The 115,343-nt window shown below is 40.5% G+C and carries 116 protein-coding genes (2 of these 116 running past the window's edge); 64 read left to right on the forward strand and 52 right to left on the reverse strand.

What is annotated here, in order from left to right:
- From RUMAL_RS09020 to RUMAL_RS09040, 5 genes are all read left to right on the forward strand, one after another.
- Positions 1–1,064 carry the 3' portion of a transglycosylase domain-containing protein gene (locus RUMAL_RS09020; RefSeq protein ID WP_013498438.1) on the forward strand. Its footprint begins 1,156 nt before the window's first position, so 1,064 of the gene's 2,220 nt are visible here — the last part of the coding sequence; its start codon lies beyond the left edge, outside the window; its stop codon occupies positions 1,062–1,064.
- 127 nt (positions 1,065–1,191) lie between these two features.
- Positions 1,192–2,307, forward strand: a complete 1,116-nt coding sequence (locus RUMAL_RS09025) for a THUMP domain-containing class I SAM-dependent RNA methyltransferase (RefSeq protein WP_013498439.1) — start codon at positions 1,192–1,194, stop codon at positions 2,305–2,307.
- 31 nt (positions 2,308–2,338) lie between these two features.
- Positions 2,339–2,710, forward strand: a complete 372-nt coding sequence (locus tag RUMAL_RS09030) for an immunity 41 family protein (RefSeq protein WP_013498440.1) — start codon at positions 2,339–2,341, stop codon at positions 2,708–2,710.
- 6 nt (positions 2,711–2,716) lie between these two features.
- Positions 2,717–3,385, forward strand: coding sequence for an HAD family hydrolase (locus RUMAL_RS09035; protein ID WP_013498441.1), 669 nt, complete (start codon positions 2,717–2,719; stop codon positions 3,383–3,385).
- 27 nt (positions 3,386–3,412) lie between these two features.
- Entirely contained in the window at positions 3,413–4,090 is a 678-nt protein-coding gene (locus RUMAL_RS09040; RefSeq protein ID WP_013498442.1) for a TIGR00266 family protein, read from the forward strand.
- Positions 4,091–4,284: 194 nt separating this feature from the next.
- Here the strand turns inward: RUMAL_RS09040 and tnpA are convergent, their stop codons facing one another.
- From tnpA to RUMAL_RS09060, 4 genes are all read right to left on the reverse strand, one after another.
- Positions 4,285–4,761: an IS200/IS605 family transposase gene (tnpA, locus tag RUMAL_RS09045; protein ID WP_013483574.1), complete on the reverse strand. Its 477-nt coding sequence runs from the start codon at positions 4,759–4,761 to the stop codon at positions 4,285–4,287.
- A gap of 179 nt (positions 4,762–4,940) precedes the next feature.
- Entirely contained in the window at positions 4,941–5,642 is a 702-nt protein-coding gene (locus RUMAL_RS09050) for an IspD/TarI family cytidylyltransferase (protein ID WP_013498443.1), read from the reverse strand.
- A 93-nt stretch (positions 5,643–5,735) separates the two neighbouring features.
- Positions 5,736–6,269 carry a GNAT family N-acetyltransferase gene (locus tag RUMAL_RS09055; RefSeq protein ID WP_013498444.1) on the reverse strand — a complete coding sequence of 178 codons (534 nt, stop codon included), beginning with the start codon at positions 6,267–6,269 and terminating at the stop codon, positions 5,736–5,738.
- Between the two features lie 56 nt (positions 6,270–6,325).
- Positions 6,326–7,480, reverse strand: a complete 1,155-nt coding sequence (locus RUMAL_RS09060) for a ribose-phosphate pyrophosphokinase (RefSeq protein WP_013498445.1) — start codon at positions 7,478–7,480, stop codon at positions 6,326–6,328.
- A 333-nt stretch (positions 7,481–7,813) separates the two neighbouring features.
- Between RUMAL_RS09060 and thrH the strand changes: the two genes are divergently transcribed.
- The 3 genes from thrH (at position 7,814) to RUMAL_RS09075 (ending at position 11,469) form a co-directional block, all read left to right on the forward strand.
- A complete protein-coding gene (gene thrH / locus RUMAL_RS09065; protein WP_013498446.1) occupies positions 7,814–8,419 on the forward strand; it encodes a bifunctional phosphoserine phosphatase/homoserine phosphotransferase ThrH in 606 nt (201 codons plus the stop codon).
- 165 nt (positions 8,420–8,584) lie between these two features.
- Positions 8,585–10,612, forward strand: a complete 2,028-nt coding sequence (locus tag RUMAL_RS09070) for a polysaccharide biosynthesis protein (protein WP_013498447.1) — start codon at positions 8,585–8,587, stop codon at positions 10,610–10,612.
- Positions 10,613–10,824: 212 nt separating this feature from the next.
- The gene (locus RUMAL_RS09075; RefSeq protein ID WP_013498448.1) at positions 10,825–11,469 is read left to right on the forward strand and encodes a M15 family metallopeptidase; all 645 of its coding nucleotides are present in this window, start codon (positions 10,825–10,827) and stop codon (positions 11,467–11,469) included.
- A gap of 40 nt (positions 11,470–11,509) precedes the next feature.
- On the opposite strand, the gene RUMAL_RS09080 is transcribed toward RUMAL_RS09075, so the two are convergent.
- The 6 genes from RUMAL_RS09080 to RUMAL_RS09105 form a co-directional block, all read right to left on the reverse strand.
- Positions 11,510–11,857, reverse strand: a complete 348-nt coding sequence (locus tag RUMAL_RS09080; protein WP_013498449.1) for an arsenate reductase family protein — start codon at positions 11,855–11,857, stop codon at positions 11,510–11,512.
- 1 nt (position 11,858) lies between these two features.
- Positions 11,859–12,281 (reverse strand): Imm7 family immunity protein, encoded by a 423-nt coding sequence (locus RUMAL_RS09085; protein ID WP_013498450.1) that lies wholly within the window; start codon positions 12,279–12,281, stop codon positions 11,859–11,861.
- A 74-nt stretch (positions 12,282–12,355) separates the two neighbouring features.
- A complete protein-coding gene (gene pckA / locus RUMAL_RS09090; protein WP_013498451.1) occupies positions 12,356–13,969 on the reverse strand; it encodes a phosphoenolpyruvate carboxykinase (ATP) in 1,614 nt (537 codons plus the stop codon).
- Between the two features lie 369 nt (positions 13,970–14,338).
- Positions 14,339–14,740, reverse strand: a complete 402-nt coding sequence (locus tag RUMAL_RS09095; RefSeq protein ID WP_013498452.1) for an Imm6 family immunity protein — start codon at positions 14,738–14,740, stop codon at positions 14,339–14,341.
- Complete coding sequence (locus RUMAL_RS09100; RefSeq protein ID WP_013498453.1) at positions 14,737–15,651, reverse strand: ribonuclease Z; 915 nt, start codon at positions 15,649–15,651, stop codon at positions 14,737–14,739. Before RUMAL_RS09100 ends, RUMAL_RS09095 begins: the two co-directional genes overlap by 4 nt.
- A gap of 169 nt (positions 15,652–15,820) precedes the next feature.
- Positions 15,821–16,846, reverse strand: a complete 1,026-nt coding sequence (locus tag RUMAL_RS09105; protein ID WP_013498454.1) for a glycoside hydrolase family 5 protein — start codon at positions 16,844–16,846, stop codon at positions 15,821–15,823.
- Positions 16,847–17,135: 289 nt separating this feature from the next.
- Between RUMAL_RS09105 and RUMAL_RS09110 the strand changes: the two genes are divergently transcribed.
- The 5 genes from RUMAL_RS09110 to RUMAL_RS09130 all read left to right on the forward strand — a co-directional run bounded on the left by RUMAL_RS09110 (position 17,136) and on the right by RUMAL_RS09130 (position 23,062).
- The gene (locus RUMAL_RS09110; RefSeq protein ID WP_013498455.1) at positions 17,136–17,693 is read left to right on the forward strand and encodes a flavin reductase family protein; all 558 of its coding nucleotides are present in this window, start codon (positions 17,136–17,138) and stop codon (positions 17,691–17,693) included.
- Positions 17,694–17,996: 303 nt separating this feature from the next.
- Positions 17,997–19,946, forward strand: a complete 1,950-nt coding sequence (locus RUMAL_RS09115; RefSeq protein ID WP_013498456.1) for a fructose-bisphosphatase class III — start codon at positions 17,997–17,999, stop codon at positions 19,944–19,946.
- A 425-nt stretch (positions 19,947–20,371) separates the two neighbouring features.
- Positions 20,372–20,662, forward strand: a complete 291-nt coding sequence (locus tag RUMAL_RS09120; protein WP_013498457.1) for a hypothetical protein — start codon at positions 20,372–20,374, stop codon at positions 20,660–20,662.
- Positions 20,663–20,673: 11 nt separating this feature from the next.
- Complete coding sequence (locus tag RUMAL_RS09125; RefSeq protein WP_013498458.1) at positions 20,674–21,954, forward strand: replication-associated recombination protein A; 1,281 nt, start codon at positions 20,674–20,676, stop codon at positions 21,952–21,954.
- Positions 21,944–23,062 carry a M50 family metallopeptidase gene (locus RUMAL_RS09130; protein ID WP_013498459.1) on the forward strand — a complete coding sequence of 373 codons (1,119 nt, stop codon included), beginning with the start codon at positions 21,944–21,946 and terminating at the stop codon, positions 23,060–23,062. Before RUMAL_RS09125 ends, RUMAL_RS09130 begins: the two co-directional genes overlap by 11 nt.
- A gap of 52 nt (positions 23,063–23,114) precedes the next feature.
- Here RUMAL_RS09130 and RUMAL_RS09135 read toward each other — a convergent pair whose 3' ends face one another.
- Positions 23,115–24,032: a S1 RNA-binding domain-containing protein gene (locus RUMAL_RS09135; protein WP_013498460.1), complete on the reverse strand. Its 918-nt coding sequence runs from the start codon at positions 24,030–24,032 to the stop codon at positions 23,115–23,117.
- Between the two features lie 490 nt (positions 24,033–24,522).
- Between RUMAL_RS09135 and RUMAL_RS09140 the strand changes: the two genes are divergently transcribed.
- On the forward strand, positions 24,523–25,347 hold the full coding sequence (locus tag RUMAL_RS09140; RefSeq protein WP_242837754.1) for a fibronectin type III domain-containing protein: 825 nt from the start codon (positions 24,523–24,525) through the stop codon (positions 25,345–25,347).
- Between the two features lie 85 nt (positions 25,348–25,432).
- Here the strand turns inward: RUMAL_RS09140 and RUMAL_RS09145 are convergent, their stop codons facing one another.
- From RUMAL_RS09145 to RUMAL_RS09165, 5 genes are read right to left on the reverse strand one after another with little or no spacing between them, the layout of a single operon-like run.
- Complete coding sequence (locus tag RUMAL_RS09145; RefSeq protein WP_013498462.1) at positions 25,433–26,311, reverse strand: ComEA family DNA-binding protein; 879 nt, start codon at positions 26,309–26,311, stop codon at positions 25,433–25,435.
- Between the two features lie 3 nt (positions 26,312–26,314).
- Positions 26,315–28,579 carry a glycoside hydrolase family 3 C-terminal domain-containing protein gene (locus RUMAL_RS09150; RefSeq protein WP_013498463.1) on the reverse strand — a complete coding sequence of 755 codons (2,265 nt, stop codon included), beginning with the start codon at positions 28,577–28,579 and terminating at the stop codon, positions 26,315–26,317.
- A 21-nt stretch (positions 28,580–28,600) separates the two neighbouring features.
- Entirely contained in the window at positions 28,601–29,095 is a 495-nt protein-coding gene (locus RUMAL_RS09155; RefSeq protein WP_013498464.1) for an immunity 42 family protein, read from the reverse strand.
- Positions 29,096–29,100: 5 nt separating this feature from the next.
- Complete coding sequence (locus RUMAL_RS09160) at positions 29,101–29,550, reverse strand: YaiI/YqxD family protein (protein WP_013498465.1); 450 nt, start codon at positions 29,548–29,550, stop codon at positions 29,101–29,103.
- Complete coding sequence (locus RUMAL_RS09165) at positions 29,550–30,155, reverse strand: hydrolase (RefSeq protein ID WP_013498466.1); 606 nt, start codon at positions 30,153–30,155, stop codon at positions 29,550–29,552. The genes RUMAL_RS09160 and RUMAL_RS09165 overlap by 1 nt, the downstream gene beginning before the upstream one ends.
- Positions 30,156–30,350: 195 nt before the next feature.
- Here RUMAL_RS09165 and RUMAL_RS09170 point away from each other — a divergent pair, with 195 nt between their 5' ends.
- The 15 genes from RUMAL_RS09170 (at position 30,351) to spoVM (ending at position 44,036) form a co-directional block, all read left to right on the forward strand.
- Complete coding sequence (locus RUMAL_RS09170) at positions 30,351–30,998, forward strand: HAD family hydrolase (protein ID WP_013498467.1); 648 nt, start codon at positions 30,351–30,353, stop codon at positions 30,996–30,998.
- Positions 30,999–31,123: 125 nt separating this feature from the next.
- Positions 31,124–32,011: a YicC/YloC family endoribonuclease gene (locus tag RUMAL_RS09175; protein ID WP_013498468.1), complete on the forward strand. Its 888-nt coding sequence runs from the start codon at positions 31,124–31,126 to the stop codon at positions 32,009–32,011.
- Between the two features lie 12 nt (positions 32,012–32,023).
- Positions 32,024–32,278 carry a DUF370 domain-containing protein gene (locus tag RUMAL_RS09180; RefSeq protein WP_013498469.1) on the forward strand — a complete coding sequence of 85 codons (255 nt, stop codon included), beginning with the start codon at positions 32,024–32,026 and terminating at the stop codon, positions 32,276–32,278.
- Entirely contained in the window at positions 32,271–32,921 is a 651-nt protein-coding gene (gene gmk, locus RUMAL_RS09185) for a guanylate kinase (protein WP_013498470.1), read from the forward strand. The genes RUMAL_RS09180 and gmk overlap by 8 nt, the downstream gene beginning before the upstream one ends.
- The gene (rpoZ, locus tag RUMAL_RS09190; protein ID WP_013498471.1) at positions 32,914–33,120 is read left to right on the forward strand and encodes a DNA-directed RNA polymerase subunit omega; all 207 of its coding nucleotides are present in this window, start codon (positions 32,914–32,916) and stop codon (positions 33,118–33,120) included. The genes gmk and rpoZ overlap by 8 nt, the downstream gene beginning before the upstream one ends.
- A gap of 19 nt (positions 33,121–33,139) precedes the next feature.
- The gene (gene priA / locus RUMAL_RS09195; protein WP_013498472.1) at positions 33,140–35,593 is read left to right on the forward strand and encodes a replication restart helicase PriA; all 2,454 of its coding nucleotides are present in this window, start codon (positions 33,140–33,142) and stop codon (positions 35,591–35,593) included.
- Positions 35,594–35,608: 15 nt separating this feature from the next.
- Positions 35,609–36,076 carry a peptide deformylase gene (def, locus tag RUMAL_RS09200; RefSeq protein ID WP_013498473.1) on the forward strand — a complete coding sequence of 156 codons (468 nt, stop codon included), beginning with the start codon at positions 35,609–35,611 and terminating at the stop codon, positions 36,074–36,076.
- Positions 36,073–37,005, forward strand: coding sequence for a methionyl-tRNA formyltransferase (gene fmt, locus RUMAL_RS09205; RefSeq protein ID WP_013498474.1), 933 nt, complete (start codon positions 36,073–36,075; stop codon positions 37,003–37,005). The genes def and fmt overlap by 4 nt, the downstream gene beginning before the upstream one ends.
- Before the next feature lie 36 nt (positions 37,006–37,041).
- Positions 37,042–38,337 carry a 16S rRNA (cytosine(967)-C(5))-methyltransferase RsmB gene (gene rsmB, locus RUMAL_RS09210; RefSeq protein WP_013498475.1) on the forward strand — a complete coding sequence of 432 codons (1,296 nt, stop codon included), beginning with the start codon at positions 37,042–37,044 and terminating at the stop codon, positions 38,335–38,337.
- 4 nt (positions 38,338–38,341) lie between these two features.
- Complete coding sequence (gene rlmN / locus RUMAL_RS09215) at positions 38,342–39,388, forward strand: dual-specificity RNA methyltransferase RlmN (RefSeq protein ID WP_013498476.1); 1,047 nt, start codon at positions 38,342–38,344, stop codon at positions 39,386–39,388.
- 26 nt (positions 39,389–39,414) lie between these two features.
- Entirely contained in the window at positions 39,415–40,143 is a 729-nt protein-coding gene (locus RUMAL_RS09220; RefSeq protein ID WP_013498477.1) for a Stp1/IreP family PP2C-type Ser/Thr phosphatase, read from the forward strand.
- 35 nt (positions 40,144–40,178) lie between these two features.
- On the forward strand, positions 40,179–42,389 hold the full coding sequence (pknB, locus tag RUMAL_RS09225) for a Stk1 family PASTA domain-containing Ser/Thr kinase (protein WP_013498478.1): 2,211 nt from the start codon (positions 40,179–40,181) through the stop codon (positions 42,387–42,389).
- Positions 42,390–42,395: 6 nt separating this feature from the next.
- Complete coding sequence (rsgA, locus tag RUMAL_RS09230; protein ID WP_013498479.1) at positions 42,396–43,277, forward strand: ribosome small subunit-dependent GTPase A; 882 nt, start codon at positions 42,396–42,398, stop codon at positions 43,275–43,277.
- Positions 43,270–43,896, forward strand: a complete 627-nt coding sequence (locus tag RUMAL_RS09235) for a thiamine diphosphokinase (protein ID WP_013498480.1) — start codon at positions 43,270–43,272, stop codon at positions 43,894–43,896. Before rsgA ends, RUMAL_RS09235 begins: the two co-directional genes overlap by 8 nt.
- A gap of 56 nt (positions 43,897–43,952) precedes the next feature.
- A complete protein-coding gene (gene spoVM / locus RUMAL_RS22930; protein ID WP_419247554.1) occupies positions 43,953–44,036 on the forward strand; it encodes a stage V sporulation protein SpoVM in 84 nt (27 codons plus the stop codon).
- Positions 44,037–44,137: 101 nt separating this feature from the next.
- Here spoVM and RUMAL_RS09240 read toward each other — a convergent pair whose 3' ends face one another.
- The 4 genes from RUMAL_RS09240 to RUMAL_RS09255 form a co-directional block, all read right to left on the reverse strand.
- The gene (locus tag RUMAL_RS09240) at positions 44,138–44,995 is read right to left on the reverse strand and encodes a carbohydrate ABC transporter permease (protein WP_013498481.1); all 858 of its coding nucleotides are present in this window, start codon (positions 44,993–44,995) and stop codon (positions 44,138–44,140) included.
- Positions 44,995–45,960, reverse strand: a complete 966-nt coding sequence (locus RUMAL_RS09245) for a carbohydrate ABC transporter permease (RefSeq protein ID WP_013498482.1) — start codon at positions 45,958–45,960, stop codon at positions 44,995–44,997. The genes RUMAL_RS09240 and RUMAL_RS09245 overlap by 1 nt, the downstream gene beginning before the upstream one ends.
- Positions 45,961–46,107: 147 nt before the next feature.
- Positions 46,108–47,445 (reverse strand): ABC transporter substrate-binding protein, encoded by a 1,338-nt coding sequence (locus RUMAL_RS09250; RefSeq protein ID WP_013498483.1) that lies wholly within the window; start codon positions 47,443–47,445, stop codon positions 46,108–46,110.
- A 292-nt stretch (positions 47,446–47,737) separates the two neighbouring features.
- Complete coding sequence (locus RUMAL_RS09255) at positions 47,738–48,874, reverse strand: cation diffusion facilitator family transporter (protein WP_013498484.1); 1,137 nt, start codon at positions 48,872–48,874, stop codon at positions 47,738–47,740.
- Positions 48,875–49,071: 197 nt separating this feature from the next.
- On the opposite strand from RUMAL_RS09255, the gene RUMAL_RS09260 reads away from it, so the two are divergent.
- The 4 genes from RUMAL_RS09260 to RUMAL_RS09275 are packed head-to-tail and all read left to right on the forward strand — an operon-like array spanning position 49,072 to position 52,672.
- Positions 49,072–50,100, forward strand: coding sequence for a DnaD domain protein (locus RUMAL_RS09260; protein ID WP_013498485.1), 1,029 nt, complete (start codon positions 49,072–49,074; stop codon positions 50,098–50,100).
- Positions 50,097–51,086 carry an ATP-binding protein gene (locus RUMAL_RS09265; protein ID WP_013498486.1) on the forward strand — a complete coding sequence of 330 codons (990 nt, stop codon included), beginning with the start codon at positions 50,097–50,099 and terminating at the stop codon, positions 51,084–51,086. The genes RUMAL_RS09260 and RUMAL_RS09265 overlap by 4 nt, the downstream gene beginning before the upstream one ends.
- Before the next feature lie 10 nt (positions 51,087–51,096).
- Positions 51,097–52,428, forward strand: a complete 1,332-nt coding sequence (locus RUMAL_RS09270; protein WP_013498487.1) for an esterase/lipase family protein — start codon at positions 51,097–51,099, stop codon at positions 52,426–52,428.
- A 1-nt stretch (position 52,429) separates the two neighbouring features.
- A complete protein-coding gene (locus tag RUMAL_RS09275; RefSeq protein WP_013498488.1) occupies positions 52,430–52,672 on the forward strand; it encodes a hypothetical protein in 243 nt (80 codons plus the stop codon).
- A gap of 52 nt (positions 52,673–52,724) precedes the next feature.
- On the opposite strand, the gene RUMAL_RS09280 is transcribed toward RUMAL_RS09275, so the two are convergent.
- From RUMAL_RS09280 to RUMAL_RS09325, 10 genes are all read right to left on the reverse strand, one after another.
- Positions 52,725–55,133 (reverse strand): endonuclease MutS2, encoded by a 2,409-nt coding sequence (locus RUMAL_RS09280; protein ID WP_013498489.1) that lies wholly within the window; start codon positions 55,131–55,133, stop codon positions 52,725–52,727.
- Positions 55,134–55,147: 14 nt separating this feature from the next.
- Positions 55,148–55,903 carry a DNA repair protein RecO gene (recO, locus tag RUMAL_RS09285; protein WP_013498490.1) on the reverse strand — a complete coding sequence of 252 codons (756 nt, stop codon included), beginning with the start codon at positions 55,901–55,903 and terminating at the stop codon, positions 55,148–55,150.
- Positions 55,904–56,054: 151 nt separating this feature from the next.
- A complete protein-coding gene (era, locus tag RUMAL_RS09290) occupies positions 56,055–56,951 on the reverse strand; it encodes a GTPase Era (RefSeq protein ID WP_013498491.1) in 897 nt (298 codons plus the stop codon).
- A gap of 4 nt (positions 56,952–56,955) precedes the next feature.
- Positions 56,956–57,420 carry a GNAT family N-acetyltransferase gene (locus RUMAL_RS09295; RefSeq protein WP_013498492.1) on the reverse strand — a complete coding sequence of 155 codons (465 nt, stop codon included), beginning with the start codon at positions 57,418–57,420 and terminating at the stop codon, positions 56,956–56,958.
- 47 nt (positions 57,421–57,467) lie between these two features.
- Entirely contained in the window at positions 57,468–58,004 is a 537-nt protein-coding gene (locus RUMAL_RS09300) for an NUDIX domain-containing protein (protein ID WP_013498493.1), read from the reverse strand.
- Positions 58,001–58,477, reverse strand: a complete 477-nt coding sequence (locus RUMAL_RS09305; protein WP_037303894.1) for a diacylglycerol kinase family protein — start codon at positions 58,475–58,477, stop codon at positions 58,001–58,003. The genes RUMAL_RS09300 and RUMAL_RS09305 overlap by 4 nt, the downstream gene beginning before the upstream one ends.
- Complete coding sequence (ybeY, locus tag RUMAL_RS09310) at positions 58,461–58,973, reverse strand: rRNA maturation RNase YbeY (protein ID WP_013498495.1); 513 nt, start codon at positions 58,971–58,973, stop codon at positions 58,461–58,463. Before ybeY ends, RUMAL_RS09305 begins: the two co-directional genes overlap by 17 nt.
- On the reverse strand, positions 58,942–59,937 hold the full coding sequence (locus RUMAL_RS09315) for a PhoH family protein (RefSeq protein WP_013498496.1): 996 nt from the start codon (positions 59,935–59,937) through the stop codon (positions 58,942–58,944). The genes ybeY and RUMAL_RS09315 overlap by 32 nt, the downstream gene beginning before the upstream one ends.
- 104 nt (positions 59,938–60,041) lie before the next feature.
- Positions 60,042–61,292 carry a sporulation protein YqfD gene (locus tag RUMAL_RS09320; protein ID WP_013498497.1) on the reverse strand — a complete coding sequence of 417 codons (1,251 nt, stop codon included), beginning with the start codon at positions 61,290–61,292 and terminating at the stop codon, positions 60,042–60,044.
- Positions 61,273–61,572, reverse strand: coding sequence for a YabP/YqfC family sporulation protein (locus RUMAL_RS09325; protein WP_013498498.1), 300 nt, complete (start codon positions 61,570–61,572; stop codon positions 61,273–61,275). The genes RUMAL_RS09320 and RUMAL_RS09325 overlap by 20 nt, the downstream gene beginning before the upstream one ends.
- Positions 61,573–61,647: 75 nt before the next feature.
- Here RUMAL_RS09325 and RUMAL_RS09330 point away from each other — a divergent pair, with 75 nt between their 5' ends.
- The 6 genes from RUMAL_RS09330 to RUMAL_RS09355 all read left to right on the forward strand — a co-directional run bounded on the left by RUMAL_RS09330 (position 61,648) and on the right by RUMAL_RS09355 (position 66,790).
- A complete protein-coding gene (locus RUMAL_RS09330; RefSeq protein WP_013498499.1) occupies positions 61,648–62,721 on the forward strand; it encodes a nucleoside recognition protein in 1,074 nt (357 codons plus the stop codon).
- Positions 62,722–62,788: 67 nt separating this feature from the next.
- Positions 62,789–63,001: a hypothetical protein gene (locus tag RUMAL_RS09335; RefSeq protein ID WP_013498500.1), complete on the forward strand. Its 213-nt coding sequence runs from the start codon at positions 62,789–62,791 to the stop codon at positions 62,999–63,001.
- A 93-nt stretch (positions 63,002–63,094) separates the two neighbouring features.
- Positions 63,095–63,490 carry a putative ABC transporter permease gene (locus RUMAL_RS09340; protein WP_013498501.1) on the forward strand — a complete coding sequence of 132 codons (396 nt, stop codon included), beginning with the start codon at positions 63,095–63,097 and terminating at the stop codon, positions 63,488–63,490.
- A gap of 98 nt (positions 63,491–63,588) precedes the next feature.
- Complete coding sequence (locus tag RUMAL_RS09345; protein WP_013498502.1) at positions 63,589–63,855, forward strand: sporulation transcriptional regulator SpoIIID; 267 nt, start codon at positions 63,589–63,591, stop codon at positions 63,853–63,855.
- 103 nt (positions 63,856–63,958) lie between these two features.
- The gene (locus RUMAL_RS09350) at positions 63,959–64,738 is read left to right on the forward strand and encodes a putative ABC transporter permease (protein WP_013498503.1); all 780 of its coding nucleotides are present in this window, start codon (positions 63,959–63,961) and stop codon (positions 64,736–64,738) included.
- A 150-nt stretch (positions 64,739–64,888) separates the two neighbouring features.
- Positions 64,889–66,790 carry a GGDEF domain-containing protein gene (locus RUMAL_RS09355; RefSeq protein WP_013498504.1) on the forward strand — a complete coding sequence of 634 codons (1,902 nt, stop codon included), beginning with the start codon at positions 64,889–64,891 and terminating at the stop codon, positions 66,788–66,790.
- Between the two features lie 43 nt (positions 66,791–66,833).
- On the opposite strand, the gene RUMAL_RS09360 is transcribed toward RUMAL_RS09355, so the two are convergent.
- The 3 genes from RUMAL_RS09360 to RUMAL_RS09370 are packed head-to-tail and all read right to left on the reverse strand — an operon-like array spanning position 66,834 to position 68,963.
- Positions 66,834–67,229 (reverse strand): PaaI family thioesterase, encoded by a 396-nt coding sequence (locus RUMAL_RS09360; protein WP_013498505.1) that lies wholly within the window; start codon positions 67,227–67,229, stop codon positions 66,834–66,836.
- A gap of 2 nt (positions 67,230–67,231) precedes the next feature.
- Positions 67,232–68,053: a nitroreductase family protein gene (locus RUMAL_RS09365; protein ID WP_013498506.1), complete on the reverse strand. Its 822-nt coding sequence runs from the start codon at positions 68,051–68,053 to the stop codon at positions 67,232–67,234.
- A complete protein-coding gene (locus tag RUMAL_RS09370; RefSeq protein WP_013498507.1) occupies positions 68,025–68,963 on the reverse strand; it encodes a glycoside hydrolase family 5 protein in 939 nt (312 codons plus the stop codon). Before RUMAL_RS09370 ends, RUMAL_RS09365 begins: the two co-directional genes overlap by 29 nt.
- Positions 68,964–69,163: 200 nt before the next feature.
- Between RUMAL_RS09370 and RUMAL_RS09375 the strand changes: the two genes are divergently transcribed.
- Both RUMAL_RS09375 and glgA read left to right on the forward strand, forming a co-directional pair.
- Positions 69,164–69,484 carry a TfoX/Sxy family protein gene (locus RUMAL_RS09375; RefSeq protein WP_013498508.1) on the forward strand — a complete coding sequence of 107 codons (321 nt, stop codon included), beginning with the start codon at positions 69,164–69,166 and terminating at the stop codon, positions 69,482–69,484.
- A gap of 177 nt (positions 69,485–69,661) precedes the next feature.
- Complete coding sequence (gene glgA / locus RUMAL_RS09380) at positions 69,662–71,107, forward strand: glycogen synthase GlgA (protein WP_013498509.1); 1,446 nt, start codon at positions 69,662–69,664, stop codon at positions 71,105–71,107.
- A 141-nt stretch (positions 71,108–71,248) separates the two neighbouring features.
- On the opposite strand, the gene RUMAL_RS09385 is transcribed toward glgA, so the two are convergent.
- The 5 genes from RUMAL_RS09385 to nrdD form a co-directional block, all read right to left on the reverse strand.
- Complete coding sequence (locus RUMAL_RS09385) at positions 71,249–71,737, reverse strand: hypothetical protein (protein WP_013498510.1); 489 nt, start codon at positions 71,735–71,737, stop codon at positions 71,249–71,251.
- Positions 71,738–72,013: 276 nt separating this feature from the next.
- Positions 72,014–72,724, reverse strand: a complete 711-nt coding sequence (locus tag RUMAL_RS09390; RefSeq protein ID WP_013498511.1) for an Imm43 family immunity protein — start codon at positions 72,722–72,724, stop codon at positions 72,014–72,016.
- A 498-nt stretch (positions 72,725–73,222) separates the two neighbouring features.
- The gene (gene nrdG / locus RUMAL_RS09395; protein WP_013498512.1) at positions 73,223–73,747 is read right to left on the reverse strand and encodes an anaerobic ribonucleoside-triphosphate reductase activating protein; all 525 of its coding nucleotides are present in this window, start codon (positions 73,745–73,747) and stop codon (positions 73,223–73,225) included.
- Positions 73,748–73,751: 4 nt separating this feature from the next.
- A complete protein-coding gene (locus RUMAL_RS09400) occupies positions 73,752–74,204 on the reverse strand; it encodes a GNAT family N-acetyltransferase (RefSeq protein WP_013498513.1) in 453 nt (150 codons plus the stop codon).
- A gap of 28 nt (positions 74,205–74,232) precedes the next feature.
- Entirely contained in the window at positions 74,233–76,404 is a 2,172-nt protein-coding gene (nrdD, locus tag RUMAL_RS09405) for an anaerobic ribonucleoside-triphosphate reductase (protein WP_013498514.1), read from the reverse strand.
- A gap of 175 nt (positions 76,405–76,579) precedes the next feature.
- Here nrdD and RUMAL_RS09410 point away from each other — a divergent pair, with 175 nt between their 5' ends.
- From RUMAL_RS09410 to RUMAL_RS09420, 3 genes are all read left to right on the forward strand, one after another.
- Complete coding sequence (locus tag RUMAL_RS09410; protein WP_013498515.1) at positions 76,580–77,224, forward strand: Crp/Fnr family transcriptional regulator; 645 nt, start codon at positions 76,580–76,582, stop codon at positions 77,222–77,224.
- Positions 77,225–77,338: 114 nt separating this feature from the next.
- Positions 77,339–78,427 (forward strand): aspartate carbamoyltransferase, encoded by a 1,089-nt coding sequence (gene pyrB / locus RUMAL_RS09415; RefSeq protein ID WP_013498516.1) that lies wholly within the window; start codon positions 77,339–77,341, stop codon positions 78,425–78,427.
- Positions 78,428–78,461: 34 nt separating this feature from the next.
- Complete coding sequence (locus RUMAL_RS09420) at positions 78,462–79,583, forward strand: N-acetylmuramoyl-L-alanine amidase (protein ID WP_013498517.1); 1,122 nt, start codon at positions 78,462–78,464, stop codon at positions 79,581–79,583.
- Positions 79,584–79,643: 60 nt separating this feature from the next.
- Here the strand turns inward: RUMAL_RS09420 and RUMAL_RS09425 are convergent, their stop codons facing one another.
- Both RUMAL_RS09425 and RUMAL_RS09430 read right to left on the reverse strand, forming a co-directional pair.
- Positions 79,644–80,210, reverse strand: a complete 567-nt coding sequence (locus RUMAL_RS09425; RefSeq protein ID WP_013498518.1) for a chromate transporter — start codon at positions 80,208–80,210, stop codon at positions 79,644–79,646.
- Positions 80,197–80,754 (reverse strand): chromate transporter, encoded by a 558-nt coding sequence (locus tag RUMAL_RS09430; protein WP_013498519.1) that lies wholly within the window; start codon positions 80,752–80,754, stop codon positions 80,197–80,199. Before RUMAL_RS09430 ends, RUMAL_RS09425 begins: the two co-directional genes overlap by 14 nt.
- A 209-nt stretch (positions 80,755–80,963) precedes the next feature.
- Between RUMAL_RS09430 and RUMAL_RS09435 the strand changes: the two genes are divergently transcribed.
- Both RUMAL_RS09435 and RUMAL_RS09440 read left to right on the forward strand, forming a co-directional pair.
- Positions 80,964–82,457 carry a Y-family DNA polymerase gene (locus RUMAL_RS09435; protein WP_013498520.1) on the forward strand — a complete coding sequence of 498 codons (1,494 nt, stop codon included), beginning with the start codon at positions 80,964–80,966 and terminating at the stop codon, positions 82,455–82,457.
- Positions 82,458–82,468: 11 nt separating this feature from the next.
- Positions 82,469–82,876 carry a hypothetical protein gene (locus tag RUMAL_RS09440; protein WP_013498521.1) on the forward strand — a complete coding sequence of 136 codons (408 nt, stop codon included), beginning with the start codon at positions 82,469–82,471 and terminating at the stop codon, positions 82,874–82,876.
- Positions 82,877–82,962: 86 nt separating this feature from the next.
- Here RUMAL_RS09440 and RUMAL_RS09445 read toward each other — a convergent pair whose 3' ends face one another.
- The 3 genes from RUMAL_RS09445 to RUMAL_RS09455 all read right to left on the reverse strand — a co-directional run bounded on the left by RUMAL_RS09445 (position 82,963) and on the right by RUMAL_RS09455 (position 85,892).
- A complete protein-coding gene (locus tag RUMAL_RS09445) occupies positions 82,963–83,667 on the reverse strand; it encodes a ComF family protein (RefSeq protein ID WP_013498522.1) in 705 nt (234 codons plus the stop codon).
- Positions 83,668–83,726: 59 nt separating this feature from the next.
- The gene (locus RUMAL_RS09450; protein WP_242837694.1) at positions 83,727–85,061 is read right to left on the reverse strand and encodes a coiled-coil domain-containing protein; all 1,335 of its coding nucleotides are present in this window, start codon (positions 85,059–85,061) and stop codon (positions 83,727–83,729) included.
- A 219-nt stretch (positions 85,062–85,280) separates the two neighbouring features.
- Positions 85,281–85,892 (reverse strand): phosphoribosylanthranilate isomerase, encoded by a 612-nt coding sequence (locus RUMAL_RS09455; protein ID WP_013498524.1) that lies wholly within the window; start codon positions 85,890–85,892, stop codon positions 85,281–85,283.
- Positions 85,893–86,303: 411 nt separating this feature from the next.
- Here RUMAL_RS09455 and RUMAL_RS09460 point away from each other — a divergent pair, with 411 nt between their 5' ends.
- Positions 86,304–87,959, forward strand: a complete 1,656-nt coding sequence (locus tag RUMAL_RS09460; RefSeq protein WP_154662754.1) for a putative bifunctional diguanylate cyclase/phosphodiesterase — start codon at positions 86,304–86,306, stop codon at positions 87,957–87,959.
- A 91-nt stretch (positions 87,960–88,050) separates the two neighbouring features.
- Here the strand turns inward: RUMAL_RS09460 and RUMAL_RS09465 are convergent, their stop codons facing one another.
- Both RUMAL_RS09465 and RUMAL_RS09470 read right to left on the reverse strand, forming a co-directional pair.
- On the reverse strand, positions 88,051–88,626 hold the full coding sequence (locus RUMAL_RS09465) for a GNAT family N-acetyltransferase (protein WP_013498526.1): 576 nt from the start codon (positions 88,624–88,626) through the stop codon (positions 88,051–88,053).
- Positions 88,616–89,119: a GNAT family N-acetyltransferase gene (locus tag RUMAL_RS09470; protein ID WP_013498527.1), complete on the reverse strand. Its 504-nt coding sequence runs from the start codon at positions 89,117–89,119 to the stop codon at positions 88,616–88,618. Before RUMAL_RS09470 ends, RUMAL_RS09465 begins: the two co-directional genes overlap by 11 nt.
- Before the next feature lie 403 nt (positions 89,120–89,522).
- Here RUMAL_RS09470 and RUMAL_RS09475 point away from each other — a divergent pair, with 403 nt between their 5' ends.
- The 3 genes from RUMAL_RS09475 (at position 89,523) to RUMAL_RS09485 (ending at position 91,955) form a co-directional block, all read left to right on the forward strand.
- Entirely contained in the window at positions 89,523–90,323 is an 801-nt protein-coding gene (locus RUMAL_RS09475) for a methionine ABC transporter ATP-binding protein (protein ID WP_013498528.1), read from the forward strand.
- Positions 90,320–91,030: a methionine ABC transporter permease gene (locus RUMAL_RS09480; protein WP_013498529.1), complete on the forward strand. Its 711-nt coding sequence runs from the start codon at positions 90,320–90,322 to the stop codon at positions 91,028–91,030. Before RUMAL_RS09475 ends, RUMAL_RS09480 begins: the two co-directional genes overlap by 4 nt.
- A gap of 61 nt (positions 91,031–91,091) precedes the next feature.
- Complete coding sequence (locus tag RUMAL_RS09485; RefSeq protein ID WP_013498530.1) at positions 91,092–91,955, forward strand: MetQ/NlpA family ABC transporter substrate-binding protein; 864 nt, start codon at positions 91,092–91,094, stop codon at positions 91,953–91,955.
- 154 nt (positions 91,956–92,109) lie between these two features.
- Here RUMAL_RS09485 and asnB read toward each other — a convergent pair whose 3' ends face one another.
- A complete protein-coding gene (gene asnB / locus RUMAL_RS09490) occupies positions 92,110–93,945 on the reverse strand; it encodes an asparagine synthase (glutamine-hydrolyzing) (RefSeq protein ID WP_013498531.1) in 1,836 nt (611 codons plus the stop codon).
- A 269-nt stretch (positions 93,946–94,214) separates the two neighbouring features.
- Here asnB and RUMAL_RS22150 point away from each other — a divergent pair, with 269 nt between their 5' ends.
- From RUMAL_RS22150 to nrdG (RUMAL_RS09500), 3 genes are all read left to right on the forward strand, one after another.
- Positions 94,215–94,385, forward strand: coding sequence for a hypothetical protein (locus RUMAL_RS22150; RefSeq protein ID WP_013498532.1), 171 nt, complete (start codon positions 94,215–94,217; stop codon positions 94,383–94,385).
- Positions 94,386–94,876: 491 nt separating this feature from the next.
- Complete coding sequence (locus RUMAL_RS09495) at positions 94,877–97,165, forward strand: anaerobic ribonucleoside triphosphate reductase (protein WP_013498533.1); 2,289 nt, start codon at positions 94,877–94,879, stop codon at positions 97,163–97,165.
- Between the two features lie 75 nt (positions 97,166–97,240).
- Complete coding sequence (gene nrdG / locus RUMAL_RS09500) at positions 97,241–97,762, forward strand: anaerobic ribonucleoside-triphosphate reductase activating protein (RefSeq protein ID WP_013498534.1); 522 nt, start codon at positions 97,241–97,243, stop codon at positions 97,760–97,762.
- A gap of 76 nt (positions 97,763–97,838) precedes the next feature.
- On the opposite strand, the gene RUMAL_RS09505 is transcribed toward nrdG (RUMAL_RS09500), so the two are convergent.
- Complete coding sequence (locus tag RUMAL_RS09505) at positions 97,839–98,399, reverse strand: DUF6630 family protein (protein WP_013498535.1); 561 nt, start codon at positions 98,397–98,399, stop codon at positions 97,839–97,841.
- A gap of 299 nt (positions 98,400–98,698) precedes the next feature.
- On the opposite strand from RUMAL_RS09505, the gene RUMAL_RS09510 reads away from it, so the two are divergent.
- Complete coding sequence (locus tag RUMAL_RS09510; protein ID WP_013498536.1) at positions 98,699–99,451, forward strand: exodeoxyribonuclease III; 753 nt, start codon at positions 98,699–98,701, stop codon at positions 99,449–99,451.
- Positions 99,452–99,474: 23 nt separating this feature from the next.
- Positions 99,475–100,176 carry a metallophosphoesterase family protein gene (locus RUMAL_RS09515; protein WP_013498537.1) on the forward strand — a complete coding sequence of 234 codons (702 nt, stop codon included), beginning with the start codon at positions 99,475–99,477 and terminating at the stop codon, positions 100,174–100,176.
- Positions 100,177–100,222: 46 nt separating this feature from the next.
- Here RUMAL_RS09515 and aspS read toward each other — a convergent pair whose 3' ends face one another.
- The 5 genes from aspS to RUMAL_RS09540 all read right to left on the reverse strand — a co-directional run bounded on the left by aspS (position 100,223) and on the right by RUMAL_RS09540 (position 103,721).
- The gene (aspS, locus tag RUMAL_RS09520; RefSeq protein ID WP_013498538.1) at positions 100,223–101,557 is read right to left on the reverse strand and encodes an aspartate--tRNA(Asn) ligase; all 1,335 of its coding nucleotides are present in this window, start codon (positions 101,555–101,557) and stop codon (positions 100,223–100,225) included.
- A 159-nt stretch (positions 101,558–101,716) separates the two neighbouring features.
- On the reverse strand, positions 101,717–102,397 hold the full coding sequence (locus RUMAL_RS09525; protein ID WP_013498539.1) for a CPBP family intramembrane glutamic endopeptidase: 681 nt from the start codon (positions 102,395–102,397) through the stop codon (positions 101,717–101,719).
- A 44-nt stretch (positions 102,398–102,441) separates the two neighbouring features.
- Positions 102,442–102,633, reverse strand: a complete 192-nt coding sequence (locus RUMAL_RS09530; RefSeq protein ID WP_013498540.1) for a helix-turn-helix transcriptional regulator — start codon at positions 102,631–102,633, stop codon at positions 102,442–102,444.
- Between the two features lie 2 nt (positions 102,634–102,635).
- Complete coding sequence (locus RUMAL_RS09535; RefSeq protein ID WP_013498541.1) at positions 102,636–102,947, reverse strand: hypothetical protein; 312 nt, start codon at positions 102,945–102,947, stop codon at positions 102,636–102,638.
- A gap of 93 nt (positions 102,948–103,040) precedes the next feature.
- On the reverse strand, positions 103,041–103,721 hold the full coding sequence (locus RUMAL_RS09540; RefSeq protein WP_013498542.1) for a CPBP family intramembrane glutamic endopeptidase: 681 nt from the start codon (positions 103,719–103,721) through the stop codon (positions 103,041–103,043).
- A gap of 280 nt (positions 103,722–104,001) precedes the next feature.
- Between RUMAL_RS09540 and RUMAL_RS09545 the strand changes: the two genes are divergently transcribed.
- From RUMAL_RS09545 to RUMAL_RS09585, 9 genes are all read left to right on the forward strand, one after another.
- Positions 104,002–104,670 carry a response regulator gene (locus RUMAL_RS09545; RefSeq protein ID WP_013498543.1) on the forward strand — a complete coding sequence of 223 codons (669 nt, stop codon included), beginning with the start codon at positions 104,002–104,004 and terminating at the stop codon, positions 104,668–104,670.
- Between the two features lies 1 nt (position 104,671).
- Positions 104,672–105,976 (forward strand): sensor histidine kinase, encoded by a 1,305-nt coding sequence (locus RUMAL_RS09550; protein WP_013498544.1) that lies wholly within the window; start codon positions 104,672–104,674, stop codon positions 105,974–105,976.
- Between the two features lie 9 nt (positions 105,977–105,985).
- Positions 105,986–107,740 carry a Na/Pi cotransporter family protein gene (locus RUMAL_RS09555; protein WP_013498545.1) on the forward strand — a complete coding sequence of 585 codons (1,755 nt, stop codon included), beginning with the start codon at positions 105,986–105,988 and terminating at the stop codon, positions 107,738–107,740.
- 117 nt (positions 107,741–107,857) lie between these two features.
- Entirely contained in the window at positions 107,858–108,784 is a 927-nt protein-coding gene (gene cysK, locus RUMAL_RS09560; protein ID WP_013498546.1) for a cysteine synthase A, read from the forward strand.
- Between the two features lie 469 nt (positions 108,785–109,253).
- A complete protein-coding gene (locus RUMAL_RS09565) occupies positions 109,254–110,093 on the forward strand; it encodes a VWA domain-containing protein (protein ID WP_013498547.1) in 840 nt (279 codons plus the stop codon).
- Between the two features lie 26 nt (positions 110,094–110,119).
- Positions 110,120–112,777 carry an alanine--tRNA ligase gene (gene alaS, locus RUMAL_RS09570; RefSeq protein WP_013498548.1) on the forward strand — a complete coding sequence of 886 codons (2,658 nt, stop codon included), beginning with the start codon at positions 110,120–110,122 and terminating at the stop codon, positions 112,775–112,777.
- 78 nt (positions 112,778–112,855) lie between these two features.
- Positions 112,856–113,365 carry a GrpB family protein gene (locus tag RUMAL_RS09575; protein ID WP_013498549.1) on the forward strand — a complete coding sequence of 170 codons (510 nt, stop codon included), beginning with the start codon at positions 112,856–112,858 and terminating at the stop codon, positions 113,363–113,365.
- A gap of 26 nt (positions 113,366–113,391) precedes the next feature.
- A complete protein-coding gene (locus RUMAL_RS09580) occupies positions 113,392–113,736 on the forward strand; it encodes a histidine triad nucleotide-binding protein (RefSeq protein ID WP_013498550.1) in 345 nt (114 codons plus the stop codon).
- A 65-nt stretch (positions 113,737–113,801) separates the two neighbouring features.
- A protein-coding gene (locus RUMAL_RS09585) for a ComEC/Rec2 family competence protein (protein WP_013498551.1) crosses the window boundary here: on the forward strand, positions 113,802–115,343 show its 5' portion. 414 nt of this gene lie beyond the right edge of the window; the window shows 1,542 of its 1,956 coding nt (coding positions 1–1,542); the start codon lies at positions 113,802–113,804; its stop codon lies beyond the right edge, outside the window.

Genomic DNA, 115,343 nt, shown 5'->3' on the forward strand with positions numbered 1-115,343 from the left:
AGGATGATACACTTTTATCTGCTTTTGTATGCATGGATTATCAAGGTAACATTAAAGCAATATGCAGTTCCCGTAAAGAGAAAACTGAAATGCTTGGATGGAACCAGGTAATAAATGGTGAACGTTCTCCGGGTTCTTGTATAAAACCCATAGCTTCCTATGCTCCTGCACTGGATCAGGATCTTATCACTATGACATCTGCATATAACGATAAGCCGATCAAAAACGAGGGTAAGGACTGGCCTGTAAACTATTCAGAATTTGATGATACGCAGGGTAACTGGTCATATAAGAACTTTTACACCTATCAGATGCTGCTCAAATCTCTTAATACTATGCCTGCGCAGTTGATAGAACAGCTTACTCCCGCGTACTCATATAATTTCCTTAAAACTAAGCTTGATTTAACAACGCTTCGTGATAGTGATAATAGTCTTGCGCCGGTTACTGTAGGTGCATTCACTACTGGTGTTCATCTCGATGAGCTTGTTGGTTCGTATATGATATTCGGTAATGGCGGCAAAAAGTATGATATCAACTATGTAAAAAGGATAGAGGATGCATCAGGAAAGGTAATATTTGAAAAGAATGATGGATATAAGCAGGCTATCTCAGACAGTACTGCATATATCATGAACCGTATGATGCAGTACGTTATCAATGACAAGGAAGGTACAGGTCGTTACGCTAAGCTTAGCAAGACTGACCTTGTCGGTAAGACTGGTACTTCGGAGAAATGGCGTGACCTTAATTTTGTAGGATGTACACCCGACTATGTTTCAGGTATTTGGGTAGGATATGATGAGAATATTGATGGTGTGCCTCGTTCTGTTTCATCAACTGATTATCAGAACATTGGTGCTATCTGGAAGAACATCTTTGGCGATACAGCTGATTCAGAACCTCATAAGAGCTTTGATGAAGAAGGCTGTTTCCCCATGCCTGATACAGTAGTTAAACTTAATTTCTGTACAAGTACGGGACTTATTGCAACTAACGGATGCGGCAGCCAGCAGGTTGGTTATTTCAAGGCATCGAATGTTCCCGGTTATTGTTACCATTAAATCACAACAGGAGAATGAAGCCTGGATTTTCCAAGGTTTCGTGTACTCTGTAAATTGTTACGGCGGACATTATTAATCCGTGACCTCCGTGCGTTGAGTGCGGAGGTCTTATTTTGAAAGGTCAAATATGAATAATTTAAGACTATGTATCCCTTGTCATTTCGGACTTGAAAAAACACTGAAATTTGAAGTCGAAAGGATAGGGGGAACTGATATTACCGTCACAGACGGCAAAGTTACATTCAGCGGCGGTTACGATACTGTTGCTAGAGCTAATCTGTGGGTATCTACAGGCGAACGTGTGCTTATTGAACTGACATCTTTTACAGCACGCACTTTTGAAGAGCTTTTTCAGGGAGTTACAAAGCTTCCTCTGGAAGAATTCATCGGTAAATATGATGCTTTTCCTGTAAAGGGTCATTCCTTGGATTCTCAGCTGCATTCAGTTCCGGATTGTCAGAAGATCATTAAAAAGGCTTGTGTCAAGCGGCTTGAAAAGGTTTATGGTATTTCCTATTTTGAAGAAACAGGCGCCAGGCATCAGCTTCAGTTTTCACTTATGAAGGATGTATTTACACTTTACCTTGACACGACGGGTGAAGGTCTTCACAAACGCGGTTACCGTAGAAATTCCAATGCTGCACCTATCAAGGAAACTCTTGCTGCAGGTATTATAGATTTGGGAAGAGTTCGAGCTGATTCTATCGTATGTGATCCCATGTGCGGCTCAGGCACATTTCTTATAGAGTCTGCTTATAAGGCCCTTAAAGTTGCCCCGGGTATTCGTAGAAATTTTGCCGCCCAGAAATGGGAACAGATCCCCGATAAGGTATGGCAGAATGCACGTTCGGAAGCTATGGATATGATAGACAAGCAGGGAAGTTTCAAGGCTTTTGGTTTTGATATCGATGATATCGCAGTCGAGCTTACAAGAGATAACGCCAAAAAGGCTGGTGTGGGTTCAAAGCTTACCGTCAGGCAGCAGGATATCAGAAAATTTGTACAGCCTGAGCAGTGTATAACTTTCTGTAATCCTCCCTATGGTGAAAGATTGCTGGAGATACGTGATGCAGAAGAACTTTACAAGCGTCTCGGTGAGAGATTACAACCTTCAAGGGAAAGACCTTGCTACATAATCTCGCCCCATGAGGAGTTTGAGAAATTCTTCGGTAAGAAGGCAGATAAGAAGCGTAAGCTTTACAATGGCATGATAAAATGCGACCTGTATATGTATTTTAAATAGAATAAATTTTTTTATAAAGGAATATCATATCATGGATATTGAAGAAGCTAAACTGATACTCAGCGATAATTTCAATGTCAAGGGTAATACCCTAATAGGTATCATGCATGAGTATTCGCGTTTTCCTAAAGTGGAATTCTGGCAGGCCTATGAGAGTATAGAATGTCTTGCGAAGAATAAGATCTTCAGCCGTGAACTTGCTGAACAGGTAAGCTATTGCTACCACAACTTTCTGAAGGGATGTTTATATCATTTTGCCGGCGGCGATGAATACAGTCTTGATGATATGCCCGATAACTTTGATGCTTATATAGAGCGTCTGGAGTATATCCAACTTTATTTTTTTCGTGGTTTTGATAAAGAATTGGATGATGATATGTTTGAATTGGAAAGATATGGGTAAGAAAAAATGTATACATTAAATAATATTGACGGTATAGTTTTTGATATGGACGGTGTCATATTCGATACAGAATCCGTTTGTATGAAGTGCTGGCTCACTGTAGGTGAAAGGTACGGTCTTGAAAATGTTGAATACTATGTCAGGCTTTGTACCGGCCGAAATGAAATAGAGACCGAGCGAATTGTCACTGAAGCTTATGGTGATAAGCATGATATAAAGCAGCTTCGTGCAGAGGTCAACACTGAAGTCCGTAACACATTGAATAAAGGTGTTCCATTGAAGCCTGGTGCAAGGGAAGTCCTTGAATGGCTTCACGAAAGCGGTGTAAAGGTAGGACTTGCTTCTTCAACACGTTATGATATCATTGTCAGTGAGATGACAGAAGTTGGTCTGTTGCATTGTTTTGATGTTATAATTGGCGGAGATATGATAGTAAAGTCAAAGCCTGAACCTGATATTTATCTTGCTGCCTGTAAAAAACTCGGAATTGACCCTAAGAATACTCTTGCTGTTGAAGATTCACGCAACGGTATATTATCAGCTAGTGCTGCAGGTATGATTCCGATACTTATACCCGATCTTATTGAACCTGATGAGGTCATGCTTAATAAGGCATATGTCAAGTTTGATAACTTGATGCAATTTAAAGACAAAATGTTAAACACAGGCATATAAGCCTGTTAAATAAAGGAGGTAAATAAAATGCGTTACGAAATTCAAGGTGAGCCGCTGCCTGTTGTTATATGTTATCTTAACAACGGCGAAGCGATCAAATGTCAGCAGGGGGCTATGAGCTGGATGAGCCCTAACATTAATATGACCACCAATGCAGGCGGTGGTATCGGAAAGGCTCTTTCGCGTGCTTTCTCAGGCGAATCCATTTTCCAGAATGTTTATACTGCTGTTAACGGTGATGGTATGATCGCTATGGCTTCAAATTTCCCCGGTTCTATCAAACCTATGGATGTTTCACAGATGCCTATAGTTGCTCAGAAGTCCGCTTTTCTCGCTAGTGAGATGGGTGTAAATATGGAGATCTTCTTCCAGAAGAGATTTGGTGCTGGTTTCTTTGGCGGTGAGGGTTTTATCATGCAGAAATTCTCAGGTCAGGGTACTGTTTTTCTTGAGCTCGATGGTTCTATTATTGAGTATCAGCTGGCTCAGGGTCAGTCTATGCTCGTAGATACAGGTTGTCTTGCTGCTATGGAGGCTTCCTGCTCAATAGATATCGAACAGGTTTCCGGTCTGAAAAACAAGCTCTTCGGCGGTGAAGGCTTCTTTAATACAAGAATAACCGGTCCCGGTCATGTATGGCTGCAGACGATGCCTGTCAGCAATCTTGCAGGCGCTATCAGACCATACATACCTACAGGTTCCTGAATTAAAAATTGATTCATCACGGTTTTTTTACCGGTATGATCTTTTGTAAAAATCAAAACCACCCGTTAAACGGGTTGTTTGCACTAGCCCTATAAGGGCATGATACTGACACTACCCCTTAAGGGGTCGGGAAAGGTCTGTCAACCGCATTTCATTCCCGTGCAACCCCTCAAGGGGTATTTTGTGTTCGTTTTCTACTTTTTCTTGTATTTTTCTCCTGTAAATGGGTCTACTGTCTCAAACAGGCTGATCTGGTCGCACACTATATCTTCCTGCAACTGATTCCTGATGTACTCTGCTATCTTTTTCTTGTTCTTTCCTACTGTATCAACATAGTATCCTCTGCACCAGAAGTGCCTGTTGCCATACTTATATTTCAGATTTGCGTGTCTGTCAAATATCATCAAACTACTCTTGCCTTTCAAATATCCCATTATCTCTGCTACACTGTATTTGGGTGGAATAGACAACAGCATATGTATATGATCAGGACACGCCTCTGCTTCGATTATTTTAACTCCTTTTTGATCACACAACTTTCTTAGTATCTTTCCGATATCCACTTTGATTTTATTATAAATCACCATTCTTCGATATTTCGGGGCAAATACTACATGGTACTTGCAATTCCACTTGGAATGTGCTAAACTATTTATATCGTCTCTTGTCATTGACGATACCTCCTTGTTATTCTAAGTTTCGGTTGCCAGACCTATTCTTAGTTTATCACAGGAGGTTTTATTTTTCTACTCATAGCTAAAGCTTTTTAGAACCCCCGGCATAGCCGGGGGTTTTCGGTTACAATAACAAGGCGGAAAGCTTATGCTTTCCGCCTTGTTTTGTAGTATACTTAATCCATAGCCATTAATCCGGCGATCATCAGATCGTGATCAGTCGTAATTTTAAAATTCATTGGTTCGCCTTTGACAATATTTATCTGATATCCGCATTCCGTAAGTATGCCGCAGGTATCAGTCAGAAGATCAAGCTTGTCATTTCCAAGTTTATCGATACAATCACAAAGAGTTGATATCTCAAATGTCTGAGGAGTCTGTGCACGCATAAGTTCCCGTCTGGGGAGATTCTCTGTTACTGATAGACCATCCTTAGTCCGGATTATAGTGTCGTCTGAGGGTATGTATGTTCCGCAGGCTGCTGTATTAAGGGCACATGTAATATTATCTCGTATTATCCTTTCACTGACAAAAGGTCTTACAGCATCGTGAGTTATAAGAACATCTCCCTTATTTACACCGAATATAGCGGTGATCTCACGAAGTATATTCAATACAGTTCCGTTCCTGTTTTTTCCGCCTGTAACAAGCCTTACTCGTTTTGAGCTGATATTATATTCTTCCAGAAGCTTATCAGCATAGTCATACCAATCAGGCTTGATACCAACATATATACGTTCGATCTCTCCTATATCCTCAAAAGCGCGGATAGTCCGTATAAGAATCGGTATACCACCGATCTCGATAAACTGTTTTGGCTTATCAGCATTAATTATGCGTGAGCCGCTTCCTCCTGCTACGATTCCTGCAAATATCATATAGTTCCCTCCTTTGGAATATTATTGGTTTTGTCACTACAAATCGTAATTCTGTTTGCTGATTAATATTGTATCTGAATGCATAAAGTTCTGTCAGTTTGAAGGTTGATCTCCATATTTAACATATTCTTCTTTAAGCACGGCGTATATATAAAAATCGTTATATCCACCTTCTTTTGCAGGGTAGACTTGCTTGTGTTCAGCTTCGCGTCGCATACCGAGCCTTTCACAAAGTTTATAAGACTTTTCATTACGTGTATCGACTTCGGCTATTATTCTGCGTACACAGAGGGTATTAAAAGCATATCCTATGAAAGCGCTCATACTTTCAGCAGCATATCCTTTTCTTTGATAGTTTATATTGAAAGTATAGCCTATTTCATAAGTTCCGTGATCTCTTTTGGAAAAGTAGATCTTTCCTATTACTTTGCCGTCAAGTACCACTGCAAAGAATTCACTGCTTTCGGAAAATTTAGCAGCTTCTTTTAATGCATCACCAAAGGTGAAAGTTTGATATGGTTCAAAGTAAGTTACTTCCTTATCTGTAAGGATCTCAGCGAGATCATTTCCGTCGCTTTTGAGAAATTTTCTTACCGAAAGCCGCTCGGTAGTGAATATGTAATCCATAGCATTCTCCATGTATACAACAAACGGGCGAAGAACGCCCGTTTAGTAAAACTTAATTAATTGCTTTTTTTGATATCGTACTTGTCAAGCAGAGCAGAAATCTTCTTGTGAGGATCGATCACTTCAGAAATGGATGCATCGTGATTAAGTGCTGCGATATAGTAAGCAATATACTTAGCAACATCAACTTCGTGGAACCATTTTCTCTCAAGAAGCTCAGGAGTCCTGTAAGTCAGGTTTGTACCGAATACTCCATCAATGATACCATTTTCAAAAGCTTTGTCGAAGGAAGCAAGACCGTTAGTGAATATTGCATAGGTAGCATAGCAGTAGATCTTGTTTGCGTTGCGCTTTTTCAGTTCAACAGCAACTTCGAGCATGGATTCACCAGAGGATATGATATCATCAGCGATGAATACATCCTTGCCTGTAACGTCATTTCCCATATATTCGTGTGCTACGATAGGATTTCTGCCGTTTACGACTGTGGAGTAGTCACGTCTTTTGTAGAACATACCCATGTCAACGCCCAGTACAGATGCATAGTACATATTTCTGTTGATAGCTCCTTCATCGGGGGATACTATCATAAAATGTGCCTTATCGGGCTTGAAATCGTCAAGGCTTCTGAACATGGATTTCAGTACCTGATAAGAGGGGATAATATTGTCAAATCCCATCAGTGGAACAGCATTCTGTACTCTGGGGTCATGTGCATCAAAAGTGAGTACATTTGATACACCCATAGCCTGAAGTTCTTGTAAAGCTACTGCACAATCCAGCGATTCACGATAGTTTCTGCGATGCTGTCTGCCGCCGTAGAGTGAAGGCATAATAACGTTTATACGGTGAGCCTTGCCGCTTGCCGCCTGAATTATACGCTTCAGATCCTGATAGTGATCATCGGGAGACATATAGTTCTCGTGACCAAAATAGTTGTATTTTACACTGTAGTTACCCATATCGCACAGAATGAAGAGATCGTTGCCTCTAACTGTCTGCTTGATAAGACCCTTTCCGTCGCCGGAAGAAAATCTGGGACACTCAGCGTCCACCAGGAAAGTCTCCTTGAAGAAATTGTCCTCATTAGCCCATTTTACCAGATATGCATTTACTTTTTCGCCAAGTTCCTTCGCGCCCTCCATAGGGATCAGTACCAGAGGTGCCACTCTCGAATCATTGTCAAATAAGATCTTGTCAGCACTACCCATTATCTTACATACCTCCATATTATATATAGGCGGATCTTCAGGCCGCCATATTCCTATATCATTATAACTTATAATCTGTTCTTTTACAAGAGGTTTTTCAGAAATTTAACAGTTTTTCATCTTTTTTACAAAATTATTCTTTATTGCAAAAATAATTTTTACAGAGGTATCTATTTATGCATCAATAAGGCTGTATATCTATATATCTTTGGAAATGGAATATATAATTTGCAGGATTGGTAATCAAAAAATGCAAAAATCCTCTTTACATTTTCATAAATCTGTTGTATAATAAAATATGGAAATTTAAAGAATGTAATGGAGGAATTTAAAATGATAGTTACTTGTCTTGATCTGGAGGGCGTTCTTGTACCTGAGATTTGGATCGCATTTGCAGAGGCCAGCGGAATCCCCGAGCTGAAAAAAACTACAAGGGATGAACCCGATTACGATAAGCTTATGAAGTATCGTCTTGCAATACTGAAGGAACATGGTCTTGGTCTTAAGGAGATACAGGATACTATTGCAAAGATAGATCCTATGCCCGGCGCTAAGGAGTTCCTTGATGAACTGAGGGATTGCTGCCAGGTCCTTATCCTGAGTGATACATTCACACAGTTTGCAAAGCCCCTTATGAAGAAGCTGGGTATGCCCACGATCTTCTGTAATGAGCTGGTAGTTGCTGATAACGGTGAGATCACAGGTTATAAGATGCGTTGTGAGAAATCCAAGCTGACTACTGTCAAGGCACTTCAGTCCTGTGGTTTTGATACTATAGCAAGCGGTGACAGCTTCAATGATCTTGGTATGATACTTAACAGTCGTGCAGGTTATCTGTTCAGAAGCACTGATAAGATCAAGGCTGATTATCCTGATCTTCCCGCATTTGAAACTTATGATGAGCTGCTTGCAGCTATCAAGGCTGAAATTGCAAAGTAAAATTTACAATATTTGGCACCGACATTAATGTCGGTGCTTTTTTTGTTACATTATTACTAATAAAATAAGTGCTTTTGTGCATAATTCTAATGACTATTACTTGACTAATATATGAGATTTATGTTATAATATAATTAAATTATAAATATTAGGGGGTGGGATTATATGGAAGAAAAGTCTCAGATCACTTCGCGGATCAAATTAAGGGATAAGAAAAAGCTCGAGCATTGGCAGATAATTTCCATTTATCTGGCAGCATATGATATTATCGTTGGTGCAGGAAGTTATTTTTCAGGACTATGGCTAAGATATGACCTTAGTTTTTCAAAAATATCACGTGAATATATCAATGCATATCTTTATTTTATGCCAATATATGCATTATTGATCGTGTTTGTACATGGGTATAACAAGCTTTACAGGAGCATCTGGAGATTTGCAAGCTTTTCTGAATTAAAGCGCGTTACTTTTGCTACTTTTGAACTTGTGTTATTACACTCGCTTCTGATATCCGTGATGTTCGGCCGTATGCCGATCTCTTACTATATCATAGGACCGATCTTACAGTTCTGCTTTGTGATCGGTATTCGTTTCTGTTACCGGTTTGTTCTGCTTGAAAGAGAACGCAGATCTGATAAAGAAACTAAAGTTGACAGAAGATACAAGCGCATAATGCTTGTTGGCGCAGGTAATGCCGGCCAGATGATACTTAGGGATATAGAGCAGTCCAGAAATCTCAAAGAGAAAGTAGTATGTATTATTGATGATAATCCTAACAAGTGGGACAGATATATAGATGGAGTTCCGATAGTTGGAGGAAGAGATGATATACTCCTTTCTGCACAGAAGTATAACGTCAATGCTATATATGTTGCTATACCCAGTGCATCAGCTGAGGACAGGCGAGAACTTCTGAATATATGCAAGGAAACAGGCTGTGAACTTAAAAATCTTCCGGGTTTGTTCCAGTTTGTTACCGGTGATGTTACTGTTGCCAAGATGAAGGAAGTTGCTATTGAGGATCTTCTGGGCAGGGATCCTATTGAGATGGATATGTCAGATGTTTATTCTAACCTGCAGGGAAAAGTAGTTCTTGTTACCGGCGGCGGAGGTTCCATAGGCAGCGAACTTTGCAGACAGGTCGCTAAGCATAATCCAAAACAGCTTATAATTTTTGACGTGTATGAAAACAATGCCTATGAGATCCAGATGGAACTTCGCAGGAATATGCCTGAGCTTGATCTCGAAGTACTTATAGGTTCTGTTCGCGATAACAAGCGCATAAATGAAGTTTTTGAAAAGTATCATGTAGATATTGTTTATCACGCAGCAGCGCATAAGCACGTACCTTTAATGGAAGACAGCCCCTGTGAGGCTATAAAAAACAATGTTATCGGTACATATAAGACCGCTTATGCAGCTTTGAGAAACGGTTGTCAGAGATTCGTACTCATATCTACAGATAAGGCTGTTAATCCCACAAATATAATGGGTGCAAGCAAGCGTTTATGCGAAATGATCATTCAGACTTTTGATTATATGGTGAAAAACGGCAGATGGAATGAACTTCCCAAAATCCATTCACATATGACTGATTCTGACTGGAAGTTTGATGTGTTGCCGCGCGGACTAATTCCTCAAACCCAGTTCTGTGCTGTTCGTTTTGGTAATGTTCTTGGCAGTAACGGATCTGTTATACCACTCTTCAAAAAGCAGATTGCTGAAGGCGGTCCTGTAACTGTTGTTGATAAGAACATCAACCGCTTCTTTATGAGTATTCCTGAAGCTGTATCTCTTGTTTTGCAGGCGAGTGTCCTTGGAAATGGTTCTGAGATATACGTACTTGATATGGGTGAACCGATCAAGATCGATACACTTGCTCGTAATCTTATAAAACTCTCAGGTCATAAACCTGATGTTGATATCAAGATAGTGTATACAGGACTTCGTCCAGGTGAAAAACTCTACGAGGAAAAGCTTATGGCTGAGGAAGGACTGAAGCGCACGAGTAACCAAAAGATCCATATAGGTCAGCCTATTCCTTTTAAATATGACAAGTTCGTCAGAGATATAAAAGAACTTATGGACGTGGCTTATAATGAAGATGATTACGGAGTGTATGAAAAGGTATGTGATATAGTTACAACCTTCCATCCTACATCTGTTCCTGAAAAGCCAATGGTCACTGCTTGATAATACGCTTGTTATATTGCAGTTGTGAAATTAAAATATATTGGCACTTCTGCTTAAAAATAATCGGAAGTGCCATTTTATTTTTGGAAATCAGAAAGTAATAAATATACTTAAAATCACTTGACAAACATGGACTTATCTGCTAAAATATCCTATGCTGACAATTTAGCGTTGTCGGTTTCTGGTCATTTGATTTGGAGGAAGGAAACTATATGAAAAATGAAGTATTCATACTTCGCGAGGGCTTTTCAGCCTGCCCTGTTCCCGATGATGTAAGAGATCGTATATCGGGTATAACTTACAGAGAAAACAGTGAGATACAGCTGGATGATCTTTCGTACCTGAACATCAGGTATCTTGATTTTTCTCATAATATAGCTGATGGCGAGATGATCGTTCATAAGTCGCTGGCAAAAGAAGTTCTTGAGATATTTGAGACGTTGTTTGAAGCTGAGTACGAGATAGAAAAGGTACATCTTTGCGATGAGTATGACGGCGACGATGAGCTTTCAATGGCAGATAACAATTCTTCGGCATTCAACTTCAGAAATGTTGCAGGTACACAAGAACTTTCCATGCACGCCTTGGGAAGGGCTATCGACATTAATCCACTGTATAATCCTTATATCGTTGGTGAGAAGATAAGCCCGTCAAATTCTTTGGAGTATGTCGACAGGGGAGCAGAGTTTCCTCACAAGATAGATCATCACGATCTTGCTTTTAAAGTTTTTACTTGTAAAGGCTGGCTTTGGGGCGGAGACTGGACTAATTCCAAGGACTACCAGCATTTCTATAAACCAAAGGAAAGTATAGTAAAGACTGCAGTCGATAAGATCAAGAAATTAGTTGCAGATTAAACAAAACGTACCGAGAGTGGTTCTCGGTACGTTTTTTGTATTATTTTATCTTATCCCATTCTGTTTCTTTGAAGCCTACCATTACAGTCTCTTCGTTCACGAGTATAGGTCTTTTGACCAGCATACCATCGGTTGCGAGAAGTTTCAGTTGTTCATCTTCGGTCATTGTGGGAAGTTTATCTTTGAGCTCCATTGATTTGTAGAGCAGTCCGCTTGTATTGAAAAACTTTTTCAGCGGCAGACCACTTTTGGCGTGCCAGTTTTTCAGTTCTTCGTAAGTAGGATTGTTCTCCTTGATATCGCGCAGTTCATACTGAAATCCGTTATCATCCAGCCACTTCTGGGCTTTTTTGCAGGTGGTGCATCTGGGGTAGCAAATGAATAACATATTATTCCTCCTTTTGTATGTTTTTATTGTATATATCAGCTTCTATCACAGGTATACATGGTGACAGCATTTTATCCCTGACTTTTGAGCATTCACCGTGCTTGAAAACAAATACCTGAAATTCGCTGAAATATTCTTTGTCCTCATCGTCACGCATATAGATAATACCGTAGCTTCCATTTGCCGCTTTTGCTGCATCACAGAATACGCCTATGATCTCATCGACCTCTTCTGTCCTGTGATTTGAGCAGTGCAGCACGCTAAGGTAAGCGACACCGTTCTTATAAGAAAGTGTTACACCGCAGTTTTGCTTTGAGATGATCTGATTGATATTATTTTGTATACTTTTGTGTTCATCGTCTGTAAGCTCGTCCTCATCGCCGTAACTTTCGCATATTGTCAGCCATCCGTGTAATTCTACCATAGTGTCACCTCACATATTGCTGTATCAAAAAAGCTCCGCAAGGGATGCGGAGCTTTAAATTATTCTCTGATATATTAGAGCTTAGGACCAGCAGCAACCAGTGCCTTACCAGCCTCGTTGCCCTCGTACTTGGAGAAGTTCTTGATGAATCTGTTAGCCAGATCCTTTGCCTTCTCTTCCCACTCAGATGCATTTGCATATGTATCTCTGGGATCGAGGATACCGGAATCAACGCCGGGCAGCTCGGTAGGAACTTCAAAATCAAAGAAGGGGATCTTCTTGGTAGGTGCCTTCAGAACGTCGCCGTTCAGGATAGCATCGATGATACCACGAGTATCCTTGATGGAGATTCTCTTACCGGTGCCGTTCCAGCCTGTGTTAACGAGGTATGCCTTAGCACCGCTCTTTTCCATCTTCTTAACGAGCTCTTCAGCATACTTAGTAGGATGCAGCTCGAGGAATGCCTGACCGAAGCAAGCAGAGAATGTAGGAGTAGGCTCAGTGATGCCACGCTCAGTACCAGCCAACTTTGCAGTAAATCCGGACAGGAAGTAGTACTTGGTCTGCTCAGCAGTCAGGATAGATACAGGAGGCAGTACGCCGAAAGCATCAGCAGAGAGGAAGATTACGTTCTCAGCAGCAGGGCCAGCAGAAACGCCGTTAACCTCGGAAGCGATGTTGTTGATGTGATCGATAGGATAAGAAACACGAGTGTTCTCGGTTACGGATTTATCATCGAAGTCGATCTTGCCGTTTGCATCAACAGTTACGTTCTCAAGCAGAGCGTCTCTCTTGATTGCGTTGTAGATGTCAGGCTCGGATTCCTTATCAAGACCGATTACCTTTGCATAGCAGCCGCCCTCGAAGTTGAATACGCCGTTGTCGTCCCAACCGTGCTCGTCATCACCGATAAGTCTTCTCTTAGGATCGGTAGACAGAGTTGTCTTACCTGTACCGGAAAGACCAAAGAAGATAGCTGTGTGCTTGCCGTCCATATCGCAGTTAGCGGAGCAGTGCATGGAAGCTATGCCCTTGAGAGGGAGGTAGTAGTTCATCATGGAGAACATACCCTTCTTCATCTCGCCGCCGTACCATGTATTGATGATAACCTGCTCACGGCTTGTGATGTTGAATACAACAGCTGTCTCGGAATTCAGACCCAGCTCCTTGTAGTTCTCAACCTTAGCCTTGGAAGCGTTATAAACAACGAAATCAGGCTCAAAGTTCTCAAGCTCCTCAGCTGTGGGCTTGATGAACATATTCTCAATAAAGTGTGCCTGCCATGCCACCTCAACGATGAAACGAACAGCCATTCTTGTATCCTTGTTAGCGCCGCAGAAAGCATCAACTACGAACAGCTTTTTGTTGCAGAGCTCTTCAACAGCGATCTTCTTAACAGCGTCCCAGGTCTCCTTGGAAGCTGCGTGGTTATCGTTCTTGTACTCATCGGTTGTCCACCAAACAGTGTCCTTTGAGTTCTCATCCATAACGATGAACTTATCCTTAGGTGAACGACCGGTGTAGATACCTGTCATAACGTTTACTGCGCCGAGTTCAGTCTCCTGTCCGACCTCGAAACCTTCAAGACCAGCCTTGGTCTCCTCCTTGAAGAGCTCTTCATAGGAAGGGTTGCGGATGATCTCAACTGAACCTGTGATGCCATACTTTGTAAGATCAAGATTTGCCATTTTATTTTCCTCCTTAAAAATAATTGACTTGTAAATTGAGTACGAAAATTGTTGAACAAACAACAATATATAGTGGCACTCATTATTTCTATTATACCATATTTTCAGTCTTTGTCAAGCATTTTGAAAACTAAAGACAAAAATTTAACATTATGACAATTTACCATATAAAAACAATACTATATTATTTGCATTTTGCAAGTATATTCATTCGTATATGCAAGATTCAAGCATAATAAACATATTACTGTTATGCCGACTATAGTCGATAAAAAGCGGATTTCCATGATAAAAAGTTTGTTCTGTGAAACTTTTGAAATGATACATCTTTGAATTTGTGATATATAAATCCTGCAATACTGTTATACTTTATAGGCATACTGTTTTACAGAAGATTTGATAGCAATCTTTGGGCAATGGTCTTTTCTCTTTTAGATAGGTGAAAAATCCGTCAAGCTTATCACCTTGAATGGGCTCGATATCCTCAGGCAGAAACTTCTGTCCCTCGCTATGATATTTCGCACATATCATGCACATCAGAACAGAGATAAAAGCTTGACTGAATGCTTCACATTCTGTTTCAGCCGCATTATCGGTATAATTGTAAAGTAGTTCATCATCTGTGACCAAGCTATAAAGTTCATCAGCAGTATAATTCCTGCTTTTGAGTTTTTCAATGATAGAAAGGCAGTGATCTGCAAATTCAGCTCCTATTATATTTTTGTGACTATTCGTTATCCACAGCAGATAGTCGAGGGCATTATCTGTCATAGTGTTTTCTTCTCTCCGTCTTTGGATATCAAAACAGCAGGGAACAGCTTTTTTAGCTCTTTGTCATAATTCTCGGGATGCTTTTCGGCAGGGCTGTAATGTGTCAACCATAATTCCTTGACATTAGCTTCTTTTGCCAGTCTGCAAGCATCCTGCATAAGCATATGACCCTTTTCGTTCATACTCTGCTTTTTGTCAGTGTCACCGTACATACCTTCGCAGATGAAAAGGTCTGCGTTATTTGCAAACTGAACTATCTCTCTGATAGGCAATGTGTCTGTAATGTAAGTTACCTTGACAGGCGGACGTTTATCTCCCGTGACTTCTTCCGGTTGTATGGTTCTTCCGTCATCAAGTATAACTGCTTCACCTGAATGCAGCATTCTCCACAATTTTACAGGTATTTCCAGTTCCTGAGCTTTTTCAGGCTGAAAAACAGCCTTCTTTTCCAGCAGAAAACTATATCCCAGACATTTTACGCTGTGTTTTAACGGTAGCGTTGATATCGTAAGCATAGGGTCGATCTTTTCGGCTGTGAAGCTGACAGCTGCTGTGTCGGGAAGCTTGTGCAGTCTGTATTCAAATGGAAGATGTCCGCAGACAGATATCAGGTTTCTCACAACACGTTCTGCACTTTCGGGGATATATATATCCAGCGGTTCTTCACGCGAACAGTTTCCCATAGATAGCAGAAGACCCGGAAGACCTGTTACATGGTCTGCGTGATTATGTGTAATAAGTATCATTTCAATGCGGCTTATCTTTATATCTGCTGCCGCAAGTGCGACCTGCATACCTTCACCGCAGTCGATAAGTACAGCTTTGCCGCTGTATTCAATAAAACAGCCTGTCAGGTACCTGTTTTTCAGCGGAAGCATACCGCCTGTTCCTGCAAGACAAATATCCGGCATTTTCAGTCCTCCTTTTTCACTGATAAAGTACATTTAACATTATACCACAGCAGACATTTAAAATCAATAGCGGCAAAGAAAAATTTATGTACAAAAAAATGACCCGCAAAGCATATCCTGCCTTGCGGATCGTGGGAGTATTATATGAAATTTATCATTCAATCGGTTATCAGAGATACTTTATAAGCTCATCTATTACGCCGGACATTCTCTCGTCGATCAGCCCGAAGTCCTTTTCTTTATAATTCCAGGCTGCTCTGCCAATGTTGTATTTTCTGAATGCTGCATTTATGTCCTTATACCATTTGAGTATCTGTTCGGGGTCGGCTCTGTCGATTACACCGTACTCACCGCAGTACATAGGAACATTTCTTTCTTCGCAGACTTTTATTCCGTATGCGAAACGCTTTTCAAAATAGCTTGTATCAAATCCGCTTTCCGGAACATCCATATAATCCTGTATACGTGTGAGGCCTGTTGCCTTGGCGGATTCACGGTAATCCTTGATGTTCCCCGGATAATCCAGGCGGAGGTCGTGAGGCATTTCATCGACCCAGTAAGCGCCCTGATGTGTAAACATAAAAGGATCATAGCAGTGGAAGTTATAAACGATGTTCTCATCATATGGAACTTCGAGGTCTGCAAGAGCATCAACTGAGTTGTTCCAGTAACTGCCCAGCACTATCTTAATATCAGGTGCATACTGTCTTATAACCTCTATTGCTTTGTGAGCTATTGCATTCCACTTCGGACTCAATTCCTTGTCATTTACCTCGTTGAGAAGTTCAAATGCTACTCTGTTTGAAAGTTTTCCGTAACGCTTTGCAAGTCTTTCCCACCATTTGTAGAATCTTTTCTGCAAGTCTTCATTGTCAAAAAAACCTTCCTGTCCGTCGCCTGAATAGAATGAGTAGCCATAGACTTTATGTACGTCGATCAGTACATTCAGTTTATATTCCTTACACCATTCAAGGGCTTTGTCGAGATAATCAAATCCTTCGTTTTTAAGTTCGCCTTCATCAGTTTCAAAGATGTTGTAATCGATCGGAAGTCTAACATGATCGCAGCCCCAACCGGCTATTGTTGCAATATCATCTTTGCCTATAAAGCTGTCAAGATGCTCTTTATCATAGCTGCCCTGAGAAAGCCAGCCGCCGAGGTCAACGCCTTTCTGAAATCCTTCAAATATTCTCATATTTATACCTCCGTTCTTTGTGGTTGTACATACCAATTCAGGTTTCTTATCTTATTGTAAGGATAACATATTTTCATTTTTTATAATACAACAATTTTAACATTAATGTCGAATATATAATCGTATCGTTTATATTTTCTATTTATACCGAGCCCGAAACCTATGCTTATATATGACAAAAACTGTAAAATACTAAAAATAACATCTGTTTTTTCCTTGACAATGCTATGAGAATTTAGTATAATAAATTCAATATACTATATATTAAATCATAAAGGAGATTATTATTATGAAGATCAATGTTGAAAAAGGTTTTGTAACTCCGCTGCCTGTATTTATTATTGGTACGTATAATGCTGATGGAGAAGCCAATGCCATGAATGCTGCATGGGCAGGGCAGATCGGAGGAGATTTGATATCTGTCAGCCTTGGAGAGCATCCAAGTACCGAGAATATCAAGCTCAATCGTGCATTCACTGTCAGCTTTGCAACAAAGAATTATACTGCAGAGTGCGATTACGTTGGTATCGTTTCGTTTAAAAATGAACCTGATAAGCTCAAAAAGGCGGGCTTTACAGTGACACGTTCAGATAAGGTGAACGCTCCTGTTATTGATCAGCTTCCTGTTTCACTGGAATGTGAAGTAGTTGATATCATTCAGGAGTACGGTGAGACCAGAGTAACTGCTAAAATAGTAGGTATGGTCGCTGATGATTCTGTACTTACCGACGGAAAAGTTGATCTTTCCAAACTTCAGCCTATAATGTATGATTCGTCAGCAAAGACTTACAGAGTCATTGGTGAAAATGTTGGCGGTGCCTGGAGCTCCGGCAAAAAATTCATGTAATAGAGTATGGGGCGACAGGTTACTCTGTCGCCTTTTTAAGATGCGAATATTCTGAAATACAATTGATACTTTCAGCAGTATGTATCAGAATACATTTATTTTATATAATTATCTCGGTTGCAAAAAATCATATTCTGTGTTATACTTATAATTAAGATATAATACGCAAAACTTTGTTCTGTTAAGATGTCTGTACAAATATAGTGAAGATCATGCTTTATACAGATCAATATGTATAAATCTCAGAAATAACAGAGTATCGTATTTTAAAGAATACGTACCAGAATGAAAAGAGTGAATAGAATGGATAAGAAATACTTACAGCTACTGTCAAAAGAGTTCCCGAATATTGACAGTGCCGCCAGCGAGATAGTTGATCTTTCCGCTATCCGTTGTCTTCCGAAAGGTACAGAATATTTTTTCAGTGATATGCATGGTGAGTATGAAGCATTTCTGCATATGCTTAAAAGTGCATCGGGAATGATAAAGATAAAGATCGACCTAACTTTGGGAAAAACGGTTTCTTCTGCTGAGAGAGAAGCGCTTGCTGCACTGATCTACTATCCCGACAAAGAACAGAAGCGTCTTAAAAAAGCGGGTATACTTACCGATGAATGGCGAAGGCTCACTATTTATCGCCTTATTCTTGTCCTTGAATCGGTATCTGCAAAGTATACCAGGTCTCGTGTCAGAAAAAGCATTCCTCATGATATGGTATATATCCTTGATGAATTGCTTAATGTTACCGATGATGTAATAAAGGATTATTACTACGATGAGATAATCACTACCATACTTGATACAGGCATAGCTGACCATTTTATCAAGGAGGTGTGTAAGGTCATACAATCCCTGGCTATAGACAGTCTTCATATAATCGGTGATATCTACGACAGGGGACCGCGTGCTGATATCATAATGGATGAGCTTATCAAGATGCATGATGTAGACATACAATGGGGTAATCACGATATTTCATGGATGGGTGCAGCCTCCGGCAACAGGGCGCTGATAGCCAATGTTATCCGTATTTCTATGAGGTATAACAATTTCGATATACTTGAGGATGGCTATGGTCTGAATCTGCGTGCACTTGCTGTTTTTGCCGGTGATGTTTACAAGGATGATCCCTGTACTATATTTATGCCCCACACTCTTGATGATAATATTTACGATCCTGTTGACACTCTGCTTGTTGCCAAAATGCATAAAGCGATCACAGTTATTCAATTGAAGCTTGAAAGTCAGCTGATAAAACGTCATCCTGAATGGGGAATGGATGACCGTGATCTGTTCAGTAATCTTCATCCGGAAAATGGCACTGTTGAACTTAAAGGAAAGACATACGAACTGCTTGACAAGAATTTTCCAACGGTAAATAAGGATGACCCTCTGGCTCTGACAGATGAGGAAAATGAACTTATGACCGTGCTTGCGAATTCATTTATGCACAGCGAAAAGCTTGCTGAGCATATGCGTTTTCTTTACACGAACGGTTCAATGTACAAGACTATCAATGGTAATCTACTTTTTCACGGTTGTATACCTCTCGATGAGAACGGTGAGCTTCTTTCAGTAAAGATAGAAGGTGAGGATCATTCGGGCAAAGAACTTCTTGATAAGCTTGATGAGGTTGCGAACAAAGCTTATTTTCTCCATAGCGGTGAGGAAAAAGAAAACTCAGCTGATTTGTTATGGTACCTTTGGTGCGGACCTCGTTCACCCCTTTACGGAAAGGATAAAATGGCGTTTTTTGAAAGATATTTCATAGATGACCCTTCACTGCATACTGAGAACTATAATGCTTATTATCAGTTTTCTGAGAATGCAGATGTTTGTATGAGAATCCTGGAAATGTTCGGGTTGGATCCTGAAAAGGGTCATATCATCAACGGTCATGTTCCGGTGAAAATTAAGAATGGTGAGAGTCCTGTGAAGGCTGGCGGAAAGCTTTTTGTTATCGACGGCGGTATCTCAAAAGCGTATCAGAAAGCGACAGGTATTGCCGGATATACCCTTATTTGTGATAGCCATAGTCTCAATCTTGCTGAACATAAGCCTTTCATACCCGGAGAGAGCGAACATACTCCAACTCTTCATCTTGTTGAAAGATTCGAGCATCGTGCGAATATATGCGATACAGACAGAGGAGAAGAACTTCTTGGTAAGATAAACGATCTTCGTGAACTTCTGAAAGCGTACCGTTCGGGCATAATCAAACAGAAGAAGGAAATCGACAGAAGGACTTGTTGATCTATATACTATTATAATAGTATATAGATCATAACCACCGTTTTAGTAGTTGTTATGATTTTTGAACAGATATACACATCATCACGGCAAGGAGAAATTCTCCTTGCTTTTTTATTCCGAAGTATTTTTTCTACGCCGGGTATGTTTCTTTTCCTTATACTGCCTGTTACGCTCCTGATGGTGCTTGGCTTCTTCAAAAGCGCAGATAGCATCAGCGTTCTTTTTTTGTGTAAATGACAAACGGGAGCGATATATAACCGACTGATCAGCCCGACAACCCTAATAAAGAAAAACTTATATATCACCACTGTGATTTATGTTATTTCTTGAATTTTGTAAAAATATATGTTATAATATAATGTAACAAAAATATAGTAATAAAGCCTTTGATCGTTTATTATTCAATGAGATGTGGAGGACTTGATATGGAAGAGCTTATTAAACAGTTTCTGACGGATGAAGTAACTGATCTGACATATAACGAGCTATGGCATTTTGTAAAGTCAAATTCTATTCTTCGCGGCACGTTTGAAGGACAGAATCATATAGTAATGAAGATATCATCGGGTCAGTTCATAATATACCGAGTAAGCCTTGGCGTAGAAAATACTAAGTATCAGCCTGCTGTTGTGGTGGCAAGAAATTTTCTTCTGAAAAAGATAAATAGTCGTGCTTATGAACTGAAATTGCCTGATATACAGAATGTTTTTGATTAGGAGAATTTATAATGAGTATACCACTCGCTGAACGAATAAGACCAAAGACTCTTGATGAGATAGTAGGTCAGCCGCATCTTATGGGTGTTGGCAAGCCTTTAAGAAGAATAATTGAGAGCGGTACAATTCCAAACCTGATATTCTACGGACCATCGGGTGTCGGGAAGACAACCATAGCGCGTTTTATAGCCGAAAATGCCAATATGACTATGTTCAAGCTCAACGGCACATCAGCATCGGTGGCGGATATCAAGCAGATAATAGCTGAAACTGAAATGATCGGTGGAATGAATGGGATACTGCTTTATCTTGATGAAATACAGTACCTGAATAAAAAACAGCAGCAGTCACTTCTTGAGTATATCGAAAACGGAAAGATCACTCTTATATCTTCTACTACAGAAAATCCGTATTTCTATGTTTATAATGCTATAATCAGTCGTTCGACCGTATTTGAATTCAAACCTGTTACACCTGAACAGATAAGTCCGGCTATCAAGCGGGCTTTTGACCTTATGGCGCAGGATATAGGCACGGAGGTCATACTTGAGGAGGGCGTTATCGAGCATATTGCACGGGGCTGCGGCGGAGATGTTAGAAAGTCCGTCAATACTGTGGAACTCTGTGTGCTGTCAGCTGAAAATGGTTCAAAAGGTGAACTCCATGTCAAAATGGATACTGTACGTGAACTAACACAGCGCAGCAATATGCGTTATGACAGGGAAGGCGACGAGCATTATGATATCCTTTCTGCGCTGCAAAAATCCATACGGGGTTCTGATGAGAATGCTGCGATACATTATGCCGCAAGGCTTATTGAAGCAGGGGATATAATTTCTCTATGCCGAAGACTTCTGGTCATCGCAAGTGAAGATGTAGGGCTTGCTTACCCGATGGCAGCTGTTATCACGAAATCCTGCGTTGATTCGGCTTTGCAGCTTGGTTTGCCGGAGGCACGCATCCCCCTTGCGGAAGCTGTTATAATGCTTGCTACATCCCCTAAATCCAACAGTGCTTATAAAGCTATTAATTTTGCACTGGAAGATGTAAAAAACAGCGGCCCGCTGGATTTTCCGCGCCACCTGCAAAATAAGCATTTTGACGGCGCAGATGCAAAGGTCAGGGGGCAACACTACCTCTATCCCCATGATTATCCCGATCATTGGGTTAAGCAGCAGTATCTTCCCGATGCGCTGAAAGACCGCGTATACTACGAGTATGGGGAAAATAAATCCGAGCAGGCTGCTAAAGCGTACTGGACAAAGATAAAAGGAGATATAAATGAAAAATAAGAAAAAATTGCTCCCGAAGATCATTATGATGGCAATGTCATGCATAGTTGGTGCGGTTGTCGGAATACTGTTGGTTAAGAGATCAGATATTAAAGGCAGTAATGGAAGTCTTGGAAAAGAGCTTTTTAAGGTGATCATTATTGTTGCATCTATATATATTTCCTATTTTCTTGGAATAATCATACATGAATCCGGTCATCTGGTAATGGGACTATTGACTGGTTACAGATTCGTATCGTTCCGAATAGGCTCATTTATCCTCGTAAAACAGGATGGAAGATTTGTTATTAGAAGGTTTTCACTTGCTGGAACAGGCGGTCAGTGTCTTATGAAACATGATAAAGTAGAAAAAGATGAGGATATACCGTATTTCTGGTACCACTCAGGCGGGGGCTTGTTCAATCTTGCATCTGCAGCATTGTTATGTTTAGTGTATCTGAACACATCATCGAAATATCTTGCGATTTATTCCATGATCGGCATGATCATTTATTTCTTTATGGGTCTGATCAATCTTATACCGCTGAAAAAGATAGGTATTGCTAATGATGGGTCAAATATTTTGGAATCCTGGCTAGATCCTTCTGTAAGACGTTCAGTGTTAAATATACTTATGGTAAACGCTGAGCAGATGCAAGGTAAAACACTCGACAGTATGCCGGAGGAGCTTTTTGAAGTTAACAGCAAAGGAGTTACAAATGCCTCGCTCAACATTATGTTATTACGTGCAGCAAGAGATCTGGAGAGAGGAGATATCGATACCGCAAAAGCTAAGTTCAAGGCGCTTCTTGAGAAGCATGGAATTCCTGATATCTTAATAAAAGAAATACGATGTGACCTTTTGTTTTGCTATATAATGACAGATGAACCGGCTGAAGTCATAGATGAACTGTACAACGATGAATTGCAGAAGTATATAAAGACATCAGGTAAATATACTTTATGTCGTCATAGATTGATGTACGCATACTATTATATATATAAGCAGGATATAGCAAATGCTGACAAGGAATATAACTTGTCGGCTGAAATGGCAAAGGGATATTACAATCCGGGAGAAGCAAGATCTGAAATGAGCATCATAGAACGTATCAAGGAAAATCACTGACACATAAAATGCGGAGAAATCGGCTTTTTCTCCGCATTTTTTCTTTTTACGTTCAGAAGATCGAGACCATTGTTTTGCTGCTTTCCTTGGTTGAATACTCCCATTTGTTAAGTCTGCCCGAACTAATGAAGTAGTTAATTTTACTTGGAAAGCAAAGACTATCAAACACATCTACAATAATTAATTTAACCTTCATTTTTTCGGGTATCAAGGCTTTTATGTATACACTAGCCGCCTGACCTGCCGACACAAAGTCCTTGGGTTCCGCAAGCCCTGCAAGGTTCGGGGCAAGTTCAATAAATATCCCGTATGATTCAACAGAACGTATTACACCGCCGACTGTTTCTCCTACTGAGAATCTTGATGCGTTCTGCAGCCAGGTACCTAGCAGTTCCTTGTGTGTCAGGCATATCCTGTTATCTGAGATACTTTTTACTGCTGCATATATATCTTGACCGTTGAAGAATCGGTCACTTGGATGAGATATTCGAGAAACGGATATTGAATCTATCGGGATCAAAGAAGGGATCCCACAGCCGATATCTACAAAAGCTCCGAATGGTTCAAGATGGGTTATCTTTGCCGGTATTACGTCGCCGCAGTGGAGGTGAGAAACATAGTTTTCCAGGCATTCATTTTGTGCTTCTCTGCGTGATAATACAGCTGTTACACCGCTATCTCCACATATAATATCAGTGACTTTAAAGCATACTGTCTTGTTCACTCGTGAAAGCAGCGCTATATCTCGTGTTGTACCTTCTGATATACCAATAGCACCTTCTGTGCGAGGTATTATTCCTCTACCGCATGGCAGATCGACTATCAGATCATGTTCTGCGGTGCACATTACTGCGTGTCCTTCAAGTATAAGTCCCTTAGTTTTAGCTACGGATAGATTTTCAGCACTTTGTAAGAAAAATCTGTTTTCAGGTGTATTGAACACCTTTCCCTCAGGTAGATATCTCATCATTTTTTTGCACCTCTTTCTCAGTAGTCATCTTATTGATGAAACCGGTTTTGTTGTGTTTTTCTTTGTATGAAATGAAAAATCATTTCAGTTGTAATATATTATGCAAGCTCACTTAAAATGATGATCAGTTGTAATGTAAATTTATGCAGAAACACGTTATTAATTGTTGAAAGCTTGACAAATTTAAGACAATGTGTTACACTTGGAGCATTGTTTGTAATCAAATCGTAATTTTTGTCTGAAAATGCGGTTTTTACGATTACAAATTGGTACAGAAAACAAGACTGTTTTCATACTTTAGTATTAGCCTTTGATAATGCCTATCGGTCATTGTGTAGTACAGACCGGTAAATAAAAACGAAAGGGTGTGAAACGGCAGGTTTTTCGCCGTATAAATTATTAGCGACGGTGAGCCGTGTCAGATTTGGAAATGAGTATTAAAAGCAGAAACGAGTTTATTGTAGGATTAAAGAGATTTGCAGTGTTTGTGATGACGCTTGCGATTGTATTCGTAATGACGGATATTTCAGGGATCAAAGCTTCGGCTGCAGCTTCGGGTAAGGTAGCAGTACCTAAGCTTGCATCGGAAAAGACTTATGAGTCAACCTATACGCATCCCTACAACAAGCAGATCGATACTATAGTTCTTCACTGGGGGAAGACCTCGGGAGCAAACAGATATCAGGTATACGTTAAGGGTGGAAAGTACAAAAACTGGACAAGATACTGCACTACCACCAATAATTCTGTTACTGTAAAAAAGCTTTCAAGAGCAACAGGTTACAGTTTCAAGGTGAGGGCAGTAAATAAGAATAACGTATATTCATCCTTCTCTCCTGTACAGACTATACATACTGCGCGTATGAACTATGACAAGGCTGGCTGGGAGGCTATGTGCCGTATAGTTTACCATGAGGTCGGCAGGATAAATGATAATATGTGGGATAAGCCCATAGTTTATGTAGCTGACTGCGTTGTAAACAGATATGTTTCTGCAAAATACTGCAACGATCCTCTGTGGACGCCTTTTTATAAGAATTATAATAACATCCAGTCAATAATATACCAGAGCGGTGGATTTATGTCAGATTACGGTCTTTCAAGAGATGGCTGTAATTACAAAAACGTTGCCGACAAGTGCAAGATAGCTGTCTGGGGCGCTGTTTACGGAACTACTTCATATAAGGGCATCAAGAACGATTACAACGTTTACTATTGGTGCAACAGAAGCTATTATACTAACAGCAATAAGATAGCTTATTCTTTCAAGATCCCGTGGGGTTACTTCTCTATTTGGAGAACCTACTGGGGCTGATATCCAACTACTGCGTTCCCGTTTTTCGGGAACGTTTTTTATAGAAAACTCCCACGGATATAATTTATCCGTGGGAGTTTTTGGTTTATTCAAGCAGTACATATTCTTTCATTTCAGAAAGCATTTGCTTGCTGATTCCGTCTACGTACAAAAGCTGCAGAGAATTTTCGTACATGCCGCCCAGTTTATCTCGTATCTCGAGTATTCTTATAGCTAGTTCTTCATCTATCAGCAGACATTCCATCAATTCTTCCTTATTTGCTTCGTTTATGTTTACTGGACTTCGTTCTTTGATGGATGGAATAGTTTCTGCAAAAGATGAGGGTTCTTCGGGTGGTTCTGTGACATTGGATACAACTGTATTATCTTCTTCCGGCACATCTGTATGTACATCAACATATGTTACTTCAGGAGGAGAGTAGTCAGCATCGTCTACATAAAGATAGTCTTTAAGTAAATCTAATTTGCTCTCTCCTATACCGGAGATCTCAAGCAGCTGCTCCATATAGGTTATAACGCCAACTCTGTTTCTGAAAGCAAGTATCGCTTCAGCTGTACCTCCGCCTATGCCGTTAATGGCTGTCAGTTCTTCATAAGTGACAATATTTATGTCGATTGGGAAGTTTATTACCTTTGTTTCGTCAGCCCGAGACGTTTGAGTTTTTGAGGTTTTTACCTTTGATGTTTTTGAAGTGCGGGAAGTAGTATGCTTTATCGAGGTGGAATTTTTATCTTTTGTTGTTTTGGTTTTGTTGGTTGTTCTATCGGAGCCTTCATGATCTTTATTTTTGATGCTGTACTCATATTCACTTGAATTTCCTGAATTATTATCGCTGTATATGATAACACGCTTGCTGTCATTTTTTCTCAACATTGTGGAAATAACAGCAGATATCAGCAGTGCTGCTGCCAGCACTGCATAGATACCATATTTCTTTGCTTTTTCAAACAGCGTTTTATTCATATATTATCCCTCTAACATGGAATTCAGCTTGTCAAGCATTTCTCCCAGCCACACTCTGTTTATCTCCTGACGTTCATCATAGCAGATAATATCTCTCAGGGGTGTTTCTTTGAACATAGCCATGGCCATATCCATTGTAACTGCGCCGAATCCGTCGCCGCTCACGTCCGACATACCGCGGCAAAATTTCTCAATAAAATCACCGAATACCTCGCGGCCTTCGCTGCATGATAGAACATCGCCTACAGTGCTGTTGAAGGTGAACTGAACGGGAAGCTTGGTTTTACTGTTAACGTATACCGAGCCCGAAAGTCTTATATCTCTTGATGAAGCACCGATCATTATTTCAAATTCGCCGTATTCTACGAACCAGTCATTAATTGTAGTTTCATAATAGGCAAATGCACGTTTATCGAGGGTGAAAAACACCTTCTTTGTTTCTCCCGGACGAAGGCTTACTTTTTCAAATCCTTTAAGTTCCTTAACAGGTCTGATAACAGATGATTCTTTGTCACCTACATACAGCTGTACTGTTTCCATCCCTGTACGGTTTCCGGTGTTAGTTATATTACAGCTGACCGTAAGTGTCTGGTCATCATTTATCTCACTTGCTGATATCACAAGGTCACTGTAGCTGAAGTTTGTGTAAGAAAGTCCATATCCGAAGGGGAAGCGAACTGCCATTTTCTTTTTGTCATAGTATCTGTATCCTACAAATATTCCCTCGCTGTATGTCAGTTCATCAACTACTCCCGGGAAATTCAAGTAAGAAGGATTATCCTCCAGCTTCATGCACCAGCTTTCAGCCAGCTTGCCGCTTGGTACTGCTTCACCGAAAAGCAGATCGCAGGTAGCTTTGCCTATTGCCTGTCCACCGAGGTAGACCTCAAGCAGACCTTTGATATCATCAAAGAACGGCAGTTCAACCGGTGAACCGTTATGAAGTACCACCACTATATTCTTGTTGACCTTACTGATTTCTCGTATAAGTTCCAGCTGACACTCAGGCATTCTCATGTGAGTTCTGTCAAAGCCCTCTGATTCAAAGCTGTCGGGAAGTCCTGCGAAGATAACGACTTTGTCATTGTACTTGGCACACTCCACAGCCTGTTCAAGCAGTTTCGGGTCGCTCCTGTCTTCATAAGTGATAAATCCCTGAGCATATTCTACTTTGCAGAATTCTTTAACTGCATCAAGGGCTGATGTTACTTTGAATGAGTTGATATGTGAACTGCCGCCGCCCTGATACCTTGGTTTTTCTGCAAATTCACCGATAAAGCATACCTTGTCCTCTTTGCTGAGGGGGAGTATAGCATCATCGTTTTTTAGGAGTACTGCACACTGTTCGGCTATCTTTGCTGCAAGTTCGTGATGTGCTTCCATATCCCATTCCGTTGGAGTGCGGCTTTCTTCTGCTTTGTCCACAAGTTTCAAAACGCGTTCTACGCATTTATCAAGTGCTTTCATGCTCAGCTTACCGCTGTTTACAGCATCAACGATGAGCCTGTCATTTTTTCCGAAGCTTGCGGGCATCTCAAGATCAAGACCTGCCTTTATCCCCTCAACTCTGTCATCAACTGCGCCCCAGTCACTCATCACCAGACCATCGTAGCCCCATTCGTCTCTGAGCACGTCGGTAAGCAGCCACTTGTTCTGAGCTGAATGATATCCGTTTATGCGGTTGTATGAACACATAACTGTCCATGGTGAAGCTTGTTTTACAGCACCCTCGAAAGCGGCAAGGTATATCTCGTGGAGTGTCCTTTCATCTATCCTTTCATTGATTGTCAGTCTTCTGGTCTCCTGATTATTGGCTGCAAAATGCTTCAGGGAAGTTCCTACACCTTTACTCTGTACGCCTTTGATGTGTGCAGCTGCCATCTCTGAAGCCAGATAGGGATCTTCGGAGAAATACTCAAAATTTCTGCCGCACAGGGGAGAACGTTTGATATTGCAGCCGGGACCAAGTATGACAGACACTTTCTCTGCCTGACACTCTTCTCCCAGTGCTTTTCCCATAGCAGTCAGAAGATTTCTGTCAAATGAACAAGCCAGAGCACTCGCAGTCGGAAAACATACGGCTTTGATAGCCTCCTGAGGGTTGGAAGAATCCTCTGCATTTTTTCTTAGTCCGTGAGGTCCGTCTGAAACCATGATCTGTGGTATAGCTAGTCGTTCAATTGCTTTTGTGTGCCAGAAATCTGCTCCGGAGCACAGGCTTGCTTTTTCTTCGAGTGTAAGTTCTTTGAGTATTTTTTTGATGTTCATTCATTAGACCTCCGTTTCGTTTCAAAATGCATCATAAAATTTTTCAAGTTCTGCTATCGTATCAAAATACTTTTTGGCGGATATCTCTATCTCGTCGTGGTATAAAAGCTTTTCGTCCTGCCATCTGCCCGACATGATCTTTATGTTATCGCCGTCTGATATTATGAAAATATTCCACCCTTCATCGGTTATCTCCTGAAAGGGAATAAAAAAAGAAAGGTCGTACAAAGCGTCGTAGTCTTTACCGTGGGTACGTTCAGCCATTGTGGTGAAAAGTGTTTCGCTGTCACTACGATAGATTTCTTTATCTATCACCGGCTTTTTCAAAGCAGAATTTTCTGCCAGAAGATCATATAATTCAGTGCTGAGAGTTGTTGTTCTTACATTTTGTGGATATAATTCACTGTTCATCATCATGAACATAAATCCGTTTTTGATCGTGTCGTCTTCCCATTCGGGTATACGTTCAATGAAGAATCCGAAATCGCAGGGATAATTTACATCACCGATGAACATTGTGTTTATCCGTCCTTTCCGAATGTTTCTGTGATCAGATTTTCAAGCGCCGCCACGAATTTCTTGTCATTATCGCTAGTGCGCTTTGCCGGACCTTTCAGATGGTTGCCGCTTCTTTTGAGTTTTTTTGCGATATGCCTTGACATCAGCAGAGAGTCGATATTATCACTGTTATACACAAGTCCGTTCTGATTTATGGCATAAGCTTTTTTAGCCAGACACATCGCAGCCAGACCATAGTCCTGCGTAACAGCTATATCGCCTTTTTCCATAAGGTTCACCAGAGCGAAGTCTGCACTGTCAGCGCCTTTATCGACGGTTATTACCTCGGCATCATAGCGGGAAAACTCGTGGGCTGTATCGCAGACTATTGTCACAGGTATTTCATGCTTTTTAGCTATATCCAGCGTTAGTCGCACAACAGGGCATCCGTCCGCATCTATGAATATCCTCATCAGTTGTTTTCCTCGCCTTCGATATAGAAGGTCGCTTCCATATCAGCGATGTGTGTAGCTACGGCCAAAGGGTACATCCCAAGTGCCTGACCGATGGTGTTTACGTTTTCTTCGCCTGAAAAGCCCATATGCCACCGGATAGCCATAGCTTCTTCGCGGGTCAGTCTCATGTAGCTGCTGACTATGTAAACGGATTTTTCGCCGTGTCCATAGGGGAGCGTGTCGTGATACTCATAGTAGGGGACTTTCTCCCACTGACCTGTTACATCGTTCTTTTTGTTGCGGGTGCTTACTCTGTAAAGGTTCACTTTGCATATATCATGCAGCAGTGCGACTATCGCTATGCTTTCATCGGGATAATCCATGCCGTAAACGTCTTTGACCCTTGCCCTTTCAAGATAATCTTTCAGACAGTCGTAAACATTCAGGCTGTGTTCGCACAGACCGCCCTCGTAAGCACTGTGATATTTGGTCGAAGCAGGTGCTGTGAAGAAGTCACTGTTCTCACTGAGAAGATAGGTTAGCAGTTTATCAGCGCCTTTTCTGGTTATATTTGCATTGTATATCTCAACGAACCTTGCTTTGTTTTCTTCGGGATTTGTCATAGTTTACCTCCATTGTGAAAAGTCTACAATTTCATGATTCTATTATAACATATTTTTAGACGGTTGAAAAGAGTTTTTTCAAATTTTTTCACAAGTGATGATGTTTTTTGTATTTATGTATGTTATGATATAATAAGCGTCAGTATGTAGTTCTTCAATGAAAGAAAAAACTTAGTTCATCACGGAGGTGCAGCTATGAAAGAATACAAGGCCTATATTTTCGATTTTGACCTGACCCTTGCTGATTCGTCAAAGGGTATACTGGAATGTTTCAGGCATACACTGAAATATTTCGGTTATGAAGTACCTGATGACAGTACAATATACAACACCATAGGTCTGACTTTGCAGGATGCATTCGATATTCTTACTGGCATTCCGATGAATCCTCAGCGTGAAAAAATGAGAAAGGTGTATGTAGAAAAGGCAAATGAAGTGATGTCAGCGCATACATATTTCTACGAGGACACTTTGTCCATACTTGAAAAACTTCGTGAGCATGATATAAAGATAGCTATCGTTTCTTCCAAGATGAGGTACAGGATAGTTGAATCATTTGAAGTTCAGCTGGGAGTTCATCCCTATGATGTTATAGTGGGTATGGAGGATGTAACAGAACCCAAGCCAGACCCACAGGGAATCATAAAAGCGATGGAACTTCTGGGTGTGACCAAAGATGAAGTCCTCTATATAGGGGACAGTTACATAGATGCTGAATCAGCCTTAAACGCAGGTGTAGATTTCGCAGCTGTTACCACAGGTCCGACAGATAAGGAGACCTTTATGTGCTACCCGAATATCGCCATAGGTGGTAGTCTTTCCGAGGCACTACCCGAAATGTGAATTCGATGTAAAAATAATCATAATATATTATTAAAAAACCTTGCTTATTTGGACGACTAATGGTATAATATAATTTGAATATTAAGCTTTGAAATAATTCACGTTTACGGAAAGGAAAGCTGATAATGGTAAAAAGTATGACAGGCTTCGGCAGAGAGCATATCGTTGCCGAGGGCAGAGAGATCATTGTTGAGATACGTTCGGTAAATCACAGATACTATGAGTTTACTTCCAGAACTCCACGCGCTTACGGATATCTTGATGAAAAGCTCAAGGCTTTTCTGAAAAGCGGTATATCCAGAGGCAAGGTAGAAGTATCGGTAACTATCTATAATCAGGAGGGCACTGATGCCGAGATAGAACTGAACAAGTCTGTTGCAAAGGGATATCTTGATGCACTGAGAGGTGCTGCTGATGAACTGAACCTGAGTGACGATCTTACTTTATCAAATATTATGAAACTCCCCGATATCTTCACCGTGGTAAAAAAGACCGAGGATGAGGAAGTTATCTGGGCACAGGTAAAAGGTGTTGCACAGGTCGCTCTTGACAGATTTGTTGAGATGCGTGAGACCGAAGGCAGAAAGATGTATGAAGATGTGAATTCACGTCTTGATTATATAGAAAAGACCGTTGGTGAAATTGAGGCACATCAGCCTTCTGTGGCACAGAGTTACAGTGACAGGCTCTATGATAAGATAACCGAAACTCTTAAAAGTGTAGGTCTTGATAATATCGATAAGCAGCGTGTACTCACTGAAGTTGCTATATTTGCTGATAAAGTCGCTATAGATGAGGAAACTGTACGACTCAGGAGCCATATCTCCCAGTTCAGGGATCTTATCGCATCTGATGAGCCTGTAGGCAGAAAGCTTGATTTTCTGGTGCAGGAGGTCAACAGGGAAGTAAATACGATCGGTTCAAAGGCTAATGATCTTACTATCACTAAGAAAGTTGTTGACCTTAAAGCTGAGATCGAAAAGATCAGAGAACAGATACAGAATATCGAATAAGCGGGTGACATCATGCAGCTTATAAATATAGGCTACGGCAATATGGTTTCAGCATCGAGAGTAATAGCTATCGTAGATCCTGATTCTGCACCGATAAAAAGGCTGATACAGGAATCACGCGATAAAGGCACGTTGATAGATGCGACGTATGGAAGAAAGACACGCGCTGTCGTTATCATGGACAGCGATCATGTTGTGCTTTCTGCTGTATCGCCTGAAACAGTATGCGGCAGAGCCGCCGAAGAGGAGGTTGAAGAAAATGGATAAGATGGAAAAGAGAGTTCCAAAACTGATAATAGTCTCTGCTCCCTCAGGATGCGGAAAGGGTACGATAATGGAAAAGGCTTTTGACAGAGATGAAGTCTTCTACTCTGTTTCGTGCACGACAAGAGAGCCGAGACCTGGTGAAATAGACGGTAAGAGTTATCATTTCATTACTACCGAAGAGTTTGAGAAGATGATAGCCGAAGACAGCTTTCTTGAATATGCAAAATACAATCAGACTTATTATGGCACTCCGAAAAAACCTGTTGAGGAAAACCTCGCAGCAGGTAAGGATGTTATTCTTGAAATAGAGACTCAGGGTGCTTTTCAGGTAAAGAAGATAAGACCCGATGCAAACACGCTTTTCATTTTGCCGCCGTCTGTTGCAGAGCTTGACAGAAGGCTCCACAAGAGAGCAACAGAGAAAGAGGAAACTATAAAAAGGCGCGTTTCCCAGGCAGCTGGAGAGATAGCTAAAGCTGATAAATATGACTATGTCATAATGAATGATGACCTTGATGCAGCTATTGACGATTTCAAGGCTGTGATCGACGGTATCAGAGGAGTAAAGGAACCTGCTGTAAGGTTCAGTCCCAAAATAGAAAAAATAAAAAATATGATACGAGAGGTGCTTGAAAATGCTTAGACCGGCAGTTTGTCAGATACTTAAAAACAATGAAAGTTATTATTCACTGGTGATCGCAGTTGCAAAACGTGCAAGAGAGATAACCGATGAAGCAAGCAAAAGTGAGAAGATACTTGAAGAAAAGCCTGTAAAGACTGCAGTAGATGAACTTGCGGCAGGCGAATATAAGATAATCGAGGACGCATCACTCAAAAACTGATACAGCGGAGGTCTGTTAAATGGGAGAAAGGGAAACTGTAGCGTATGTGGCGCTGAGCCATGCGGCATACAGCTTTGACAACGAGTACAGTTACCTTGTACCCGAAAGATACAGACATATCCTTAAAGCCGGTATGAGGGTGCTGGTGTCCTTTGGACGCGGCAATAACAGGGTCATAGGACTTGTGACAAGAATTGGCACTGATGATATCAGTCAGCACAGGCTAAAGCCGATCATTTCTGTGGTAGATACAGAGAGTCTTGTTTCCGACGAAATGATGAAGATCATTTTCTGGCTGAAAGAGAATACCTTCTGTACCTATTATGATGCTTTTAAAAGTGCCGTACCTACCGGTTTTTCATATAAGGTAGATATGCATTTCGCTCTTGTTAATACTTATATCGACAGAGATACTCTTACCCCGGAAGAATCCGAGATCATCAGTTTTCTTGAAGGCTGTGACGAAGCCGCTGAGATCGACAAGTATTTTGACTTGAAAGCTAATCCTGAGCGCAAAAAGCCTCTGGATACTCTGATAGATAAGGGATTGGTTGAGGAAGTTCCGAGTTTTAAGAGGAAAGTCGGCGATGATAGTGTTAAGATGGCGGTTCTTATGGATGGATATGAGGATGCTGATCTTACACCGAAGCAAAAAAAAGTTGTAGAACTTCTTGAAGAAAGCGGTTCGGCGTCTGTGAAAGAGCTTTGTTACATGACGGGCTGCACATCTACAATAATTAAAAGATTGTGTGAAAAAGACGTTATTAGGGTATACGAGCAGGAAGTAATGCGGAATGCAGTGGGTGAGTTCACAGTCAGAGAAAGCCCCGAGGATATTGTTCTTAACGATGAACAGAAGATGGCGTATAATGGCATAATGAACCTGATACGCACAGAAAAGCCTGCAGGTGCGCTGCTTTACGGCGTGACAGGCAGCGGCAAGACTTCTGTTTTTATAAAGGTCATTGACAGTGTTATAAAAATGGGTAAAACAGCAATAATGCTTGTTCCAGAGATCTCTCTTACGCCTCAGATGCTGGCAAGGTTCAAGGTGCTTTTCGGAGAGAATATCGCACTGTTACATTCATCCTTGTCGCTGGGACAGCGAATGGATGAATTCAAACGTATCAAGCGCGGCGAAGCGAGGATAATCATCGGCACAAGAAGCGCTGTATTTGCACCTGCTGAGAATATCGGCGTTATCATCATGGATGAAGAAGGTGAACAGTCCTATAAATCGGATTCTAACCCTCGTTATCATGCTAGAGATGTGGCTATACAGCGCTGCGGTCATAACGGTGCACTGCTTCTCATGGCTTCTGCTACACCATCGCTTGAAACATTCTATCATGCGCAGAAGGGAAGATTCCATCTTTTCACTCTTGCTCACAGGTATAGTGATGCTGTACTGCCAAAAGTAGAGATAATCGATATGCAGACGGAAGCAGCCGAGGGTAATGATAGCCTTATAAGCAGGAAACTAGCTGATGAACTGACAGAAACTCTGCAAAGGAATGAACAAGCGATACTACTGCTTAATAGGCGAGGATTCAGTACTTATGTCAGCTGTGCAAACTGCCGACAGCCCGTGGTCTGCCCTAAATGTAATATCCCATTGACTTACCACAAAAAGAACAACAGATTCATGTGCCATTACTGCGGATATACTATGGATAATCTTGCAGTGTGTCCATCCTGCGGTTCGGATAAGCTGCGGTCAAGCGGTGTTGGTACGCAAAGGGTCGAGGATGAACTTGCAAGGATATATCCCGATGTAAGGATACTCCGCATGGATGCGGATACAACTTCTTCTCGATATGCTTACGAAGAAAAATTCAAGGCTTTTGAGAACCATGAGTATGATATCATGCTTGGCACACAGATGATCGCCAAGGGGCTTAATTTCCCGAATGTCACACTTGTTGGAGTGATATCTTTGGATAAAGCCTTGTTTACAGGGGATTTCAGAAGCTATGAGAGGACATTCTCTCTGCTTACCCAGGTCGCAGGCAGAAGCGGTCGAGGAAGCAAACCAGGGTCAGCATATATACAGACTTTTGTTCCTGATCACTATGTACTGAATCTGGCGGCTGAACAGAATTACGATGAATTCTATGCTGAGGAGATAGCATTGCGGCAGTCCCTTATCTATCCCCCTTGCTGTGATATCTGCGTTATAGGTTTTTCGGCTGTTATGGAGAGCAGAGCTATAGCTGCATCTGATCACGTTACAGCGTTTATAGCTGAATATCTCAGAACAAACAAGGTGGATTTTCCATTAAGGGCGATAGGTCCAGCACCGTGTACTCTTGAAGTTATAAACGGCAGGTACAGATACAGGCTTATACTTAAATCAAAGAATACCAGGTGTTTCAGGCAGATGATCAAGTCTGTGCTGAAAGACTTCAATGATAATAAGGACTTCAGAGAAGTCCGGATTTATGCTGATATCAACGGTGATATCGGTCTTTAGAAAGGAAAGTGTGAAATGGCTGTCAGAAATATACTGAATAAAAGCGATGAAACTCTTCACAAGGTCTGCCGACCTGTAGAGAAATTTGATGAAAAGCTGTGGACATGGCTTGACGATATGAAGGAGACTCTGGCACAGGCAAATGGTGTCGGTCTGGCCGCTCCGCAGGTCGCTATCCTCAGACGTTTCTGCATAATCGATGTCGGTGACGGAAATGTTTATGAACTTATAAATCCTGAGATCACATGGAAGTCCGAGGAAACTCAGAGGGTTCTCGAGGGCTGTCTGTCCTGTCCGGGGCAGTGGGGATATGTTACAAGACCTATGAGCGTAAAGTTCAAGGCTCAGGACAGAAACGGTGAATGGTATGAGATGGAAGTCAGTGAGCTTTTTGCTCAGGCAGTATGCCATGAGACAGCTCATCTTGATGGACACCTGTTTACTGAAATAGTTGAAGAATTTGTTGAGGTAGATGAGAAATGAAAATAGTTTTCATGGGTACGCCTGATTTTGCTGTACCTTCACTGAAAGCGTTGCTAGAGGCAGGTCATAAAATTCAGGCGGTGTTCTGCCAGCCAGATAAGCCGAAGGGCAGGGGTATGAAGCTTGTAGCTCCTCCTGTAAAGAATGTTGCATCAGAAAATAATATACCTGTGTATCAGCCTGTAAGCCTTAAAAACAGCGGAGATGAGTATATAAAGATCCTTGAAGAACTCGCTCCCGATTGCATAGTTGTGGCGGCATACGGTAAGATACTGCCTAAGTCGGTGCTTGATATACCAAAGTACGGCTGTGTGAACGTTCACGGTTCTCTTCTGCCGAAATACCGCGGTGCAGGTCCTATACAATGGGCGGTACTCAATGATGAAAAGACTACGGGCATAACAACGATGCTTATGGGCGAAGGTCTTGATACAGGCGATATGCTGCTCAAATGTGAGACTGAGATCGGTGAGAATGAAACTGCTGCTGAGTTGTTTGACAGGCTTGCAGTGATGGGTGCAGATCTGATAGTTGAAACACTTGATAAACTTGAAAAGGGTGAAGTTATACCTGAACCGCAGAATGAGGAAGAGGCAACATATGCTCCCATGCTTACTAAGGAGCTTTCTTCGATAGATTTCAGTAAGTCAGCCAGAGAAGTACATAAGCAGATCTGCGGACTTTCGGATTGGCCTTGTGCTTCTACGCTAATTGGCGGAAAACGACTGAAAATCTATCATTCTGAGATCGTAGATGGAAATTCCGATAAACCTGCAGGTACTGTTGTCAATAATAAAGACTTGACAGTTGCTTGTGGAGAAGGTCTGGTAAGATTTACCGAGATACAGGCAGAAGGTTCTAAAAGAATGCCTACAGCTGATTATCTCAGAGGTAAACCGATAGCTGAAGGAACTGTGCTGGGAATATGACAAGTTGCATAGCTTGTCGCTTGGAGGAAATATAATTTGGGAAGTGCCAGATGGTATACAGTCAGGCTGCTTACTAAGCTTGATGAAAATAATTCTTATTCAAATATCCTGCTGGATGAATCCCTGAGCAGAAGTGATTTTGATAAGCGGGACAAAAAATTCATCGCTGCGTTGTTTTACGGAGTAATTGAAAGACGTCTGACCCTTGATGCTATAATCGTAGATCTTTCAAAAAATCCAAAGAGCAAGCTGAATTACACGCTCAGGAATATTCTGCGATGTGGATTGTATCAACTTAAATACATGGATTCGGTACCTGATAACGCTGCAGTTGACGAATCAGTTGAATTGGCAAAAAAGTGCAGGAATCCTGCTGCTCCGGGATTTACAAATGGTTTGCTGAGAGAATTTATAAGACGCAGCAAAGAACTGCCAAAAACCAACAGCGAAACAGAACGGCTTGCACTTGAATACTCATGTCCGGAATGGCTTGTTAAGAAATGGTCATTTGAATATGGCAAGGATAGATGCTTGTCATTGTTGAAAACATCGTTAGGACAGGCACCTACTACTATCAAGGTGAATAACTTGTCAGGTGGTATTGAAGATACTCTTGATATGCTTATTGCTGACGGAGTTACTTTTGAACGTTCAAAAATTCTGGAATATGCTGTGAATGTGGCTAATGCCGGTGCGATCGAAAAGACTGAAGCATACAGGCAGGGAAAATTCCATGTGCAGGATATTGCCAGTCAGCTCTGCTGCAAAGCTCTTGATCCTCAGCCCGGAGATATTGTCCTTGATCTTTGCTCAGCACCGGGCGGAAAGACATTCACAATAGCCGAGATGATGAATAACGAAGGAAAAGTGCTTGCATTTGATCTTCATCCCAACAGGGTCAAACTCATACGTTCAGGCGCAGAACGACTTGGTCTTACTTGTGTTACTGCTGATGTCAACAATGCAAAGATCTTCAATTCTGATATCCCGGTCGCAGATAAGGTACTTGTTGATGCTCCGTGTTCAGGACTTGGGGTAATCAGACGAAAGCCTGAGATAAAGTACAAAGATCCTTCCGAATTCGACAGACTGCCAGAGATTCAAGGTGATATACTTGACACGGCATCTAAATATGTAAAAGCCAACGGAACTCTGGTCTATTCAACCTGTACTGTATCTAAGGCTGAAAACGATGATGTAATAAGAAAATTCCTTGGATCGCATAAAGATTTTGTTCCTGCTGAGGATGAAGAAACTTTTATGCAGACCATTACCCCCGATATGTATGGTTCTGATGGATTTTTTATTGCTAAACTAAAACGTCTGGGGTGAGTTGATGGTCTCTTATGACGAAGATGGCAAGATAGATATACTTGGACTTCTTCCCGAAGAACTTGAAGAGCAGATATTGCTTTGCGGTGAGAAGAAATTCAGAGCGAAACAGATTTTTGAGTGGCTTCATGTTAAACGTGTTGATAGTTTTGATAAAATGACTAATCTATCTGTACAATTGAGGGAAAAGCTAAAAAAAATATTTTGTCTAAAATCACTATTTATCGTAAAAAGACTTGAAAGTAATACCGATAATACTGTAAAATATCTATATAGGCTTCCTGACGGCAATCATGTTGAGACTGTTATCATGGAATATAACTACGGTAATACTGTATGCGTTTCTACTCAGGTAGGATGTAAAATGGGCTGCCGATTCTGTGCTTCGACTATTGCTGGGTATAAAAGAGATCTTGCGTCCAGCGAGATACTTCTTCAGATATACGAGGCTGCTCGTGACAGCGGAAGAAAGATAACCGGTGCTGTTCTTATGGGTATCGGTGAGCCTATGGATAATTTCGATAATGTTGTCAATTTCCTTAAAGTTCTTTCCTGCGAACAGGGAACGAATATGTCGCTAAGACACGTTTCAGTATCTACTTGTGGCATCGTTCCTAGGATCTATGAACTTGCCGAGATGAAACTCGGTATAACATTGTCGGTTTCACTTCACGCATCCAATAATAAAGCTCGAAGTGAAATAATGCCTGTCAATAATAGGTACGATATCGGTGAACTTATGACAGCCTGTCGTTATTATTTTAAAGTGACCGGCAGAAGGATATCTTTTGAATATGCACTTATAGATGGTCATAATGATAAGCAGTCCGATGCTGAAGAACTTGCAGCTCTCTTGAAAAATTTTGTTTGCCATGTAAATATAATTCCTGTCAACAAGATCAAGGAACGTAATTACAGGTCTGACAGAAAGGCTGCTGATCGGTTCAGACAGCGACTTGAAAAGCTTGGTCTAAATGCTACTGTGCGCAGAACGCTCGGTTCGGATATCGATGCCGCCTGTGGCCAGCTGAGGCGTGAATATGAAATATAATACTATGGAGAAAGGCGGTGAGCTGTATGTTTCTTGCATTTGGTACGGATATCGGGCAAAAGAGAGAAGAAAATCAGGATAGAGTAAGAGTCGAGGTCCTTGGTGATAATATCTGCATCGCTGCTGTTTGTGACGGTATGGGCGGTGCGGCTTCGGGTGCAGTAGCAAGTCAGCTTGCTGTTGACAGCTTTATCGAAAGGGTCAAGGAGAATTTCCGACCTGATATGAACAGTAATTCTATAAGAAATCTTTTACTTAATGCCGTTCATTATGCTAATACATGCGTATATGAAAAAAGCATTGAGGATATAGATAAAAACGGGATGGGTACTACCTGCGTTGCAGCTTTGATCATTGAAAAGAATATCTACGTTGTCAATGTGGGCGACAGCCGCGGTTATCTGCTGACAAAGGACGGCATAGATCAGATCACAACAGATCACACCTATGTTGAAGTCCTCAGACGCAGCGGTCAGATTACCGATGAAGAAGCAAAGACTCACCCCATGAGAAATGTTATAACTAAGGCAGTGGGTGTTGAACCTGATGTCGAGGTCGATTATTTTGAACACTATGAAGCGGGTAATTTCGCCGTAATGCTTTGTTCTGACGGCCTGTCGGGATATTGCAGCGATGAGTTTATATACTGTACTGTATTCGGGAACAATCTGGATGAGGCAGTAAAAAAGCTGATCGAACATTCAAATGAATGCGGAGGCAAAGATAATATAACCGCTGCTGTGATCGCAAATTAATGAGACAATAAAATATAGTTTAGGAGTTGAATATAATGGATTCTAATATCGGTAAGAAGCTGGATGGCAGATATGAAATTACCGAGCTTATAGGTGTAGGCGGAATGGCTGATGTCTATAAGGCACAGGATATTATGGAAGATCGTCCTGTAGCAGTTAAGATCCTTAAACCCGAATTTTCGGGCGATGAGGAATTTCTAAGAAGATTCAGGAATGAGAGTAAGGCTATTGCAGTGTTATCTCACCCGAATATCGTTAAGATCTATGATGTGGGATTTACTGATGAGATACAGTTCATCGTAATGGAATACATTGACGGTATCACCCTGAAGGAGTTTATCGAACAGCAGGGCGTGCTGAAATGGAAGGATGCACTGCATTTTATTACACAGATACTTCGTGCGTTGCAGCACGCTCATGACAAGGGCATCGTTCACAGGGATATCAAACCGCAGAATATCATGCTGTTTACAGACGGCACAATAAAAGTCATGGATTTTGGTATCGCAAGATTCTCCAGGATCGATGGTAAGACACTTTCGGATAAGGCGATCGGTTCTGTACACTATATCTCTCCTGAGCAGGCTCAGGGTGAAATGACCGATGAAAGGTCGGATATCTACTCAGTAGGCGTTATGCTTTATGAGATGCTAACAGGCAGAAAGCCTTTTGATGGTGATACTGCTGTGAATGTTGCTCTTAAACATATGCAGGAGGTTGCAGTACCCCCGAGGGAGATAATGCCCTCCATACCTGAAGCTCTTGAAGAAATAGTTTATCACGCTATGGAAAAGCAGCCGGCACAGCGTTATCAGTCAGCTGCTGAGATGATAAGGGATATAGATACCTTCAAACTCAATCAGTCAGTAGTTTTCGGCTATAAAGATGGTTCTGCTCCTGTTGTAGATAATGTTGGTTTTTATCCCGTTAATAACAATCAGTCAAGAAAGCCGGTCATCAACGATGATTATGACGATTACGATGATGATTATGAAGATGATTACGATGATGACGATTATGATGACGACGACGACGATGATGAAAGCGGTAAGAAGAGGTCCTATGTAGTTCCTATCCTTCTTGCTGTAACAGTTGCTGTTGTTATCGTTGCAGCTTTCATAATCGGCTGGACTGTTATCAAAGCCTTCTCACCAAAGGACGGTTCAGGTTTTGGCATTCATACAAGTACTATCACTGTGCCTAATTTGGTTGGTGAAAACATTATTAAGGTGGAAGGCGATTTTAAGGATAAACTTAAGATCGAAACAATTGAAGAATACAACTTTGAGTACGAAAAAGATACCATTTTCTGGCAGAGTATTTCACCTCAGAAGTCAGTTAAGGAAGGTACTACTATTACTCTGAAGGTAAGTAAGGGTAAACAGATGATAGTCATTCCTGATGTTTCCGGTTCTGAAACTGAAATTGCTGAAAGTGAGTTGAGGGCTGCAGGATTTACAGTAGTTCTCAGAAGTAAGTATGATGACAAGGTCCCTGACGGCATAGCGATCGGTACTGAGCCTGTTGCAGGTACTGAATTTGCGAGCGACGGCGCTGTAACACTTTATGTCAGCAAGGGTCCTCTGGATACTCAGGTAAAGGTACCTAATGTTGTTGGTCTTACTAAGGAAAAAGCAATCGCTATACTGAAGGATAGCAAACTTAAGGCAAACGTTCAGGATATGCCTCATGATGGTGATAAGGGCAAGGTAATCGATCAGTCTATTGAAGCTGACAGAAGAGTTGAGAGAGATTCTGAGATCACGATCTACGTTTCTACCGGTGAGACCGATCCTGTTGACCTGACTATCAGTCTGCCAATGCCTGAAGGTATGCATGGTTCCTACTCCATCGAGGTATTTGTAAACGGTAATGTACGCTATAATCAGAAAATCAACAATGGTGAATCTGTTGCAGGTGGTAATGTTACTATTGATATCTCGGGTAAAAAGACTGAGACACTTACAGTATCTATCAGAAACGATGAAACAGGCAAATCAGTTAATTATGCAGTATTCAACGTAAACTATGATAAGAAGACTGCTGAACTGAATGGTTCACTGAATAAGGATGGTCTTATCGCTATCACACCAAGTGTTAAGGAAGAGCCATCCAAGCCGGATGAGAGTTCATCTCAGGCAGATCCTGTGCCTCCTCAGCCAGTTGATCCTGAACCTCCTGTTTCTGACGACAGCTCACAGGCTGATGTACCCCCCGTTGATAACGGAGGCGAGAATATATTCTAAGTTGATATGACAGGAATTATAACGAAAGCTATCGGAGGTCTCTACACTGTAGATGCCTCCGAAGGCATATTTGAATGTAAAGCACGAGGTATTTTCAGGAAGAAGAAAATATCCCCTATGTGCGGTGATAATGTTGTTATTACTGAAGATAAGGACGGTTGTGTTATCGAGGAGATATTGCCAAGACGTTCTGAATTGATAAGACCTCCGTTAGCTAATCTCGATCTGCTGGTGTTTGTATCATCAACTATCGAGCCAAGACCCAATACATTACTGCTGGATAAATTTATAGCTATTGCAGAATTCAAGAAGATCAAGCCGGTGGTTGTATTTACCAAGGTGGATAAACGTTCCGGTGATGAGCTTGCGGCTGTATACCGAAGTGTTGGGATAGATGTATTTGAATGCGATAACGTTACGGGTGAGGGTTCTGCTGAAGTTAGAGCCGCGCTGCAAGGAAAGCTTTCAGCCTTTACAGGTAATACGGGAGTAGGGAAGTCCTCTCTGCTGAATAATATGTATCCCGAACTTGGTCTTGCAACAGGCGAGATAAGCAAAAAGCTTGGCAGAGGCAGGCATACAACTCGTCATGTTCAGCTTTATAAGCTTGAAGGCGGCGGATATATCGCGGATACTCCCGGATTTTCTTCCTTTGATACTAACAGGTATGATATCATATTTAAGGATAAGCTTGCGGATTGCTTTATCGAGTTTTCTGAATATACAGACAAATGCCGTTTCCCTGATTGCAGCCATACTAAGGAAAAAGGCTGTGCTGTTATCGAAGCTGTTGAAGCAGGAAAGATACCTCGTTCGCGTTTTGAAAGCTATGTGCAAATGTATGAGGATGCAAAACAGCTGAAGGAATGGGAGTATAAGAATGACTGATACTTGTGTTATTTTTGCGGGCGGTGACCCTATAAGACCTGAAACTGCCGATAGCCAACTGATAGAAAACTCATTTGTTATCTGTGCTGACAAGGGATTTTCCTTGGCACAAGATCTTGGCATAGAACCTGATATCATACTGGGTGATTTTGATTCACTTAAATATACACCTGATAGTGACAAGATGATAAGCTTTCCTCCTGAAAAGGATGATACAGATCTTATGCTGGCAGTCGGCAAGGCTATTGAGATCGGGGCAAAGAAAATTGTGATATATGGTGCCTGCGGCGGCAGGATAGATCATATGATCGGGAATATAGCCTGCCTTGCTATGATAGCTGAAAGCGGTGGAAGCGGAATTATCGTAGGCGATGATGATATTCTGTCTTTTTATATGCCCGGTGAATATACTATCCCATACAAAGAGGGATTCTCTCTTTCACTGTTTGCTTATTCTCAGAAAGTTGAGGGGCTTAAAATCAGTGGGGCTAAATATATTGTAGATAACTGCACTCTCAGAGATTCTGTTACTCTTGGTGTTTCCAATGAGATAATTCCGCCTGAAGCAAAAATCAGCTTTACTGATGGAAGACTATTGGTTATACAATCCAGATTGTAACACAAATTATGTTCACTGAATAGTATGTATTACCAAACGAAATGGAGGTAATACTTATGAAGGTTGTAGTTGTGAAAAGTCCGCGTTTTATCTCAGGCGTGCTCAAGATCATATTCGGTATTGGCAACGAGGAAAGATAGGAATAATTTACTTTTAAAACAGCAAAAAGCCATCCGTGGGTGTCAACGGATGGCTTTTTACAATATTTGTAAAGAAAGATAATAATATCTTTCAGGGAAGGCTATTCCTTTACAGCACCTGATACTAGACCACTGTAAATGTATTTCTGCAGCAGCAGGAATATCAGCAGTGTAGGTATTATGCAGAGGATTATACCGGAGAATACTACCTCCCACTGTATCTTTGTGGAACTGATATATTTGTATAGTACTGTAGATACTACCAGCAGATTCTCATCCTGCATATACAGCTGCGGTGTATAGAAATCATTGTAGATGCTTACGAATTTGATTATCAGTACAGTAGCGATCGCAGGTTTTAAATTAGGCAGTATAATAGAGAAGTATATCTTCGGATAGCTTGCTCCGTCCATGATACCGCTTTCGTCCAGCGATACAGGTATCTGACTGAGAAACTGCATGAAAATGTATATCGAGATTATGTCAGTTCCTACATAGAGAATTATAGGAGCAGCCATAGTGTTATAAAGTCCTATCCTGCTAATTATCTGGAAGACAGTTACCTGCATTGATATATTCGGTAAAAGCGTTGCCAGCAAGAATGCTCCTTTTATAAGGCGTGTCATTTTGCTGTCAAAACGCTGTATGATAAAAGCTGTCATTGTACCGGTAAGTATTGTTCCCACGCAGGATATTACAATGATGATGAATGTATTAAACAGTCCTTGCATCACCTTGCCTTCAAAGAATGCTGTTTTGAAATTTTCAAACGTAAATGTCTTTGGTAGCTCAAATACACCAGTGTTTGCAAACTCCTTTCCATCTTTGAAAGCACCCAGTAGTATCACAACTATCGGTATCAGCACCATAAGACAACCACAGATAAGTACTGCGTAAGAAAGTATCTTTATAACTATCTGAGAAATGTAGAGCGGTTTCTTTTGTTCTTCACTGTTCATCAGTCTGCCTCCTTTTTAACTGACTTTGTCGGCTTTTCATCGCCTTCGCGGAAGAAATACTTCTGTATCAGCGTGACAATGATGATTATTATCAACAGTACCACAGCCATCGCACAGGCTAAGCCGACCTGCTTTTTCTTGAATGCGGTCTCGATCGTCTTGATTACAAATGTGGAGCTTCCGTAATTTCCGCCTGTGATTATATATGGTATCTCAAATACTGATATTGCGCCCTTTACCGCAAGTATAAGCTGCAAAGATACTATTGGTTTTATGCTTGGAAAAACTATATATCTAAACTGCTGCCACGGGTTTGCACCATCAAGGTTCGATGCCTCGTATAGATCCGGGTTTATAGACTGTATCGCCCCGATGTACATTATGATATCAAAGCCTATGTATCTCCATATTGATACGAATACAAGACAGCAATTGACAAGAATAGTATTCGCAGGGTCGAACCATCGAACAGGTTCGATCCCGAGCAGTGTTAGCACACTGTTAAGTGTACCCTCCTGAGTCAGCGGTGGATTTCCCTTTGTGAAAAATCTCAGGAATATTATGCTGACAGCTACACCGTTCATAAGGTATGGAAAAAACAGAACCCCTTTAAAAAGTCCTTTAGCCTTTATCTTAGAGCAGAGTATTGAGGCTATCAGCAGAGCCACGATCTGCTGTACAAATGAGCCTGCAAGGTAGTACAGGCTATTTTTGAATGTAATGAAGTAATCCGGATTAGTAAAAATGGTTTTGTAGTTGTCAAATCCGACAAATTTAGGATCTACTCCGAACTGATCCCGTTCCTGAAAGCTGTAACCGACCATGTTAGCAGCCGGTATAAAGGTAAATATCAGCAGCAGCGCAACCGGTACCAGTAAGAATAATATTGAAACGTATAGTTTCTGTCCTTCATAGGTCTTTAGCCATTGTCCTAAGCTTACCGACCTTTTGTTTTTGGTTTTCATAGTGATCTCCTTTGCAAAACAGCAGCGGACGGTATTACCGTCCGCTAAAAAGATGATAAAGAAAATAAGTGGAATTTATAACAAATGATTATCTTTCTAAGATCATACTTATTGTAATAAGCTCTCTGAGAAAGATATGATCAATTATTAACCCATGATTTCATCTCGTGCTTCAGCCCACTTTTTGTCTTCGGCAGATATTATTGCTTTAAATTCATCTTCACCTTTGCCTGCAAATGCTGCTTCAGCAAGTTTTATTTTGAAATTATCGGTATCACCGCTCCAAATTCCTACGCCTGACTTAGTGTCTATCTCATCGAATTTGCCGACCAGTTCTTCTGGTGTAGAAGCCTTTTCAAAGAATTCGGCACCGTTAAATTCGGATAGATTATCAGGTAGTTCAGAGTCTTTCTTTGCAGGGATCATGCCTTCTTTTTCAGCAAAGCCTGATTCGCCTGTAAACCATTCAACGTATTTCTTAGCCAGGGCTTTATCAGCGCAGTGCTTGCTTACACCTACACAATAGTCAGGCGCAGTTTCAGCGTACTGTTTACCATCTGGTGCAGTTATAGGAACAGGCATATAACCGATGTCATCGGGATTAGCAGCCTGTTCACGGAACTGTGCGATAGCCCATGATCCCATCATCATAGTACCTATCTTACCTTCACCCATCCACACCTTCGAGGATTCCCACTCAGTTGTCATGTGGTCCTCCTCGATCAGGGATGGAGAGGAGAATAAATCAAACATAAGTTTATATACAGGATAGTATCCGCCGTCTTCAGCAAAGAGATCAAGCTTGTCTATCAGCAGCTTGTTTTCATACTCAGGATCTCCTGATGCTGACATAACAAGACTCTGCCACTGGGTTATCGTCCAGCTTGCATCCGCATACTGAGTATAGTATGGTATAGCATCTGTTTTGTCTGCTATCTGCTGAAGGTCATCGAGAAATTCATCAGGAGTTTTGGGTGAAGAAGTTATACCTGCATCACTCCAGACTTTCTTGTTATAAAGTACTCCAACAGCATTTCCGCCATAAGCGATGCCGTACACATTTTTATCAGAGTCCATCTTTCTGTCAGCCCAGCGATATGTGGCGCTCATTTCATCATAAGTACCAAGTGGTTCAAAGAAATTTCCAAGATCCTTCAGATCAACATCATCAGGGATCATCAGAACATCACCGTAATCGTCGGTTCCCATTCTTGTTGCGATAGTGCCTGTGTAATCCTGATATGCAACATACTGTACATCGCAGTTGTTAGCTTCCTCAAATGCTTTGGTCATCTCATCAAGACTTCCATCATCAACACGATCAGTACGGTGCGTTACGACCTCAAGTACAGTTTTACCGTCCTTAGTTTTTTTAGCTGACTTGCTGTCACTTTCTTTTCCTGTACTGCAGCCTGTAAATGCAGCCATAGCACTCATAGTAACAACACTTGCAAGCATAGCAGAAATGATCCTTTTCTTGTTCATTATTTATCCTCCGTTCAATTAAATAATTAATCTGTAATAGATTAAACTTTATCTTATCAAGAGTATATCATTTAGTTAATGATTAGTCAATAGCTTGCGTAAAATTATTTCAATAAAAGAGTTAAATTTGTAGCAAAAGATGATTAACTTGTTGAAATATTGTGCAACCTATACAATCACTGTATTCGATTACATAGATTTCTTCTAAATAACATAAAAAATGCAGAGCTTTAAATCTCTGCATTAATTAAAACATATTTATTTTGGCCTGGAAAAATGTAGAAGTAAAAAATTAATCTGTTATATCCACGTCAGGTGCTATCTGAATTTCATAATCCGGATATGCAGCTTTAAGCTCGCTGTAAATTATATCGATTCCTTCCTTGGGTCTTATATCAAAACTCATCACTATATCAAAAGTCATCTCTTTAGCTTCTGTATCTACATAAAATCCGTGGAACTGGACTGCCCAGTCATGTGCCATAACACGCTCGCGCACATCATTCTGGATATCAGCTGCCTCATCATTTCCTGTATTATAAGAATAAACGCCAACAGCTGCCAGAACTACACCTGTTTCCTTATATACCTTCTTTTCAAGTCTTCTGGTAAGTTTGTCTATCTCTCTTGCTTTCATTGTATCGGGCAGTTCAAGATGAACAGAGGCGAAATCCGTATCAGGTCCAAAATTATACATTATCAGATCATAAGCACCTCTTACTTCATCATCTTCAGAAAGCAGTGCTTTGATTTTATCGGTTTTTTCTTTGTCAGCCCTTATACCTATAATCTCGTTGAGTGTTTCTATCATCATTTCAATACCTGCCTTTATAATAAAAGCAGATATTATTACACCGACAAATGCTTCAAGAGAAAGTCCGCTGATCATATATATTATTGCAGAAATAAGTACCGATCCCGAAAGAACAGCATCAAACATGGCATCAGACCCTGATGCTACAAGTGAACCTGAATTGACTTGCTCTCCCTTCTTTTTTACGTATTTTCCCAGGATGATCTTCACCAATACTGCTACTGCAATTATGATCAGTGAAATAATTTTATATTCCGGTTTTTCAGGGTGAATGATTTTCTTTATCGACTCCACTGCGGATGTTATACCTGCGTAAAGCACTATTCCCGAAACGATCATTGCGCTGAGATACTCTATCCTGCCATAACCCAGGGGGTGTTTCTTGTTGGGTAGCTTTCCCGCAAGTTTTGTACCAACTATTGTAATAATCGAAGATATGGCATCAGACAAATTATTTACAGCATCCAGTGTTACAGCTATGGAATTGGATATGATCCCTATAACAGCTTTAAATGCTGAGAGAAATACATTTGTCATTATCCCGATAATACTGGTATGAATTATCACTTTATCTCGATCCTGAGCTAGAGTATCTGGTTTAGTATTATCATTCATTTTTACTTCTCCTTAAGTATATATTTAACTGTTGTAATGAACAATTCGCTGTAAATGATTATACCATAGTTCAGCTGAAAATGCAATGACTGTATATGTTTTTTGTCTATGATCAAATATTCAGCGTTTTATCCTCAGGCTTGAAATTCTTTTATTAATGTGTTATAATAAAAGATACGCACAGGAGGTCTGTTACTATGGATTATTGTTTTGAAGCCGATAGCTGGGGAGCGTCATTCAGCTTTCCGTGGGCTGCCGCTGCCGGACATTTAAAAAGCTGCAGCGAAGCCCAGATAAAAATACTTCTTTGTATCCTTGCCGGTCCGAGATATACTGATTCTTCATCTTTAGCGGAATTATCAGGTTACTCTGAATCCGATGTCGATGAAGCAGTGGCTTATTGGCATAAAGCAGGAGTAATATATGTCAATGGAGAAAAGTCTGCTCCCGTTAAGTCTGAAGCAACTCATAAATTTTCCGGAAAGAACGAACCTGTATCTGTTGTAGAGTCTGTAAAACCTACTAAGGCATCTGCTGTTGAGCGAAAGATTACGGTAAAATACTCGCAGCGCGAGATGCTTCAAAAAGCTGAGAATGATGCTGCGCTTAAAAGTCTTATAAATGAGATCCAATCTTTGCAGTTCTCTATAAATGGAAGTGAGCTTGCCAAGCTTATCGAGCTTTATGAACTTTATAAATTCGATGCACCTTCTATACTTCTTGCTGCAGACCATTGTCGGGCAGCAGGGAAGTGCAGTATAGCCTATCTGCATACTGTTATGATAAACTGGTATAATGAAGGTATCAATACTTACGCAGAGGTAGAGCAGGCGATAATAACCTCTGCTGAGCGCCGAAGCTTTGAAAATAAGATACTGGGTATTTTCGGCATGGAAAACAAGCCTTCAAAAAAACAACAGCAGTATATGTCTGAGTGGAAAAGACTCGGCTTTAATTTTGATCTCATTGAACTTGCATATAATAAATGTCTTGATACAAAAAGTAAGCTGAGTTTTAGTTATATAGACGGAATACTTAAAAATTGGGCAAACAGCGGCATCACCAGCGTAGAACAGGCTGAGGATTCCGATATACAGCATAAAAAGAAATATTCTGCGGTAAGCGAGGACAAGCCTTCTTATGATCTTAATGAGTATGAGAATTTTGCGAGAAACTATGATTTCGGTGACGCTCCGTGGAATAACAGAAAGGATGGAGATCAATGAGATATACGGAGAATGCTTTCGATCTTGCCGAACTTGAACTCAGGGCACGGCAGGATAAAGCAGAGGAGGAGCATCAGCGCAGACTTATGGAGATATCTGAAAAAGCTCCGGAGATATACCGTATGTACAGTGAATCTATCAGACTTAATTATGCGCTTCTCGGAAATATTGGAAAAGGGAGGAGCGGTGCGGATATCTCAAAGAAGATAGCTGAGATAAAGGATAAGAATATAACACTTCGCCGTACTATGCATGAGATGCTAAAAGCCTGCGGCTATCCTGAGGATTATCTTCAAATGCATTATCAGTGTGAGGTATGCCGCGATTCAGGTTATCATGACGGTGTAAGATGCGAGTGTATGAAAAAGCTACTGAAGAAATATACTACAGAGGAGATAAACTCTCACTGTTCTATTGAACTTCATGATTTTGCAGACTTTCGGCCTGAATACTACAGTGATATTCCCGTTAACGGAGAGATCCCCAGGGAGAAAATGCTTAGTATATATGAAAACTGTAAGAATTATGCTCTTCATTTTGAAGCAGATACAAGCTCTATGATTTTTTATGGCAAGACAGGTCTTGGTAAGACATTTCTTTCATCATGTATCGCAAAAGAGCTTATTGATCAGGGGTGGAACGTAGTATATGGTTCACTGCTGAAGCTGATGAGGCAAGTTGAGGATGAACGCTTCAATAGAACAACAGGAGACACTATGAGTATTATGCTTGAATCTGATCTTTTGATCCTTGATGATCTTGGTTCAGAATTTCAGACACAATTCACTGATTCAGTACTGTATGAGCTTATAAACGAACGAATTAATGAACGCAGACCGATCATTATCTCAACCAACCTGAGCATCAAGGAACTGAACAAAAAGTATAATGATAGGATAGTTTCGCGTATAACAGGCTGTTTCAGACCTTCTTTCTTTGTCGGTAATGATGTCAGACTTGTTAAACTGAGAAACGGTATCAAATAGGGTGTTTGATGTGAGAAAGATAAGACTATTATTAGATCAGCTTCTTATACTCGCTTTATGTAATTCTACTGTCTTGTGGGCGATCGTTCCTTTGGCATCATGGATCAAGGTATTTATAGTTTCAGGTCTGATACTTTTTTATTTGATATACCTTTTAAGTGCAGGAGGTCGTACCGATAAGGATAAGAAACTCAGCCGTATTGCTAAAGGGTCTTTCCTTATAGACGGCGCCGTGATATCCCTTGTATTACATACTGCAGCGATACTCGCTTTTATAATTATCGGCGGCTCAGGTTTATGGCGGCAGCTCATAAACGGGCTTGCAGGTTACGCATTGATCTCATTTACGGCTTTTGTAGGTATTATCAGGCTGCTGATATCTTCAAAGCAGGTCAATGCTGTGAAGTACATATCACTGATGTTTACGTGGTATATACCAGTGGTGAATATACTGGTGCTCAAAAATATTTCAAAGTCAGCCAAAAAGGAATTTCGTTTTGAGCAGGCTAAGCAGGAACTTGATGATCTGCGTAAGGAAAATGAGGTCTGTAAGACAAAATACCCCATACTTATGGTACACGGCATTTTTTTTCGTGACTGGCAGATGTTCAATTATTGGGGAAGAGTACCTAAGGAGCTTGTACGTAATGGTGCAGAGATATATTATGGATGTCAGCAGTCTGCTAATCTGATATCCGTAAGTGCAGGAGAACTACGGGATAAGATAGAAGAAGTCATAAGGGAGACCGGCGCAGAGAAGATCAACATCATAGCACATTCCAAAGGTGGTCTGGATTCAAGATACGCTATATCAAAACTGGGTATGGATAAATACGTTGCAAGCCTTGTGACGATAAATACACCGCACTACGGCTGTAATTTTGTTGATGATATACTTGCAAAGGTCCCGGATGGTCTGCTGAGATTTGTTGCAAAAAGATATAACAAGCTTTTTACGGTTCTTGGTGATACAGCGCCGGATTTTGAGAAAGGTCTGCGTGAGCTTACTCATACAAACTGTGCAAAGCTTGATACTGAACTTCCTGACGATCCGGATATATACTATCTTTCGGTGATGTCAGTTATGAAAAATGTGTTCTCTGCTGGATTTCCGCTCAACCTGGGCTATATACTGAACCGCAAGGATGGCACAGGTAATGATGGACTTGTTGTAAAGGAATCTGCACTTCGCGGCGAGAATACACTTATGATAAACCATAACGGAAACCGTGGTCTTTCTCATGGAGACATGATAGATCTGTTTCGTGAAAATATTGATGGTTTTGACGTGCGCGAGTTTTATGTCGGCATAGTCAAAGATCTTAAAGAAAGAGGATTGTAATATGAACCCAATGGCTTTAGTAAAACTCAAACCTTTATTTGAAAAATTCAGAGAGAATCACCCAAGGATACCTCAGTTCATGCATACTGCTGCGAGCGGAATCGAGGATGGCGGTGCTATTGATATTAAAGTTACCAACGCCGCCGGACAGAAGATCGAGGCGAGCATAAAGCTTAATGCTGACGATATTGAACTGTTTGACACTCTTCGCAAGGTATTATCAGAAGCAGGCGATCAGATGTAAAGTTGTTAGAAAATGAATATACCCGGAAACAGTTTTTGTTCCCGGGTATATTTTATTTAAGTTCTATGATGGTTACACCGTCTTCGCCCTCGCCGTATACTCCCGGTCTGTAGGATTTGACCGACGGATGTCTTCGCAGATGATTTCTCACAGCGTTTTTTAGTACTCCTGTACCGATGCCGTGAATGATAGTCACCATGCTGATACCTGACATTACACAGTTATCTATAAAGCTGTCCATCTCATGGATACCCTCATCACTTGCATAACCTCTTATATCAAGCTCTGTTGAGAAGCGCCTTGTCATACGGCTCTCAACGCCCTTGGTGGATACCCCGCGCTTTTTCTTTGTCTGTTGTTTCTGAGAAGTTTTTGCAGGCTGCTGTTTTTCAACAAGACGAAGTTTTTTGACATCTATCTTTGTCTTCATTATGCCTGTCTGAACAAAGCACATACCCTTATCATCCGGAGGAGTTACTACGATGCCGTTGCGCTTGGTATCCGTAATTAGTACGGTATCGCCTTTTTTGAGGGGTCTTGGAAGAACATAGTCTTCGTCAGTCTGCTGAGTGACAGGGTTAGCTTCCAGATAAAGCTTATTCATTGTAGAACGCTGTTTCTGACGTGCATCAATGGCTTTTTGTGTAAAACCGGTCTTTTCTTTTTCTTTTCGGAGTTTATCCAGTTCATCAACTAATGCCTGGGATTCCCTCTGAACTCTGTTAACTATATCACTTGCCTGGCGTCTAGCTTTTTCAAGCTCGAACTCCTTTTCTTCCATGAACTTCTGTTTTTGTTCATCAAGTTCATTCCTTAGGCTTTCAGCTTCTTTTCTGTATTTTTCGGCAAGAAGATTATTTTCTTCAAGGCTTATCCTTGCCTTTTCAAGATCATCTATGATATGTTCAAAACGTCTGTTTTCTTCGGATATAAGAGATTTCGCATAATCTATTATATCATCGTCTATACCGAGATTCTTCGATATTGCAAATGCATTTGACTTGCCAGGTGAACCTATGACAAGCTTATAGGTAGGACGCATAGTATCAACATCAAATTCGCATGAAGCGTTTTCGACTCCGTCAGTATCAAGGGCATACATTTTGATCTCCTGATAATGAGTTGTTGTAACGACTGTTGCGCCAACCTGTCTGAGTCTTTCGATTATGGATACTGCTAAGGCTGCACCTTCCACAGGGTCGGTTCCTGAGCCAAGTTCGTCTATCAGTACAAGACTTTCATGGTCAGCTTTGTCTATGATATCCTTGACTTTGCCCATATGGGATGAGAATGTTGAAAGACTCTGCTGAATGGATTGCCTGTCACCGATATCTGCAAGAATATTTTTGTATACCGATATCTTACATCCATCAGATGCAGGTATCATCAGTCCGCACATAGTCATCAGCGTCAGTAAGCCGACAGTTTTCAGTGTAACTGTTTTACCGCCTGTGTTAGGTCCTGTTATAACAAGAACATTGTAGTCGGTACCAGATCGGAAATTTATCGGTACCACTTTGTTCTCGTCGATAAGAGGATGTCTTGCCTTATTTAGCACTATTATTCCATCGTCGGATATTTCAGGATCAACTGCTCTCATTTTTGCTGCAAGGTTAGCTTTTGCAAAATATAAGTCCAGCTTAACAGCGGCATCATAACTGGATTCTATCTGAGGCTGCATCATAGCGCATTCTTTGGAAAAATCCGTTAGTATACGGTGGATCTCATCCTGTTCCTTGCCTTGTAGTATCCTAACTTCGTTATTAGCTTCAACTACAGATATAGGTTCAATGAAAAGCGTTGAACCAGTTGCTGAAGTTCCATGTACCAGGCCGCCGACATTTCCTTTGAATTCTGTCTTGACAGGTACAACGAACCTTCCGTCGCGCATTGTTACGATAGATTCCTGAAGGTATTTCTGCGTTGACGGAGATTTTATCATTTTATCAAGAGTCTCCCGTATTTTTAATCCTGCCTTGGCGATCTTGTTTCTTATCGATCTGAGCTCGGGGCTTGCATCATCAGAAAGATTTTCACTGTCTAGTATTGCAGTTTCAAGTCTCTGCCACAGCGACTTGTTAGGGAATAGCTGCTCAAACAGATATGAAAGGGGAGTGTTCTTGTCTTCGTTCTGGTCAAACCATCTGCAAAGCTCGTTAGTCTGACCAAGTACTTTTTTTATCTCCAGCAGTTCTCCCAGAGATAGTGTTCCGCCTGCCTTTGCTCTGTTCAGGCTTGCGGATACATTATTTATGCTATAAAAGGCAGGTGTACCATTTTTTATGGACATATTCAGTGCACTTGCTGTCTTCGCTACCTCAGTTCGCACTGTGTAAAGATCGTCTGATGGTCTCACAGCAAGAGCTGCCTGTCTGCTGTCCTTGCTTGAACAATGCTCTGAAAGCATTTCAAGAACTTTGTCAAGTTCAAGGATCTCATGATTTATGTTTTCTAGTCCCATTTATGTAATTAACCTCATTTCAACATCTTATAAAAATCCAATGCACCGAATCTGCGGTTAAAATGATACCACACGAACTTTTCTGTAAATTCGGTGAGTTTTTTCAGATATTTGTCACTTATCTTAAAGTAAAATAGTTTTTCGTATTCTGTCAGTGCGATGAAACGCACTATGTAAAGAAGCTGTTTATCTAATATAATGGTGTGTACGCTGTCTGGGTTAGGACAGCAATCCTGGCATTCAAGTCTGTCTTCAAGATAATTGAAGTGCATCTTATCGTCTTCGTACTTGAAACAAAATGCACAGCCCACAAGCTTAGGACGCATACCTAACTCGCACAGAAGTCTGAATTCAAACACGCATTTCAGCAGATCTGTTTCCATCTTATCTTCATCTAAAAAGTAAAGGGTATTAAGTGCCAGCCGCATGACCTCAGCACAGTTCTGTCCCTCTGTTCCCGAATAGATCAGTAACTCGGAAAAATAAGATGCAAGAGCGACCTTAGCCGCATCCAGTCTTATATTATAAAACAGCTTGACAGGCTCGCTGCTGTTTAAATAGCGGCTGACCTGTCCTTTGGCGTTCTTTTTTTCTTCAAAGCATAGCTCGGAGTAACTGAATGATTGCGTAGCAGATGTAGTCTTTGAACTTTTTCTGCCGCCGCGAACATAGATGTAAATAACGCCCATCTCAGCGGTAAGTACGCATATCGACTTACTTGATTCACCGCTGTCTGTTTCCTTCAGAACAAGTCCTTTAAGGGTCGTCATTATCATCATTCCTTTCATTCCTTGCATAAGCAAGATAATCCTCGATCTTCCCGCTTTTAAGAAATCTGTTCCATAGTTCCAAAACCGCTCACCGTCCTTTGAAGATATATTACCCTCAAACAACATAAATATAAGCGGTAGATATTTCCTGTCAGGATAATCCGAAATTCTTGATCATTCCCTCGCGGTTGCGCCAACCCTCTTTTACCTTGACCCAGCACTGAAGGTTTACCTTTATCTGAAAAAAGTCTTCAAGATCTCGCCTTGCATCCTGACCGATCTTTCTCAGCATCGAACCGCCCTTGCCTATGATTATTCCCTTATGTGATTCTCTTTCACAGAATATAGTTGCTGTGATATCCAATATAGCTTCTCCGTTTCTGTCTTCACGTTCTCCAAGCTGTTCGATAGTAACAGCAACTCCGTGAGGAACTTCATCATTTAGATTTCTCAGAGCTTTTTCACGGATCATTTCAGCCATTATTACTTTCTCAGGCTGATCTGTGAACTTGTCATCCGGGAAGTAATGAGGACCTTCTGCCGCATTTTTTTCAAGTATATCCATTATTATATCCAGCCCGTCATTTCCGACTACGCTTATGGGAACCACCTCAGCAAAATCATAGAGAGCAGAATACTCGGAAAGCTTCACAATGACATCCTCTTTATTATCAAGTAGATCTATCTTGTTAAGTGCTAGTATAACCTTGCTTTTACCGCCTTTGAAGCTTTCGATCAGGCTTTTTTCGTTGTCGGATATCTTTTTTGTGCAATCACACATAAATATTATCATATCAACGCCTGTGATAGTTTCATTTACAGTATTTACCATATGCTCGCTGAGCTTGTTCTTTGCTTTGTGCATACCGGGGGTATCCATGAAAACGAATTGTGTTTCACCTTTTGTCAGTACACCCGTTATCTTTGTTCTTGTAGTCTGCGGCTTGTCGCTCACTGCCGCGATCTTTTCACCGACAAGAGCGTTCAGCAGGGAAGATTTACCTGCATTTGCTCTGCCTGCTATGGTAACAAAAATATTCTTTGTCATTTTACTATCCCTTTACTTTCTTGGTCATTTTATCCCAGCACAGATAATCACCGTTATCTGTAATAACAGTGTTATATTCTGTTTCTGTGTATCCTCTTTTAAGATAAATCTTTTTCGCCGCAAGTGATGCGTCGAGAATAATTTCAGTGTATTTTCTGCTTATCATTTCTTCTGCAAAGTCAAGAAGGGCCTTTCCAAAGCCTTTTCCCTGAAATTCGGGTAGTACGAACAATCTGCCGATATCATTTTCTTTTATTGTCACAGTTCCAACTATATTACCAAGATCGTCAATGCAGATAAATGTTCTGTGCCTGAGGATATCCTCGGCTATTTTTTGATCGCTGTGATATTTAAGAAAATAATCGACTGCTCCCGCAGGATAATACCTTGGATAAATAGTCCTTATCGTATTGCAGGTTATATCCCTTACAGTGCATAGATCTGCAGAAGACGCTTCTTTTATTTCCATAAGTATCCCTTCTGTACCGTCATAAAAAGCAGTGATGTGATTAAGTATCAAATACTTCTGCTTTCCATAAGTTCTTTTGCACGCATGAGTACAGGCAACTCTCTTGCCGCTATAAGCCGTCCTATTTTTGTGCAGCTCCTGTTTTTGTATTCATCAACTGCTTCATCAAAACTTTGTTTCATAGTTGAAAGGTGAAAATCTGATATCTCCTGATCAGTCAGATGATTCGCACCAAAACTTTTCACTTTACAAAGATAATAATTATTTATGTTATGTCTGTGGATAAGATTGTAGTAGTCCCTTACTATACCGATCTTGCAAATAATATCAACTTTTGCGCCAAGTTCTTCACGAAGTTCTCTTAGTACGGCGTCTTCCGGAGATTCGTCATCCTCGATACCGCCGCCTGAAGTTTCAATAAGTACAGCTTTTCCGAAATCATCATTCCTTTGTGCTCTTACAAAGTAGAAGTGACCGTCTTCATCAAAAACAATTGCTCTTGCTATCGGTCTGTCGTGGTCGGTGTATTCATATACCCATTCGTTATCTTGCAGATCCAGTATTAATTCGTTGTTATCAGTCATTGTTTCTTCTCCCGAAAACAGATAAATACCCACCAGAACCACAAAGCTACATACATTACAGCAGCCGGGATAAGTGCAGGGGTATCGACAAAACTGCCTAAGATAAAAAGTATTCTTTTTCCGAAGACTATTGCAGCAACTCCTACAGCTGCAAGGCAGAATATAAGTACCGCTCCTGCAGCGCAATCCTTAGCTGCTTTTGCATTAGCTGACCGTTCACCTTTACTGGCGAGGTCAACTGTGCTTTCAATGGCTGTGTTTACACATTCAAGTGCCATAACTCCGCCAATAGTCAGTATCAAAGCCAGCTGTTCTCCGCTGCTTATATCACATATTATAGATAGAACTGCAACAGCGCACGCAGCACCCATATGGAATCTCATATTCCTCTGTGTACGTATACAGTGCACTATACCGCTTGCGGCATAAACGAAGCTTTTACAGAATTTCTTCAGTTCAGTCTTTATGCTCATGCTCCTCAACAAAGGTCTCATCTCTTGAAATCCCCAGCTGTGCAAGTATAGCTTCTTCTTTTTCTCTCATTATACGCTCCTGAAGGCTGCTTTCTTCATGGTCGTAGCCCAGCAGATGTAGCATGGAGTGTACAGTCAGGAATCCAACCTCACGTTCCAGTGAATGACCGTAGACCTGAGCCTGTCTTGTTGCTGTTTCCAGGCTGATTACGATATCGCCGAGCAGACAGGCACCGGATTCGTAGTTTACATCGTATTCTCCATTCTCACCGAGAGGAAAACTCAAAACATCAGTAGGTCTGTCGATGTCTCTGTGCTCCTTGTTGAGCTCATGTATCTGCTTATCATTTACAAAGGATACAGAAACTTCTGCATCTTTTCCGAATTCCTCATATTCCAGTACAGCGTGACAGCAGCGTCTTACGAGCATCCTTATGCCAACCGGTATCTTAACTTCTGTCTGATTATTGGTGATCATTACCTTGACTTTGTCCATTGTACTTCCCATTCCTTTTTGAATATTTTTCGTATGCCAGGATAATATCCTGTACCAGTTTATGTCTGACTACATCCTTATCGGAGAATCTGTTTATTTTTATATCTTCAACGTCTTTAAGAACGTGCATTGCTTGTATCAGTCCCGATTTTCTGTTATCGGGCAGATCTATCTGTGTTATGTCACCTGTTATTACTATCTTTGAATTGAATCCCAGTCGCGTCAGGAACATCTTCATTTGTTCATTTGTTGTATTCTGAGCTTCATCAAGTATTATAAATGCATTATCGAGCGTTCTTCCTCTCATGTATGCCAGCGGTGCAACTTCGATACATCCGCGCTCCTGCTGCCTTGCAAAGGATTCAGGTCCAAGCATTTCAAAAAGTGCATCATAAAGAGGTCTTAGATAAGGATCAACTTTGTTTTGAAGATCTCCAGGGAGAAAACCCAGCTTCTCTCCAGCCTCTACCGCAGGTCTTGTCAGTATTATCTTTTCGACCTCGTGAGCCTTGAACGCCTTGACAGCCATGGCGACCGCGAGATAGGTCTTTCCGGTACCTGCAGGTCCTATTCCCAGTACTATCGTGTTTTTTCGTATAAAGTCTACATAACGTTTCTGACCCAGAGTTTTGGGCTTTATGACCTTGCCTGTTATTGTAACGCAAATTCCGTCATCACTGAGATTATTCAGTTCATACTGTCTTCCTTCACGTACCAGAGCGAACACATAACGTATACTTTGTTCGTTGAGTTTTTCGCCTTTGTTGATCATGGTTATTAGTCCGTTGATAGCTTCACAGGCATTGAACACTCCCTGCTCGTCACCGGTGATTTTTATATCTTCTCCGCGTCCCAGCACTGCAACGCCATACTCACGCTGAATCAGGTTTACATTTTCATCGTAACTTCCGAACAGACTGAGCATTGTTTCCATGCTGTCAACGCTGATTAATTTTTCTGCCATTAGATACACTCCGCTCAATTTTACATTCTTGAATCATTATACCACATTCTAAAATGGAATGCAACAAAAAAAATCAAATTTTTAATTAAATGCAACAAAAAATATCAATAATTTTCACTATCTTGCACATTTTCCTTTTTGTGTGTATTAGATTCGTGAATAATATATTTCGGTATAAAGAAATCACTTTCCCTGCACAAGTCGCCGTAGAGTTCATAAGTGACTGTCAGTCTTATCCCGTTGCTGTATTTGCTGCTTTCAGCTCTTCTTCCTTTTATCTCATAATTGTCAAGAAAATTTTGTTCATACCTGAAAGCTGATTTTTCAGCCCTTGATAATGCTTCATCTTCTTCAAGCACCTGACTTCTTATATCATATTCATTCAGTCTTATTTCAGACACACCAACAGGTATCATAAATCCACCTATCTCGGGAAAGTGTCTCATTTCTTTCTCGGCTTCAAAATATCCATCCGGGATCTTACCGAATAGAGGGATTTTTGCGCTGAGTATCTCAAGATAATGAAGCTTTTTCTTCTTGCCGGTCATTACTTTCTTTTCAGTATCGTACGGCTGTTCAAATACCATAGTTCTTGTGAAGGTGCCGCGTATCTTACCAATGCTTCTGACATATCTGGTATTTGAATCTGAAATATCATCATGTTCAGTATGCTTTCTATCATCAGTTACTATTTTTCCGCTTACAACTATCTCGCCTTTTGTTACACCGCTTCCGAGACATTTCATAAGTTGTCCATCGATGAGTTCTATCTCTTCTATAATACCATCTTCACAAGCAACCAGATGACATGGCATACCTACAGTGATTCCCCTGTCTGATCTTATATTCTCTATAACATCTATTGCTATACCTGATCCTGTACGGCTTATGCCGACCCATGAAATATCATCTATCTGTCGTTTCAGTGATCTTTCTTCAAGCACCAGGTCAATATCAGGAAGATAAGCTCCAGGTTTTACTCCATCAGTATCAAGTACATCCATTACTTTACCATATATAGCAGGATCATCTGTGTCTACGGTTATAGTAAGTATCACGTTTGAATAATATGCCATAAGTAAAGCAGATAGTAAGGCTCCGAATATCAGTCCCGGTCTTGTATATAGAGATTTGTAAAATCTCAGCATACCGTGTATAGCAGTTTTACATGGTTTATAACCCTCGAGATGACACATCTTTTCAAAACGAAAACTATGTTCAAAAGAGATCGTTATTTTCAGGCAGCCATTTTCTTCATGTAGATCTGAATATATCATTTTCTCCTTAGTCAACCTATTCAGCAGCCTAGCATAATCTACGTCACGGATCATGTAATCAATGCTTCCCAGAGTCATTATTATCTCTCCTTGTCTTTTGTGATATCAGCCTTATCTGTTCGATAGTTCCGCAGACTTTAACGCTGTTTTCTGAATATGAACTAAGCATAAGATCATTTCCCCATAGTTCCACCTCGAAATTACTTGTCAGTATCCTGACACAGACATCAGTACATTCGCAGATCTGTCGGCAGTTTTCAACTAAAGCGGAAGTGTTGTCATTGATCTGTATATATGATCGCAGACATTTTAGTTCGCGGGTCTTTCCTATAAAACTCACAACAGGTGAAATTGCCATGATCAGCCCTCCTCTCATCACCTATATTATATTACACTTGGCTTTTGCATATACTTGATTCGGAGGTAATGATCTATGAAACGAACAAACATTGTAAATTTGAAAGACACTTCACTTTGTATGACTCTTATAATGCTATCAGCTGGTATGGCATTTTTCCCAGCTGAAGTTTCAGATGCTGTCAGAGAAACTGTATTGAACTGTCTGAACATTCTCATACCGTCGTTGTTTTCTTTTATGGCAGTTGGATCAATGCTTTCTAAAAGCGGAAGTGCTGCTTTGATAGCTAAACCTCTGAAACCTGTATATCACTGCATCTTTCGTATGCCTGAAAATATTTTCACTGTTTTTCTTTTAAGTATGATCGCAGGTTACCCTGTTGGAATAAAGATGATATCCGATATGCTTGAACGAGGAGATATAGATCCTGAGACGGCAGAAAAATCCGCCTGCTTCTGTTACTGCGGAGGTCCCGCTTTTTTTAGCGGTGCGATCGGGCTTACTGTGTTTGGAAACAAGAAGGTAGGTGTGCTGATCTTTTTATCTGTACTTATCACTAATATAATGCTTGCTTTGGTAGTGTGCAGAACTTCTGAATTGCACGAAAAGCATCTTTGCAGTAAATACTGTAAAGGTAATATACTTGTCGATGGTGTGCAGTCGGCAGGACGGTCTATGGCTTTGATCTGCATTACCGTGATCTTCTTTTCTGCAGTTATGTCAGTTCTTGATGCAAGCGGTGTTATCGGCATTATAAGGCGAATTTTCAGCCTTTCTGATAATGAGATCGTCATTGTTTCATCTTTTATTGAGATAACTTCGCTTTCTGAACTTTCGGGAGTGCCGTACAAACTTCTTCCGTGGATATGTGCATCTTGTTCTTTTGGTGGTCTATGCATAATCATTCAGCTTTATGCATTAAAGTCAGATAAACTATCGCTGTTCAGATTTATTGAACTCAGACCTTTTGCAGCAGTTCTATCTGCACTGTTATGTAAAATATTACAACCTTTAATCATTGACGAAGCTGTTCCTGCGTTGGCAATGAATAAATCTTTGTTTAAGGTGAACAATTTTGCTGCTTCTATATGTCTAATATTAATGATTTTTCTACTGAATTATAAAAAAGGACTGGTATTTTCAGAATGAGTGTGATATAATTAATATAAATCAGAACTCTAAATTTTATCTTTTTCGCAAAGGAGTTGCTCACATCATGGCAAAGAAGAGTTTTTTCGGTAATAAAATAACACCGTCATGTTCATACTGTAAATTTGGCAACCGTTCCAAGGAAGGCAATAAGGTACTGTGTGAGAAACAGGGTCTTGTAGATGCTGATTATGCCTGTAAAAAATGGGATTATGATCCTATCAAGCGCGTTCCCAAAAAACAGCTGAATATACCTAATCAGGAAGACGATATAATATGATATTACAGGCGGGAGTTATCCCGCCTTTTTTGTGATTTTTATGCTCATTATCTGTCAATACTTTTATAGCAGATCACATATCGGGGTGAAGTAATGTTTAAACTGCTAAAGCTTATTGCTGTCGGATCATTCGGTGCTATGTGCTATGGAATTATTGAACTTGTAAACAGAGGTTTTTCTCATATATCAATGGGGTTACTGGGTGCATTTTCCATGCTGGTGATCCATGAACTCAATGGGGAACGCAGGTCGGACCGTTTGAAGCTTATATATGTAGTACTCATATCTACATTATTCATAACTTCAGGTGAACTGCTGGCAGGGGAGATCCTTAACAGGTATCTCGGTATGAAAATATGGAATTACAAGCACTTGCCTTTAAATTTCGATGGTCAGATCTGTATTCGCTATTCTGCGGCATGGGGATTGCTTTCCTTTTTTGGGATCGCTGCTGATGAATTTTTAAGGAAGTACATCTTTCAAGAGTAGTTATTTATCTCTGCATTGTACTTCTTAATTTTTGATATCTCAACAAAGTTCTAACACACCTTTCTTTGACATAGTATTTATCAAAAGGGGTGTGGACAATGTTTGGAAATGACAGGGAAAGGGCTGTGCAGTTCGGCGAATACATGGTCAGTCAAAAATCAACAGTAAGAGCGACAGCAGCAGCGTTCGGAGTGTCAAAATCCACAGTACATAAAGATCTGACAGAGAATCTTCCGAAGATTTCAGCGGTTCTTTACAGTGAGGTAAGAAAGATCCTTGAGGAAAACAAAGAACAGCGCCATATCAGAGGCGGTCTTGCAACTAAACACAAATATGAGAATATTAACAATCGTACTGGGATATGAGTTGTACTCTGCTATTTGAGTACGTTGAGCTGTTTACAAAACTAATGTTATAATTAATAATCGACCTGGATCAGGTTTATGATCATTTTTGTGAGGTGTAACTATGTCTTTGATATACAGCTTTATGATACTTGCCTTGCTTTTTGCTTCGGGCAGTATGTTTGGATGGCTGCTTGAATTATTCTACCGCCGATTCAAGCCTGCGAATAAAGGTAGGATTTGGATCAATCCGGGCTTTCTTAACGGACCATGTCTTCCTCTTTATGGATTCGGTCTGACGGCACTTTACCTTATGGCATTACTTGAACGATTTATTCCAATTGACGATCCGGCTTCAAGAAAAGCTGTGTTGTTTGTTGTCATGGCTGCTGCTATGACCATTATCGAGTTGATAGCAGGAGAACTGTTCATAGTAAGGCGGCATATTAAATTATGGGATTATTCTGAACTTCGATTTAATTATAAAGGTATAATATGTCCGAGGTTTTCATTTTACTGGGCTATACTTGGTGCAGGATATTATTTTTTTATTCATCCCAGGATACTGTCAGGCCTTGAATGGTTTTCACACAATCTGCTTTTTTCATTTGTCATTGGTTTTTTCTATGGTATTCTTACTATTGATCTTGTTCGATCATTCAGTCTTACAGCAAAGATCAAAGCTTTTGCGGCTGAGAATCGTATGATCATCAGGTATGACGAGCTGAAAAAACATATTCGCTATGAGGCAAAGAAACGTTGTGAAAAATATCGTTTTCTCAATTCTATGCATTCAGAACGTCAGCTTATCGAAGAACTTCGTACTTATATGGAAAAACAGATCGAACAGGCTAAAAACGGAAAACTTAGTGATATGATAGCTTTCATTAAAAAAGAACTGTGACTTAGTTAATAATCGGATACTTCTTACTTCCGGGCATCTTTCAGGATATGGCAAGATGTTCGGAAGTATTTTTTCGAAAAGTATTGATTTTTTGTTTATAATGCTGTATAATTATTAAAATGACATATTATCTTTACGGAGGTGAAAAATATGGAAAGACCCATTGAGATCGCTTTGATTACTGCAGGCATTGATGAAGAATACCAGTGTGGTATTATAGATGGTGTTACTTCTTTTGCCAAAGAAAAAGAGCTGAATATCTCCTGTTTTTCCTGTTTCTGCGGTGTTGTTTCTGGACGAGGTTTTGATATAGGTGAAACTAACATTTACAGCCTGATAAACTATAATATGTTTGATGGTGTTATACTTATGATAAATACTATTCAGGATATTGAGATCAAACAGAAAATGGTATCTGTGATAAAATCTTCAAATCTGCCTGTGGTCGTATTTGATTGCGACGAGCATCCTCAGTTTATGAATGTCACTATAGATAATAAGAAGGTAATGTCGGAACTTGTCAGACATATTATTGAAGTTCACGGTGCAAATGATATAGCATTTCTTTCCGGACCAAGGAGTAATCCTGAAGCGTTAGCAAGATATGAATCCTTCTGCGAGGTAATGGCTGATGCGGGCAAAACTGTTGACAAAGACAGGGTCATGTTTGGCGAATTCCGTCCCACCGATGGAAAGATCATGGCAGAAAAGCTAATAAAATGCAAAAGAAAGCTTCCTGATGCGCTAGTGTGTGCTAATGACGCTACTGCGCTTTCAGCCTTAAAAGAATTTGAAGATAGCGGATACCGTGTTCCTGATGATATAATAATCACGGGTTTTGATAATATTTATAATGCACGTCATTGTTATCCTGCACTTACTACGATAGACAGACCCCTCAGCGAGGCAGGATATACTGCTTGTGAGATACTTGTTAATGCGATAGAAGGGAAGTCATGGGAAAAAGTCAGGAACCTTGAAGCTAAGCTTGTTATATCAGAAAGCTGTGGCTGTGTTTCAAAACAGCTTTCTGATATTGATGTTTTCAGGAAGAATACTTATAATATCATAGATTATAACAGATCCAAGGTTCGTTTACTTAACAGTATGATATCAGAGACTGCTGAAGCTGAAACACTAGAAGAATGCATGAGGATAATCGGAGATAATATCAGCAGTATTGATTGTGACAGATTCTGTATATGTCTTTGTGATGATTGGATCAGTTCATATTCTGTAAAGCTTGAAGATTCGTTTATACATGGTTATACACCTAAGATGTCTGCACCGCTGATATGGAATAAAGGTGAGATATCTGAGGTCAAATGCTTCAGAAGTTCTAATATGGCACCAAGGCATTTTAAGACAGGTGGAAATATCAGTTATTACCTTCCGCTCCATTTCCGCGAGAGATGCCTGGGATATGCCATAATTTCAAACGGTAGTTTCCCAACTAAAAGTCTGGTATGTCATTCGCTGATGATGAGTATCAGTCATAGCCTTGAGAATATCCGCAAGTTGATAAATCTCAATTGTGTCATAGAAGAACTTGATAAACTGTATGTGATAGATCCTCTTTGTAATATTTACAACAGGAACGGCTTTATACGTGCGGCAGATCCATTTTTTAACGAATGCAGGATGCTTGGTCAGAAAATGCTGATAAGCTTTGTTGACATGGATAGGCTCAAATACATTAATGACAATTTTGGACACAGTGAGGGTGATTTTGCTTTACGGACATTGTCTTCTATCATAAGTGAATGCTGTGATGAAAGTATGATCTGTGCAAGATTTGGCGGTGATGAATTTATCATTATCGGTGTGGATGCTGAAGAAGAAGATATTGATAGGGTTGAATCCTCCATACGTAAACGTATAGAGCAAACAAATAAAACTATCGATAAACCTTATACTGTTGAATGCAGTATAGGCTCACTTGTAACAAGGGTCGCAGATGATATGACTCTTTTCAAAATGATCACTAAAGCTGATGAAGTTATGTACAAACAAAAAAAGCGCAAGAATTACTCGCGCTATCTCAGAAGATAATAATAAGACCCGAAGAACATAATGCTTTTCGGGTCTTTAAATGTTATTTGTTTTTGTGAAAGCCAACTATCTTTACAACTGCAAGTGGTTTACCTGCTCCATCATTTACTTTAACAATGTAGGTGCAAACAGATCTGCCATCCTTTACAAGCTCTGTTTCTGCATAGATCTTTTCTGTAGAAGGAACTCCAATAAATGAAATATCCGAGTTCAGTGAAACTGTACCTGGTTCCTGCCAGTTAGAAGCTACTGCAAAAGCAAAATCAGCAATTGTAAAATAAACACCGCCCATTATACCTCCGACAGCATTCTTATGACGCTCTGTCAGCATAAGGCTTACTTTTGCATATCTGTCAGCAACTTCCTCTATATATGCACCGGTATCATAGGCATAAAGATCATGGCTGAAATATTCTCTTATATCATCTATATTTTTCATGGTCAGTTCCATTTCTCTATAAGATAGCTTGCTATATACTCCAGCCCTCCGGCATTGAGGTTCGGATTTTCCAAGCTGAATCTTGTTTCTATTCCGTTAGCTTCGGCACAAAGACCGAAATGGCATAAAGCGATTCCCATATCGATCTTCTGCATATCCCATCCTGTCTTATCGATATAACCTTTGTCATGTCTGAGATAAAAATGAGCGCCGCTTTCATTTATAATAACTCTCCAGGGCTGTCTGTTCACAGCTGAGGGTGCAAGCCTTACTGCTTCCAGTATCTCGGTGAGTTCGGGATATCTGCCTTCACTGAGTGGTGTGCCGGCACTTCCGTCAAAAAAGAGCTCCTCAAAATTTTTACGACTGTCAGCTTTGATGCCTTTGCGCATCATTATCTCTCTGAGTGAGCGTTTATCCGCAGGGGTACCTATAGGAGTAACGCAGGGCATTACCTCTCCGTCTGCAATCTCCATAGCATCCTCAAATGCTTTTCTGTCCATAGTGCCGCCTATCCATGTAGTACCCAGCCCCAGTGATTGGATGTAGAGCACAAGCTGTTCAAAATAGTAACCGAAAGCTTCCTCTGCATGATCAGCACGCTTCATCTTTCCGCCGATATAAGTGTCAGTACCAACAATAACAGGGCTTGACAGACCATGTACACCATTATCCAGAATACGTATCTCTATATCCTGTTCGTACGGGGTTTTTATACTATGTGCGTAACTGAGTATATCTTCTCGCACTGAAGGTGTTATTTCACTGCCGTCAAAGGTCCTGACGCTTTTACGCTCATTTATCAATTCGAAAACATTGTTCATTTGTATTCTCCTCATCTGCAAATGCCTCAAACCAGCCTTTTATTATTTTGCCCGATGTTTTTATATCTTCATCCGTCCAGCCTGAAAGCTTTGTACAATTTTGGGTAAAAACGCCGCAGGTATCTCCACTGTTTGAAAGGCACCAGCTTATGCAGCTCAGCCCGAGTCTGTCTATTACCTCATACCATGCATTTGCTTCATCTATATCGATATCGCCCTTACCGCTAGCTTCACACAGATTGAATTCATTGATAAAAACCGGAAGCCCGGCTTCAATACATCGTTCCAGTCTGCTGCGCAGTGTACCCTTGTGTGTAGCAGCATAGAAATGCAGAGAGTACATAACATTGTCCCATTTCAGCGGCTTTTCAAGCGCACAGTGTATGTCCTGCGACCACGTTGATGTTCCTGTGACAATAAGTGCATCGGGGGAGTTACTGCGGATTATCGGGATTATCCTGTCTGCATATTCTGTTATTTTATCCCATGTGCCGCTGCAGTTAGGTTCGTTACATATCTCGTATATAACGTTTGTTTTATTGGCGAACCTCTTTGACATATCACTGAAAAACTCTTCAGCTTCATCAATATATTTCATCGGATCCTGATCACACAGAACGTGCCAGTCTACTATTACATACATATCCAGTTTTTCTGCAATAACAACGCCTTTCTCGATCAGCTCTTTCAGATGCTGTTTGTTGCCGTCCTTGCAGTACCCTCTGAATTCGTCTGTGTACATTGCTATCCTTATACAGTTTGTACGCCAGTCTTTTTTTAGGGCATTGAATGATTCTTCACAAATATATTCCGGATACCAGGCTATACCGTGAGTTGATAACCCGAAAAGTCTTACTGGTTTCTCACCGGCTGTCAGTTTTCCATTTATTACTTTAAGTTTATCCAACATAGTATCAGCTCCTTTTGAGTGCCTAATGCTACATTATCCTATATATTTCCATTTTAATTATAAAGTAATAATATGGATTTTTTCTACAAAAAATATAAATTTAATATGACCATGGACAGTTGCTTATTATTTTCTTTTATGGTATAATCGTATAACAGATATTAATTGACATTCAGATAAAAAACGGGAGGGATGAGGTAATGTCTTCAAGCAAGGAATACCTGAATTATGTTCTGGAACAGCTTTCAGAAACTAATGATATATCATTTCGTTCAATGATGGGGGAGTTCATAATATACTGCAGGGGCAGAGTAGTCGGAGGGATATATGATGACCGATTTCTCATAAAGCCAACTTCTTCTGCGAAAAATCTTCTTGCAGACTCTTTAAAAGAAATCCCCTATGAGGGAGCTAAGGAAATGTTACTTGTTGATATCATGGATGATAAGGAGCGTCTTAAAGTACTGATCGAAGCCGTTGCCGAAGACCTCTCTCATACTAAAGCAAAGGTCAAAAAGTGATGATATAGATCATTGATTCAGAATTGGTCCCAGCAAATCAATTATAAAATAGTCAAATTTCCTATTGACGAAAACACCAAACTATGTTATAATTAACTATAAAGGATTGTATAATTTCTCAAATTTGATTATCTGATCAATTTATATAAATATCAGTAAAAGGAAGGGATAAATGCTATGAAAAAAGTACTTTTTGCAGCTTCGGAAGTAGTTCCTTTTATCAAGACAGGCGGCTTGGCAGATGTCGTTGGTTCTTTGCCAAAGTGCTTTGATAAACAGTACTATGATGTTCGCGTTATACTGCCTAAATATGCCTGCATGGCACAGAAGTGGAAGGATAAGCTGGAGTACATAACTAACTTTTATATGGATTTTGCAGGACAGAGCAGATATGTTGGCCTGTTGAAGATGGTCTATGACGGTGTTACTTTCTATTTCATAGATAACGAATATTATTTCAGCGGCGAAAAGCCCTATGGTGACTGGCATTGGGATATTGAGAAATTCATGTATTTTGACAGAGCTGTGCTTTCAGCACTGCCCGTGCTTGATTTCAGACCTGATGTGATCCATTGTCATGACTGGCAGACAGGTCTTATACCTGTATATCTACACGATTCTTTCTGGGGCGGTGAATTCTTCCGCGGAATAAAGACAGTTATGACTATACACAACCTCAAATTCCAGGGTAACGATAATGCAGCCAGATTTATGGCACTTTCAGGTCTGTCATCATATTATATGACTTATGATAAGCTCCTGAAGGATGTTGATGGCAATATGCTCAAGGGCGGTCTTGTATATGCTGATGCTATAACCACTGTATCTGATTCCTATGCTGAGGAGATCAAGACTCAGTTTTATGGTGAGGGTCTTGACGGCCTTATGAGAGCCAGGAAAAATGACCTGCGCGGTATAGTTAATGGTATCGACTATGCAGAATATGATCCTGCAACGGATAAGATGATAACCTGCAATTATGATATCAATAATGTCTATGACAAGAAAATCGAAAATAAGCGTGCTTTACAGACTGAGCTCGGACTTACCCGTGATGATAATAAGTTCATGATAGGTATTGTCAGCAGACTTACCGATCAGAAAGGCTTTGATCTTATCGCATACATGATGGATAAACTGTGTCAGCAGGATATCCAGATAGTTGTACTCGGAACAGGTGATGAGAAATATGAGGAGATGTTCAGATATTTTGCGTGGAAGTATCCTGACAAGGTATCTGCTAACCTCTATTACAGTGAGGCTATGAGCCACAAGATTTACGCTGCTTGTGACGCTTTCCTCATGCCGTCACTTTTTGAACCATGCGGTCTATCACAGCTTATGTCTCTGAGATACGGCACTCTGCCTATCGTTCGTGAAACAGGCGGTCTTCGCGATACCGTTCAGCCTTATAATCAGTTTGACAAAACCGGTACAGGTTTCAGTTTTTCAAATTATAATGCACATGAAATGTTTAATACTGTTATGTTTGCACATTACATTTATGTTGACAGACGTGATGAATGGAACAGCATAATACATCAGGCTATGTCAAAAGATTTCTCGTGGCAGGCTTCTGCAAGAAAATATCAGGATATGTATGACTGGCTGACAGGTATTTGATAAACTAAATCGGGTTGTTGCATTTTAGAAAATCCTCGGAAGAATAAACTTCGTTTTCTTCGCTTGGTGGTTTAATATTTACGCAATAAAAAAAGAAGAGCTATCGCAAAGGCTTTTTTCATTATTTTCATGCCATCCTCCTTAATAATCGTATTTCTTACAGGTTTCTAAGGCTTTCTCTTTTGCCGTTTTAACATAGTTAAGCACTTCATTTTGTTTTAAGATTTTTCTTGCAAAAGGAAAATCAAAGCCTTCATTCTTCTCGTAGTATTCAAGAAAACTATCTATTAAATCAATTAACTCATGGTCTGAGGATGGAACTGATTTGAAAATTGAATTCCAGTCATCTAATACTGCTGGATCAACAGGAGTTCCATCGGTAAGCATATCAGGATCCATGGTACCAAGCAAAAGACCCAAATCATCATTTTTCATCATTAATTCACGGTTTGAAAAGAAGCAATAATCTAAAACATAAAAGCATATTAAAAAATAATACATAAAAATCACCTTCACTTTCTTGGCGGTTATAATACGTGTTTGGTTTGATCCCATTTTTCTTTGCACCATTCCTGCAGGCGTACTTCCTGCTTTATTGTTGTGATGCTTGTCTTTTTTGACTGCATACATTTACCCACTGTCTAATAAACTCCAATGAACTACATGGATCAATTTGGAATGTCCAATTTACTTCATGGTGTTCCTTGGAGTTTATTATACTTTATTAGACTTCGGTGGGGTAGGTGCTGGGGGTTATACGCTTACGAATAAAGTCCAAATAAGGTTCGAAGGTTCTAAACTGTTCTACAATAAATTTATGACAAAACCTCCCATGGCTATACATAGGAGGTCTTTTGTCATTGTTTTAACAGAACAGTTTGCTTTCCTTCGCAGGGGATAAAACAATCAATCGTTACTCTTATCAAGCTGTTCGTTAAGTTCCTGTTCAGTCAACACACCGTATTTAAGCCAAGCTTCAATGAGTTCGGGATAGGCAACTCCTTTTTTTATCCTTCTTATAGCATGCTCTTTAGTTATCTTTGCATCGTATATGTATTCTGTTAACGGAACAAACCTGAGATTAGTCAGCTTGCTTTTTACAAGTACGTTTTTAACTTGTTCTGAAACAATAGGAATATTGTACAAACTGTCAAACGCAAACAAGTCACTGCCATCGTATGCATCAGGAGCAAAAGAAACGCCAGTTGCAATAAGTCCAATACTATCCATTTTGTATTTGCATTTTTTGCAATAAGGAAAAGGTTCACCATTCATATCACATATAGGTCCACATCTGCCTGTAACCGTTAGGCTATAATATTTCTCTTTTATCGGGTCACCTATCTTTGTAACTGTTCCACGGCGTGGTGCAGTCTCACTGACTTCATAACCTGTGAATCCATTTTCCCTAAGAATATTCAAAAATTTTTCAGATATAACGGGCATACCGATATAGGTATAATAATCATAAAGCTTTCCCATTATCTTGAATTTAAATATGCCTTTGTATCTTATGTGTATAGCACCGCAGTTATCGCAGATTTCTCTGTCATAATCGTTAGCACAATCTATCGCCTGATTTCTTGAATTATGATTGTCACACAAAAAATAATACATAAGTTAACCTCCTGCTTTTACAGCTCTGTATTCGGTTATTTTAAATTCTTCCGCCATATCATCAAGAAATACTTCAATCATTTCTTTGGTAGCATTTGGAAACTCGTCAATATACTCATCCCATACTGCATCCCAGGTTTTACCTGCGTAGCTTGAGTTGATCGTTGCAACATCTTCATAATTCCAAAAAAGCCAGGATCTGTTTTCGCTTTAGCAACTCATATTGCTGCAGGCGACAGACAGTCTTGACTCTGATATCATTATAAATCATATTAACAATATTGTTAAGTCAATTGATGCAATAAAGATAATGAAAATAATAAAAGCCAATGCACATCCGGTGTGCTCGGACTACGATCATCCGAGGGCTTAGATGTTCTTGACTTCGGTATTATTATACATCATAATTCTTAAAATGTCAAGATATATAGCAAAGAAAAAGGAGCTGCAACAGCCCCTTTTTTATATCGGATTATCATAAAACCAACAGTGATGTTATCAGTCGAGATCTATGGTGATAGTTTTGCCTGTTTTCAGAGTGGATTTCAGATCGATGATCCGCTGATTATCCGAACCACGGAAACCCAGTGATATATTTCTTTTTGCAAGAATAAATCTGCCGTCAACCAGTACATCGATCATTGAAAGCATTTCGTCGGTACATTCACATCGCCACGGACTTTCGTGAAGAAGCTCATCTTCTAGCACACAACCGGTGTAGCACCATATACTTTTCTCGGGATACTTTTCTTTGACCCTTCGCATAAAAGGTGCTAAAACTCGCTGATTTTCCGGTTCCATAGGTTCACCTCCCAGCAGAGTAAGTCCGTCGATATATTCACAAGAAAGCATTTCCAGTAATTGATCTTCGGTTTCCTCGGTAAATGGTTTTCCGTAATCAAAATCCCATGTCATAGCATTGAAACAGCCCTCGCAGTGGTGCCTGCATCCCGAGACGAACAGGCTGACTCTTACACCTATGCCGTCCGCGATATCGCAGTTTTTTATTTCTCCGTAGTACATTTGCTCACTGTCCTTCCTGTGAAAGTACAAGTCGCATCTCTTCCATTCCAAGTTCGATAAGCCCGGTTGGTACGAATCCTACCGAACGGTACAATCGGTTTGCGACTGCATTGCCTGGGACTACTCCTGTATAAACAGAATCGACATCGAACCTGTCTTTGAGGAATTTTATTCCAAGAGCGAGTGCCTGTCTGCCATAGCCCCTGCGCTGATGGTCTTTATCTATGAGGAATTTCCACAAAGTGTAATATTGCTTGACCTCGTAGTAACCCATCATTATGAATCCCACTATTTCATCGCCGCTGTACACCGCAAATGGGTATGCATTATCATTATAGGCATAAGCCTGTGCCAAAGATTCTGCCACAGTTGAAACATAGCTTTTCTGGTATTCATGAACTTCCAGAGTCAGCACATCATCGATATTGTTCTTGTCAACAGGTCTTAGCTCTACCATACCTTATCTCCCATATCCCGAAATATTATCACAGGTGCAGAACTCTGTCGCGTATCTCCTGTGTTCTTCCCTGATTCCAGTACTGTGTGCCGATATAGCCGCAGGTTCGTCTTGCAACGTTCATCTTGTTCTGGTCGCGGTTGTGGCACTGAGGACATTCCCAGATAAGCTTACCGTCATCTTCAACTATCTGTATTTCACCGTCGTATCCGCATACCTGACAGTAATCGCTCTTCGTATTAAGCTCGGCATACATTATATTATCGTATATAAATCTTATTACTTTAAGAACTGCCGGGATGTTCTTCTGCATATTTGGGACTTCAACATAGCTGATAGCTCCGCCGGGAGAAAGGTGCTGGAACTCGCTCTCAAATTTGAGTTTAGTAAATGCATCTATTTTTTCGGTTACATGAACGTGATAGCTGTTGGTAATATAGCTTTTATCTGTTATGCCCTCTATTATTCCGAATCTCTTCTGCAGACATCTGGCAAATTTGTAAGTTGTTGATTCCAGAGGTGTGCCATATATTGAGAAATCGATATTTTCCTTTTCCTTCCATCTCTTGCAGGCATCGTTCATGTGCTGCATTATCTCTATTGCAAAAGGCTTGGCTTCAGGATCGGTATGGCTTTTGCCTGTCATGTATTTTACGCACTCATAAAGTCCCGCATAACCAAGGGATATAGTCGAATATCCGCCATAAAGCAGTTTGTCGATGGGCTCTCCCTTTTTCAGCCTTGCGAGGGCACCATACTGCCACAGTATAGGAGCTGCATCTGAAAGTGTGCCTTTTAGCCTTTCGTGCCGGCACATCAACGCCTTATAGCACAGCGCCAGTCTTTCATCAAATATTTTCCAGAAGGTGTCTTTGTTTCTTCCGCTTGAAAGGGCAACATCTACCAGATTTATAGTAACAACACCCTGATTGAACCTTCCGTAATACTTCGGCTTGCCGTTTTCATCTATGTATGGAGTAAGGAAACTCCTGCAGCCCATGCAGGTGTAGCAATGACCATCTCCGTTTTTATCGACTTTCAGTTTCAACATTACTTTTTCCGAGATATAATCAGGTACCATGCGCTTAGCTGTACATTTAGCTGCAAGCTTTGTCAGGTAGAAGTAAGGTGTGCCTTCCTCGACATTATCCTCTTCGAGTACATATATAAGCTTTGGAAAAGCAGGAGTGACCCAAACGCCTGATTCGTTTTTAACACCCTCGGTGCGCTGTTTAAGCGTTTCTTCGATTATCATAGCAAGGTCTTTTTTCTCCTGGTCGTTTTTAGCCTCGTTAAGGTACATGAATACAGTTACAAAAGGTGCCTGACCGTTTGTAGTAAGAAGTGTGACAACCTGATACTGTATTGTCTGTACACCTCGGGTGATCTCTTTACGCAGCCTTTCCTCTGTTATCATATCCAGCTTTTCCTGTGTAGGAGTCACTCCGAGCTTAGCCATTTCGACTTCAAGCTCTTTTCGTATCTTTACTCTTGATATCTGAACGAACGGAGCAAGATGAGCAAGGCTTATGCTCTGTCCGCCGTACTGATTTGATGCTACCTGTGCGATGATCTGTGTAGCGATATTGCAGGCTGTAGAAAAGCTGTGAGGCTTTTCTATAAGCGTTTCACTTATAACAGTGCCGTTCTGCAGCATATCTTCAAGATTGACCAGGTCGCAATTATGCATATGCTGTGCGTAATAATCAGTATCATGGAAATGTATTATACCGGCTTCATGAGCTTCAACAATATCAGGCGGCAGCAGAAGCCTTTTTGTAAGATCACGGCTGACTTCTCCGGCCATATAATCACGCTGTACACTGTTGACAGCAGGATTCTTGTTGGAATTTTCCTGCTTGACTTCCTCGTTGGCACACTCGATAAGGCTGAGTATCTTATTGTCTGTGGTGTTGGATTTTCTTACAAGAGAACGGGTATAACGGTATCTTACATATCTTCTTGCCAGCTCAAATGCACCCTTTGCCATAAGCTGATTTTCCACCATATCCTGTATTTCTTCCACAGTTACAGCTCTGCCAAGCTTGTTGCATTTGTATTCAACATAATCGGTCACATCAGCGATCTCTTCATCACTTATACGTCCCTTTTCACCGGCTATATTTGCTTTTTTTACGGCGTTGATTATTTTGTCGGGATCAAAAACTTCCTCTGCCCCGTTTCTCTTTATTATCTTCAATTTACATCTTCCTCCGAAATATAGTTACTATTCATGATTATCAATCCATTATGTGAGTAATTTTGATTATACTACAAAAATGTCCTTATGTCTGTTGCAAAAGCAACAAAAGTATGATATAATACAAGATGTAGTATTTCTTTTAAAAATTCGGCACATTATGGAGTGAGATAAAATGGCTAACAATCCGATAGAAAAGCTGTTTTCAGCTGATAGACCTGGATATGACGTTATCTGTCACGAAAGTCATAACCATTATTTTACAAGAGGAGAAACAATTTTTATAAATCTTCGTGATACATCTGAAACAGCAATAGTGATCAAAGGTACTGTACTTATAGTGAATATAAGCAGTGACGGACAAAAAAGTATACTTGATATCTGCCGCAGCGGAGATGCATTCGGATGCGGATTATTCCCATACAAAGGATTTGATGCATGCTGTGCCGTTACAAAGACGGATTCTGAGATATCATTTATTAATTACGAAAAACTGTTGCTTGGATGTGAAGGCACCTGTTCGGGACACAGCCGTCTTATCGATAATATTTTAGGAGGTGCAGCAAGAAGATATGTTATGCATATTGAGATACTGTCACGTCGTACTATTCGCGAAAAGCTTCTGAACGCTTTTTGTTTCCTGCTTGATCCCCATGTACACAAAGAGCAGAAGCTTCCCATCTCGCTTTCTGAGCTTGCAGACTTTCTGTGCTGTGACAGAAGTGCTATGATGCGTGAATTAAAGCATCTTAATGAAGATCGTATCATAGCATCCCGCGGTAGCCGAATCACACTTATTATGGATATCACACAATTTTAAGAAGAAAAAACAAAGACTTTTATTGTTAGTTATCTTTACTTTTGGATCATTTTATGATATAATGTATAAGTATGATGTTTAAAGGTATGTTTTGTGTTGAAAGGAAGTTGATCTATGGCAAATCTTTACAACAACCTCAATCTTATCGACCTTAATGATTTTCCTGTCAGCTGGTGGGAAAAACTGCTGGACAGGGCGCACGATATAATGGCTGAGCCTTCGGCTTATGCTGAAAAATGCAAGGGTAAGATAATGGGTACTTTGTTCTATGAACCCTCGACCAGGACTCAGATGTCTTTTCAGACAGCTATGCTTCGTCTGGGCGGCACGATTATTGGGTTTGATAACCCTGCTACTTCCTCTGTCGCAAAGGGTGAGAATATTAAAGATACTACGAAGATAGTTTCGGGATATGCAGACATAATGGTAATGAGGCATCCTGTGGCAGGTTCTGTAAAAGCAGCGGCTCTTACGGCAGATTGTCCTGTGATCAATGCCGGTGACGGCGGACACCTTCATCCGACACAGACACTTACCGATCTTCTTACACTTAAAGAGGAAAAGGGATCACTGGAAGGACTGTGCATAGGTCTGTGCGGTGATCTGAAAAACGGCAGAACGGTACATTCTCTGATAAAGGCAATGTCATGCTTTAAAGGAACCAGTTTCGTGCTGATATCAACTCCTGAACTTGCACTTCCTGCTTACATAAAAGATGTTCTTTCAGCAGGCGGTCATCCTTATAAGGAAGTATCATCCCTTGATGATGCTGTCGGTATGCTGGATGTTCTGTATATGACAAGGATACAGAGGGAAAGGTTCTCTAGTCCGGAAGAATATGAAAAGCAGAAGGGCTGTTATATCCTCGATAAAAGAAAAATGTCTAAGGCTAAGGACAGTATGATCGTTATGCACCCATTACCAAGAGTAGATGAAATCGCGGTCGAGGTCGATGACGATCCAAGAGCTATGTATTTCAAGCAGGCTAAATACGGTATGTATATCCGCATGGCCCTTATACTCACCATGCTTGAAGAGAAGGAAATGAAGATACCGCTGGTGACAGGAAAGATACATACCCATCAGATATGTTCAAATCCATTGTGTATAACTCATAAGGAAAATTATCTGCCTCATTATTTCAGGGGCGACAGCACTATGCTTGAATGTGAATACTGCGACGAGAGGACGCTTGTGGAATAAGCTGCTCTCTGTCGGCTTATAGGGAGCAATGTCCATGTATAAAATGTCAGATGAAGAGTTTTTCAAAGTATACGGTCGTATGCCTCGAAGGAACAATAATAAGAATAAGAAAAAAAAAGTCAAAGTATATTGGAGTAGGATCGCTGTTGCTCTGATAGCTGTTATACTGCTTGTAGTCGGTATAGTCAAACTTGCATCAGGTAAGTCTAAAAAGGGTGGAGCTCAGAACGGAAAAGCTTCTGTTTCGTCATCTGCGGGTAAAAATGATGATTATTACGCAGCTCCCGAAAACAAGGAAACCGATGTTGTGTATGACGGTATTGAACTTACAGTATGTATCGATGCTGCTCACGGCGGAGTAGATAAAGGTGCTGTTGGTGAAGACGGCAGAACCGAGAAGGGTGACACGCTGAAGATAGCTGAGGCTTTGAAGCAACACCTCGAAACCTGTGGTGTCAAGGTCATTATGACAAGGAACGATGACAGCTATGTCAGCGTTGAAGACAGATGTCGCATTGCAAATGAACAGGGTGCTGATGTATTCGTTTCTATTCATCGCAGCAGCAGTGATATTCCGGGAAGCGATCCTCACGGATTTGAAGCATGGATACACAATTCAAGGCCGGAGGCTGACAAGGCTTTTGCAGAAAGGATAATGTCGAAGCTTAACGATATCGGAATATCAGAAAACAGGGGAGTACGCACAGGTTATCCTGATGATCGTAATGTAAATTATCCGATCAATGAGCTTACCAAAATGCCCAGCGTTCTTTTGGATATGGGCTATCTTACAAGCAGTATAGATAATCCGCTGCTTGATGCTAATCTTGAGGCTTATGCCAGGGCGATAGGTAATGCAATCATTACTACCGCTCGTGATCTTGGTGTTACAGACGACAATGGAGCAAGGCTTAGAGATGGACAGCTGCTTTCGGATAAAACTGCACCTGTCGAAAAATCAAAGAAACCAGAAAGCCCCGAGAGTAAGTCTGATGAAAGCTCACAGGATGAAGAAAGCAGTGAAACTGAATATCCTGACATAACAGAGTATGATAATAGTGATGAGGATACCGGATCCGAAGTTGGATCGGACGAAACTATCTACACCGATGACGGCATGGTTTATCATTACACTGATCCTATGGTTACAGAATAAAATTATCCGACATCGCTATAATGCGGTGTCGGATTTTTGTATGTGATCATAGCTGTATAATTATATACCAAGCACATATCCTGTTATAATGCCAATAGCAGCAGATATTGAGATGATCGCTATCGGATGCAGTTTTTTAAAAGCAAGCACTGCGCCGAGTACAAATATGCCCAGAGAGATCAGGAAAACCGGCGTTGAAAATGCAGCGTTATTAAATCCGTCGTTGAAGAATACCGTTGTTCCGACAGATAGTAATGCAGTACTGATCAATCCTATCACAGCGGGTCGCAGTCCGTACATCATACCATCAACAATTTTGTTTTTGCGAAACTTATCGTAGAACTTCGCAACGATTAGTATTATCACAAATGACGGAAGAACTACCCCTGAAGTGGCACATACCGCGCCAAGTACGTCTCCTGTGCGTATACCTATGAAAGTAGCCATATTTATAGCAAGAGGTCCGGGTGTACTTTCGCTTATGGCTATGAAATCTATTACCTCTGCTTGTGTGAGCCAGCCGTGACGCTCGACCTCGCTCTGTATCAGCGGAAGCATCGCATAACCTCCGCCGAAGGTAAATGCTCCGATTTTCAGGAAGGTCAGGAACAGATCAATCAATATCATTGTTCTGCTCCTTTCTTATAATCAGTGACCATATTATCCCGAATATAGCACAGCCGATAATAACGAACACAGCATCTATTTTTAAAAAAGCTGTCATCACTAATGCCGATATCATTATAACATAGGAGACAGCGTGTTTCTTTGTTTTCATGAACATGGTGTATACCGTTTTCAGGATAAGGGCAAGAACACCTGCACGTATACCCATAAAAGCGTACTTCACTGCTTTTGACTCTCGGAATGTTTTAAGCACTAATGATATCAAGGATATTATCAGGAATGACGGCAGTACGATACCAAGCGTTGCACAGGCAGCACCGAGTGTTCCGGCGGTACGGCTTCCTACAAAGGTAGCAGCGTTGATCGCCACCGGTCCGGGCGTTGATTCCGCTATTGCAACCACTTCAAGTATATCATCCTCATTCAGCCATTTTTTATTATCGCAGACCTCACGCTGTATCAGCGGTATCATAGCATAACCTCCGCCAAAGGTAAATGCTCCTATCTTAAAGAATGTCAGGAACAGATCAAGGTTCTTGTTCATTGGATCACCCCAACTAATAATTATACCCGATTATAAATTGTATGTCAATCCCGAATAAACTTCATATTTTATGTATTTATTTCAACTGGGTATTAAACATAAAATTACGCTGATAAAAAAATCGAACAAATTTTCGCAAAGCTATTGACAATCGAACAAATGTGTGCTAAAATAATAGTGCAAACAAATGTGCGATAGAAGGTGAGCCAGTGGAACGGGTATATATTGCTATAGATTTAAAATCATTCTATGCATCGGTAGAATGTATTCAGCGTGGGTATGATCCGCTGGATACTAATCTGGTGGTAGCTGATCCATCACGTACGGAGAAAACTATCTGTCTGGCGGTAACTCCATCACTGAAATCCTATGGGATATCGGGCAGAGCAAGGCTGTTTGAAGTGGTTGAAAGTGTCAGAAAAGTCAATAGTTTACGCAGAAACCGTATAAAAGACGGCGTTTTTTCGGGTATCTCATTCTCGAATAAAGAACTGAAAACTGACCCGAAACTGGAACTGGGATATATCATCGCACCGCCGCATATGGCTAAATATATGGAGATAAGCGCAAAAATATACAGCATATATTTAAAGTATATATCACCTGAGGATATTTTCGCATATTCGATAGATGAAGTATTTATAGATGCTACTAGCTATCTTGCAATCTATAAGATCTCTCCGTGTGATCTTGCAACTATGCTGGTGCGAGATGTGCTTTCGGCAACAGGAATAACCGCAACAGCAGGTATCGGTACTAATATGTACCTATGCAAAGTGGCGATGGATATTGTTGCAAAACGTATGCCGGCAGACAAGTATGGTGTACGTATTGCTTATCTGGATGAAAAGATATATCGTGAAACTCTCTGGGCACATACACCGATAACTGATTTCTGGCGTGTAGGCGGTGGTATAGCAAAGCGGCTTGAAAATCTTGGGATAAAGACAATGGGTGATATTGCAAGACATTCCCTTGACAGGTGGCGAACAGAAAATATCTACAGGGAGTTAGGTAAAAACGCAGAACTTCTGATAGACCATGCATGGGGGATAGAAACTGCTACAATGGCCGATGTGAAGTCATACCGCCCGGAACTTAAAAGCTTGTCATCAGGTCAGGTGTTGCAAAAACCAACAGAGTATAATGATGCTCATCTTATAATACGTGAGATGGCTGATGCACTTTCTCTCGATCTTGCAGAAAAGGGAATGATGACCGATCAGCTTGTACTTATGCTGGGATATGATAAAGAAAGTCTTTCGGGCAGAAAATACAAAGGTGAGGTAGTATCTGATCATTATGGGCGTGCTATCCCTAAGCATTCGCGAGGCACTGTAAATCTAAGGCGTTTTACAGCTTCATCAAAGGAGATAACTGCTGCTGTAACAGAACTTTTTGAAAGTATCGCTGAACCAAAGCTGCTTTTTCGCAGGCTGAATATAGCTGCTTGTAATGTGGTGTATGAGGACGAGATAGCTGTATATGAGCACTGCGAACAGCTTGATATTTTCACAATTGCAGCAGATCAGCACGAAAATGAGGTGCGGGAAAAATCTTTTCAGAAGGAGAGAGCCATTCAGCAGGCTATGCTGAAAATCAAACACCGTTATGGCAAAAATGCAGTTTTAAGAGGCATGAACTATCTTGACGGCGGTACAGCCCGTGAAAGAAACAGCACCATAGGTGGTCACAGAGCGTAAGGAGCGTTCAGATGTTTAATAATTACAGTGATATAAAGGATAAGACTCGTCCATATTATGCAGATCTGCCACAGATGTCGCTTCATGATCGTGCTGCACAGTTCGCACCATTTGCGGCATTGACGGGTTATGATGATGCTGTCAATGAAACAGCGAGGTTAACGAAAAGTCGACTCGAACTTGATGAGGACGGTATAAACAGGCTGAATACACAACTTTGCAGGCTTACAGATAAATTAGCTGAAAGACCAGAGGTATCCGTTTTGTACTTTCTGCCCGATGGACGAAAAGCAGGTGGCAGTTACAACGTAAAAAGTGGGGCGGTACGTATCATAGATAACTATGAGAGTTGTCTTGTATTCATTGACGGAACAAGAATACCGATAGGCGATCTTTACAGTGTAGAATTTAAAGAGTGATATGAAATGCACTGAATCAGTCTGTTCACAATGAAAAAAGCACACATACCCCGAAATACAGAGATATATGTGCTTTTGTTAATATATTACGGTATGATACTGTCCTTGTTGCTGCGATCTTTGTAAACAGAAGAAACAGCAGCACTGCAGGCATATACTTTTTTGGCACCCATTGATCTTAGCTGTGCAGCACACGCTCTGATCGTTGAACCTGTGGTTATTACATCATCGCAGATAAGGATAGTTTTGCCTTTTATATCACGGTGCTTTTTTGCAGCTGAATAAACATCCTCTGCATGAATGCGCCGTTCATCTCGTTCTAGTTTATGTTGTTCGGTATGATCCATTTTTCGGCTAAGCAGATGAAGATCAGTTGGTTTACCGAGTTTATCTGCTGTAAAGCGAGCTATAAGTTCCGCTTGATCTCTGCCGCGGACGATCTTTTTACTGATATGCATTGGTACAGAAGTCACAATATCAATAGATGATGATATATCTCTTTTTTGGAGTTTTTCAGCAATAAACCCTGCACAAAGTTCAGCAAAATTAAACACAGCGCCGCCGTGTTTAAGCTTATAGATCAGTCCTACAATATCATCTTCATAATAAAAAACGCCAACAGCACCATTGGTATTTTCAATCAGTATAAGTCCGTCAAAAGTGTCCGGAACATTTTCGCTGCATTCATTACAAAGCAGACGATCCCATTTAATGACCTTTTCACAGAACGCACAGGTATTAGGCATGATGATATCCGCAAAATATTTGTATCCCGATCTTGCTGCAAGCATAGCACCACCTCAACAAAAAGCTCCGCCTTTATGTGACGGAGCTGAATTGCAATACATTATCACAGATAAGTACCGTAATCGGCATTCTCCTTGCTGATAGCCTCGATCTCATCATTGATATCACTGACTACCTTGCCTGCCTTATCCTTTTCATCAATAAGAACAAGCAGCTTTGCCTGCATATCCTCGATCTCTTTCTTCATAGCCTCGACCTTAGTATTGCAGTCAAAAGCGTCGTTCTCTGCATCAGTTTTTTTAGATTTTAGTTCCTCGATCTTTTTATTGTTGATCGCGATCTGCTCCTGTGCAAACTGCTTCATTTTCTCCAAAGCGCTCATGCCCGGATAAACCTCCTTTATATCCTCGGAAACATTATCCTCGGTTTTATTTTCATATCCGATCTCAGGGATATCTTCAACTGGTTCAGGTGCCTTTGTAAGTTCCTTTTCAAGTTCTTCGGGAGTAACCGATTCAATAGATGGTATCTCAAGTATCTCATCCATCTCGGGTTCTTCAGGCACATCATTTATAAGGCTGACTTTGTGATCCTCACCGGATTTGCCGCTGTCATTTTCATCATCATCTGGGAGCAGACTAACCCTATGCTCCTCGGTCTCATCCTTCTCGATGATCGGAGAAAGATTTGCCTCTTCAACAGCCTTTTTAAGCAGCGCAGCTTCATCAATGACCTCAGAAGCTGTCTCAACCGGAGTATCGACAACAGGTTCTTCAACTGGTTTCTCCACAGCAGCAGGTTCATTATTAAACAAGCCGTAGGATGCCGAAACAGGTTTAGGATCATCACGCTTTGAATATGTAGGTGGAGTGTATTTAGGTCTTACGGGCTTGGGCTGTTCAGTTTCAAGACCTGTTGCAAAATTGCTGAACTTGTTGTCAGTAGGTTCTTCCTTGACCGGTGCAGGTTCTGCTTTCTTGTGAGCCTCAACTCTTCTGAAATGTTCATCCATAACATCACGGACAGCAAGAATATCAGCTTTATCTTTATTGAAGAACTCAGCTATATCGTTTACATTTCTGCCGTCTTTGAGCATCTTGGCGATACCTTCGGTATGCTTGTCGAGAAAACCTTCGTCATCCATATCAAGATTAATAGTGATCTTACCAGGATGATCATCCTTTTCTTTAGAATTTCTCTTCAGAAAAGGTACACCCGGGAACTTGCTTTTTGAAGTCTTATCCTTATCTTCAAGAGAAGAACGATCTATCTGGGGCTGTACATATGTCTGATATTCGGGGAAATACTTTTCAACTATTCCGATAACATTAGCCTTCGGTATATTATTCATAGATCTGGATATATCTTCAAAACTATACCCCTCTTTATACAAACGTACGATCTTTTCATTTGTGCTTTCTTCCTTCTTCTTAGACAAAACAATCAATCCTTCCATGCATATTCCGGTACCTAAGTTGTTGATGCAATAATACATCATAGAAAAGTACCATTAGTATTGCTCTTATATATTATACAATATTTGAACTAAAAAGTCAATACAATTTGTCGAAATTCCTAACAATATTTAAACTATTTTTCATCATGCAATATATTTATGATTGTGAAAAACATAATATAAATATTTGACAAAAGTACACTAAATGGCTCGTGCATTTTTTACAAAGGAAAAAATTTTCTCTCTGTCTTTGCCTATCCCGGACACCTTTTCAACTCCTGATGAAACATCCACGCAATCCGGATTTACACGCTTTACTGCATTAAAAACATTTTCTGGAGTCAAGCCTCCTGCCAGTATGAACATTTTACCGTCACGCGGAAGATCATCGAGCAGTCTCCAATCAAAACATTTTCCGCTGCCATATTCAGCAGCATCAAAAACATATCCGCATACTTTATCAAGAGCGGAATACTTATTGAATCCGTCGATATCTGTTACATTAAATGCTTTTATTATCGGAATCGCTGCCTCATTATAAGCTTCATCTGAGAGATCTCCGTGTACTTGCAGGATATCAAAGCCCGCATCGTTGATATCTCGTACCTGTTCAGCAGTAGGAGACACCGTAACTGCACATTTTTTGATCTCTTCCGAAAGAGAGCCCATTATTTCCTGAGCTTTTTTTATAGTAATATTTCTTTTGCTTTTAGGAAAAAACAACACCATTCCGGCCATGTCTGCGCCGCTTTCAGATACGTTTACTGCATCTTCTGCGCTAACAAGACCGCATATTTTTACTTTTACAGACATATTTTACACCGTCCCAACGCACTGTTTGGTTCATTCTTCGTTAACTATTATAGCATACTTAATTAGCAATTTCAAGATTATTTAAGAATAATCTACAATTATACAAATTAATATTTTGTAAACTGAATTCAAATAGCATAGTTAATGTTTTATGATATGTTATAATAATGTTAACTATGCAAATTTTATTATCTCTGATATCAAAATAGTACTATATGCAATAATAAATAGGTTTCAATCGTTTAGCTTTGTACAAAAAGTAAAAACATTCGATTAATTTTTGCTTGGCATTGTAATATTCTTAGAATTTTTAACATAACTCTTGATTTTTATTTACTTTAATGTATAATTATGTTAAGGATTGGAATTGGTTTACGTAGTAATAATAGTGTTGGATATCGGGGTGATAATTTGAACGACAAATTTAATCTTATCAAACAGTCCTTCAAAATAGTAGATTCTATGTCTAATTTTGATGAGGACACCATCCGTAATGCTGTAAAACCTATTGCAGAGTATTATAAGGCTGCAGCGTTAACTATTGAAGTTCCTTTAAAAACGGGAAGCAGACAACTGTTTTATCTTTATGGTGACAGTTCTGCCTGTATCGGATGTGATCAGATCGTGACCTACGAAGGTGATCCTTCCGCAGGAGGTAAGACCATAATCACGTGGATATGCAACAAAGACCATATATGGAGAGATGAGGATATCGACGATATCAATTATATCAGCAGGAGTGCCTGTACGCTCTCTGAAAAGTTAAGACTCGGAGCAATGGCGAGCAGTTACTATTATATGGATACAATAACCGGTGTAAGTAATACCAATGGTCTTATTAGATTTGTGAGCAAGCTGATAAGACGCGGTGTATTTGATAATTATGGTTGTGCTTTCCTGAATATCATCGGGTTTAACTACGTAAATAAAAAGGTTGGTTTTAAAACCGGTACAAAAGTATTGAAGCATTATGCTGCCAAATTGAGAGAAGTATTCTGTAATGATGAGATCGTATCCAGACCGGGTGGAGATAATTTTGTAATTATTTTCAGAAAAGAAAATATCGATAAGCTAAAAAAGGTAGTCGACGGTTTAACTGTAAAAACAAGAGTCAATTCTGTCACTATAAGATTTGATCTGTCAGCCAGAGCAGGGATCTATATGGTGAATTCTTATGATAGGGCATTTGATAAGGTAATGGCATACTTGTCTAACTGTATAAACTATGCCAAGACTTATTCTCGCAAAAAAATAGAATACTATACCAAGGATATTGAAAACAAGGTCATAGAGCATAAGGAATTCTGTCAGAAGTTCAGAAAAGCTTTAGAAAAGAACGAGTTTTATGTAGTTTACCAACCAAAGGTATATACAAAGAATAATACACTTTATGGTGCAGAGGCGCTTGTAAGGTGGTATAATGACGGCAAGACCATATACCCGGGTGAATTTGTAGAGATATTTGAGAAAGAACATCTTATATCCGATCTTGATTTCTATGTTCTGGAACAGACCTGTAAAACCATACGTGGATGGTTGGACAGCGGACTTAATCCGGTGACTATATCTGTTAATTTTTCAAATGACCATCTTGGGGATGATGAGCTGGTTGAACATATTATCGCTATAGTTGATAAATATGGTATTGATCATCACCTTATCGAAATTGAGATGACAGAGACTGTTGATGTTTATGAGATCAGTAAGCTGTTGGAATACGTTGACGGTCTTCACAAGAATGGTTTTACTGTGGCGATAGATGATTTCGGCATAGGCTATTCATCTTTGTTGATGCTGCAGAGCATATCAGTGGATGTTCTGAAAATAGACAAAGCTTTCATAGCTGAAGTAACAGGAGATCCGGAAAAACGGGAGAATGTCATTCTTCGCCATATTATCAATATGTCAGAAGAACTCGGTGTCGAGATAGTAGCAGAGGGAGTTGAAACGAACGAACAGCGGAATAATCTCACTGGCATGAACTGTCACAGGATACAGGGCTATTTCTATGACAAACCTCTTTCTTCAGATGCTTTTCTTGAAAGACTATCTGTAAAAACATATTGACAATCAGCCTTATAAATTATTAAACAGCCTCGAGAATGGCATTTTGCTGTTCTCGTGGCTGTTTTATTTTAGATATGGCTGAAGTGTAATACTAACGAATAATACTTGATGCCGGTATGATACTATGGTCAATAGCATCATGTTCTGCTATCATTTTCTCCAACCATACCATGTCGTACCAACGTCCGAACTTGTATCCGCATTTATGGAACCTGCCTGCCATGGTATATCCTATGTGAGTATGAAAATCCATGCTGTTATGATCTAGGTACTCATCATCTTCGTCTGCCGGTATTCCGATACAGGCATAAAGATTGGTTATCCCCATACTTTTTAATATAGCTTCAAGTTCGGTGTAAAGTAGTTTGCCTATACCCTCTTTATGATGGCTTCTGTGAGTATAAACAGTGACCTCCACTGAATAGTCATAGGCTGCCCGGTCCTTGAATACCCCTGCGTATGCATAGCCTAAGATTATGCCGTCTTTAACAGCGGCTATATATGGGTATTTTTTGAGTGTATGGCGTATTCGTTCCTGAAACTCAGGAATTGTAGGAACATCATATTCAAATGTTATTGCTGTATTTTCTACATAATATGAATATATGTCTAAAAGCTGTTTTGCATCAGATTCAGTCACAGGTCGGATAGTTATATTATTTTTCATCAAGAAACATCTCCATATCATAGTTTATCATATTTCCTATGGTCGACCGTGAGACCCCTCTTTTCGTAAATCCAAGGCTCTCATAGAATCCAATCAATGCTTCCTTGCAGGTGAGAGATATATGCTTTTTGCAAGATGATCTTGCGGCATTTATCATATTATCCATAAGCAGGTGAGCTACTCTCGTATGTCTGAAGTCGGGATGAACAGCAAGACCGTAGATAAGCAGATTTTCTCCGTTTTCGTCATAACCGCCGTCACTCCCGTAAAGGTCATCGGTTATATATAGTTTATTTGAACTGCTGCCATTTATAAGTCCTACAATCTTTCCGCTTTTCTCTGCTTTGAAAAACCATTGCGGAAATTTTCTCAGTCTGTATTCAAATGCTTCCAGGGATGCAGCCTTTTGCGGTGGGAATGACATTACTTCGATTTCATGAAGCTGCGCCGCATCATTTATATCTGCCTGTATTATATTTATTTTCTCTGACATAGTTTACCTCCAATGATGATACTTCGTTTTAAAATAATGTATCACCATTATTATTTTATGTCAATAACTGATAACGTTGTCGCGCTTGCGTGTTCTTTAATGGTTTTCTTTTGATGCAGAAATCTTAATGCGCTGAAATTACAGCTTTTTGTATGATAACGTCATCATATATAGGCTAAAAGGATAGGCGTTTAGCACATGAAAGCTGGATTATCAGCTTTAATTTCATTATTTGAACAGGGACAATTTACAACTTGTTTTCAAAGTTATCATTTCCGTCATTGGCAGTGATAACGTTATCTTATTTGTAGATTGATTATGACGTTTTTTTGTGATATAAATATATTCAATGAAACAAGCGATGCTTATAGCAACAGTTTATTAAAGCTGTGAGCAAGGAGGTATGAAAAAAATCATGAGTTCATACATAAGGATAGAAGGATTAAAAAAGACATTCAAAAATAAAAAAGAAGAAAACCATGTTCTGAAAGGAATTGATCTTGATATAGATAGGGGTGATATATTTGGTATCGTTGGTTTTTCAGGTGCAGGAAAATCTACCCTTGTACGGTGCATAAACCGACTGGAGGAACCTGACAGTGGAAAAATATTCATCGGTGATATTGAAATAACATCTCTTAATAAAAAGCAGCTAACAGAACGGCGAAAAAAGATAGGTATGATATTTCAGCAATTCAATCTTTTTGATTCAATGACAGTATTTCAGAATATAGCCTATCCTTTGAAGCTTCTGGGAGTTTCAAAAAAGGAGATAGAATGGAAAGCTGACAAGCTGCTTGAACTTGTCGGACTATCAGATAAAAAGAATTCATATCCGGGTTCACTTTCTGGTGGGCAAAAACAGCGTGTTGGTATAGCAAGAGCACTTGCGAACGATCCTGATATACTGCTTTCAGATGAAGCTACAAGTGCCTTAGATCCTGTATCAACTCTGGCTATACTTGATCTTCTGGAGCATATAAATAAAGAGCTGGGTGTTACTATTATAATGATAACTCACGAACTTGAAGCTGCAAAACGAATATGCAACAGAGTTGCAGTTCTTGAAAACGGTGTTATCACAGAGATGGGCAGTACAAGAGATATCTTCCTTGATCCTAAAAGCAATACAGGAAAGATATTTTTGGAAGTATACAAAGAATTCAGACAAGCGTCTTCATTTACAGGAGGTGATGGTATATGAGCTTTCTGAAATATCCGTTTATAGATGTGGTAAAGCACGCATTCAGCAAAGATGTTTGGGATGTATTATGGCCTGCGGTCTGGGATACTATTTATATGGTAGTCATAAGTGCAGTTATAACCTTTGTATTGGGAGTACTTCTTGGTATCGGGCTTTCAGTCATATCCAAAGATGGTGTAAGACCGGTTCCGGTACTGAATGAAACAGCAGGAACAATAGTAAATTGCCTCAGATCTTTGCCGCAGATGATAATGATAATCATAACCCTTCCGCTGGCACGAATGCTTCTTGGTCAAAGTTACGGAGTGAATGCTTGTATTATTGCATTAGCAGCAAGTTGTATACCTATGTATGCAAGGCTTGTTCAGGGTGCATTAGTAGAGATTCCAAAAGGTAAGATAGAAGCCGCAAAAGCTATGGGCAGCAGTTCATCTGCTATAGTATTCAAGGTAATGCTACCCGAGGCGATGCCATCTATTATCAGAGGCTTCACAGTAGCCCTTATAGGCATAATCTCCATGACCGCACTTGCAGGCAGCTTTGGCGCAGGAGGAATAGGAGATATAGCAGTAAGATTCGGATTCAACAGGTTTTATCATGATATGCTGATAGCATCTGTGCTTGTGCTTATAATAATGGTAGAGATAGCACAGATATCAGGTGATATTTTATCGAATCTTATATTGAAAAAAAGACATCTAATATGAGTATATATCGGTTTGAGCCGTATTATAAAAAAAGTAAAATGGATCATAGGAGGATATCATTATGAAAAACTACAGAACTTTTGGTACTATACTGGCGGCAGCAGTAATATCTGCTGTATTCTCAGGCTGCGGAGCAAACGCCAAGGCGGATGCAAAGGATAATAAGAATAAGGTAAAGACTGAGGACGGTAAGGAGCTAACAACTATTACTGCCCTAGCTGATCTTACACCGCACAGTGAGATACTCGAATATGTTGAACCCGAGCTTAATAAAAGAGGATATACTATTGATATCGTTAGTACAGCATCTGATGCGACATGGAACGAAAAGACTCAGAACGGTGAAGTTGATTTTAATTTTAATCAGCATGAGCCTTATCTTATAGAGTGGAACGAAATAAATAACGGTACACTTGTAAACATAGGCGGAGTTCACGTTGAACCGATCGGTGCATATTCAGAAAAGTACTCTTCAGCTGATGAAGTGCCTGACGGTGCAACGGTGGTACTTCCTGATGATGCTACAAATGAATACAGAGCACTTCGCATACTTGAACAGCAGGGATGGATAAAACTCGGTAATACAGAAAATGCAAGAGCTTCGGTTGCTGATATTGAGGAATATATAAAGCCAATTGAGATAACTGAACTAGACAGCTATCAGATCAATGCACATATAAATGAGTTTGATGTTTATATAAATAACACGAATAAGGTTATCGAGGCAGGTCTTGATGCTACAAAGTATCTGTTCCGCGAGGGGGAGGATTCTCCTTATGCAAATATAATAGTAACGACCCCCGATAAGGCTGATGATCCAGGACTGAAGGCACTTGTTGAAGTACTGCAGTCCAAGGATACAGCGAAGTTCATATTGGATAAATATAACGGTGCTGTTATTCCTGTGACTAAGGTTGATGAGTAATAGGTTTCAATTAAGTATTCCTGTGATATATTTCATTGAATTACAAGAGAAAGCAGGGCAAGGATATTTACCTTGTCCTGCTTTCTCTTGTCCGGTTTATAAAAGAAATGCTGCACGAGCAAATCGTCATGCAGCATAGTTTTTATCAAGTAACTCAGACCTCACTGCCGAAATATACTTCATACCATATCAGGAAAGTGAAAACAGTCCATATTTTTCTGGAGTAATCATATTTCTGATCACGATGATCATCAAGGAGTGAAACAAGTTCTGATGTATTGAAGAACTTTTCAGCAGCAGGGGAGGTAAAATAATCCTTTACAATACCGTAGTATTTATCCTCTCTGAGCCATACTCTTGTAGGTACGGGGAATCCAAGCTTTTTCTTGTTCGCAGTCTGAGGAGGGCAGGCTTTTAAAGCAGCTATCCTCATGGCATACTTGGTGTTTTCCTTCGTAACACGGTACTTTGCGGGTATCTGCTCAGCAAGCTCCATTACCTTTTTGTCAAGGAATGGTACGCGAAGTTCAAGTGAATGTGCCATGGACATTTTATCGGCTTTCAGCAGGATATCTCCTGTCATCCACAGATGAAGATCAAGGTACTGCATCTGTGTGACCTGATCGAGATCGCGAACCTTATCATAGAAAGGCTTTGTAATTGCCATAGCGTCAGGTGCTGAAGTTCTGATCTTCAGTATTTTCTTTCGTTCTTTTTCAGAGAAGATATATGCATTTCCGATGAAACGTTCATCAAGATCCTTTGATCCTCTTATAAGATAATTTACACCATGTTTGTGCGGAAGTTTTTCGGCGATTGCACCTATACCTTTTCTTATAGGTCTTGGTATCTTGAAATATGATGACATGTCTGCAGGATTGTGATAGATATTGTATCCGCCGAATATTTCATCTGCACCTTCACCTGAAAGAACAGCCTTTACTTGTTTTGAAGCAAGCTGACACACAAAAAAAAGCGCTATAGCTGCAGGGTCAGCCAGAGGTTCGTCCATGTGGTACTGGATCTTTTTAAGATTGTCCCAGTATTCTTCAGGACTGATCACCTTAGAGAAATTTTCTTTTCCTATGTACTTTGAAAACTCTTTTGCATAGCCGATCTCATTGTATTTTTCATCCTCACCAAAACCGACAGTAAAGGTCTTATCAACATCCGCAACAGCGGCAACATAACTTGAATCCACTCCACTCGAAAGAAAGGAACCTACTTCAACATCAGCAAATTTATGTGCTTCCACAGAGTTTTTAAATGTATCGGATATCTTTTCGACCCATTCTTCAAGATCTGGAGCATTATTGTCGTTGAACTTAACTTCCCAGTAACGTCGGATCTCCAGTTTGCCATCTTTGTATGTAAAACAATGTGCCGCAGGCAGCTTTTTTACGTTTTTGAAGAATGTATCCTCAGTAGGGGAGTACTGAAAGGTGAGATATGTTTCAAGTACATCAGTGTTAAGTTCTTTTTTGAAATCAGGGTGATCAAGAAAGCTTTTGATCTCACTGCCCCACATAAAAGTACCATTCATCTGAGCATAGTAGAAAGGCTTTATACCAAAGAAATCTCTGGCACCGAAGATATCACCTGTATTTTTATTGTATATTACAAAAGCGAACATACCGCGAAGTCTGTCAAGTAACTTTTCGCCCCATTCTTCGTATCCATGGATCAGAACTTCGGAATCCGTTTTTGTGTAAAAGTTATGACCTGCTCTGATGAGTTCTTCGCGAAGTTCTTTATAATTGTATATCTCACCATTAAAGGTTAGCACAAGAGATCTGTCTTCGTTAAAGATAGGCTGACTGCCAACGTCACTCAGGTCTATGATAGAAAGTCTGCGGAATCCCATAGCGATCCCGTCATCGATATATTTGCCTTCAGAGTCAGGTCCGCGATGCTTTATCCTGTCCATCATCCTGCCTAGTATTTCTGAAGCATTATCAACTCTGTTCGTAAAGCCTACGATACCACACATATAATATCCTCGTTTCTCAGAATAATTCTGAAAGATAATAACAGCGGAATATATTTATCCAGCCGAAATACAATTTATATTATACACCGACTTGCAGGTATTTGCAATAGGTATTTTGTAAAAATATACAAAGTGATATGCAAAAAATTGTCTAATTAGCGGTCAATATCTGATTTTTTATGCCTTTTTGAATATTTTTTATCAAGCCCTTGCAAAATTGAAAAAGATAGTGTATAATAATATCAGATTTATGACAGGGGGAGTAATTCGTGAAGGAAAAGAAAAAAAGGCGTTTCAGGTTAGATATTGCTATTCTTATCGGGCTTCTTGCTATGTTTATATCTTACGGGGCATATATGGTAAATACTTCCCTTGAAGAGGTACTTGAAAAAGAATACGGCGCTCCTGTAGTAACACATGATTCCAGCAGTGAAAAATAAATTTTGAGATAAAACCAGATCTACACCTTTGTTGTCTTCAACAAGGGTGTATTTTATGTTATGCTTGCTCGTGACAAGGCATATTGCTTGTCATGATATAAAGATTACAATTTGTAACCTTGTTTCATGCGATGTTCATTTGATGATATGTAGCTTTTATTAATTGATGACGGAATCGTTGTCTGAAATGATGTAATATCTATAAAATCTATCAAGCAAAATCACTTGATAGACTGCTTATATTGGTTATTGAGCTGTTTTATCATAAAATTTCATCTTTGATAGTTTTCCAAAATGTAATTGTTTTGCACAATGAACTAATTGCTGCTTTGTACAAGCTGTACAAATATCTGACAAACTTTTTGGCAATACGCTGGCTTGACTTTGATATAAATATACTATATACTAGAATACGAACGCTTTTAGAATACAAGATGTGGTAGTTGAATTCGTTTCAACACTTTACTAAGATAAAGTCTGGAGGAAGCACCATGATCGTAAAAATAAAGAAGAGGGACGGACGCACCGTTACTTTCAATATTGAAAAGATAGCTCAGGCTATATACAAGGCAGCTGAGTCTGTCGGAGGAAGTGACTATGAAACTGCGCTAGAACTTTCCGGTAAAGTTGTCGATATGCTTATGGCAAACAACATCTCTACACCTACTGTAGAAGAAATACAGGATTGTGTCGAAAAGGTTCTTATTGAGGAAGGTCATGCAGCTACTGCTAAATCTTATATCCTTTATCGTTCTGAAAGAACTAGGGCGCGCGAGATGGATACGCGTCTTATGAAAGTGTATGAGGATCTTACATTTAGTTCTGCCGAGGACAGCGATCTTAAACGTGAGAACGCTAATATCGACGGCGATACTGCTATGGGTACGATGCTTAAATACGGTTCAGTGGGTGCCAAGGAATTCTATGAGATGTATGTCCTTGAAGAAGATCATGCACGTGCTCATGAAGACGGCGATATACATATCCACGATATGGACTTCTATACCCTTACCACCACTTGTACGCAAATCGATCTTACCAAGCTTTTTACAGGTGGATTTTCTACAGGTCACGGATACCTGAGAACGCCAAATGATATAACAAGTTATGCTGCTCTTGCGTGCATAGCTATACAGTCTAACCAGAATGATCAGCATGGCGGTCAGTCCATACCCAAGTTTGATTATGATATGGCTGAGGGAGTAAAAAAGACATTCCGTCATCGTTACAGAGATAATATCCGCAGGGGACTTTCTCTTCTCGCTGATGTACCTGATAATCCTGATATCGCACAACGCTGTGCAGATTTTCTTGCTAAGAGGGGTCTTACTCCTACACTATCCAATGATAACGGTTATATGGAGGAGGAAGCTCAGCTGCTTTCATCCTATGCTGATGCGAAGGTCGTTAAAAAGATACAGAATTTTGCTTTCAAGAGCGCTGTAAAGGAGACCGACAGAGCTACCTATCAGGCTATGGAAGCCCTTATTCATAATCTGAATACCATGAATTCAAGAGCCGGTGCACAGACACCATTCAGCTCTATCAACTATGGTACAGACACTTCTATCGAAGGCAGGATGGTCATCAAAAACATACTGCTTGCCGAAGAGGCTGGTCTTGGAAATGGTGAAACACCAATATTCCCCATACACATATTCAAGGTCAAAGAAGGCGTGAACTTCAATCAGGAAGATCCCAACTACGATCTTTTCAAACTTGCTTGCAGAGTTTCTGCAAAAAGACTTTTCCCTAATTTCTCATTTATTGACGCGCCTTTCAATCTGCAGTATTACAAGGAGAATGATCCGAATACCGAGATAGCTTACATGGGCTGCCGCACCAGAGTAATCGGAAATGCTTATGATCCTGAAAGAGAGATCGTTACGGGAAGAGGTAATCTTAGCTTTACTACTATAAATCTTCCAAGACTTGGCATAAAGGCTCATTATAGTATTGATCTGTTCTATCAGCTGCTTGATGAAAAACTTCAGCTATGTATAGATCAACTTATGCATAGATACAGGATACAGGCAAGCAAAAGGGTCAAGAATTATCCTTTCCTTATGGGACAGGGTGTATGGATGGATTCTGAAAAGCTATCCTACAATGACAGTGTTGGCGAAGTACTCAAGCACGGAACTCTTTCAGTCGGTTTTATAGGATTGGCTGAATGTCTTAAAGTGCTGACAGGCAAGCATCATGGTGAGTCTGAGGAATCAAGAAAACTGGGCATTGAGATAATCAAGCATATGCGTGAGCGTATGGATCAGGAGACCAAGGCTACGGGTATGAATTTCTCACTGCTTGCTACACCTGCTGAGGGTCTTTCAGGACGATTCGTAAAGATGGATAAGGAGCGTTTCGGTGATATACCTGGTGTAACTGACAGAGATTACTATACAAACTCTTTCCATGTCCCTGTATATTACAAAATCAATGCATTTGAAAAGCTTACGATCGAAGCACCTTATCATGAGCTTACAAATGCCGGTCATATCAGTTATGTTGAGCTTGACGGAGATCCACTCGGAAACCTCAGTGCATTTGAAAAAGTTGTTAGATACATGAAAGAGGTCGGTATAGGCTACGGATCTATCAATCATCCAGTTGACAGAGATCCCGAATGCGGTTATACAGGTATAATCGGTGACCGTTGCCCGAGATGCGGCAGATCTGAAGCCGAGCATCGCAAATCCACACACGAGAGGATTCCTCGTATCAAGATCGACGCTGTTCCGGTTGAAACGTCTGAAAAGCAGGACGCTAAGAGTAAGTAAAAATAATACTATCGTCATCTCCTGTCCATTTCTATTGTACAGGAGATGCTTTTGCGCATATTTCGGAGGCTTATTATGGAGATCAGGATAGCCGGTCTGGCTGAAGAATCTATTGTTGACGGACCCGGTTTCAGGTTCACTGTGTTTACCCAAGGCTGCCCACATCACTGCAAAGGATGTCAGAATCCTCAGACTCACGATTTTAACGGAGGCAGGATAGAGGACACAGATCGTATTTTTGATATGATAATTAAAGACCCTTTGCTTGACGGTGTGACTTTCAGCGGCGGAGAACCTTTCTGTCAGTGTAGCGCATTGCTCTCATTGGCTGAAAAGATCCGTAGCTTCAAGGAACGCAGGCTTAATATCATCAGCTATACAGGTTACACTTTTGAGCAGCTTATGGAGCGGGGAAAGACCGAACCCGACTGTAAGGCCCTGCTTGAAAAGCTTGATTATCTGGTTGACGGAAGATTCGAGGAAGATAAACGTTCTCTTGAATTAAAATTCCGCGGAAGTTCAAATCAGCGTTTTATCGATGTTCAGCGCTCTCTGAAAGAGGGTAAAGCAGTTGTGGCAGACGATGAGCTGCTTTGATATAAAGCGGAATTCATATCAAAGATATGCCATATAAAAATGCGGCAGGGAAAGTTTGTTCCCTTGCCGCATTTTTTTATAGATTTTTTGCATAGTCGATCCTGCGTCCAATACTACAGGCACTATCTTTTAGTTTTCCGAGTGTGTTGATATCGGTAAGAAAAACAACATAGCTGTCACTGTCTATGTCGATACCGCCTATGCAGAGACCTCGCTCTGTAAGCTTTTTGTCAAGTTCATCAAGCCAAACAGTAATGTCATCGTCGTAGGAAAAGTCTTTTACATCCAGCGTTATGTTTTCAGCGGAAAAAGATTCAAGTTTACCTATACTGAAAATAAGATCTTCAACTTCACAGCTGAAATCAAGTTCTGCCGCGTAAGAATTATTGATAAGTATATCCACACAGCCTATCCACATAAGAGTATCGGCATCAGCATCATCAGATGATATACCACGTTCTGAGAACTGTACTTTATTTTTTTCAGCGTAATCTTTAGTTGAGTTTGTACATTCTGCTATCTCGGCATCAACTGATTCTTTTCCTTTACATATAATTCTGAAAATTTCAGCTATCATCTTAGAATTCTCTGCACTGTCGTTATTTTGTATTTTCTTGAATTTATCAAATAATCCCATAAATACAAATCTCCTACTCATAACATTTGAATATAGACGGACATTGATTAACGTTCAGTTTGACTTTTTAATATTATACATCGTTGTGATCAAGAAGTCAACTGAATTCAAAGATAAATCATCACGGAGTTTTGCTGTATTAATTTTTCATTATTATGGAATATGTTAATGTATGTAGTTTCATATTAATATAATTCAAAATTAACTAACATGATATGTAATATCTGAAGTCTTTACTTTTGTTAAATAATGTGATATAATAATGTGGAAATAGGGTGATCAGGAAAGGGTTGGGTATTATGAAATTTATATCATGGAACGTAAACGGTTTCAGAGCTTGTCTGCAAAAGGGATTTGGTGATTTTTTTACTGCTGCAGATGCTGATATTTTTTGTATTCAGGAAACTAAAATGCAGCCTGATCAGGCGGATTTTTCGCCTGAAGGATACTTAAAATATTTCCACAGTGCTGTCAAGAAAGGGTATTCTGGTACGGCTGTGTACACAAAGAAGGAACCTCTTGAAGTAAAATTCGGGCTGAACGGTACTCACACAGATGAGGGCAGGGTTATCACTTGCGAATTTGAAGACTACTATTTTGTCTGCTGTTATGTCCCCAATGCGCAGAATGAGCTTAAACGTATAGACTACCGAATGGAATTTGAAGACGATATGAGAGCTTATCTCTCACAGCTTGATAAGACGAAACCTGTCGTATATTGCGGTGACCTGAATGTTGCTCATGAGGAGATAGATTTAAAAAATCCCAAAAGCAACGCGGGTAATGCAGGTTTTTCAGATGAAGAACGCGGTAAGTTCACGGAACTGTTAGGTGCTGGTTTTGCTGATACTTTCCGAAGACTTTATCCTGATAAGGCAGGAGCATATTCCTGGTGGTCATACAGATTCAATGCACGTAAAAACAATGCAGGATGGCGTATCGACTATTTTGTGGTTTCTGAAAGACTTATGGATAAGGTTAAAGATTCTAAGATACTGTCAGATATAACAGGCAGTGACCATTGTCCTGTTGAATTGGATATTGAACTCTAAAATAATTTTTCGGGGGTAGAAAAATGATTCTTATTACGGGTGATATCCACGGATGTGCGGATATATGTAAACTGGCTGCAAAAGCAAATCCTCTGCAGAAAAAGATGACAAAAGAGGATATGCTTATTATAGCCGGCGATTTTGGTCTGGTTTGGAATAATGATGCTGAGGATCTATGGTGGCGTAAATGGTTGGATCTTAAGCCTTACACAACTCTTTTTGTTGATGGCAACCATGAAAATTTTGATCTGCTTGAAACTTTTGAAGAAGTGGATTTTAATGGCGGAAGAGCTCATAGGATAGGTAACAGCATCTATCATCTGAAACGAGGAGAAATGTTTGAACTGCAAGGAAAGAAGTTTTTCACGATGGGTGGAGCTGAATCTCATGATAAGGAGTTCAGGACGCTTGGTGTATCTATATGGGAACAGGAACTGCCTAATGAAGATGAGTATGCTCATGCATTGGATACGCTGGAAAAGAATAACTGGCGTACAGACTATGTTGTGACACACTGTGCGCCTTCACCGATACAGCAGGAGATAGCTTCAAAGCTGGGACTGGAAAATGAATATCCAGATAACAGGCTCAATGCCTTCCTTGATGAGATCAGCAAAAAGCTTGATTACAAGGGATGGTTTGCTGGTCATTATCATACTGATCTTGTAAGTGAAATTGAACCAAGGTTTACAGTTCTTTTTAATAAGATAATCGAAGTTATATAATATCAAAAGGCTCGCTCCCTGTCAGGAACGAGCCTTATCAATTATACTATGGATTCAGTCTGTTAGGACCGCGGAAGATGAACATTGCTTCCTTTATATGCAATCCGAGTAAAAGCATTGTAAGTCTGTCTACACCGATGCCGAATCCGCCATGAGGAGGACAGCCGTATTTGAAGAATTCAAGATAGAATTTAACGTCCTCATCAAGTCCCTTTTCAGCTGCCTGCTTTTTCAGAACTTCATATCTGTGTTCACGCTGTGCACCTGTGGTTATCTCAACACCTCTCCAGATCAGGTCATAACCCATTGGCACACCCTTTTCATCTCTCATGTGATAGAATGCACGTTTTTCAGCATCAAAATCAGTAACAAACAGGAACTCGTGATTGTAGTGCTTCTTGACCCATTCATAGCTGAGCTTTTCAGCATCGGTTGTGAGATCGCCCTTTTCTTCCTCGGGAACCTTGTAACCGTACTCTTCTTCAAGTGCCTTATAAAGATCTGCAAGCTTTACAACAGGGAAGGGGGTCTCAGGTACTATTACATCCTGACCGAACAGCTCCTTGATCTCGTCGCCGTACTTTTCTTTAACTGCGGAAAGACCAGCCTTGAGAAGCTGCTCTTCCATTGCCATAACATCTCTGTAATCATTGATGTAGCTGAATTCAAGGTCAAAGCCTGTGAATTCGGTGGTGTGTTTGCTGGTGTAGCTCTTCTCTGCTCTGAATACAGGTCCCACTTCAAAAATGCGTTCAAATCCGCTTGCCATCGCCATCTGCTTATAGAACTGCGGAGACTGTGCAAGATATGCATTTCTGTCAAAATATTTTACTTCAAATACGCTGGAACCGCTCTCGGAAGCTGCACCTATAAGCTTAGGTGTGTGTATCTCAATGAAGTTCTCACCCAGCAGGAACTGACGCATTGCATTTACCAAAACGGTCTGAGCCTTGAACATCAGCTGATTTTCATCTGTACGCAGGTCGATCCAACGATAATCGATACGCTGATCGATACTTGAACGCTCAACTGCTTTCTTCTTCTTGGTAGCAGCTATCTCTTTTCTTGCTATCGGGATTGCGTCTGCAATGCTCTCGGGGATGATATCCTCAGGGATCATTTCAAGGCCACCAAGCTTAACATAGTCATTCTCAAATACCTGACCTATAACTGTAACAACGGAATCACCGGTCAGTGCATCCAGCTTATCATTAAGCTCAGGGTGCTTTTCCTTTTCTACCGTTACCTGTAATTTTCCTGTTATGTCCTTGATCACGATAAAAGCCATAGCGCGGGCATTTCTGTAGTTTTCTACAAAACCCTGTACCTTTATACTCTCGCCCAGATGATCTTTGACGTCCTTTATGTATGTTCTGTTCATTTAACTTCCTCCGTTTCAGGTGAGATTTTACATACAGTATATATTATAACGCTTTTGAAGTAAAATGTCAACAGCAATATATATTTATTTTTCCTGAATATTATTCGTGTAATAACAGTTTTAAAGTATTATGATCTTCGATGACGAAGATATTTTGTTTCAGCAGAACATATCAATCAGAAAATCCCATATCATGTGAAGTACTATCGGAACAATGATGTTTTTACTTTTAAGGAATGTAATACTGAATATTATACTCAGACCAACTATACACAAAAATTTTAAATGAACAAAGTTATCAATTAATTGTTCGTGAGTTATCCATGTGGGAATGTGTATTGCCACGAATAGAAATGAAGTCAGAAGTATAGCTCTCCATTTATGTTGCTGCTCTTTGCCTACGGTTGCATTCAAAAGCCAGCCACGGAACACCATTTCCTCGGTAATTCCAACAAAGGTATAAGTAATTACTTGCTTCACTCCGAATTCTTCATTTAAAATAATGGATCCTTTGTTTAAATACGCAGTTATCAAAGGATAAATAATAAATAATAGTAATATCGGTAAGTATTCAAGCCATTTGATCTTCGTGGTATACATTTCCTTTAGCCCGACACAGACATCGTCTTTGTAATAATGTATCAGAATCGCAGCGGGAAGTACCCATACAAGATTTTTTATAATGACTGTTTTTATTATTTGTGAGATTATGTCTCCTGTGAAAGTTTTGTCGATGTAAGGTTTTGCAAAAAATTCAAATAGAGCCCAGATCGTGTAAAATACGATCAGATATATTACGATCACCTTGGTTTTGGATACACGTTTTTCAGAAATTTCCATTATAATACCTCCGTATTTGTAGAATGCGGACAATTCAACAATAATTATTCAAGTATGAACAGATCTTCCACAGGTATCCTGAGATATCTTGCCAATTTTATAGCAAGTTCCAGTGTGGGGTTATATTTATCATTTTCAATAGCATTGATCGTCTGCCTTGAGACTCCCACAGCATTTGCTAACTCATCCTGAGTAAGTTTTTGTGACTTACGAAGCTCCTTTATCCTGTTCTTCATTTTTATATACCTACTTTCGTCTTACCGAAGGAGAGCATAAACAGAAAAACTACTGCTGCTGTAGCAGAAAGCAGGATCACGAGGCCCTTTTTCCAGCGTTCATCTCCGAAATCATGTCTGAATATCAAAGAAGAAGCACCCCTAACCAGTAAGCCGACAAGAAGTACATACATCGGCATCAGTATGGTTCGGTTTTTTATTGTGTATATGATGATCCATACTATCAGCGTGAACTGAGTATAGTAATGAGCTGTTATAATGCTTTTACTGCGGATCTCTTTGTCCATTTCGTCCGCTTTGTTTCTCTTGAACATAATAAAGACCTCCAAAAATATAATTCAATATATTCTATTATACTTGAAATCTTAAAAATGTCAAGAGTGTTTTACATTTGAATGTAAAAAATATCATATAGTTCCGTTTATTAGCATCATAAACATAGCAATTGTATTATTGAACACATGAAGTAGTATCGGGATAGTTGGATTATTCGAGTAAAGAATAATGACACCGTAAACTATGCCTGTAGATAATTTCGGCAGATTTATCATAAGCTCCGGTAAGGTTAAAGCGTGCATATGCCAAGCCATAAACAAAACAGATGATAAGATAACACATATAATCGAAGGAAGTTTGGTTCTCAGTTTATCCACAAGAATGAAACGGAAGATCAATTCCTCGGTTATTGGTCCCAATATGCCTGCAGCAGTTACAAACAAAGGCACTGATACCATCTTTGCAGCTGAAGAAATGCTGATATCATTCATTCCGTCATAATTAGGATATAGTGCTATAGATGGATAATAGGCCAGGCTAGATAATATCATATCCGTAATATAAGCTCCTATTGACCATATAATACCATTCGTAAAATGTTCTTTCCATTCAGTTATACCTTTTCTGATTTCTTTCCGAAAAAGATATATACCAATAAAACCAAGTATGCAATAAGCGATCATCAGACACATTAACGAATAATATCTGTTATGAAAAACCAAAAGACGTATCTTTACAGCAAAAATGAACATTATCGTGTATGCTGTCACATAAATTGTTTTTATACTTGCCTTGCTTTTATTTTTGATCATTTTGTTCCTCCTCATTATCAAATTTGTCAAGAGCTCTTTACATTTTGATTATAGTACGAGTTGCAATAAATGTCAAGAACCTTTTACATTATTTGTGTGGGATTTTCAAATAAGCACTTTCTCATTGGAATAAATTGTTGATAATAACCGAAATTGCATAAAATAAAGAATTTACTTTTAGATCATCACTGATCCTATGTATTTAACGTGGATTTTACATAGCTGTACTGTTCAAATTTACATTACTGTGCTATACTGATATTATCAGGAGTGTGATAAAATGCTAATATACATAGTAGAAGATGATCCAAGTATCAGAGAACTGGAAAGCTATGCGTTAGAAAAGAGCGGTTATATAGTTAAATCCTTTGAAGAAACAACTGACTTTTATGATTCTATGAAAGTTCGTACACCCGATCTTATACTGCTTGATATTATGCTGCCGGGCGATGATGGACTTACTGTACTTCGCAATATGCGAAATGAGCCTGCTTTTTCAAAGATACCTATTATACTTGTTTCTGCTAAGACCACAGAGCTGGATCGTGTAAAAGGTCTTGACCTTGGTGCTGATGATTATATCTGCAAACCTTTCAGCGTTATGGAAATGGTTAGCCGTGTAAAAGCCAGACTGAGAAGTATTCCTGTTAATAGTCAGACTGTATTGTGTTTTGAAGAGATCAGATTGTCAGATGATACAAGAACAGTGACTGCGGGTGGATCAACGGTGGAGCTTACATATAAAGAATACGAGCTTTTGAAAATGTTTCTCAGTTCTCCGAAGATAGTTCTCAGGCGTGATGATATCCTTGACAGGATATGGGGACATGACAGTACAGGGCGCACTCTTGATGTTCATATCCGTACTCTCAGAGGAAAGCTGGATGAGTACGGCAAATACATCAAAACGGTAAGAAATGTGGGCTATAAGCTGGATAAGGACGACTGATATGGAAAGAAAAATAGTGCTCAGTCTGTTTTATATGGGGATCATAACTGCTATAACGGGGATTGTGATAACTACTGTATCTTATTACGGTTTCTTTCGCAGAGAGGTTGAGGAAAACCTTGTTCACGAATGCAGACTAGTGGCTGAAAGCTATGAAGATCTTTCTTCTGCAGATGAACTTGAAAAATTTTCGGATGAAGACTTCCGCATAACGCTTATTGACAAGGATGGTAATGTGCTTTATGAGAGCGATGCTGATCACCTTACAATGACAAATCATCTCGACAGACCAGAGATAAGATCAGCAGCTGAAACAGGTACAGGCAGTGATACTCGCTTGTCTGATACACTTGGCACTGAGGATCACTACTACGCTGTCAGACTGGATGATAACAGCATACTTCGTGTTTCGATACAGACCGATTCAATGATCGCCCTTTTTGAACGTTCTCTATTAATAATATTATTTATAATCGTCGGTATCATAATAGTGTCGTTCATAGTATCTGTAAAGCTTACCGAAAAACTTATTGCTCCTTTAAAAAAGATACCCGAGATGCTGAAAAAGGATCTTCCTGTTACTGATGCAGATATGTATCCTGAAGTAATACCTCTGGTCGAGGAGATAAGATCCGTAAGAAATGCACAGAGTGAAATGCGTCAGGAGTTCACGGCTAATGTATCTCACGAGTTGAAAACACCGCTGACTTCCATTTCCGGGTATGCTGAGCTTATTGAAACGGGAATGGCGAAAGGCGATGACAGCATTAAATTCGCAGGCAAGATCAAAAAGGAGTCTGCACGTATGCTGACACTTATCGGTGATATATTACGTCTGTCTGAGCTTGATATAATCAGTGATACTCCGCTAGATGATGACGTAGATTTGAAAGCGCTGTCTGAAGATTGTATTGAACGTCTTCTGAATCAGGCTGAAAACCGCGGTATCAGAATTAACATAAAAGGAGAAGGCACCGTTGTAAAGGGAAGCAGAACAGAGATAACCGAACTGATCTATAATCTTGTTGACAATGCTATAAAGTATAACCGAGAAAACGGGAATATAGACATTTTTATAGTTGATAAAAGGCTGACAGTTTCCGATACGGGTATAGGTATTCCACAGGAAAGTATACCGCGTATATTCGAGAGATTCTACCGCATAGACAAAAGCAGGAGCCGAGCAAAAGGCGGAACTGGTCTGGGATTGTCCATCGTGCGGCATATAGCAGAACATCATAAAGCCGATATAGATGTAAAAAGTACAGTAGGTGTTGGAACAAGCATCACTGTCACATTCAGATAGGAGAGTAAAATGAATATATTTTCAATATGTACTCTGTGCGGAGGACTGGCATTCTTCCTTTTCGGTATGCACGTAATGTCACAGAGTCTGGAAAAAATAGCAGGCGGTAAACTTGAAGCTACTCTTAAAAAGATGACATCAAATCCATTTAAAAGCCTTGCACTCGGTGCAGGAATAACAATAGCAGTCCAGTCTTCATCTGCTATGACTGTGATGCTTGTAGGACTTGTAAATTCAGGTATCATGCAGCTTGAACAGACGGTCGGCGTTATAATGGGCTCAAATGTCGGAACAACGCTGACGGCTTGGCTGCTCAGTACAGCCGGTATAAAAAGTGACAACATATTTATCTCGATGCTAAAGCCCGAAAACTTCGCACCTATAGTAGCACTTGCCGGAATAATCATGATAATGATGAGCAAGAAAAAGAAGCGTCAGGACATAGGCACTATCATGGTTGGCTTTGCAGTGCTAATGTACGGAATGGAGCTTATGAAGGAGGCGGTTTCGCCGCTGGCTGAAACAGAAGGCTTCACAAAGCTGCTGACGGCTTTTGAAAATCCGCTTCTCAGTGTGGTATTTGGTGCACTTTTCACCGGTGTGATACAATCCTCGGCTGCATCCGTTGGTATACTTCAGGCGCTTTCCCTGACAGGTGCTATATCCTATAAAATGGCTATCCCTATCATAATGGGTCAGAATATTGGTACCTGCGTCACTGCATTGCTGTCCTCGATCGGTGTAAACAAAAATGCAAAGCGTGTTACTGTAGTGCACATGTTATTTAACTTTATCGGTACTATAGTTTGCCTTACTATCTTCTATGGACTGAACGCTGTTATTCATTTCAGTTTTGTGGATAAATCCATCGGTGCTGTGGAGATAGCAGCTGTACACTCCATATTCAACATTGTGACCACACTGATACTTCTGCCATTCACTGATCATCTGGTTAAGCTGGCTAATCGTATCATACCAAAAGCCAATGAAAATGAGAAGAGCGTTCTGCTTGATAATCGCCTTATTTCAACTCCGCCGCTTGCTGTATCTCAGTGCAGAGAAAGAACTATAGAAATGGCTGTCGGTGCAAAGGATGCTTTGTTGGAATCTCTGAAAGCTATGTTTGATATTAACGAAAAAGCTATACAAAGCGTTGAAGACAAAGAACAGATGCTTGATGAAATGGAGGATAAACTGTCTACGTTTCTGCTGGAACTTTCATCAGTCAGCCTGACAGATCATGACAGCCGTATCGTTACTGAGCTCCTGCACTGCATCAGTGACTTTGAGCGGATAAGCGATCATGCTATAAATATGATCGAAACAGGTCGTGAGATGAAGCAAAGCGGGCAGGAATTTTCTTTGAATGCCAAGGCAGATTTTGCTACTCTTTTCGCAGCACTTACCGAAATATCCGAAATGACTGTGAAAGCTTTCTCCGCCGAGGATACAGAAATAGCCTTCAATGTCGAACCTCTTGAAGAGGTCATTGACGATCTGACAAAAACTATAAGGGATAAGCATATCGCAAGACTTCGCAAAGGAGAATGCAGCCCCGAACTTGGTGTTTACCTTTCCGATCTGCTTATCAACTGTGAAAGAGTATCCGATCATTGTTCTAATATTGCAGTATCTATCATACAGATATCAAAATCCAGCATGAACAGCCATGATTATCTAAGTGGTCTGAAAGCTGAACTGTCTCCGAAATTCATAGAATGTTATACTTCTTATGGGCAGAAATACAGGCTTGCTGAGGAATAAGCTATGTAAGCAAACTGTTTTTCAGTTCATGATAAACTCTTGACAAATGATTTGTTTTATAGTATTATAATTATGTTTTTATAAATTATATTTATAACCATGAACGGAGAAGAAGAAATGATATATAACAATATTCTTGAAGCACTCGGACACACACCTATGATAAGGCTCAATCGTATGAATAAGCCCGGTAATGCCGAAGTCCTTGTTAAATTTGAAGGACTGAATGTCGGCGGTTCAATCAAAACCAGAACTGCTTATAATATGATAAAAAATGCCGAAAAACAGGGGCTAATAAAAGAAGATACTGTGATCGTTGAACCTACCAGCGGCAATCAGGGAATTGGTCTTGCTCTTGTGGGAGCTGTAAGAGGTTATAAGACTATTATCATAATGCCTGATTCTGTCAGTGAGGAAAGACGTAAACTGGTAGAGCATTATGGAGCTAAGGTAATGCTTATACACGATGATGGCGATATCGGTGCCTGCATTCAGGAATGCCTCGATACAGCTTTAAGAATGGCAGCCGAGGATCCTAAAGTATTTGTTCCTCAGCAGTTTGCTAACCCAAACAATGTTTATGCTCACAAGTATCATACTGCGCTGGAGATAATGGAACAGACAGCAGGAAAGATCGACGGTTTCTGTTCGGGCATAGGTACCGGCGGAACTATCACAGGTATCGGTGAAGCACTACGTGCGCAGTATCCCGATCTTGAGATATGGGCTGTCGAGCCTGAGAATGCTGCCATCCTCGCAGGTGGTACGATAGGCACACATTTACAGATGGGCATCGGAGATGGTATAATACCGGATATTCTCAATCAGAATATTTACGATGAGATATACATCGTCAGCGATGAGGAAGCTATTCAGACAGCAAAGGATCTGGCTTCAAAAGAGGGCATCATGTGTGGTATATCCAGTGGTACTAACGTAGCAGCTGCACTAAAGCTTGCTGAAAAACTTGGAGAAGGCAAAACAGTTGTAACGATACTGCCTGATACTGCTGAGAGATATTTCTCTACACCACTTTTTGAATGATCATATGTTTTAAACGGACGGCGTGAGAAAATCAAGCGCAGTCCGTTCTTTTATCGATAGAAATGTACTTTCAGCGAAAAAAGCTTGGTGAAGAAAGGTGAAAAATCCGTTAAAGCTCTTGACAATCGAGGACATATCGTATATAATATATGTATATATGTAAATGCTGTGACGGAATTATCCGCAGGCGAGGACTGAAGAGAGGGAGCGGTGGGTGCAAGCTCCTGTCTGAGCGGCGGTGGCTGACCTGAGCTCGCACTGTGAAAACAGTGACGTATCATCTGCGTTAAAGATGTCGAGTGGGCGCGTATATTCAGTGTGCGTCAATTTGGGTGGTATCACGGAGTATTCAGCTTCGTCCCATGTACAGGGGCGGGGCTGTTTTTGTTTTAACATGAGTTCGCGGCGTTTATCAAGAGATACAGAATACTTTCAAAGGGAGATAACAATTGCAGGAGGTGCTTTAAATATGAGCATCAGACTATCAAAGGAAGAATCAGAGAAACGTCTTGAATTAAGAAAAGAAACTGTGCATAAAGTTTGTCTTAAAAAGACAGATATGAGCCATCTTATTTCGAGAGTCGCTGTTGTGTTGGACGTTTCGGGTTCAATGACGAAAGCTTTTCAGAGCGGTATGGTACAGGCAACGCTGGAAAGACTGCTTCCGCTGGCTATGGCTTTTGATGATGACGGCTCTATGGAAGTGTGGACTTTCGACCATGAGTTCAAGCGGTATCCGCCGATAACGAGGACGAATTTTTACGACTACATCAAGGATAACAAGATCTCTGCGCGGGGCGGAACGATGTATGCGCCCGTTCTCCGCGATGTGGGCAGTTATTTCGTTCAGGAAGAACCTGCGAAAATACCGACATATGTTATCTTTATCACCGACGGTGATAATGCCGACGAATCAGATACGGACAAAGCTATAAAGATCCTTTCTCACTTTCCGATATTCTTTCAGTTTGTCGGGATAGGCGATACGAGTAAGAATGGATTCAGGTACTTGAGAAAGCTTGACGATATGGACGGCAGATATGTAGATAATGCGAATTTCTTTGCCATCGAGAATCTTGCTGATATTGAGGTGATAGATGATGTTTCTCTTTACACAAAGCTTCTTGACGAATATCCGAAATGGCTGAATTATCCCGAGGTCAGGGAAATGATCTCTAAGGGCGATGTGATGGACAAGCAGAAAAAGAAGTACCTTAAAAAGCTCAAAAAGCGCAGCGAAAGTTCTGGACTTGAAGTTGGCGGATTGATTGTCGATATAATTGAAATATTAGTGGATATTTTTACGTAAATTATTTTTGAAAGGAAAGATATATAATGGAATGGACCAGTCTTAATGATCTGAGAGAATCGTATCTGAAATTTTTTGAAAGCAAGGGATGTCTGAGACACAAGAGCTATCCTCTTGTACCCCAGAACGACAAGAGTCTGCTGCTGATCGTTGCAGGTATGGCTCCTCTGAAACCTTATTTTACAGGCCAGGAGGTTCCTCCGAGAGTACGTATGACTACTTGTCAGAAGTGCATCAGAACAGGTGATATCGAGAACGTTGGTAAGACCGCAAGACACGGTACTTACTTTGAGATGCTTGGTAACTTCTCCTTTGGCGACTACTTCAAGAAAGAAGCTATCGCATGGGCTTGGGAGTATGTTACCGACGTTCTGAAGCTGCCCCTTGACAGACTTCACGTATCGGTATACGAGGACGATGACGAGGCTGAAAAGATCTGGCACGAGGAGATCGGTGTGCCTATGGATCATATCGTCCGCATGGGCAAGGAGGACAACTTCTGGGAGGCTGGTACAGACGGCCCCTGCGGTCCCTGCTCTGAGATCTATTTCGACCGCGGCGAGAAGTACGGCTGCGGCAAGCCTACCTGCGGCGTAGGATGCGACTGTGACAGATATATGGAGTTCTGGAATCTGGTATTCACTCAGTTTGAGAGACACGAGGACGGCACTTACACTCCTCTGGCACAGAAGAACATCGATACAGGTATGGGTCTGGAAAGACTTGCAGCACTGATGCAGGGCGTTGATTCCATTTTCGATGTTGATACAGTTAAGGCTATCAGAGATCACATCTGCAAGATCGCTGGCTGCGAGTACGGTGCTGAGTACAAGAAGGACGTATCTATTCGTGTTATCACCGACCATATCCGTGCAGTAACATTTCTTGCTTCCGACGGTGTACTTCCTTCAAACGAAGGCAGAGGCTATGTTATGAGAAGACTTCTCAGACGTGCTGTCCGTCACGGCAAACTGCTTGGTATAAACGGTCTGTTTCTGAAAGACCTTGTAAAGACAGTTGTTGACTGCAACAAGTGCGAATATAACGAACTGGAAGAAAAGTTTGACTATATCGTAAAGGTGCTGACTACCGAGGAACAGAACTTCAACTCCACTATCGACAGAGGTATGAAGATACTGGACGAGTATATTGAGAAGCTTCAGGCTGAGGGCAAGACTACTCTTGACGGAGAGAGCTGCTTCAAGCTTTCCGACACCTATGGTTTCCCGCTTGATCTGACCAGAGAGATACTGGAAGAAAAGGGACTTTCTGCTGATGAAGAAGGCTATGCTGTTTGCATGGAGAAGCAGAGAGAGACTGCAAGAGGTGCAAGAGAATCTCAGGGCTACATGGGTGCTGAGGAAACTGTATTCCATAAGATCGACAAGAACGTTTCTACAAAGTTCACAGGCTATGATAAGACCGAAGACACCGGAGTAATCTCTTATCTTGCTAATGATGAAGATCTTATCGAAAATGCCGGTGTTGAGGACGTTGTATATATCGTTCCCGACCAGACTTGTTTCTATGCTGAAAGCGGCGGACAGACCGGCGATACAGGTATCGTTGAGACTGCAACCGGCAAGGCAGATGTTCTGGATACACAGAAGGCAGTTGGCGGAAAGTTCGCACTGAAAGTAAAGGTAACAGAGGGTGCGCTGACAGTTGGTCAGCAGGTTACATTCAAGGTTGACAAGGCTAAGCGTCTGGCTACCATGAGAAACCACAGCTGCGCACATCTTCTGCAGGCTGCACTGAGAAGTGTTCTTGGTGATCACGTTCATCAGGCAGGTCAGTTGGTTGACAGCCAGAGGCTGCGTTTCGACTTCTCTCACTTTGAGGCTATGACCAATGAAGAAAAGGCTAAGGTCGAGGCTCTTGTAAACAAGTATATTTTCGATGCACTGGATATCACAATGGAGGAAATGCCTATCGCCGAGGCTCAGAAGCTGGGTGCTATGGCACTGTTCGGCGAAAAGTACGGTGAGACTGTAAGAGTTGTTACCATGGGTGACAAGTCCGATGCTGCATCTATCGAATTCTGCGGCGGTACTCATCTGAACAACACTTCAAAGATCGGTCTGTTCAAGATCATCTCCGAGAACTCCGTTGCTTCGGGTGTAAGAAGAATCGAAGCTGTAACAGGTACAGGTGTTTTGGAACTGCTCAATTCCAATATCGATACCATAAACAAGGCTTCCGAGACACTTAAACTCAACAATCCTGCTGAACTTGTTGCACGCTGCGGCGCTGTAATGCATGAGATAAAGGGTCTTGAGAAGGAGAGAGATTCTCTTGAAACTTCTATGGCTAACATGAGAGCTAAGTCAGTTCTGGAGAACGCTGTTGACGTTAACGGCGTTTCTGTTGCAACTGCTCAGCTTACAAATATCAAGCCCGATGTACTGAGAAAGATGGCTGACGAGCTGAAGGCTGCTAACGACAATGTTCTTGTAATAATGACCACTGTAAATGGCGAAAAGGGCAACATCGTTGCTGCTGCAGGCAAGGAAGCTGTTGCTAAGGGTGCTCACGCAGGCAAGATAGCAGGCAAGATAGCTGCACTTACTAACGGTAAGGGCGGCGGACGTCCTGATTCTGCTATGGCAGGTGTTGGTGATGTCACACTGATCGGCGCTGCACTTGAAAAGGCTGCTGAGGTTGCAGGAGAATTCATCAAGTAATATAAATATGATCTGCGGCGGTGCTGATATATTGCACCGCCTGACAGATATAATCCATATGTATCGGAGTAAAACCTGATGGGCAAGCCTGTTGTGGTAGAACAGTATAATGAAGAATGGGCTGCTGATTTTCAGGCTATCAAAGCCGAACTGAACGTTGCGCTGGGAAATCTCGCGCTGAGGATAGAGCATGTCGGAAGCACTTCGGTTATTGGGCTTTCGGCTAAACCGATAATTGATATCGATGTTGTAATACGTGATGTAAGTTTGCTTGAAAATATGATTGATGCGTTAGGCAAGACAGGCTATGTACACGAGGGCGACCTTGGTATCAGCGGACGCGAAGCTTTCAAGTACAAAGGTAAAGAACATCTGCGTAAGCATCATCTTTATGTTTGTGCTGAGGATTCATCTGAGCTTAACAGGCATATCAAGTTCAGGGACTATCTGCGTTTTCACCCCGAAGCGGTAGTGGAATACAGCCGTATAAAGGAAAAGGGTGCGGCGTTTTTTCCAGATGATATTGAAAAATATATCGAATATAAATCTCCGTTTATCGAGAAGATATATGCGGAGATAGGAATATAAATTTTATTGATCCGGAGGTAAGAAAAATGTCTGATTGTTTATTCTGTAAGATAATCGCGGGGGAGATACCCTCAAAAAAAGTTTACGAGGACGAACTTGTTTACGCATTTGAAGATATCGCACCTACTGCACCTGTTCATTTTCTTGTGATACCAAAACAGCATATCTCAAAACTTGATGAAGTTAATGAAGCAAATAGTGCTGTAATAGCCCATATTTATGAAGTTATCGCTAAGATCGCCAAGGAAAATGAAGCAATGAAAGACGGCTACCGCGTTGTTACAAACTGTGGTGAGAGTGCAGGACAGAGTGTATTTCACATTCATTTCCATGTTCTTGCGGGCAGACCCCTTACCTGGCCTGCAGGCTAACTGATAGGTTTAGGGGCTGTCGGAAAATTGATTTTTCTGACAGCCTTATATAGTGTGGTGATCATATGACCAGAAAAGCAGCATGGGCAGGTTTTTCATTTTGTGCAGCGCTTATATTGGCTGCAGCTTTCAGAAGCGAAAATAATCTTATTTTTTTGCTGACAGCTTTCGGACTGGCAGTGATCATTTTTGCTGCACTGAAAAACTTTCGACGACATACCATACTTTGTTTCACGGCTTTTGCAGTTGGTATTGCTGTGAATTCATACTACACTTATCATGTGTATAACAGACTTGTTGATCTTGACGGGAAAAAAGTTAACATAAACGGCTATGTAAAGGATATAACTCAGCTGGATGGAAAGTATGACAGAGTTACTGTCTGTGGAAAGATCAATAGTTTAAATGCTGAGATATCTTATGTTTTGCCATATGGAGATATCCATTATTACGATGAGATATCAGTAACTGATACTGTGAACACTATAGAAGATGGTGTCAGATTTAACAGCGGAAGCTATAATTATTCAAAAAGTGTATTCCTTCAGGGTGGCTATGGAACAGGTAGCTATGATCTATCAGGAAGATCTGTAAATCCTGTTTTCCGTGGCGTTCGTGAATATCGTGACAAATTATTTGAAAAAATTATGACAGTTTGTCCGAAACGTGAGGGTGCATTTCTTGGAGCTATGCTTTGCGGTGACAAGAGCGAAATGTCTTCTGCTATGAAAACTGAACTGTACAGAAGCGGTCTTGGACACATATTTGCGGTATCGGGTATACATCTGGTCATCGCTGCATCTTTATTTGGATATATCATAGGAAAGATCATAAAGGCTAAAAAGGCTGTATTTATACTGACTCTTGCTGAAATTTGGGGATTTGCTGTATTTGCCGGACTATCTGTAAGTGTAGTCAGGGCTGCAGTTATGATGACCCTTACACGAAGCGGTACTTTCTTCGGAAGAAAGAGTGACGGATTGAACTCCCTTGGGCTCAGCGCCGTTTTACTGACATTTTTAAAGCCATATACAGCAGTATCTCCATCGTTCATCCTTTCATTTCTTGCTGTAGCGGCAATAGAACTTGTGCTGATTTCATCTGACCATGAAAATGATAAGGTTGAGATAACAATGAGGCTTTCGGCTTCTGTATTATTTATGACAGCCCCTGCATCAGCTTTACTGTTTGGTGGTATATCTATAATGTCATTGCTGACCAATCTTTTGCTTGTACCTGTTTGTACGATGTCATTGCAGCTATGCTTTATTGTCCTTTTTACAGGAGGAACTTTAGTTTCAACGCCACTGCTTATCGCTGCTGTTCTGCCGGTTAAATTTGTTTTATTCTGCTCGGATAAATTGGCAACACTTGATTTCAGTTATGTATTTACTTCTTCGTCAGTAATAACCGGTATTGTCATTGTTTCTTCTGTTTTAATGGTTTTGGTTTGTACACGTTCAAAGGAGATCAGAAAATTGCTCTTATGTACCTGTACTGTACTGGCTGTATGGTGTGCTTCAGCTAATATAGTTCGTTTTATTGATGATGACTATAAACTGACAATTCTGCCTGATCGTAAAAGAACAGCTTATATGCTTTCACGA

It is taken from the genome of Ruminococcus albus 7 = DSM 20455 (genome assembly GCF_000179635.2).
Lineage (GTDB): Bacteria > Bacillota > Clostridia > Oscillospirales > Ruminococcaceae > Hominimerdicola > Hominimerdicola alba.

What these genes read in the sequence shown, in the direction of transcription:
- RUMAL_RS09025 (WP_013498439.1), top strand. Translation starts at nt 1,192, where the DNA reads ATGAATAATTTAAGACTATGTATCCCTTGTCATTTCGGACTTGAAAAA.
- RUMAL_RS09030 (WP_013498440.1), top strand. Translation starts at nt 2,339, where the DNA reads ATGGATATTGAAGAAGCTAAACTGATACTCAGCGATAATTTCAATGTC.
- RUMAL_RS09035 (WP_013498441.1), top strand. Translation starts at nt 2,717, where the DNA reads ATGTATACATTAAATAATATTGACGGTATAGTTTTTGATATGGACGGT.
- RUMAL_RS09040 (WP_013498442.1), top strand. Translation starts at nt 3,413, where the DNA reads ATGCGTTACGAAATTCAAGGTGAGCCGCTGCCTGTTGTTATATGTTAT.
- tnpA (WP_013483574.1), bottom strand. Translation starts at nt 4,761, where the DNA reads ATGACAAGAGACGATATAAATAGTTTAGCACATTCCAAGTGGAATTGC.
- RUMAL_RS09050 (WP_013498443.1), bottom strand. Translation starts at nt 5,642, where the DNA reads ATGATATTTGCAGGAATCGTAGCAGGAGGAAGCGGCTCACGCATAATT.
- RUMAL_RS09055 (WP_013498444.1), bottom strand. Translation starts at nt 6,269, where the DNA reads ATGGATTACATATTCACTACCGAGCGGCTTTCGGTAAGAAAATTTCTC.
- RUMAL_RS09060 (WP_013498445.1), bottom strand. Translation starts at nt 7,480, where the DNA reads ATGGGTAGTGCTGACAAGATCTTATTTGACAATGATTCGAGAGTGGCA.
- thrH (WP_013498446.1), top strand. Translation starts at nt 7,814, where the DNA reads ATGATAGTTACTTGTCTTGATCTGGAGGGCGTTCTTGTACCTGAGATT.
- RUMAL_RS09070 (WP_013498447.1), top strand. Translation starts at nt 8,585, where the DNA reads ATGGAAGAAAAGTCTCAGATCACTTCGCGGATCAAATTAAGGGATAAG.
- RUMAL_RS09075 (WP_013498448.1), top strand. Translation starts at nt 10,825, where the DNA reads ATGAAAAATGAAGTATTCATACTTCGCGAGGGCTTTTCAGCCTGCCCT.
- RUMAL_RS09080 (WP_013498449.1), bottom strand. Translation starts at nt 11,857, where the DNA reads ATGTTATTCATTTGCTACCCCAGATGCACCACCTGCAAAAAAGCCCAG.
- RUMAL_RS09085 (WP_013498450.1), bottom strand. Translation starts at nt 12,281, where the DNA reads ATGGTAGAATTACACGGATGGCTGACAATATGCGAAAGTTACGGCGAT.
- pckA (WP_013498451.1), bottom strand. Translation starts at nt 13,969, where the DNA reads ATGGCAAATCTTGATCTTACAAAGTATGGCATCACAGGTTCAGTTGAG.
- RUMAL_RS09095 (WP_013498452.1), bottom strand. Translation starts at nt 14,740, where the DNA reads ATGACAGATAATGCCCTCGACTATCTGCTGTGGATAACGAATAGTCAC.
- RUMAL_RS09100 (WP_013498453.1), bottom strand. Translation starts at nt 15,651, where the DNA reads ATGCCGGATATTTGTCTTGCAGGAACAGGCGGTATGCTTCCGCTGAAA.
- RUMAL_RS09105 (WP_013498454.1), bottom strand. Translation starts at nt 16,846, where the DNA reads ATGAGAATATTTGAAGGATTTCAGAAAGGCGTTGACCTCGGCGGCTGG.
- RUMAL_RS09110 (WP_013498455.1), top strand. Translation starts at nt 17,136, where the DNA reads ATGAAGATCAATGTTGAAAAAGGTTTTGTAACTCCGCTGCCTGTATTT.
- RUMAL_RS09115 (WP_013498456.1), top strand. Translation starts at nt 17,997, where the DNA reads ATGGATAAGAAATACTTACAGCTACTGTCAAAAGAGTTCCCGAATATT.
- RUMAL_RS09120 (WP_013498457.1), top strand. Translation starts at nt 20,372, where the DNA reads ATGGAAGAGCTTATTAAACAGTTTCTGACGGATGAAGTAACTGATCTG.
- RUMAL_RS09125 (WP_013498458.1), top strand. Translation starts at nt 20,674, where the DNA reads ATGAGTATACCACTCGCTGAACGAATAAGACCAAAGACTCTTGATGAG.
- RUMAL_RS09130 (WP_013498459.1), top strand. Translation starts at nt 21,944, where the DNA reads ATGAAAAATAAGAAAAAATTGCTCCCGAAGATCATTATGATGGCAATG.
- RUMAL_RS09135 (WP_013498460.1), bottom strand. Translation starts at nt 24,032, where the DNA reads ATGATGAGATATCTACCTGAGGGAAAGGTGTTCAATACACCTGAAAAC.
- RUMAL_RS09140 (WP_242837754.1), top strand. Translation starts at nt 24,523, where the DNA reads ATGACGCTTGCGATTGTATTCGTAATGACGGATATTTCAGGGATCAAA.
- RUMAL_RS09145 (WP_013498462.1), bottom strand. Translation starts at nt 26,311, where the DNA reads ATGAATAAAACGCTGTTTGAAAAAGCAAAGAAATATGGTATCTATGCA.
- RUMAL_RS09150 (WP_013498463.1), bottom strand. Translation starts at nt 28,579, where the DNA reads ATGAACATCAAAAAAATACTCAAAGAACTTACACTCGAAGAAAAAGCA.
- RUMAL_RS09155 (WP_013498464.1), bottom strand. Translation starts at nt 29,095, where the DNA reads ATGTTCATCGGTGATGTAAATTATCCCTGCGATTTCGGATTCTTCATT.
- RUMAL_RS09160 (WP_013498465.1), bottom strand. Translation starts at nt 29,550, where the DNA reads ATGAGGATATTCATAGATGCGGACGGATGCCCTGTTGTGCGACTAACG.
- RUMAL_RS09165 (WP_013498466.1), bottom strand. Translation starts at nt 30,155, where the DNA reads ATGACAAATCCCGAAGAAAACAAAGCAAGGTTCGTTGAGATATACAAT.
- RUMAL_RS09170 (WP_013498467.1), top strand. Translation starts at nt 30,351, where the DNA reads ATGAAAGAATACAAGGCCTATATTTTCGATTTTGACCTGACCCTTGCT.
- RUMAL_RS09175 (WP_013498468.1), top strand. Translation starts at nt 31,124, where the DNA reads ATGGTAAAAAGTATGACAGGCTTCGGCAGAGAGCATATCGTTGCCGAG.
- RUMAL_RS09180 (WP_013498469.1), top strand. Translation starts at nt 32,024, where the DNA reads ATGCAGCTTATAAATATAGGCTACGGCAATATGGTTTCAGCATCGAGA.
- gmk (WP_013498470.1), top strand. Translation starts at nt 32,271, where the DNA reads ATGGATAAGATGGAAAAGAGAGTTCCAAAACTGATAATAGTCTCTGCT.
- rpoZ (WP_013498471.1), top strand. Translation starts at nt 32,914, where the DNA reads ATGCTTAGACCGGCAGTTTGTCAGATACTTAAAAACAATGAAAGTTAT.
- priA (WP_013498472.1), top strand. Translation starts at nt 33,140, where the DNA reads ATGGGAGAAAGGGAAACTGTAGCGTATGTGGCGCTGAGCCATGCGGCA.
- def (WP_013498473.1), top strand. Translation starts at nt 35,609, where the DNA reads ATGGCTGTCAGAAATATACTGAATAAAAGCGATGAAACTCTTCACAAG.
- fmt (WP_013498474.1), top strand. Translation starts at nt 36,073, where the DNA reads ATGAAAATAGTTTTCATGGGTACGCCTGATTTTGCTGTACCTTCACTG.
- rlmN (WP_013498476.1), top strand. Translation starts at nt 38,342, where the DNA reads ATGGTCTCTTATGACGAAGATGGCAAGATAGATATACTTGGACTTCTT.
- RUMAL_RS09220 (WP_013498477.1), top strand. Translation starts at nt 39,415, where the DNA reads ATGTTTCTTGCATTTGGTACGGATATCGGGCAAAAGAGAGAAGAAAAT.
- pknB (WP_013498478.1), top strand. Translation starts at nt 40,179, where the DNA reads ATGGATTCTAATATCGGTAAGAAGCTGGATGGCAGATATGAAATTACC.
- rsgA (WP_013498479.1), top strand. Translation starts at nt 42,396, where the DNA reads ATGACAGGAATTATAACGAAAGCTATCGGAGGTCTCTACACTGTAGAT.
- RUMAL_RS09235 (WP_013498480.1), top strand. Translation starts at nt 43,270, where the DNA reads ATGACTGATACTTGTGTTATTTTTGCGGGCGGTGACCCTATAAGACCT.
- spoVM (WP_419247554.1), top strand. Translation starts at nt 43,953, where the DNA reads ATGAAGGTTGTAGTTGTGAAAAGTCCGCGTTTTATCTCAGGCGTGCTC.
- RUMAL_RS09240 (WP_013498481.1), bottom strand. Translation starts at nt 44,995, where the DNA reads ATGAACAGTGAAGAACAAAAGAAACCGCTCTACATTTCTCAGATAGTT.
- RUMAL_RS09245 (WP_013498482.1), bottom strand. Translation starts at nt 45,960, where the DNA reads ATGAAAACCAAAAACAAAAGGTCGGTAAGCTTAGGACAATGGCTAAAG.
- RUMAL_RS09250 (WP_013498483.1), bottom strand. Translation starts at nt 47,445, where the DNA reads ATGAACAAGAAAAGGATCATTTCTGCTATGCTTGCAAGTGTTGTTACT.
- RUMAL_RS09255 (WP_013498484.1), bottom strand. Translation starts at nt 48,874, where the DNA reads ATGAATGATAATACTAAACCAGATACTCTAGCTCAGGATCGAGATAAA.
- RUMAL_RS09260 (WP_013498485.1), top strand. Translation starts at nt 49,072, where the DNA reads ATGGATTATTGTTTTGAAGCCGATAGCTGGGGAGCGTCATTCAGCTTT.
- RUMAL_RS09265 (WP_013498486.1), top strand. Translation starts at nt 50,097, where the DNA reads ATGAGATATACGGAGAATGCTTTCGATCTTGCCGAACTTGAACTCAGG.
- RUMAL_RS09275 (WP_013498488.1), top strand. Translation starts at nt 52,430, where the DNA reads ATGAACCCAATGGCTTTAGTAAAACTCAAACCTTTATTTGAAAAATTC.
- RUMAL_RS09280 (WP_013498489.1), bottom strand. Translation starts at nt 55,133, where the DNA reads ATGGGACTAGAAAACATAAATCATGAGATCCTTGAACTTGACAAAGTT.
- recO (WP_013498490.1), bottom strand. Translation starts at nt 55,903, where the DNA reads ATGACGACCCTTAAAGGACTTGTTCTGAAGGAAACAGACAGCGGTGAA.
- era (WP_013498491.1), bottom strand. Translation starts at nt 56,951, where the DNA reads ATGACAAAGAATATTTTTGTTACCATAGCAGGCAGAGCAAATGCAGGT.
- RUMAL_RS09295 (WP_013498492.1), bottom strand. Translation starts at nt 57,420, where the DNA reads ATGGAAATAAAAGAAGCGTCTTCTGCAGATCTATGCACTGTAAGGGAT.
- RUMAL_RS09300 (WP_013498493.1), bottom strand. Translation starts at nt 58,004, where the DNA reads ATGACTGATAACAACGAATTAATACTGGATCTGCAAGATAACGAATGG.
- RUMAL_RS09305 (WP_037303894.1), bottom strand. Translation starts at nt 58,477, where the DNA reads ATGAGCATAAAGACTGAACTGAAGAAATTCTGTAAAAGCTTCGTTTAT.
- ybeY (WP_013498495.1), bottom strand. Translation starts at nt 58,973, where the DNA reads ATGGACAAAGTCAAGGTAATGATCACCAATAATCAGACAGAAGTTAAG.
- RUMAL_RS09315 (WP_013498496.1), bottom strand. Translation starts at nt 59,937, where the DNA reads ATGGCAGAAAAATTAATCAGCGTTGACAGCATGGAAACAATGCTCAGT.
- RUMAL_RS09320 (WP_013498497.1), bottom strand. Translation starts at nt 61,292, where the DNA reads ATGACTCTGGGAAGCATTGATTACATGATCCGTGACGTAGATTATGCT.
- RUMAL_RS09325 (WP_013498498.1), bottom strand. Translation starts at nt 61,572, where the DNA reads ATGGCAATTTCACCTGTTGTGAGTTTTATAGGAAAGACCCGCGAACTA.
- RUMAL_RS09330 (WP_013498499.1), top strand. Translation starts at nt 61,648, where the DNA reads ATGAAACGAACAAACATTGTAAATTTGAAAGACACTTCACTTTGTATG.
- RUMAL_RS09335 (WP_013498500.1), top strand. Translation starts at nt 62,789, where the DNA reads ATGGCAAAGAAGAGTTTTTTCGGTAATAAAATAACACCGTCATGTTCA.
- RUMAL_RS09340 (WP_013498501.1), top strand. Translation starts at nt 63,095, where the DNA reads ATGTTTAAACTGCTAAAGCTTATTGCTGTCGGATCATTCGGTGCTATG.
- RUMAL_RS09345 (WP_013498502.1), top strand. Translation starts at nt 63,589, where the DNA reads ATGTTTGGAAATGACAGGGAAAGGGCTGTGCAGTTCGGCGAATACATG.
- RUMAL_RS09350 (WP_013498503.1), top strand. Translation starts at nt 63,959, where the DNA reads ATGTCTTTGATATACAGCTTTATGATACTTGCCTTGCTTTTTGCTTCG.
- RUMAL_RS09355 (WP_013498504.1), top strand. Translation starts at nt 64,889, where the DNA reads ATGGAAAGACCCATTGAGATCGCTTTGATTACTGCAGGCATTGATGAA.
- RUMAL_RS09360 (WP_013498505.1), bottom strand. Translation starts at nt 67,229, where the DNA reads ATGAAAAATATAGATGATATAAGAGAATATTTCAGCCATGATCTTTAT.
- RUMAL_RS09365 (WP_013498506.1), bottom strand. Translation starts at nt 68,053, where the DNA reads ATGAACAATGTTTTCGAATTGATAAATGAGCGTAAAAGCGTCAGGACC.
- RUMAL_RS09370 (WP_013498507.1), bottom strand. Translation starts at nt 68,963, where the DNA reads ATGTTGGATAAACTTAAAGTAATAAATGGAAAACTGACAGCCGGTGAG.
- RUMAL_RS09375 (WP_013498508.1), top strand. Translation starts at nt 69,164, where the DNA reads ATGTCTTCAAGCAAGGAATACCTGAATTATGTTCTGGAACAGCTTTCA.
- glgA (WP_013498509.1), top strand. Translation starts at nt 69,662, where the DNA reads ATGAAAAAAGTACTTTTTGCAGCTTCGGAAGTAGTTCCTTTTATCAAG.
- RUMAL_RS09385 (WP_013498510.1), bottom strand. Translation starts at nt 71,737, where the DNA reads ATGTATGCAGTCAAAAAAGACAAGCATCACAACAATAAAGCAGGAAGT.
- RUMAL_RS09390 (WP_013498511.1), bottom strand. Translation starts at nt 72,724, where the DNA reads ATGTATTATTTTTTGTGTGACAATCATAATTCAAGAAATCAGGCGATA.
- nrdG (WP_013498512.1), bottom strand. Translation starts at nt 73,747, where the DNA reads ATGTACTACGGAGAAATAAAAAACTGCGATATCGCGGACGGCATAGGT.
- RUMAL_RS09400 (WP_013498513.1), bottom strand. Translation starts at nt 74,204, where the DNA reads ATGGTAGAGCTAAGACCTGTTGACAAGAACAATATCGATGATGTGCTG.
- RUMAL_RS09410 (WP_013498515.1), top strand. Translation starts at nt 76,580, where the DNA reads ATGGCTAACAATCCGATAGAAAAGCTGTTTTCAGCTGATAGACCTGGA.
- pyrB (WP_013498516.1), top strand. Translation starts at nt 77,339, where the DNA reads ATGGCAAATCTTTACAACAACCTCAATCTTATCGACCTTAATGATTTT.
- RUMAL_RS09420 (WP_013498517.1), top strand. Translation starts at nt 78,462, where the DNA reads ATGTATAAAATGTCAGATGAAGAGTTTTTCAAAGTATACGGTCGTATG.
- RUMAL_RS09425 (WP_013498518.1), bottom strand. Translation starts at nt 80,210, where the DNA reads ATGATATTGATTGATCTGTTCCTGACCTTCCTGAAAATCGGAGCATTT.
- RUMAL_RS09430 (WP_013498519.1), bottom strand. Translation starts at nt 80,754, where the DNA reads ATGAACAAGAACCTTGATCTGTTCCTGACATTCTTTAAGATAGGAGCA.
- RUMAL_RS09440 (WP_013498521.1), top strand. Translation starts at nt 82,469, where the DNA reads ATGTTTAATAATTACAGTGATATAAAGGATAAGACTCGTCCATATTAT.
- RUMAL_RS09445 (WP_013498522.1), bottom strand. Translation starts at nt 83,667, where the DNA reads ATGCTTGCAGCAAGATCGGGATACAAATATTTTGCGGATATCATCATG.
- RUMAL_RS09455 (WP_013498524.1), bottom strand. Translation starts at nt 85,892, where the DNA reads ATGTCTGTAAAAGTAAAAATATGCGGTCTTGTTAGCGCAGAAGATGCA.
- RUMAL_RS09465 (WP_013498526.1), bottom strand. Translation starts at nt 88,626, where the DNA reads ATGAAAAATAATATAACTATCCGACCTGTGACTGAATCTGATGCAAAA.
- RUMAL_RS09470 (WP_013498527.1), bottom strand. Translation starts at nt 89,119, where the DNA reads ATGTCAGAGAAAATAAATATAATACAGGCAGATATAAATGATGCGGCG.
- RUMAL_RS09475 (WP_013498528.1), top strand. Translation starts at nt 89,523, where the DNA reads ATGAAAAAAATCATGAGTTCATACATAAGGATAGAAGGATTAAAAAAG.
- RUMAL_RS09480 (WP_013498529.1), top strand. Translation starts at nt 90,320, where the DNA reads ATGAGCTTTCTGAAATATCCGTTTATAGATGTGGTAAAGCACGCATTC.
- RUMAL_RS09485 (WP_013498530.1), top strand. Translation starts at nt 91,092, where the DNA reads ATGAAAAACTACAGAACTTTTGGTACTATACTGGCGGCAGCAGTAATA.
- asnB (WP_013498531.1), bottom strand. Translation starts at nt 93,945, where the DNA reads ATGTGTGGTATCGTAGGCTTTACGAACAGAGTTGATAATGCTTCAGAA.
- RUMAL_RS09495 (WP_013498533.1), top strand. Translation starts at nt 94,877, where the DNA reads ATGATCGTAAAAATAAAGAAGAGGGACGGACGCACCGTTACTTTCAAT.
- nrdG (WP_013498534.1), top strand. Translation starts at nt 97,241, where the DNA reads ATGGAGATCAGGATAGCCGGTCTGGCTGAAGAATCTATTGTTGACGGA.
- RUMAL_RS09505 (WP_013498535.1), bottom strand. Translation starts at nt 98,399, where the DNA reads ATGGGATTATTTGATAAATTCAAGAAAATACAAAATAACGACAGTGCA.
- RUMAL_RS09510 (WP_013498536.1), top strand. Translation starts at nt 98,699, where the DNA reads ATGAAATTTATATCATGGAACGTAAACGGTTTCAGAGCTTGTCTGCAA.
- RUMAL_RS09515 (WP_013498537.1), top strand. Translation starts at nt 99,475, where the DNA reads ATGATTCTTATTACGGGTGATATCCACGGATGTGCGGATATATGTAAA.
- aspS (WP_013498538.1), bottom strand. Translation starts at nt 101,557, where the DNA reads ATGAACAGAACATACATAAAGGACGTCAAAGATCATCTGGGCGAGAGT.
- RUMAL_RS09525 (WP_013498539.1), bottom strand. Translation starts at nt 102,397, where the DNA reads ATGGAAATTTCTGAAAAACGTGTATCCAAAACCAAGGTGATCGTAATA.
- RUMAL_RS09530 (WP_013498540.1), bottom strand. Translation starts at nt 102,633, where the DNA reads ATGAAGAACAGGATAAAGGAGCTTCGTAAGTCACAAAAACTTACTCAG.
- RUMAL_RS09535 (WP_013498541.1), bottom strand. Translation starts at nt 102,947, where the DNA reads ATGTTCAAGAGAAACAAAGCGGACGAAATGGACAAAGAGATCCGCAGT.
- RUMAL_RS09540 (WP_013498542.1), bottom strand. Translation starts at nt 103,721, where the DNA reads ATGATCAAAAATAAAAGCAAGGCAAGTATAAAAACAATTTATGTGACA.
- RUMAL_RS09545 (WP_013498543.1), top strand. Translation starts at nt 104,002, where the DNA reads ATGCTAATATACATAGTAGAAGATGATCCAAGTATCAGAGAACTGGAA.
- RUMAL_RS09550 (WP_013498544.1), top strand. Translation starts at nt 104,672, where the DNA reads ATGGAAAGAAAAATAGTGCTCAGTCTGTTTTATATGGGGATCATAACT.
- RUMAL_RS09555 (WP_013498545.1), top strand. Translation starts at nt 105,986, where the DNA reads ATGAATATATTTTCAATATGTACTCTGTGCGGAGGACTGGCATTCTTC.
- cysK (WP_013498546.1), top strand. Translation starts at nt 107,858, where the DNA reads ATGATATATAACAATATTCTTGAAGCACTCGGACACACACCTATGATA.
- RUMAL_RS09565 (WP_013498547.1), top strand. Translation starts at nt 109,254, where the DNA reads ATGAGCATCAGACTATCAAAGGAAGAATCAGAGAAACGTCTTGAATTA.
- alaS (WP_013498548.1), top strand. Translation starts at nt 110,120, where the DNA reads ATGGAATGGACCAGTCTTAATGATCTGAGAGAATCGTATCTGAAATTT.
- RUMAL_RS09575 (WP_013498549.1), top strand. Translation starts at nt 112,856, where the DNA reads ATGGGCAAGCCTGTTGTGGTAGAACAGTATAATGAAGAATGGGCTGCT.
- RUMAL_RS09580 (WP_013498550.1), top strand. Translation starts at nt 113,392, where the DNA reads ATGTCTGATTGTTTATTCTGTAAGATAATCGCGGGGGAGATACCCTCA.